Below are 115,343 nucleotides of genomic sequence, written 5' to 3' on the forward strand. Positions count from 1 at the left end.
CGATTTTCCTCGACACGGGCTTCGATGCGGCCAGCACGGTGATCCGCGCCTTCTACATTCCCATCCTCGACTCGGTCGACCCGCAAACCCTGGGCAAGGATGCCAAGACCCTGCTGCAGGAGTTTTTGCAAAGCAAGAAAATCTCGCTGCCACAATACAACGTGGTGGCCACCCACGGCGCCGCCCACAGCCAGGAATTCGAGATCGAATGCCTGGTGCCGAAATTGAACATCCAGGTTTACGGCCGTGGCGGAAGCCGCCGCGCCGGTGAGCAAGCCGCCGCCAAACTGGCGCTGGACGTGGCCGAGCAGGCACTGTTGAAGTCGCCTGCCGCCAGCCGCAAGCCCAAACCGCGCGCCGCCCAGCTCAAGCTGGCCGGCATTGCCACCATCCAGAGCGACGACGCGCAAGCCCCGGCTGCCCCGGCGATCGCCGCTCACACTAAACAGAATCGACACTAGCATGACCACCACCAAAATGCCCGACAACTTCCGCTGTGGCTATATCGCCATCGTGGGCCGCCCCAACGTGGGCAAATCGACCCTGATGAACGTGCTGATCGGCGCGAAGGTCAGCATCACTTCGCGCAAGGCGCAAACGACGCGCCACCGCATCACGGGCATCCAGACGGTGCCGGACGCGCAGTTCATCTATGTCGACACGCCCGGCTTCCAGACGCGCCACTCGAACGCGCTGAACAAGACGCTGAACAAGACCGTCACCAACACCCTGATTTCCTCGGACGTCATCCTGTACGTGATCGAGGCGGGCACCTTCGGCCCGGCCGACCAGCAAGTGATGGACCTGCTGCCGAAGGAAGTGCCGTGCATCCTCGTCATCAACAAGTCCGACCGCGTGAAGGACAAGGCGGTGCTGTTGCCGTTTGCGCAAAAGATCGCCGCCATGCGCGACTTCGCCGCCATCGTGCCCGTCTCGGCCAAGCTGCACTTCCAGCTGGAAGGCTTGCAGAACGAGATCAAGCGCTTCTTGCCGGAAAACCAGCCCATCTTCGGGCCGGATGACATCACGGACCGCAGCGAGAAATTCCTCGCCTCGGAAATCGTGCGCGAAAAACTGTTCCGCTTTGTCGGTGACGAACTGCCGTACACGAGCACCGTGCTGATCGAGAAATTCGAGCAGGAAGGCGATCTGCGCCGCGTGTTTGCCGCCATCCTGGTCGAGCGTGATACGCACAAGTCCATGATTATCGGCAACAAGGGCGCGCGCCTGAAGGAAGTCTCCACCAAGGCCCGCCTGGACATGGAAAAGCTGTTCGGCGGTCCTGTGTACCTGGAAATCTGGGTCAAGGTCAAATCGGGCTGGGCCGACAACGAGGCGGGCTTGCGCGCCTACGGCTACGAGTAATCCGCAACCCGGGGGCGACACCACACGCATGAGCACCACCACGCCAGCGCTGCACGGTCCTGCGCCAGCCTCCATCGTCGTTCCCGCACCGGCGGCCATCGCGCCGCCGGCCGCCCCCTCTGTCGCGCCCCGGCGCAGCCGTCCGCCCGCGCGCGACGGCAAGATCACGGGCCAGCCCGCCTTCGTGCTGCACAGCTATCCCCATAAAGAAACCAGCCTCATCGTCGACGTGTTTACACGCGAATACGGCCGCATCGCGCTCGTCGCCAAGGGCGCCAAGCGGCCCCATTCGCAGTTGCGCGGCGTGCTGCAGACCTTCCAGCCCCTGCAGGCGGGCTGGACTGGGAAATCCGAACTGCGCATCCTGACGGGCGCGGAATGGGTGGGAGGCATGTTGCCGCTGGAAAAGACGGCGCTGCTGTGCGGATTCTATTTAAATGAACTGCTGGTGAAACTGCTGGCGCGCGACGACCCGCACCCCGTCCTGTTCGACCACTACGTTGCCACCTTGAATCAACTGGCGCACAATGAGCCGCCGCCCATCGTGCTGCGCAAGTTCGAGCGCGCGCTGCTCAAGGAAACGGGCGTGGCGGCCGACCTCACGCGCTGCACGGCCACGCGCCAGGCCGTCGATGCGGGGCAGGTGTACGTGGTTGACCCGGAGCGGGGACCGCGTCCGGCGCGTGCTGCCGACGCCTGGCCCAGGATCACGGGCAAGACCCTGCTCGACATGGAGCGCGAAGATTATCTTGACGGGGCCACGCAGGCGCAAAGCAAGCTGCTGATGCGTTTTTTGCTGGCCCATCAACTGGGCGGCGCCACCTTGAATACGCGCCAGATACTGATCGATTTAATGCAGCTGTAGCGGCCTTGTGGCCCTGCGGCACTTTATGGATACCATCACTATGAGCTTTTTGCAGCCTTCCGGCCCCGTCATCGACCTGGGCGTCAATATCGACCACGTGGCCACCTTGCGCAACGCGCGCGGCACCGCATACCCGGACCCGATCCGCGCGGCCTTGCTGGCCGAACAGGCGGGCGCCGACGCCATCACCCTGCATTTGCGCGAAGACCGCCGCCACATCAAGGATGCGGACGTGATCGCCATCGCGCCGCAATTGCTCACGCGCATGAACCTGGAAGCGGCCGTGACGGCCGAGATGATCGATTTCGCCTGCCGCATCCGCCCGGCAGACGTGTGCCTGGTGCCGGAAAAACGCACGGAAGTGACGACCGAGGGTGGCCTGGACGTGGTGCGCTACTTCAAGGAAGTGCAGGCGGCCGTGCAGCAGCTGCAAGGCGAGGGCATCCGCGTGAGCCTGTTCATCGATGCGGACGAGCAGCAGATCGCCGCCGCGGCCGAGCTGGGCGCGCCCGTGATCGAGCTGCACACGGGCCGTTATGCCGATACGGACGGCGCCGAGCAGCTGGCCGAACTGGAACGCATCAAGGCGGGCGTGCTGTTCGGCGTGGGCCGCGGCTTGAAAGTTAATGCGGGCCACGGCTTGCATTACACCAATGTGCAGGCGATTGCCGCCATTCCCGATATTACCGAACTGAACATTGGCCACGCCATCGTCGCGCATGCCGTGTTTGTCGGCTGGGAAAATGCCGTGCGCGAAATGAAGGCCATCATGGTGGCTACGCGCCTGGGCCACAGGGCCTGACAAGGGAGCAGGGCATGATCTACGGCATCGGTACCGATATCTGCAAGATTCCCCGCATCGAGGCGGCGCTGGCCCGGCATGGCGAGCGTTTCGCGCAAAAGATACTGGGGCCGCAGGAGATGGAAAAGTTCCGCGCCCGCAGTGCCAAGAATGCCGTGCGCGGCGTGCGCTTCCTCGCCACGCGCTTTGCGGCAAAAGAGGCGTTTTCCAAGGCCATCGGCCTGGGCTTGCGCATGCCGATGACCTGGCCCGCCGCACAGATGCTGAATCACCCCAGCGGCAAGCCGATGATCGTTTGCAGCGGCGTGCTGGCCGAGTTCATGGAGCAGCACCGCCTGAGCGCGCAAGTGACGATCAGCGATGAAGAGGAGTATGCCGTGGCGTTTGTGATTGTGGAGCAAGCGCCGTAATGCAGACGACTGCTGGGGTCAGTCTTTTCGATCGGAATGCGTCCCATTGGGACGTATTCCCCCGGCGGGTCTGACCCCATTTAAGAGCCAGCAATGACTGAAGCAATACCCGACCTCAATTCTGCGGAAACGCCACCCGACCCGCGCGCGCAGGTGCTGGCCACCGTCGCCAAGCTGCCGAATTTGCCCGGCGTGTACCGCTATTTCGATGCCGCCGACAAGGTGCTGTACGTGGGCAAGGCGCGCGACCTGAAAAAGCGCGTGTCCAGTTACTTCCAGAAAAACCTGGCCAGCCCCCGCATCGCCATGATGGTCGAGCGCATCGCGCGCCTGGAAACGACCGTCACGCACAGCGAGGCGGAAGCGCTGATCCTGGAAAACAACCTGATCAAGGCGCTGCAGCCCCGCTACAACATCCTGTTCCGCGACGACAAGTCGTATCCGTATCTGAAGATCACGAACGGCGATGCGCCGCGCATGGTGTATTACCGCGGTGCGGTGGACAAGAAAAACCAGTATTTCGGGCCGTTCCCCAGTTCCTGGGCCGTCAAGGAATCGATGCAGATCCTGCAAAAGGTGTTTTTGATCCGCACCTGCGAGGATAGCGTGTACGCCAACCGCACGCGGCCGTGCCTGCTGCACCAGATCGGCCGCTGCAGCGCGCCCTGCGTGGACCTGATCAGCAAGGAAGACTACAAGAATGACGTGGAAAACGCGGCGCGCTTCCTGCGCGGGCGCCAGAGTGAAGTGCTGGCGGACCTGGAAAAGAAGATGCACGCGTTTGCCGCCGAGCTGAAATTCGAGCAGGCCGTCGTGGTGCGCAACCAGATCGCCTCGCTGTCGCGCGTGCTGCACCAGCAAAGCATGGAGACGACGGGCGACGCGGACGTGGACATCCTCGCCGTGCTGGTGCAGGGCGGACGCGCCTGCGTCAACCTGGCCATGGTGCGCGGCGGGCGCCACCTGGGCGACCGCGCCTACTTCCCCAGCCAGCTCAGCGACGCGGCGGCCATTGCCGAAGAACCCATCGAGGTGGAAGTGCTGGCCGCCTTCCTGGCCCAGCACTACACGGAAAAATTCATCCCCGGCACCCTGATCCTGAATATCGAATTCGACCAGCCAGCCCTGATGGTGGCGCTGATGGAGCAGTGCGGCCACCGCATCAACCTGATCTTCCAGCCGCAGGGGCAGCGCCGCCAGTGGCTGGAAATGGCGCAGAAGGGCGCCGAGATTTCGCTGGCGCGCCTGCTGTCGGAGCAGGGCTCGCAGCAGTCGCGCACGCGCGCGCTGGCCGAAGCGCTGCGCCTGGAAACGGAAGACCTAGACAGCCTGCGCGTGGAATGCTTCGACATCAGCCACACGCAGGGCGAGGCGACGCAGGCGTCGTGCGTGGTATTCCACCACCACGCCATGCAGAACGGCGAATACCGGCGCTACAACATCAACGACATCACGCCCGGCGACGATTACGCGGCCATGCGCCAGGTCCTGATGCGCCGCTATGAAAAAGTGGCGAATGGCGACGGTGTGATGCCCGACGTGGTCTTGATCGACGGCGGCAAGGGACAGATCGAAATGGCGCGCCAGGTGTTTGCCGAGCTGGGACTCGATATCAGCTTGATTGTCGGCGTGGCCAAGGGAGAAGGGCGCAAGGTGGGCCTGGAAACCCTGCTGTTCGTCGATGGCCGCGCGGCGCAGGAGCTGGGCAAGGAATCGGCGGCGCTGATGCTGATCGCGCAGATCCGCGACGAGGCGCACCGCTTTGCCATTACGGGCATGCGGGCCAAGCGCGCCAAGACGCGCCAGACGTCGCGCCTGGAAGAAATCGAAGGTATTGGCGCCAAGCGCCGCCAGAAACTGCTGTCGCGCTTTGGCGGCTTGCGCGGCGTGGTCGACGCCAGCGTCGAGGACCTGATGTCGGTGGAGGGGATTTCCACGCAGCTGGCCGAAGAGATTTACAAGCAGTTGCATTAATGCTCGAACGGGTGCGCCAGACCTCGCGCCTGGAAGAAATCGAGAGGGGCACAATGCGGCGCCAAGCGCCGCCAGAAACTGCTGTCGCGCTTTGGCGGCTTGCGCGGCGTGGTCGACGCCAGCGTCGAGGACCGGATGTCGGTGGAGGGGATTTCCACGCAGCTGGCCGAAGAGATTTACAAGCAGTTGCATTAATGCTCGAACGGGTGCGCCAGACCTCGCGCCTGGAAGAAATCGAGAGGGGGCACAATGCGGCGCCAGGCGCCGCCAGAAGCTGTTGTCGCGCTTTGGCGGCTTGCGGGGCGTGGTCGACGCCAGCGTCGAGGACCTGATGTCGGTGGAGGGGATTTCCACGCAGCTGGCCGAAGAGATTTATAAGCAGTTGCACTGATGAATCGATGGCCTGGTCCGGCGCTGCCGCAACCGGACTAGGCTAATACCCCTGGGCCATGTAGACTAGTGGCGCTTTCTTCACGCTTTCTTCATGTTCAATTTACCCGTCGGCCGATTGCTTCCTTATGCCTTTTAATATTCCCATCCTTCTGACCTGGCTGCGCGTGGCCCTGATCCCGCTCGTCGTCGGCGTGTTTTACCTGCCGCCGTCGATGCTGCTGCATGGCGACCAAAACCTGGTCGCCACCCTGGTCTTCATCGTTGCCGCCGTCACCGACTGGTTCGATGGTTTCCTCGCGCGGCGCTGGAACCAGACGTCGGCCTTCGGCGCCTTCCTCGACCCCGTGGCCGACAAGCTGATGGTGGCGGGCGCCTTGCTGGTGCTGGTGCAGCTGGACCGTGTCAATGCCGTGCTGGCCTTCATCATCATCGGCCGCGAAATCACGATTTCCGCATTGCGCGAATGGATGGCGCAGATCGGCGCATCGAAATCGGTGGCCGTCAGTTCGATCGGCAAGATCAAGACGGCCGCGCAAATGACGGCCATTCCCTTGCTGCTGTACCACGAAGTGGTCTTCGGCGCGATCGATACCCATGTGTGGGGCGAAAAGCTGCTGTGGATAGCCTGCGTGCTGACGGTGTGGTCGATGTTCTATTACCTGCGTCTGGCGTGGCCTCTCATCAAGGAAAAAGCGGGTAACTTGCATTGATGTGGGTGGACGCCGATAGCATTGGTCTGGCGTCTTTTTAACCCAAACGCAAGAGCCGGGGGCAGACCCAAAGGGACTCGGCGTCCCCGTCTGACCCAAATATTTTGCAAAAGACCAGATATTGCCCGTTGACAGCCCCTGTAATCCCTCTATAATGCTGGCCTGTTGTTGATGACGCGGGAGTAGCTCAGTTGGTAGAGCGCAACCTTGCCAAGGTTGAGGTCGAGAGTTCGAGACTCTTCTCCCGCTCCAGTTTTCTGGATCGTGTCATAGGTAAAAACAGCAAATGCAGTAAAAAGTAGTACTGGCGATGTAGTAGAGCTTCTGATACAATGTTGTCCACTGCGGGAGTAGCTCAGTTGGTAGAGCGCAACCTTGCCAAGGTTGAGGTCGAGAGTTCGAGACTCTTCTCCCGCTCCAGTGAATACTGGATCAGCAGTAAAGTAGCACTGGTAAACGGTAGTAAAAGGCAGTAAAATAGCGGTTCGAAATGCGGGAGTAGCTCAGTTGGTAGAGCGCAACCTTGCCAAGGTTGAGGTCGAGAGTTCGAGACTCTTCTCCCGCTCCAGCGCAAGCTGGCAGCAGTCAAGCAAGATGGCAGTAGCAGAAAATAGAAGCTCCAATGCGGGAGTAGCTCAGTTGGTAGAGCGCAACCTTGCCAAGGTTGAGGTCGAGAGTTCGAGACTCTTCTCCCGCTCCAGAATTCTAAAGGGAAGCTAAGCTGGCTTCCTTTTTTTATCCGCTGCGGTACGTGGCGCGATTAAGCAGTAACCAAGCTCCAATGCGGGAGTAGCTCAGTTGGTAGAGCGCAACCTTGCCAAGGTTGAGGTCGAGAGTTCGAGACTCTTCTCCCGCTCCAGTTTTCAAGGTGGGCCGCAAGGCGCATCCAAGCAGTTCCTCTGGCGAGGTAGCAAAGAGGTTATGCAGCGGCCTGCAAAGCCGTTTAGACGGGTTCGATTCCCGTCCTCGCCTCCAGATGAAAAAAATAGCCCGCTCTCGAGTGGGCTATTTTTTTGTCCGCGTTTTCGCCGGCCGTGCATCTTGTATAATGCCCGCAGGCTCAGCCGCGTTACCCGGTGCGCTGATCGATCTTCCCCTTTCCGCCATCCCCATGTAGTCATTGCCGAGTTTCCCTCTCCGTCAGACACGCGCGGCCTTCCTGTGGCGTCCGCCGGCATGGCTGCGCCTGATGCTGCTCGCGCAGGCCTGCATTTTTCCGTTCCGAACCTGGATTTGACTCAATGATCAACACAACTTTTCGAGAAGAGTGGTACTCGAACCTGCAAAAAAATGTCCTGGCGGGATTGACCACCTCATTTGCCCTGGTGCCCGAGTGCATCGCCTTCGCCCTGGTGGCGCAATTGAATCCCCTGATGGGCCTGTATGGCGCCTTCATCATCTGTGCGCTGACGGCCATCTTTGGCGGGCGTCCCGGCATGATTTCGGGCGCCGCCGGCTCCATGGCCGTCGTCATCGTGGCGCTGGTGGCCCAGCATGGCGTGCAGTACCTGCTGGCCACCGTGGTGCTCAGCGGCATGCTGATGGCGCTGTTCGGCATCTTGCGCCTGGGAAAACTGATCCGCATGGTGCCCCATCCCGTGATGCTGGGCTTTGTGAATGGCCTGGCCATCGTCATCGCCATGGCCCAGTTGGAGCATTTCCGCCAGGCCACGCCGCAAGGCGACACCTGGCTGCAAGGCACGCCCTTGCTCGTGATGGCGGGCCTGGTGGCCTTGACCATGGCCATCGTCTACGTGCTGCCGCGCATCACGCGGGCCGTGCCGCCCGCGCTGGTGGCCATCCTCGGCGTGGGCGTGCTCAGCCATTTTCTGCAGCTGCCCACGCGCACCCTGGGCGACCTCGCGCACATCGCGGGCGGCTTGCCGTCGCTGCATTTTCCCACCGTGCCGCTGGACATGGCCACCTTGCACATCATCTTCCCGTACGCGGCGCTGATGGCCATGGTGGGGCTGCTGGAAACCTTGCTCACCTTTAATCTCACGGACGAGATGACGGAAACGCGGGGCCAGCCGAACCGCGAATGCCTTGCGCTGGGCGCGGCCAACGTCGTCTCGGGCCTGTTTGGCGGCATGGGCGGCTGCGCCATGATCGGGCAGACCATGATCAACCTGAGCTCGGGCGGCCGCTCGCGCCTGTCCGGCGTGACGGCGGGCGTGATGATTTTATTGTTCATCCTGTTCCTGTCGCCGCTGATCGAGCGCATTCCCCTGGCCGCCCTCGTGGGCGTGATGTTCGTGGTGGCGCAGCAGACGTTTGCCTGGGGTTCCCTGCGCGTGCTGGGCAAGGTGCCGCTGCAGGATGCGCTGGTGATCGTTGCCGTAACGGTGATCACGGTGTTTACGGACCTGGCGATGGCCGTGCTGTGCGGCATCGTCATCGCTGCCTTGAATTTTGCCTGGCAACATGCGCGCGACATGCGCGCCGAGACGGACGACGGCACGCCGGGCGTGCGCGTCTACCTGCCGCACGGCACCCTGTTTTTCGCGTCGGCCGCGCATTTCCAGGAACTGTTCCAGCCGGCTGCCGACCCGGCCCGCGTTATCCTCGATTGCCGCCACCTGCACCTGGCCGATCACTCGGCCATCGCCGCCATCGAGGCGCTGTATGACCGTTATGCAAGGGCCGGCAAGCATCTGCAGGTGATGCATCTGTCCGGCCGCAGCCAGGCCCTGCTGCAGCGCGCGGGCGTGGACGTGCGCGTGGCGTAAAATATGCGATGGTCTGATCCCCGCAATTCCCCGGGATGGGCGGGATTGTTGAATGTCTGTGGAGTGTGAATGCTGTCGAACGAACAAGAACAATTGTTGCAACAAAGCCAGGCGGGTTTCGATGCCTACTATGACGCGCTGGGCGCCTCGCTGGTGAATTTTGTCGAGCGCCTGGGCATTCAGCCCGCGCACGAAGTGTTGACGAACGCGGCCGAATACCTGCCGTACATCGATGCGGCCATGCGCACCATCGCCATCCGCGACGAAAGCTGGCAATGGGTGAAAACCATGCTCGGCTATTTCATCGGCGAATACTTCGTGCAAGGCCACGCGGGCTGCTGGTATGTGGAAACGCGGGCGGAGTCGCCGTACTTCTGCCGCTACATGGTGGGCGGCTTCGAGCATGGCTTGCCGGCGGACGCCGCCATCGATCCCGATGCGCTGGCGCTGGAATTCCTGGGGCAATCCGTGCCGCGCGAGCTGGCGACATTAATTGGCGATGCGCAGGCCGCGCTGGCTTGAAGCAAGCACAAGGAGAGAAAATGGAAGCGGAGCTGCACCTGGCGGAAATCCCGTACGACACGGGCGAATTGCGTTTCCGTTACACGCGCATGCTGTCGGACGACGGCACGCGCTGGATACGCCATGGCCTGTTCTGCGAATACCATCGCAACGGCACGGTCATTTCAGAGGGACATTACGAGCATGGCCGCGAGAACGGCTTGTGGCGCGACTTCCATGAAACGGGCGCGCCAGCCGCCGAAGGACACTATCGCGATGGCGTCGAAACGGACGACTGGCGCTATTGGGATGCCGCGGGCAAGCAGGTGGCGCGCGCCTGAGCGGCGCTTGCGCTGACTGCCGCTCATCCGGCCAGGCGCGGCAGCTACTGCCACGCCGGACCGTCATACTTTAAAACTCTTCCCACTCGCCTTCGGCCGGTGCGCTCGCCTTGCTGCTGGCGCGCGTCGCGGGCAGGCGCAGGGCAGGGGCCGTAGCCTTGCGGGCCGGCGCGGCTGCCGGTGCTGCGGGCGTGCTGCGCTGCGCCGCTTTCACGCTGAAACGGTCGCTGGCCACCGCGTTGGCGTCCAGGCGGAAGACGCTGACCACCTGCGCCAGTTCGCTCGCCTGTTCCTGCATCGCTTCGGCTGCGGCCGAGGCTTCTTCCACCAGGGCTGCATTCTGCTGCGTTACCTGGTCCATTTCGGAAATGGCCTGGTTGACTTGCTCGATGCCTGCGCTCTGTTCTTCGCTGGCATTGCTGATCTCGCTCATGATGGACGTGACGAAGCCGATGCTTTGCACGATTTCTTCCATCGTCTTGCCCGCCTTGTCGACCAGGTCCGTGCCCACGTCGACCTTTTGCACGGAGTCGTCGATCAAGCCCTTGATCTCTTTTGCCGCCGCGGCCGAGCGCTGCGCCAGGTTGCGCACCTCTGTTGCCACCACGGCGAAGCCGCGGCCCTGTTCGCCGGCGCGTGCCGCTTCCACGGCCGCGTTCAAGGCCAGGATATTGGTCTGGAAGGCGATGCCGTCGATCACCGAGATAATGTCGACGATCTTCTTCGACGAGGTGTTGATCTCGCTCATGGTGGCGACCACTTCGGCCACCACGGCGCCGCCGCGGCTGGCGATGCCGGCCGCGTCGCCGGCCAGTTTATTTGCCTGGCGCGCATTGTCCGCGTTTTGCTTCACTGTGCTGGTCAGTTCTTCCATCGACGACGCCGTTTCTTCCAGCGAGCTGGCTTGCTGTTCCGTGCGCGACGACAGGTCCTGGTTGCCGGCGGCGATTTCCGCGGAGGCCGTGGCGATGGTGTCGGTGCCGCTGCGCACCTGGCCCACGATGCCCACCAGACTGTCGTTCATGGTTTTCAGGGCGTGCATCAGCTGGCCCGTTTCATCGCGGCCTTGCGCCGTGATGGTGCTGCTCAGGTCGCCCGCTGCCACGGTTTCCGCCACCTTCACGGCGTCGCGGATGGGGCCCGTGATGGAGCGCGTGATCCACCACGCGAAACCGATACCCATCAGCACGGCCAGCACGCCCATGGTGATCAGGAAGATGCGGGTGCTGCTGTAGGCTTCGATGATGCTGGCGCCGACGCCGTCGGCCGCCTTGATCTGCATGTTGGCAAAGCGCTTCACTTCGGCCAGGTAAGCCACGGTGATGGGCGCCACTTCCTTGTCGAACACTTCCTTGGCGCCCGCCACGTCGCCGTCCGCCTTCATCTTGAACGCGCGTCCCCGCGTCGTCACATAGTCGGTGCGTACCTTGCGCACCACCTTGAACTGCTCGATCACGGCCGGGTTGAGCAGGGACGCGATGATGTCGTCCTGCAGCTTGCTGGAACGCTCCGCATCGACTTTCAAGTCTTCCTCGATCTTGGCGCGCACGACCGGATCGGTAATCTCGAACGAGGCCACGCCGCGCACGCTGTTGAGCTCGATGATCTTCGACCATTCGGCCACCATGCGCTGGTTCTTGATGCTGGTATTGATGAGGCGATAGGTCAGGTCGCTGGCCGTTTGCATGCGCACGAGGGCGGTGATGGTCAGGGCGGCAAGCAACAGCAATACGACAGCAAAGCCGACGCCAAGGCGGCTGCCGATGTTCAGGTTTTTCATGTAATTCCTAACAGTTTAATAGTCATGATCGCCGCCGCCAGCAGGGGCGGACAGGCGCCGCAAGGCGCAGGGGATCGGGGTCTTCGGGTGCCGCGTGATGGCTGTGCGGCGCGCCGCGCTGAGCGTGGCGTAGAGGTAAAGCAAGGGGTGCAGCGGCCTGGGGTGCCGCTAACCAGCAAACCGCAAGTATAGCATTGACGCACGGAAATAGTTTCTGGCGGCAATTTTAATTGTTTTTTGATATTGATTTCCTGTTGCTTTTTTACATCAAGTTGCGTGTATATAAGTACTATCACTTACATTCCGCCTTACTTTTTCCCCCGTCGGCTGATAAAATACTAATGATAATCATTCGTATTAAAACATTGACCAGGGAATCGTATGCAGCAACCGCGCAAGCCAGGAATCAAACCGATCACCATCGCCGTACTGGGCGCCTTGACCTTTGGCGCCACGCCATTGGCAGCCTGGGCGCAGGAAAGCCTGCCCGCCGTGACCGTGACGGCATCGAAGGACAAGGATGGCTATGTGGCCGGCACCTCCGCCAGCGGCACCAAGACGGAAATGGCCTTGCGCGATGTGCCGCAGACGATCAACGTGGTGCCGGCCGCCGTCATCCGCGACCAGCACGCCATGTCGATCCAGGACATCATGAAGAACATCCCTGGCGTGGGCCTGTCCACGGGCGACGGCCAGCGCGACCAGGTGTTCATCCGCGGCTTCACGGCCATCGGCGACCAGTTCGTTGACGGCTTCCGCGATGACGCCCTGTATTTCCGCGACCTGTCGAACGTGGAGCGCCTGGAAGTGATCAAGGGGCCGGCCGCCGTGCTGTACGGCCGCGGCTCCTCGGGCGGCCTGGTCAACCGCATCACCAAGAAGCCGGGCGTGGATATCACGGACGTGGCGCTGAGCTTGACAAACACGGCTGGCCGCCGCGGCGAAGTCGACGTGGGCCGCGTGGGCGAGACGGTGGACTGGCGTTTCACGGGCGCGCGCGAATTGTCGGACAGCTACCGCGACCAGCAATTCATCAACCGCACGGCGCTGGCGCCATCGGCGGCCATCCGCCTGTCGAGCGCGACGAAACTGTTGCTGCAGGGCGAATACCTGGAAGACCGCCGTTTGACGGACTTCGGCATCCCGTCCTACCAGGGCCGTCCCGTGGCCGTCGATGCGGGCACGTATTACGGCGCCGCCAACGCCCGCGATGCCGATTTCAGCCAGTCGCGCGTGGTGTCCACGGCCGCCACCCTGACGCACAAGTTCAGCGATACCTTGTCGCTGCGCAATGCCTTCCGCTATTACGATTACCACCTGGACCGCAACAACACGAATATTTCCGGCAACGTCAACGAAGTCAAAGGCACGATGAGCTTTGGCCACGCCAAGCTGAACCGCGATGAGAGCGGCTGGTTCAACCAGACGGAACTGACGCAAAAGCTGCTCACGGGTTCCATGCGCCACGAAGTGCTGTACGGGGCCGAGTTCGGCAAGCAGAACAAGGATGCCAGTAGCTGGGCTTCGACCGTGGTGGCGACGAATGTGTCGATCTTCAACCCCGTGCTGCCCGTCGTCGACCGCAGCAAGCTGGGCGCGCGCAGCGATACGTTCGGTACCTACGACACGGCCGCCGCCTACGTGCAGGATGCCATCAGTTTCAGCGACGAGTGGAAGGCGCTGGCCGGCTTGCGCTACGACCGCTACAAGCAGCAGTCGCGCCTGGCCAATGCGGCGGGCGTGACGACGGCAGACTTGTCGCGCACGGATTCGGCCTACAGCCCCCGCGCCGGCCTCGTCTGGCAGCCGAGCGCGGCGCAATCGTACTACGCGTCGTGGAGCCGTTCGTTCCAGCCCAGCGGCGAGAACTTCGCCCTGGCCGCCAACAATGCGGACCTGGCGCCGGAAACCACGCGTAACACGGAAGTGGGCGCCAAGTATGACTTGTGGGGCGGCCGCGCCAACGCCACCGTGTCGCTGTTCCGCCTCGAGCGCGACAACATCAAGACCAGCGACCCGATCACGAACCGCATCGTGCCCGTGGGCACGCAGCGCACGGATGGCCTGGAGCTGACCTTCAATGCAGACTTGCACGACGGCTGGAAAATGATGGCCGGCTACGCCTGGCTGGACGCCACCATCACCGATTCCATCGCCGTCGACAGGAGCGTGAATACGCCGGGCACGACGACGGCCAGTTCCGTCGCCGTCAAGGGCAAGCGCGCCACCCTGACCTCGCGCAACACGGCCAACCTGTGGCTGACGAAGGATCTGGGCCACGGCTTCACGGTGGGCGGCGGCGCGAACGCCGTCGGCAGCCGCTTCGCCAATCCGGGCAACACGGTGGTGCTGCCGGGCTACGTGACGGCCGACGCCATGGCCGCGTACCGCACGGGCCGCTATGAAGTGCAGCTGAACCTCAACAATATCGGCGACACGCGCTACATCGTCTCGGGCCACGGTTCCAGCCCGAACCTGAGCTTGCCGGGTGCGCCGCGCAACGTGGCGCTGACCTTGCGCTACAGCCTGTAAGCCGAGCCCGATCTTCGGACAGACAGCAAAAACCCGCTCGCGAGCGGGTTTTTTTTTCGTCGGTGGGTAGCGATATGCAAGCGTGCGGGCCGGCTGGCATTGTTTAGAGGGAATGTTCGGTATCGTCAAATTAATGTTGACTAAAGGCAATTTTTTCCAGCGGACTAAGCCTTGTCTGAGTTTGAGGGGTAAAATGGTGTCATACGGCACAGGCATGGTGCTTATATCTTGGTCATATGACACCACCACGACGCCGTATGACTTTTTATTTACTCACATCATAGAGGCCTGAATATGGTTCAGATGTCCAGGCGCCAGTTCCTTCGGGTTACTGGCGCGACCATTGCTGGTTCCAGCCTCGCCCTGCTCGGTTTCGCACCGGGCCAGGCGATGGCGGAAGTGCGGCAATACAAGCTGTCTCGCACGACCGAGACACGCAATACCTGTCCTTACTGTTCGGTAGGATGCGGCGTTCTGCTGTATGGACTGGGCGATGGCGCGAAAAACGCCGTCTCCAGCATCATCCACGTGGAAGGCGATGCCGATCACCCGGTGAACCGCGGCACCCTGTGCCCGAAGGGCGCCAGTCTGGTCGACTTCATTCACAGCCCGAACCGCCTGAAAGTGCCCGAGTACCGCGCACCGGGCGGCACGGAATGGCAACCGATCTCCTGGGATGTGGCGCTCGACAAGATCGCGCGCCTGATGAAGGATGACCGCGATGCCAACCTGATCGAAAAGAATGCCGACGGCAAGACCGTCAACCGCTGGCTCTCCACCGGCATGCTGGCCGCGTCCGCCGGCAGCAACGAGGTGGGGTATCTGACCCACAAGACAGTGCGCAGCATGGGGATGCTGACCTTTGATAATCAGGCGCGTGTATGACACGGACCGACGGTGGCAGGTCTTGCCCCGACGTTTGGCCGTGGCGCGATGACGAATCATTGGGTCGATATCAAGAATGCCGACGTGATTCTGGTCATGGGCGGCAATGCAGCAGAAGCACATCCTTGCGGATTCAAATGGGTAACGGAAGCGAAGGCGCATAACAAGGCCAAGCTGATCGTTGTCGATCCGCGCTTTACCCGTACCGCATCCGTGGCAGATTACTACTGCGCCACGCGTACCGGCACGGACATCGTCTTCCTCGGCGCGATCATCAATTATCTGCTGACGAACGACAAGATCCAGCATGAGTACGTGCGCAACTACACGGACATGCCCTTCATCGTGCGCGAAGACTATGCGTTCGAAGATGGCCTGTTCTCGGGTTTCGACAAGGAAAAAGGCAAGTACACCAACAAGAGCACCTGGGATTACGAGATCGGCGAAGATGGCTATGCCAAGGTCGACCCGACCATGGAACACCCGCGCTGCGTCTACCAGATGATGAAGAAGCACTACGCGCGCTACACGACCGAGATGGTCGAGCGCACGTGCGGCGTGTCGCCCGACAAGTTCCACAAGGTGGCGGAGGCGCTGGCCTCGACGGCCGTGCCGGGACGCGCCGGCACCATCCTGTACGCACTGGGCTGGACGCACCACTCGACGGGCGCGCAGACCATCCGCACGGGCGCCATGGTGCAGCTGTTGCTGGGCAATATGGGTATCGCGGGCGGCGGCATGAACGCCTTGCGCGGCCACTCGAACATCCAGGGCTTGACCGACCTGGGCCTGATGTCGAACTTGTTGCCGGGCTATATGACCCTGCCGAACGAGGGCGAGCAGGACTTCGACGCCTACATCGCCGCGCGCGCCACCAAGCCGCTGCGGCCGAACCAGCTCAGCTACTGGAGCAATTACCGCAAGTTCCACGTCAGTTTCATGAAGACGTGGTGGGGGGATTTCGCCACGGCCGAGAACAACTACGCGTTCGACTACCTGCCCAAGCTGGACAAGCCGTATGACTTGATGCAAGCGATCGAGAACATGCACCAAGGCAAGATGACGGGCTATATCTGCCAGGGCTTCAACGTCATCGCGTCCGCGCCGAACAAGCAGAAGGTCACGGAAGCGCTGTCGAAGCTGAAGTTCCTCGTCATCATGGACCCGCTGGCCGTGGAAACGGGCGAATTCTGGCGTCCGCACGGCGAGTTCCACGAAGTCGATCCCACCAAGATCATGACGGAAGTGTTCCGCCTGCCGACCAGCTGCTTCGCCGAAGAGCGCGGTTCGCTGGTCAGTTCCTCGCGCGTGCTGCAGTGGCACTGGCAGGCGGCCGAACCGCCGGGCCAGGCGCGCAGCGACCTGGAGATCATGTCGGGCCTGTTCCTGCGCATGCGCACCATGTACCAGAAAGAGGGCGGCAAGTTCCCCGATCCGATCGTCAACCTGACGTGGAATTATGCGCAGCCGCATAATCCGCAGCCGGAAGAGATTGCCCGTGAATTCAACGGCAAGGCGCTGGCCGACTTGTACGATCCCAAGGATCCGACCAAGCTGCTGGTCAAGAAGGGTGAGCAGCTGGCGTCGTTTGCGCAATTGCGCGACGATGGCACGACCACCAGCGGTTGCTGGATCTTTGCCGGCAGCTGGACGCAGGCAGGCAACCAGATGGGGCGCCGCGACAACAGCGACCCGACGGGCATCGGCCAGACCCTGGGCTGGGCCTGGGCATGGCCGGCCAATCGCCGCGTGCTGTACAACCGTGCCTCGTGCGACTTGAAGGGCAAGCCTTTCGATCCGACCCGCAAGCTGATCGAGTGGAATGGCACGAACTGGACGGGCGCCGACATTCCCGACTTCAAGGTCGACGAACCGCCGGAAAACGGCATGGGGCCGTTCATCATGCTGGGCGAGGGCGTGGCGCGCTTCTTTGCGCGCGGCGCCATGGCCGAAGGGCCGTTCCCCGAGCATTACGAGCCGTTTGAAAATCCGCTCGGCTACAACCCCATGCATCCGAAAAACCCGCAGGCGACCAGCAATCCGGGCGCGCGCGTGTTTGCCGATGACCGCAAGCTGTTCGGCACGCATGAGGAATACCCGCATGTGGCCACCAGCTACCGCTTGACCGAGCATTTCCATTACTGGACCAAGCATGCGCGCCTGAACGCCATCATCCAGCCGGAGCAATTCGTTGAAATCGGCGAAGAGCTGGCGGCCAGCATCGGCGTGGTGGCCGGCGGCAAGGTCAGGGTCAGTTCCAAGCGGGGCCACATCATCGCCAAGGCCGTCGTCACCAAGCGCATCAAGGCCTTGAAGATCGAAGGCAAGCAGGTGCATACCGTGGGCCTGCCATTGCACTGGGGCTTCACGGGGGTGGCCAAGCCGGGGTATCTGATCAACTCCCTGACACCGGGCGTGGGGGATGCGAATTCGCAGACACCGGAATTCAAGTCCTTCCTCGTGAAGGTGGAAAAAGCATGATGGGAGATCGATAATGGCACTGCAATCCTTAGATATCCGGCGCCTGTCCGCCACCACGGTGACGCCGCCGCAAGCGCGTACCCCGGTGACGGGCACCGTGGCCAAGCTGATCGACGTGTCGAAATGCATCGGCTGCAAGGCTTGCCAGACGGCGTGCATGGAATGGAACGACCTGCGTGACGAGGTCGGCGAAAACCATGGCACCTACGACAATCCGACGGACCTGACGCCGCAATCGTGGACGGTGATGCGTTTTGCCGAACACGAAAGCAACGACGGCAACCTCGAGTGGCTGATCCGCAAGGATGGCTGCATGCACTGCGAGGACCCGGGCTGCCTGAAAGCCTGCCCGGCGCCGGGCGCCATCGTGCAATACACGAACGGCATCGTCGATTTCCACCAGGAAAACTGCATCGGCTGCGGCTACTGCGTGGCCGGCTGTCCTTTCGACGTGCCCCGCATCTCGAAGAAGGACGACCGCGCCTACAAGTGCACCTTGTGCTCGGACCGCGTGGCCGTGGGCCAGGAACCGGCCTGCGTGAAGACGTGTCCGACGGGCGCCATCGTGTTCGGCACCAAGGAAGACATGAAGGTGCATGCGGAAGAGCGCATCGTCGACCTGAAGTCGCGCGGTTTCGAGAACGCGGGCCTGTACGACCCGCTGGGCGTGGGCGGCACGCACGTGATGTACGTGCTGCACCATGCCGACAAGCCGCGCCTGTATTCCAACCTGCCTGACAAGCCGAGCATCAGCCTGATGGTGGGCTTCTGGAAGGGCTGGGCCAAGCCGCTGGCCGTGGCAGGCATGGCGGCCACGGCGCTGGCGGGCCTGTTCCACTACACGCGTGTCGGTCCGAACGAAGTGAGCAAGGATGAAGAACGCGAAGCCCTGGACGAGGCCAAGCGCATCAAGGAGGGGCAGCATGAATCATCATGAACAGCACAGTGAACTGCACAATGGCAAGCTGTACGACAAGGATGGCAATCCGCTGATCCAGCGCTACAACCCCAACGAGCGCACGAATCACTGGGTCACCGCCATTACCTTCGTCATGCTGGCCCTGTCCGGCCTGGCCATGTTCCATCCGTCGATGGCGTGGCTGGCCAACCTGTTCGGCGGCGGGCAATGGACGCGCATCCTGCATCCGTTTGCCGGCCTGGTGATGTTCGTCTCGTTCGCAATCCTGGTGGTGCGCTTCTGGCACCACAACAAGTTCGAGGACGGCGACAAGCAGTGGCTGAAACAGATGGATGACGTGCTCAACAACCGCGAAGAAAAGCTGCCGAAGATCGGCAAGTACAATGCGGGCCAGAAGATGCTGTTCTTCGCCTTGCTGGCATGCATGTGCGGTCTGCTGTTGTCGGGCATCGTGATCTGGCGCGCGTATTTCGCGTTCTATTTCCCGATCCCCGTCATCCGCGCGGCCGCCTTGCTGCATGCCGTGTGCGCGTTCGGCATCATCTGCGCCATCATCGTGCATATCTACGCGGCCCTGTGGGTCAAGGGCTCGATCGGTGCCATGGTGCGCGGCACCGTCACCTACGGCTGGGCGCGCAAGCACCATCCGAAGTGGTTTGAGGCGGAGATGCGCAACAGCAAGGATTAAGCTGCTGCCAGTCACACCCGCTGCAAGAGCCGGGGCCGGTCCCACAGGATCGGCCCCTTTCTCTTTATCGATTAAAATAGTTTCGAAACACAGCCGCATCCGTCGGATGGGCTCGCCGAATGTACTCGGCCTTTTTTGATGGGAAAACTCCATTGGTACAACGCATACTCCAGCCAGGCGAAATCGAAGGCCTGGACCATAACGCGATTCCGCGCCTGCTGCTGCCGCAGCCTGACAGCCTGTTTACGGCGCGCGCCTTGCGCTTGCGCGAACTGGCGCAGGGCAAGATCAAGGGCATCCCCGTCGATGCGGGCATGCAGGGCTACCTGGTGCTGATGGCCGCGCTGGCCGATGCGCAGGCCGCTGTCGTGGCCAGGCTGGCGCCCGGCGCCGTGCCCGTGGCCGACGCCGAAGTGCTGCGCCGCGCCATGGCCCACCGCATGCCCGTGCTGCCCGTCAACGGCGCCCGGCCGCCCGTGTGGCGCGCTATTTTCGCCAGCCTGCTCGACGAACTGGCCGCCACGGCAGACCGCCAGCCGGCCCTGTCCGGCGGCCTGAACCAGGTGCTGGCGCAGCTGCGCGCTCTCGATGACACGGCGCTCGATGCCTGCGCCGATGCCGTGCTCGACGAGAATGGCGACAACCTCAATCCCATGCATGCGCCGTTCGTCGCGGCCGCCCTGCAAGTGCTGTGGTCGACGTCGGCCAGCCAGCTGCGCGCCACGCGCGTGCCGGACCTGGAAACGGGCACCCTGTGCCCCGTCTGCGGCTCGCACCCCGTCGCCAGCGTGATCCGCATCGGCGGCGGCTCGCAGGGCTACCGCTATCTGCACTGCGGCATCTGCGAAAGCGAATGGCATATGGTGCGCGTGAAGTGCTCGACGTGCGAACAGAATGGCAAGATCGCCTACCAGGGCCTGGACGCGGCCGACGCGGCGCCGTTCGACCCCGTGACGGCGAAGGACGACAAATTGCCGAACAAGGCCAACGATCCGAAGAAGGTGGCGCGCGCGGAAACCTGCGACGATTGCCACACCTACCGCAAGGTCTTCAACCAGGAGCACGATTACAACGTCGAGCCGCTGGCCGACGACCTGGCCAGCCTGATGCTCGACCTGCTGGTGGGCGAGGCGGGCTACCAGCGCGCCAGCGGCAATCCGCTGCTGTGGCTGGGGAAGAGCGAAAGCAGCGAAGGCCAGCCAGCATGACGGCCGGGCAAACCGTGCGCCTGCCGTCGGTGGACCGCATCCTGGGCGACGCGGTTTGCCTTGATTTGATCGTCCGGCATGGCCGCGTGCAGACGCTGGCCTGCGCGCGCGCCGTGCTGGCCGAACTGCGCACGGCCATGCTGGCGGGCGCAGTGTGCGAAGAGGGCGCATCGATTGCCGCCATCGCCGCGCAGATGGACGAACGCCTGCAGGCGCAATCGCGCTCGCCGCTGCGCGCCGTCTTCAACCTGACGGGCACCGTGCTGCACACGAACCTGGGCCGCGCGCTGCTGCCCGACGCCGCCGTGCAAGCCGTGGTGGAAGCGCTGCAATGGCCGATGAACCTGGAATTCGACCTGGAGACGGGCAAGCGGGGCGACCGCGACGACCTGGTCGAGGAACTGCTGCGCGAACTGACGGGGGCCGAAGCGGCCACCATCGTCAACAACAACGCGGCTGCCGTGCTGCTGATGCTCAATACCCTGGCGCAGGGCAGGGAAGTGATCGTCTCGCGCGGCGAACTGGTGGAAATCGGCGGCGCCTTCCGCATCCCCGACGTGATGACGCGCGCCGGCGCCGTGCTGCGCGAAGTGGGCAGCACCAACCGCACGCACCTGGCCGATTACGCGAACGGTGTCAATGAACGCACGGCCTTGCTGATGAAGGTCCATTGCAGCAATTACGCGATCACCGGCTTCACGAAAAGCGTGGAACTGGACGAGCTGGTGCCGCTGGCGGCGCAACACGGCGTGCCCGCGGCCGTGGACCTGGGCAGCGGCACCCTCGTCGACCTGGCGCAATACGGTCTGCCGCATGAAACGACGGTACGCGAAACCATCGAAGCGGGCGCCGACCTCGTGACGTTCAGCGGCGACAAGCTGCTGGGCGGCCCCCAATGCGGCGTTATCGTCGGGCGCGCCGACCTGATTGCAAAAATCAAGCGCAATCCCCTGAAACGCGCGCTGCGCGTGGGCAAGCTGACCCTGGCCGCCCTGGAGCCCGTGCTGCGGCTATACCGCGCGCCGGACTTGCTGGCCGAGCGGCTGACCACCTTGCGCCTGCTGACGCGGCCCGCCGCCGCCATGCGCGCGCAGGCGGAGATCCTGCTGCCGCTGCTGCAGGGCGCGCTGGGCGCCTCTTACGTGGTGACGGCCGAAACGATGTGCAGCCAGATCGGCAGCGGCGCCTTGCCCGTCGACCAGCTGCCCAGCTTTGGCCTGGCCATCCGCAGCGCGCCCGGCGCGCGCCTGAGCAATCCGCTGGGCGCGCTGGAACAGCGGCTGCGCGCCTTGCCATGCCCCGTGATCGGACGCATCGGCCAGGATACCCTGTGGTTGGACCTGCGCTGCCTGGAAGCGGCGCACGAGGCGGCCTTCATCGGGCAGCTCGGTGAGTTGTCCGCATGATCGTCGGCACCGCAGGCCATATCGACCATGGCAAGACGACCTTGACGCGCGCGCTCACGGGCGTGCACACGGACCGCCTGAAGGAAGAGCAGGCGCGCGGCATCTCGATAGAACTGGGCTATGCCTACCTGCCGCTGCTTGACGGCACGGTGCTGGGCGTGATCGACGTGCCCGGCCACGAAAAATTCATCCGCACCATGGCTTCCGGCGTGACGGGCATCGACTTCGCGCTGCTGGTGGTGGCGGCCGACGACGGCATCATGCCGCAGACGCACGAGCATCTGGAGATCTTGCAGCTGCTGGGTGTGGCGCGGGGCGCCGTGGCGCTGACCAAGGTCGACCGCGCCGATGGCGCCCGCGTGGCGCAGGTGGAAGCCGATATCGAGGCGCTGCTGGCCGGCACGCCGCTGGCGGGCAGTCCCATCTTCCCCACGGCCGCCAGCCAGGAGCATGACCCGGGCGTGGCGGCCCTGCTCGCGCATTTGACGCAGGTGGCGCGCAGCCTGCCGCGGCGCGACGAGCGGCGCCTGTTCCGCCTGGGCGTGGACCGCGTATTCACCTTGTCGGGGCAGGGCACCATCGTCACCGGCACGGCGCTGGCCGGCATGGCCACGGTGGGCGCCACCTTGCAGCTGGCGCCCGGCGGCGCGCAAGCGCGCGTGCGCAGCATCCATGCGCAGAACCGCGCGGCCGAGACGGGCATGGCGGGCCAGCGCCTGGCGCTGAACCTGGCGGGCATCGACCGCGAACGCATCGAGCGGGGCAACTGGATCGTGGCGCAGGAACTGGCGCAGTGTTCCGAACGCCTCGACGTGGAACTGACCCTGCTGCCCGACGCGGGCGTGCAATTGAAAGCCTGGTCGCCGCTGCACGTGCACCTGGGCGCGGCACACCAGCTGGCGCGCGCCGTCATGCTCGATGGCGAGACCCTGTCGCCGGGGCAGACGGGCAGGGTGCAGCTGGTGTTCGATGCACCCATGCACGGCGTGCCGGGCGACCGCTTCGTCGTGCGCAATGCGCAAGCCACGCAGACGGTGGGCGGCGGCATGGTGCTCGATCCGTTCGGTCCCGCGCGCAAGCGGCGCAGCCCCGCGCGCCTGGCCTGGCTGGACGCGCTGGCGGCGTTCGTCGCGCACGCCGATTATGCGGCCCTGCTGGCGCAAAGCCCGCTGGGCCTGCGCGAGTCGCTGCTCGTGCGTTTGTCGCTGCTGCCGGCCGCTGCCATCGCGCTGCCGCCCGACACGCAACGCATCGGCTTGCGCGCCGGCGACGCCCTGCTGCTGGCACCGGCGGCGCGGGCCGTGCTGGAAGAGCGGATGCTGGCCGCGCTGGCCCAGTTCCACGCGCGCGCGCCGGACGAAGCGGGGCCGGAGCTGTGGCGCCTGAAGCGCATCGTCGACGCGGAGATGGAAGACGCCTTGTGGAGCCACCTGGTCGAAGGCTTGCTGGCGCAGGACAAGGTGCAGGCGCGGGGCGCCAGCCTGCACTTGCCCACCCACAGCGTGGAACTGACGCCGCAGGAGCAGGCCATGGCCGAGCCCTTGCTGGCAGCCCTCGTGCAAGGGCGCTTCGATCCGCCGTGGACGCGCGACCTGGCGCGCCACTTCGGCCTGGCCGAGGATGAAACGCGCCGGCTGCTGCGCAAACTGGCCAAGGCAGGCCAGATCAGCCAGGTGGTGCACGACCTGTTTTATCATCAGGCGGCGCTGGCCGAGCTGGCGCAGCTGGTGCGGGAACTGGCGCAAAAGGCCGAAGACGATGGCGGCTTGCCAGCGGGCAGCGGCGCCGTCGGGGCGGCCACCTTCCGCGACGCAAGCGGCCTGGGCCGCAAGCGGGCGATCCAGGTTCTGGAGTTCTTCGACCGCGTCGGTTATACTCGACGTGTTGGCAATGGGCATCTATTACGCCCGCAGGCGCTGTGGTCCTACGCTGCAGCCTTGCCCAACAGCTAGCTCAGGCACCGCGGAAAGCACACTCATCCGGTGATGTGGCCGGGCTTCAAACCCGGTGGAGGGCGTCAGACGTTCTCCCGTAGGTTCGACTCCTACTGTTTTCCGCCACTTGCTCCTCTCTTCCTTTCCCCCGCATGCAGACCGTTCCGGCGTTGGCCTGTTGCCACGTTGCGGAAAATAAATGGTTTAATTGGCAATATGCGGCGATGCTGGCGCGGGCCGATGGTAACATCGGCTTGAATCCTCCGTAGCAGATGAAAGCAAGCATGAAACAAGCAAGCATGGCACGGCTGCTGGCAGTGGTGGCGCTGATGCCGGCGCTGGCCGCGGCGGCGGACGTGCGCGTCGTCGGCGAGCACTTGCCGCCATCGAGCATGATGGAAGGCAATGTCGTCGTCGGACGTGAAACGCTCAAGGTGCGCGAAATCATGGCGCGCGCCGGCCTTTCCTACGGTATCGAACTGCTGCCGTGGAAGCGCGCGTATGCGCAGGCGCTGCGCGAAGCGGACACCTGCATCTTTTCCACCACGCGCACGCAGGAGCGCGAAGCGCAGTTTCGCTGGATCGGCCCGCTGAACGAAGCGGAATGGGTGCTGTACGGCCTGGCCGAACGGCATCTGGCGCTGCGCACGCTCGACGATGCGCGCGGACTGGTGATCGGCACGGTGCTGGGCGACGCGCGCGACGACTACCTGCGCCAGCGGGGCCTGAGCGTGGCGCCCGTCACGCAGGAATGGCTCAATCCGCAAAAGCTGCTGCTCGGGCGCATCGACCTGTGGGCCGTGGGCATGGCGGTGGGCAGCAAGCCGTTTGCCGGCAAGCAGTGGGAGGGCAAGGTGGTGCCGCTGCTGACCTTCAACCGCGTGCAGACCTACCTGGCCTGCAACAAGCAGTTGCCCGAGGCGCAGGTGGCGGCCATGCAGCGCGCCGCTGCCGCCATGCGCCGCGACGGCAGCATGGCGCGCGAACAGCTGCGCTGATCCGGGGCGCCGGTTCAGCTCTCCAGCCACTGGCGCACGCAGTTGCGGCCTTCGCGCTTGGCCTGGTACAGGGCCTGGTCGGCATGGCTGTAGGCCGTCTCGAATGCCGTGCCGGCGCGGTTCCAGCTCAGGCCCACGCTGACGGTGATGGCGCGCGTGATGGGCGCCGCATGGCGCTGGCGGCCGACGGTGTCGCAGATGCGCTGCGCGATGGCGGCCGCGTCGTCGCGCGAGGACGTGGGCCAGACCACGGAAAACTCTTCGCCTCCCACGCGGCCGATGGCCGTTTCCTGTCCCAGCAACTCTTTCAGGCAGTCGACCACGGCCTGGATCACGCCGTCGCCGGCCGGGTGGCCGAAGTCGTCGTTGACCTGCTTGAACAGGTCGATGTCGAGCACGATCAGCGCCATGTCGCCCTGCGCCAGGCAGCGCGAGGCGTGGTCGATCACGGCGCCGCGGTTCAGGGCGCCCGTCAGCGGGTCGTGCGTGGCGCGGTATTCGAGCTGGCCGGCCAGGGTCTGCAATTGCCGGTTCAGCAAATGCATGTCGCGCTCGGCGCGGTCGCTGCGGCCGATCAGGCGCCGCGTCTCGCGCATCAGCCGCTCGTAGTGGACAATCAGTTCGCCGAGCACGCGGCGCTGCGCCTCGCCGCTGGCATGGCCGTCGGCGTGCATGCGGCGCGCGGCGGCCAGCGCGGCCGCTTCCACGGTGAACAGGTCGGGCTCCAGTTCGGCCTCGGAGATGGCGGCGCGCATGCTCTAGCTGCCCTGCACGGGATGGTCGCGGAAATCGAGCGCCGTGAAATCCTGCTGCAGCTCCTGGCCGAATTCCAGGATGGTGTCATCGTCCTCGTCGTGATACCAGTTCAGGCGCACCTGGTTGCCGTCCATGGCCGCCTGGTTCAGGGTGTCGAACAGGGTAAACAGCATCTTCGTGCTGGAGCTGTTGAAGTAGGCCAGCGAGACGTTGACGGTGATGGCGCTCTCGCGGCAGCCTTCCAGGTAGGCGCGTACAGCGGCGATCAGCGGGCCATAGAAGGCGGCCGCGTTTTCCGGATACGACTCGCCCTTGATCGACAGGGTGTGCTGCTCGAAACGGAAGTCGATTTCGGGCGAACTCGGGGTCGCGGCGATGAACAGTGGTGACGGTAATTGCATATGCTTTCCTGAGTCGGCTCTTTCAAATGATGGCTTTGATGCAGAAGATGGTGTGCCCCGGTTCCTGGGGATCCTGGACGAATTCGAATTCCAGCGGTTCGCTGGCGTCGCGCGCCATGGTGAGGAAGCCCAGGCCTGCGCCCTTGCTGTCGGCCGGCGTTTCCTCGCGCAGGGCCTTCTTGTAGGCGAGCCGGATTTCCTCCATCGTCATGGTGTGCAGCGGTTCCAGGCGGGCGCGGATCTGCGCCACGTTGTCCGTCGAGACGGGGTTGGCGCACAGCAGGAAAAAGCTGTCGCCGCGCGTGCCGATGCAGAACGAGCCGCGCCGCATCTGCTGGTCCAGCTGCGCATCGGGCGTCAGGCTGTCCGCCGAATAGTGCATGATGTTTTGCGACATTTCGATGAACGAGGAAAAGATGCGCCGCCGCGTGGGGCCGGCCGCTCCCGCCGTATCGAGGCGCGCCTTGATGGTTTCGGAAATGGCGCTGACCACGTGCTGCGAGAAATAGCCCACGTAAAAAAAGATGATGTTGCGCTTGCGCGCCACATCCCAAAACTCGTTGAATTCTTCGTACAGCACGTCCGTGCTCCTGGCTAGCCGGTGACCCGGTTTCTTGTTGATAAGGTGGCTCGATGGCGTCAAAACTACAGGCGGAAACAGAAAAAGGTCAGGTCGTCGCGGCGCGGCTGCTTGCCTTGCCAGGCGGCGCTGTCCTGCAGCAGCGCCGCCGCCACGTCGCTGGCGGGTGCGTCGCGCTGCGCCAGCAGCTGTTCGCGCATGCGCCGCTTGCCGTAGGCGATGTCGCGCGCGCCGCCGATCTGGTCGAGCAAGCCGTCGGTGGTGATGAACAGCAGGCTGCCGGCGGGAATGTCCAGCGTCTCGTTGTGCCAGCAGTAGCCGGCCGGCGTGTCGACATAGCCCACGCCCATGCGCGCGCCGTCGATGGCGCGCACGGCGTCTTCGCCCGGCGCCACCACGTGCAGCGCCAGTTTCGCGCCCGCGAAGCGCAGGCTGGCGCTGGCCGCGTCATGGCACAGGAAGGCGCAATCCATGCCGTCGTTCGAGCCGGCGTGGCCCGTGGCTTCGCCGCTGCCCGCATCCTGGCCCAGCAAGGTCTTGATGGCGCGGCTGACGGCGCCGATCAGGGCGGCCGGGTCGCGCGGACCCAGTTCGCGCAGGGCCTGGCTCAGGGCCGACGACGCGATCAGGGTCATGAAGGCGCCCGGCACGCCATGGCCCGTGCAGTCGGCAATGGCGGCGAACCAGCCGCCTTCGTAGCGTTCGAAAAAATAGAAGTCGCCGCCGACCACGTCGCGCGGCTGCCATTCCAGGTGCGCGTCGGGCAGGGTGGCGCGCAGTTCCGCGTCCGAGGTGCGCAGCAGCGCGCGCTGGATCACGCTGGCGTAATCGATGCTGTGCATGATCTGCCGGTTCTTTTCCGCCTGCATGGTGGCCACCACGTTCATCAGCTGCAAGCCGAAGCCCACGCCGGCCAGCGCGCCATCCTCGGTGATGATGAAGCCGTCGGCCAGCGCCTTTTCGCCCGCTTCCACGGCACGGAAGGTGAGGTCTTCGATGCTCATGGCGCCGTCGACGATCAGCGGTTCCTTGTCCATGAAGGCGATGCAGCTCTTCTTGCCGTACACCTCGTGATAGAAGGGCTTGGACATCTGCGACATGAAGATGTTGCGGCTGATTAAGCCGATGGGGCGCTGCTGTTCCGTGACGGGCAGGCTCATCATGTCGCGCCGTTCCGTGAACAGTTCCAGCACGGCGAAATTGCTGGCGTCGGCCTGCACCGATTCCGTGGGAATGCACAGGTCAAGCGCCACGGACGTGCGATAACGGGGAAGATGCAATCGAGAAGCGTTGAACTCCACAGCGGCTACCTTTACATGACGATCGGACCCTTGTTGTCGCGGCGGCAAGGCGACTGACAAACAGGCAATATCATCATGGTAGCTGCCGAATATGACGGCTTGATTACCAGCTTGTCAAAACCGTATGCAAGATGGCTGCATGGCAAGCACCTCACGGGCGCCGGGCCAGCCTCTGCGCCTGTGCCAGCCAGCGCTGTCTTTGTGCTTCGGTGGAATCGATGAGGGGGCCGAAACTGGCCACCTTGACGGGCTTGACGCCGCAAAATTCCAGGGTCGTCTTGCGCAGCTGGTGGATGCCGGGCATGTGGTAGATCCAGCGGAAATACCACGGCGGCGTGTCCATCGCCACCAGCAGCTGCGCCGTGCGGCCCTTCAGCAGCTGCGCGGGGAAGGCCTTGCCGGGGCGGTACTTGAAGGCGTAGCCGGGCAGGAAGACGCGGTCGACAAAGCCTTTCAGCAGGGCCGGCGCGCCGCCCCACCAGATCGGGTAGGCAAACACCAGGTGTTCGGCCCAGAGAATGGCTTCCTGCGCGGCCAGCAGGTCCGGCTCCAGCGGCTGCACCTGGCGGTAGCCTTCATGCAGGACGGGATCGAAGTCCAGCTGGCCCAGGCGCAGCTCGCGCACCGTGTGGCCCTGCGCGCGCGCCGATCCGGCATAGGCCTCGGCGAGGGCGGCGCAGAAACTGTCGCTGGACGGGTGGCCGAGGAGGATGAGAATGCGCTTGGGTGTCGTCTTGCTCATGATGCAGGCTTTCCATTAAAGAAGAGCTTGCATGCTAAAGCCTGCCCCTGGGGGCAGAGTCAAGCGCGTCGTGTTACGCTGCCTGCGGCTGCTGGCGCGCTAGGCAGTCGCGGATTTCCGAGTCGATGCCGGCCAGTTCCGCGTCGAGCTGGCGCAGGCGGGCGATATCCTGCTGCACCTGCGCGCGCTTGGCGGCGATGTGCCGCGACAGGGCGGCCCAGTCGGTATCGTCGCCGGCCAGGATGGGCAGCAGTTCGGCCAGGCGGAAGCCCAGGGTCTGCGCCTGGCGTATCAGCCTCACTTGCGCCAGGTCCTGCTGCGTATAGACGCGGTAGGCGCCGGAACGGCGCACGTCGCCCAGCAAGCCCAGGGTCTCATAGTGGCGCAAGGCCTTGGGCGAGGTGCCCGCCAGGCGGGCGATTTCTCCGATGTACATGGCTGTCCTTTCTTGAGCATGGGCGGGCGCAGTGTAGCGCAAGACGGGGCAGGGCGGAATGCCGCACCGCCCCGGCGCGCTCAGGCTCGGCGCGGCGGGATTTTCTTGGCCGTGCACTCGGCGCAGGTGCCGTACAGCGACAGCGCGTGTTCGTGCAGCACGAAGCCCCGTTCGGCGGCGATCTCGTTCTGGCGAAGTTCGATGCCTTCGTCGACGAATTCATCGACCTTGCCGCAACCCGTGCAGACCAGGTGGTCGTGGTGCTGGCCTTCGTTCAATTCGAAGACGGCGTGGCCCGATTCGAAATGCCGGCGAAACAGGATGCCCGCTTCGGCAAACTGCATCAGCACGCGGTAGATGGTGGCCAGGCCCACGTCGATCTTTTCAGCCAGCAAGAGTTTGTAGACATCGTCCGCACTCAGGTGCTTGATCGTGCCTTCTTGAAACAGCTGCAGAATCCGCAAGCGGGGGATGGTCACTTTCAAGCCCGATTCACGCAGTTCCCTCAATATATCCATGTCTCCCATTCCTTTTTGTAGTCGCCTGAGCGAGGTAGTGCATTATATCGCAAATGATAATCATTACTATTCTCATTTGTATTGTGCGAAGTGGAAATATTATGCGGGCTATCTGGCCTGACAATCAGTGACATCGGCGCAAGCGCCGATTGCGTCGCACGCATCTTGCATTGGCATTGCAAAACCAAGGTCGATATCGCTACACTGTGCAGCAGGCAATAACAATGGAGCGGGGCATGGACCGATTTGATGCGATGCGCATTTTTACGCGCATCGTCGAACTGCGCAGTTTCACGCAGGCGGCGCATGACCTCGGCTATCCGAAGGCCACCGTCACGCATGCCATCAAGCAACTCGAAGCGCGGCTGCGCGTGCGCCTGCTGCAGCGGACCACGCGGCAAGTGACGCCCACGCCCGATGGCGACGCGTACTACCAGCGCTGCGTGCGCCTGCTGGCGGACCTGGAAGAAACGGAAGCCGTGTTTTCCTCGGCGGCGCAGCAGCCGGCCGGCAAGCTGCGCGTCGACCTGCACGCGACTTTGGCCATGCATTTCGTGATGCCCGTGCTGGACCGGTTCTGCACCCGCTATCCGCTGATCGAACTGGAAATCGGCATGGGCGACCGCCTCGTCGACCTGGTGCGCGAAGGCGTCGATTGCGTGCTGCGCGTGGGCGAACTGGGCGACTCGTCCATGGTGGCGCGCCGCGTGGCGCTGCTCGAGCAGGTGACGTGCGCCAGCCCCGCCTACCTGGCCGCGCACGGCACGCCGGAGCATCTGGCGCAGCTGGACGGCCACCGCGCCGTCAATTTCTTTTCCGCGCAGACGGGCAAGGTCTGGCCCTTCGATTTCAAGGTGGCGGGGCAGCGCCACAGCGTGGCCTTGGGGGGCACGGTGTCCGTCAACAATGCCGACGCGTATCACGCCTGCTGCCGCGCGGGCATGGGCTTGATCCAGGCGCCCCGCTATCACCTGGAGCAGGCGCTGGCGGCCGGCGAACTGGTGGAGGTGCTGCGCGACTTGCGGCCCGACCCGCTGCCCGTGTCCGTGCTGTATCCCCATCACCGGCAATTGTCGCCGCGCGTGCGCGTGTTTGCCGACTGGGTCGCCAGCCTGTTTATCGCAGCGAACTAATTTTGCAATGCGGCATTTCTTGACCTGTGTAAAGGAAAAAATCCCTCTTTCCAGCCCTTCTGGCCCTATTTGATGTGGATCAAAGTTTTTGTTGCGCTGCACTCTTAGACTTCGCAGCGTTACTTAACGACAAAAAGAGGGAACTAGAATGAAGAAGTCCGCAACTGCAGCAGCAATCGTCCTGGCCGCCATTGGCGCATTCGCCGGTAACGCAATGGCACAGGAAGGCCCATGGCTGGTTCGTGCACGCGCCGTGCACCTCGACCCGGCCGACAAATCTGCTCCGATCGGCGGCGTGGGCGCATCCGACCGTTTGCATGTCAGCAGCAAGACGATTCCTGAAATCGATATCTCGTATTTCTTTACTCCCAATATCGCTGCCGAACTGATCCTGACGTATCCGCAAAAGCATGACGTCAAGCTCGACGGTAACAATATCGGCACATTCAAGCACCTGCCGCCGACCCTGTCGCTGCAATATCACTTCATGCCTGAAAAACAGTTCAGCCCTTATGTGGGCGCAGGCGTGAACTACACGAATATTTCCGATGTGAAATTGCTGAACGGCGCCGGCCGCCTGGAACACGACAGCTGGGGCTTCGCGCTGCAAGCTGGCGTCGACTACAAGCTCGATAAAAACTGGTCGCTGAACTTCGACATCAAGAAAGTGCAGATCCGCAGCGACGTCTTCATCGGCGGCGCCAAGGCCAGCGAAGTCAAGGTGGATCCGCTGCTGATCGGCGTCGGCGTCGGCTACCGCTTCTAAGCACGGCATGACTGCGCCCGCGCGGCGCGGACAATAAAAAAGGACGGCCCTGGCCGTCCTTTTTGCATGGCATGCAGCGGTTTATTTTTTCAGCGTCTTTTCCAGTGCCAGCTGGTAGTCCGTCTTTTCGTAGCCGGGCAGGTATTTGTTCGTCGCGTCGAGGAAGGCGCGCGAGCGGTAGGCCGCTTCCAGGTCCTTGACCCATGGCTTGGCCTTGTCGGCCGTGCGGATGGCCACCAGGTTGATGTAGCTGTCCGAGATCTTTTCCACGCTCAGCGCGGACGTCAGCTTCATGCCGGCGGCCAGGGCGAAGTTGCCGTTCACAAAAGCGTAGTCGGCGTCGGCCAGCGAACGTGGCAGCTGCGCCGCTTCCAGCGGCACCAGTTTCAGCTTCTTCGGGTTTTCCAGCACGTCGCGCTCGGATGCGCGCAGCGGGTCGACGTTCGGTTTCAGCTTGATCCAGCCCATTTTGCCCAGCATCACCAGCGCGCGCGCCTGGTTGGTGGGATCGTTCGGCATGGTGATGGTGGCGCCGTTCTTGACGTCCGCCAGCGTTTTCTGTTTGCCGCCGTACAGGCCGATCGGCATGGTCGGCACGGTGATCAAGGAGCTCAATGGCAGCTTGTTATCGGTGGCGAACTTGGTCAGATACACGATGTGCTGGAACACGTTGGCGTCCAGCGAACCTTCGGCCAGCGCGTAGTTCGGCTGCACATAGTCGTTGAATTCCACGATCTTGACCTTGTAGCCCTGTTTTTCCAGGATAGGCTTGATGCCCAGCTTCAGCTGGTCGGAATACGGGCCGGAGCTGGTGCCGATGACGAGTTCTTTCGGGTCCTTGGCATGGGCGGCGGTGGCGAAGGCCAGGCTGGCGGCGGCCAGGAGCAGGTTGCGGCGTATGTGGTTCATGTATGTCCTTGTTTCTGAATGGGGATTAACGTTTGTCGAGGCGCTTGGCGATGCGCGTGCCGGCGAACTGGATGGTTTGCACCAGCACGATCAGGATGGCCACGGTGGCGACCATGATGTCCGTCTCGAAGCGGTAGTAGCCGTAGCGGATGGCCAGGTCGCCGATGCCGCCGCCGCCCACCACGCCGGCCACGGCCGAATACGACAGGAAGCTGATCGACAGCACGGTCAGGGCCAGCACGAGGCCGGAGCGCGCTTCCACCAGCAGCACGCGGAAGATGATCTGCATCTCCGACGCGCCCATGGCGTGCGCCGCCTCGATCACGCCGCGCGGCACTTCGCGCAGGTTCTGTTCCACCAGGCGCGCCAGGTAGGGAATGGCGGCAAACGACAGCGGCACGCTGGCTGCCAGCGGGCCGATCGAAGTGCCCGCGATGATGCGTGTAAACGGCGTCAGGGCGACGAGCAGAATGATGAAGGGGAAGCTGCGCACGGTATTGACCAGCCAGCCCAGGATCGTCGACAGGGGACGGTTTTCCAGCGACTGGCCTTCCGAGACGAGGAACAGCAGGATGCCCAGCGGGCCGCCGATCAGGATGGCGGCCGTCAGGCCGATGCCCAGCATGGTCATGGTCTGGCCCAGGGCCACCCAGATTTCCGGCAGCAGGTTGATGACGTTATTGATCGATTCTTCAAACATGTGTTGCATCCTTCCATGCGGTGGCTTCAAACGCCTCGGTGCCGTAGTAAGCCAGCTCGCGTCCCAGCGCCGTCTTGCGCGGGGTGGCCGTGTCGCTCAGGTCGAATTGTTCGGCGATGGCGCCGTTTTCCACGACGGCCACGCGGTTGCAGATGGCGCCCAGCACCGACAGCTCATGGCTGACGATGACGATGGTCACGCCCAGACGCGCGTTGATGTCGCGCAGGGTGTCGAGCAGGGCGCGCGTCGTTTCCGCGTCCAGCGCGGACGTCGGTTCGTCGCACAGCAGCACGTCCGGGTGGCTGGCCAGGGCGCGGGCAATCGCCACGCGCTGCTTTTGCCCGCCCGATAATTGCGCGGGATAGCTGTGCAGCTTGTCGGACAGGCCCACCAGCGCCAGGCATTCCTCGACCCTGGCGGCGATCTGCTCGCCCTTGGCCGTGCCATGGATTTTCAATGGGAAGGCGACGTTGTCGAAGACGCTGGCGTTCTGCAGCAGATTGAACTGCTGGAAAATCATGCCGATGTTCTGGCGCGCGTCGCGCAAGGCGCTCTTGCTCAGGCTTGTCAGTTCGCGCCCGGCCACGGTAATGGTACCGCTGTCGGGACGTTCGAGCAGGTTAATCAGGCGCAGCAAAGTCGATTTGCCGGCGCCGCTCTTGCCGATCAGGCCGAAAATATCACCGGGATAGACTTCCAGCGTGACCGATTTGACCGCGTGGAATTGTTCGCCTTTGGGCAGCGCGAAGGTCTTGTTTGCGCCATCGATGCGAATCACCGGCGTACGGTGTGGTGTGGTCATGCAGTGTTTCCTTTTTTATTGGACCGTGACAGGCGGGTAAAGGGGCCGGATCGGGATGGATCGGGCCGGCCTGAAACGTCGGTTGCGTAGTATACCTCCGATCGTGTTATTACTCCTACGACAGAATCTTGCTTTGAATATGCAAATAATGTCTATATGGATGTTTTGCAAGAGCAAAAGCGGATTTTTGGCGCTCAGCCGATAGAAAATTCGACGGGGATCGACAATTCGAGCGGATCCGGCCGTTCCTTGGGGATGCGCGGCAGCGGCGCGGCGCGCTGCAAGGTGTCCAGCGCGGCCTGGTCCAGCGCCGCGGAGCCGGAACTGTGCTCGATGGCGGCGGCCAGCACCTGGCCATCGCGGTCGATGCGGCAGCGCAGGTACACCACGCCCTGTTCCTGTCTTGCGCGCGAGGCCGTCGGATAGCGGCGGAAGCGTTCCATGCGCGCCAGTACCTTGCCTTCCCAGCTGGAAACGCCGCTGTGCTGCTCCTGCGGCGCGGGCGGCAGGGCGGGCGAGGGGGGCGCCGCCGCCACGGAAAGCGCCGCGGCCGGCGCCGGCGTCACGGGCGCATGGCGCACCTCGGCGACGGCGGCGAGGCTCTCCGCTTGCGGCGGCATGGGCGCCGCCTCGGGCTGCGGCAGCACGAATTGGCGGATGGCGGGCGCTGTTTTTCTGGCAATGGCGGCGGACGGTGCGGCAGCCGCGCTGACCTGCTCAGCAAGATTCTGCTCCAAAGGCCGGGGCGGGGCGGCGGGCAGCAACAGCAGCATGGCTGGCTGCGCGGCGTCGGGCACGATGGCCAGCACGGGCGTGGCGGGTGCGCGCTGGTACAGCGCCCAGCCCAGCAGGGCTCCGTGCATGGCGAAGACGGCGGCAACCGTCAGCGGACGGCGCCAGTCCGTGGGCGGCGCCGGTGTTGCGCCGGCCGCTGGCGGCGGTCCGTTCGGGCGGCGCAGCAGATAGATGATGACGGCGATTTCTATCGCGCCCACCATGGCGATCACCCACCATGGCGGATGGCCCAGGCACATGGCGACAAAGCCGATGGCCATGCCCAGGCAGGCCATGGCCTTGCCGCGCCGCGACACGGCGCGGTGTTCGCGCCACTGGCGCAGCGGCGCGCCGAAGCGCGGATGGTGCAGCAGCCAGTGCTCCAGGCGCGGCGAGGCGCGGCTGAAACAGGCCAGCGCCAGGATCAGGAATATCGTCGTCGGCATGACGGGCAGCAGGGCGCCGATCACGCCCAGCGCCACCATCAGCATGCCGGCGGCCGTCCACGCCCAGCGGCGCAGGCGTGCCGTGTGGGCTTCCGCGCCTGCCCGGGTCACTGGCTCTTCCATCAGGCGCAGGCCTCCACGTGGCCATGCATGCGCAGGAAGGCGGCGCGCGCGCCGTCGATCACGCGCGCTTCGCCGGCGCTGTCGAGGATGGCCGTGTCGAGCACGGACGTGAACTCGCGCCAGTGGCGCGCGCGCCCGTCCGGATGGCCGGCCAGGTGGCGCGCGCCGTAATGCTCGTCCAGGCCTATCTTGCCGGCCAGCTTGTACAGGATGGCCGCGCCCAGCTTCGAGCCCTCGCTCACATACAGCCAGCCCAGCGCCGTGGCCAGGTCCAGCTGCGCGTCGAATGGCGGCGTGGCCGCATCGGCCGGCAGGGCCGTGTCCAGGTCGAGCAGGTCGGCCGCGATGCTGGCGTAGCGGCGGCGCTGTTCCAGGTCCGGCAGCAGGGCGGCCAGCTGCGCGTTGTCGTACAGCGCGTCGACGTCGCGCAAGAACGCGTACTGCGCCTGCAGGAAGCGCGCGTAGCTGGCGCGGCTGGAGAACGGGGCGCTGGCCATGATGCGCTGGTCCAGCAGGTCGTGGGTGGCCATGGTGTCGGCTTTCAGGCGCTGGCTGCGGGTCGGCGCAGGGTTGGTCGGGATGGCGTTCTGGGTGATGCTGGTATCGCTTGCTGCATTCATGATGGGTCGTTTCTGCTCTCTATTATAAGGATGAATCACATTAAAATCGCATGCCGAGGGTGACGCGTGCCGTGCGGCCCGGTCCCGGCATCAGGCTCAGGGTCAGCGGATCGAGGTAGTAGCGGTCCGTCAGGTTGTCCACCGCCACGTCGAGGGTGGCGTTGGGCGTGATCTTGTAGCTGGCGAACAGGTCGGCCAGGGTGTAGGCCTGCGTCAGCACCTGCGGCGAGGTGCCCGTCCACGTCTGCCATACGGCCTTGTCGTCCTGGCGCGCCAGCGGATGGCCCACGTGCGTCAGGCGCGTGCCCACCGTGAGCTTTTCCTGCAGCCAGCGCGTGCCCAGGGTCAGGTTGGCGCTCAGCTTGGGCTGGATGTGGTTGCTCACGTAGGAACTGGTAAAGCCGATGGGCGAGCAGTCTGGCGTGTTCCAGATATCGGATTTCCAGCTGCTGGCCTTGCGCAGATAGGCTGCCGTGGCCGCGTCGCAGATCAGCGTCTTGCGGTTCCAGGTGCCGGAAAAATCGGCGAACACCGTGCCGCGGTCATACGCCGATTGCAGCTCGACGCCCGAGACGCTGTATTTGTCCGTGTTCGCCATCGAGAAGTTCTGCGCATAGGCCGGCAGGTCCGGGATCGGGCGGCGCGTGATGTAGCCGTGCGTGACGTTGTCGAAGTAGGACACGCGCAGGCGCAGCTTGTCGCTGGCGCTCCACACGCCGTCCTTGACCAGGCTGACGCCGATTTCGCGGTTGTGGCTGCGCTCGGGCTTGAGCGGCGACGAATAGGTGGCCGAAAAGCCCATCGTCGATTCGTACAGGCTGGGCATGCGCAAGCCGCGCGCGTCGCGCAGGAACAGGCTGACGCTGTCGGACAGGCGCGCCGTCAGCGCGACGGTGGGCGAGAAGCCGTGGTCCTTGCGGCGGATCGGCGTGCTGTACTTGAACTGGCCGGGAATGGCGTCGCGGAAGACATAGCCGTTGCCGCTCCAGTCGTCGACGCGCGCGACGTCCAGCGGCACGGGGTCGGCGCCATAGTTTTCCACCATGCCGCCCACCAGCGCGGGATTGGTGGCGGGCGTGAACTGGCCCTGCGCATCCTGGTACCACTTCGCCGCGCCGATCTGCTCGCCGTCCTTGTCCCACATGGTGACCCATTGCCAGCCCTGCGGGTGGTATTGCTGTTCCGCGCGGCGGTTGCGGTCGCGCGTCTCGAAGCGCTGGAAGCGGCCGCCCGCGTCGACGGTCAGCCAGTCGCGCGCCTGCCACTGCAGCGAGGCGAACACGCTCTGTTCCTGGCGCTTGCCGTTGCGCAGCGTGTGATTGGCGTTCAGGTCTTCGTCGAGGATGCGCACGCTGTCGGCCGGGCCGATATCTTCATTTTGCAGGGACAGGCCGTAGTCCAGCTTGAGCGCGCCCATGCCGGTGGCGAAGCGCGAGGTATTCGTCAGGTCCGCGCCCACGCGGCGCGCCTGGTTCTTCGCCAGGTACAGCACTTCCACGCATTCCTTGCATTCGTGGTCGCCCGGATTGGGCTTGCCTTCCAGCGGATTGCTGAAGATGTCGCCGTTGCGCGACTTGCTCTGCATGTCCGTCAGCCACAGGTTGGCCTTCAGGTCGATCAGGTTCTGGCCTTCGGGTTTCCATTCGTAGCGCGCCGTCAGCGCGTTCGTGCGCACCTGGCTGGGGTCCCACTGGGGGATGCTGCCCGTGCTGTTGCGGTAGATTTGCGAGGGCATGATTTCGCCATAGCTGCTGTCGAAATAGCGGTAGCCCAGCTCCAGTTTCTGTTCGTGCGGCAGGCGCAGGTTGGCCTTCAGCAGGGCCGAGGTGGTGCGGTTGGCCGTGTTCAGCACTTCGTCGCCCTTCTTGAAGAACTGCGTCACGCCATCGTCGCCGCCCCATGCATTGGGCAGCTGGTAGCGTTCGAAGCCCCGCGTGCCGGAAAAATAATTGCCGATGCTGCGGTGGCTGATGGCGGCCACCAGGTCGTAGTCGTCCTGGCGCGTGGCCACGGCGATGCTGCCAAAGCCGCTGCGCGGGTCGCCCAGCTTGTTGCGGTGCGTGCGCGGCGCGCTGCCGAAATCCGTGGGCGCCGTGACGCTGTTGTCCTGGATGCCGCCGCGCAGGCGCACGCCCGTGCGCTGGCCCGCCAGCAGGATGTCTTCGGGGCGCAGGGTCTGCATGCTGACCATGCCGCCGATGGCGCCCGCGCCCTGCGCCGACAGGTTCGGGCCCTTGTCGATGCGGATGGCGCTGATCAGGTCCGGGTCGATGTAGCTGCGGTCGGCGATGCCCGCGTAGCCGCGGTAGACGGTCGACGATTGCAGGCTGCCGTCGATCAGCACGGGCACGCGGCCCTGGCCCTGCATGCCGCGCACGTTGACGTCGACGGCGCCGCTGTTGCGGCTGTCGCCCACCTGCACGCCGGCCACGCCCTTGAAGATATCGGCCGGCGAGGTGCCGCGGAAGCGCTCGATCTGTTCGCGGCCGATGTACACGGAGGCGGCCGGCGTCAGGTAGGGCAGGTCGGCCGGGTCCGTGTCATCGGCCTCGAACGTGCCGCTGCCGCCCTGGCCATTCACGCGCAGGGTGCCGATCTGCACGGCGCCGGCAGCGACGGGCGCCGAGGCGCTGATGATGATGGTCGTGCCGCCCTGCAGCTGCGCCTGCAGGCCGCTGCCGGCCAGCAGCTGGCGCAGCGCATCAGGCAGCGAATGGCGGCCCTGCAGCGGCGCGCTGTGCCGGCCTTCCGTCAGGCGCGCATCAGCCAGCAGCACCATGCCGGCCTGGCGCGCCAGTTCATTCAGGGCGCGGCTCAAAGGCTGCGCGGGGATGCGCCATTCCACCTGCGGCGCCGGCGCGGCGGCGGCATGCAGGGCGGGCGTGGCGAAGGCCAGGCCGATGGCCAGGAACAGGGGAGAGAGGCGGGCGTGCAAGCGATGGCGCGGTAAAGTCATGTGCATGTTTTTCCTATGGTGATGTGGTGATCATTCATAGTTAAAACGAATGAGTATCATTTACCCTGACGTGCGGATTGATTTTATTTCCTTGCATATTCAAAAAAATCAGCGGGCGAGGATATGCAGCTTGCCGTCCTGGCGCAGCAGGCGCACGGGCAGGGCCAGCGGCAGGGCGGCGGCAAATTGCGCGGGCAGCCTGGCGTCGAAGCTGCCGTTCAGGCGCAACCCCGCCAGCGCGGGATCGCCGAGCACGAGGCCAGTGTCGCCATAGCGCTCGAATTCGGCCAGCGCCTCGGCCAGGGTGGCATCCTCGAAATCGAGGCGCCCTGTGCGCCAGTTGCCCACGGCTTGCGCGCTGACCCTGGCCGGCGCTTGCATGCCCTGCGGCGTGACGGTGACGGTGTCGCCGGCCCGCAGCACGGCTGCTGGTGCGCCGCTGGAACCTTCCACGCGCACCGTGCCTTGCGCCACGCTGACTTGCGTGGCGCTGTCCACATGGCGCACGGAAAAATGCGTGCCCAGCACCGTCGCCGTCGCCGCTCCCGCCACGACCTGGAATGGCCGCGCGGCATCCGCGTGCACATGGAACATGGCCTGGCCGCGCAGCAGGCGCACGCTGCGCCGGTCGCGGTACAGGGCCACGTCGACGGCGCTGCCGCTATCGAGTTCGATGCGGCTGCCATCAGGCAGGATCTGCGTGGCGAACTGGCCGCGCGCCGTGCTGTAGTCGTGCTGGAAGCCGGGCTGGCGCAAATGGCCGGCCAGCGGCCAGGCCAGCAGGCCGCACAGCAGCAGGCAGCCGCCGGCCAGCGCGCCGCGCGGCAGGCGGCTGGCGGCCAGGCGCACGCTGGACAGGCGCCCCAGCAGCGATGGGGACGCGGGCGCGGGCGGGGTGGGCCGGCTGAAGGCGGCCACGCGCTGCGCGGGCAGGCTGGCGAGCAGCGCATCCGTGCGGGCCAGCGCATCCCAGGCATGCTGGTGGTGCGCATCGGCCGCCAGCCAGGCGTGCAGCGCCGCCAGTTCCGGCGCGGCCAGGCCCGCATCGTGGCGCAGCAGCCATTGCGCGGCCTGGAAGTCGATCTCGTCTGCCGTGGAAGTTGTCTGTGTCATGCGCTGTCTTTTCCAGTCACGCGGTCGGGCAAGCCTTTTTTGCAGGCCAGCATGCCGTTGATGATATGTTTTTCCACCATGTTGACGGAGATGCCCATCTGGGCGGCGATTTCGATCTGGCTCAGGCCATCGAATTTGTACAGCGCGAAGGCCTGGCGGCAGCGCGGCGGCAGCGATTCGATGATGTCCAGCAGCCGCTCCATGGTTTGCCGGTCGTGCAGGCGCTGCTCCGGTTCGTCGGCGCGCGGGGCGCGCAGCTGCAGCTGGGGCGTGTCGATGTCGTCGTGGGGCCGGCGCTGGTGCAATCGCTGTTCGTCGATGACGATGTTTTTCGCCGTCACGTACAGCAGCGCGCGCTGGCCGCTGTCGGGCGCCGCGTCGGCGCGCAGGGCGGAGGCGCCCCCTTGCGGCTCGCGCGCCAGGATGCGGGCATAGGCTTCCTGCACCACGTCCTGCGCCTTGTCGCGGCAACCCGTGGAGCGCGAAATCAGGCGCAGCAATTCCTGGTAATAGCGTTCAAGCACCGCGCGTTTCCCCGTGATCAAAGCGCGCCATGATAGCAAGCCCATCAAATAATAACAAGAATCATTCTCATCTGTGATACACGCTCCCGTTGGATAGCGCTGGATATTTTTGTCAACACGGACAATAATCGGCAGCAGAAGGCGCTGTTGCGGACAGTATGGGCGTTATTATCGATTTTTTCGATGCTAACTAGGTATATTTTCCGTTTTACATCGATCTTCATGCCATGCATAATCTGTTGCAACTGAAGCCAGACAACCGGCCGCCCGCATCTTCGCCGGCAGCCGGTTGCGGTTTTGACATCCTCCACTCCCTGTTAGGAATCCACAATGAAAAAACTGCTCGCTTTTATCGCCGCCGCCGGCTTCTCGCTGTCCGCCGTTGCCGCTCCTGAAGTCTATGTCATCGATGGCAGCCACACCTTCCCCCGTTTCGAGTACACGCACATGGGTTTCTCGACGCAGCAAAGCCGTTTCAATAACACCACCGGCAAGGTCACCCTGGACCGCGCCGCCAAGACGGGCGCCGTCGAAGTGCTGATCGACACCAAGTCCGTCGACACGGGTTCGACCCTGTTCAACTCGCACATCCAGGGCGAAGACTTCCTGGACACGGCCAAGTATCCAGTGGCCACCTACAAGTCGACCAAGTTCAATTTTGACGGCGACAAACTGGCTTCCGTGGAAGGCAACCTGACCCTGAAAGGCGTGACCAAGCCAGTGACCCTGACCGTCACTTCGTTCACCTGCGCCCCGCACCCGATGCTGAAAAAAGACGCTTGCGGCGCCAACGCCACGGCCAAGATCAAGCGCTCGGAATTCAACGCGGGCAAATATGCGCCAGCCGTCAGCGATGACGTGACCCTGACGTTTGCCATCGAAGCGATCAAACAATAAAACGCGTGACAAAATCTACTGCGCGTCGCGCTTTGCGGCCTGCGATGCTCACCGTGCTTAAGCACGGCTGCGCTTCTCGGCCACAAATCATCGCCGCTCGCTACGATTTTGTCAGACGTTACTCTGGTGATGATTGATAGCCACTACCGATCAGTAGCGGCAGTAATGGAAAAAGGCGGCGGACTTCGGTCCGCCGCCTTTTTTTCGCTAGTAGGTCGGATTAGCGCGGCAAAGCCACGCGTAATCCGAGATGCGCCGCCAACAACGTGTCGGATTACGCGCGTCCCGCGTTAATCCGACCTACGCGGTTTGGCAGGTATCACAAGTAGCGGCGGGCCAAGGCCCGCCGCTTTTTTTTGGCCAGCGAATCAAGATCACGCCAGGTGATGCACCTGCTGCTGCCCGTACACGGGCGTAGCCAGTCCCTCCATGCGGGCCTTCAGCTGCAGCGACAGGTACTGGGAATAGTGGCGCGACTGGTGCAGGTTACCGCCGTGGAACCACAGCGCCTGCTGCTGCGTGGGCTTCCACATATTGCGCTGCTCGCCTTCCCACGGACCGGGATCCTTCGTCGTGGCGGAGCCCAGTCCCCACACCTTGCCCACCTTGTTCGCTACTTCCGGCGAAATCAGGTCGGCCGCCCAGCCATTCATGGAGCCGTAGCCGGTGGCGTACACCACCAGGTCGGCCGGCAGTTCCGTGCCGTCCGACAGCACGATGGAATGGCTTTTCAGTTCCTGCACGCCGACGCCGCTTTTCAGCTTGATCTTGCCTTCGGCGACCAGCTCGGAGGCGCCCACGTCGATGTAGTAGCCGGAGCCGCGGCGCAGGTATTTCATGAACAGGCCGGAATCGTCGTCGCCGAAATCGAGCATGAAGCCCCGTTCCTCCAGGCGCGCATAAAAGTCCGCATCGCGCTCGCGGATGGCCTTGAAGACGGGCTTCTGGAAGTCGGCCAGCAGCTTGTACGGGATCGAGGCGAACGTCAGGTCGGCCTTGGCCGTCGTCATGCCAGCCGCCAGCGCCCGTTCCGAATACAGGTCGCCCAGCGCCAGGTCCATCAGCGAATCGGACTTGACGATGTGCGTGGACGAGCGCTGCACCATGGTCACGTCCACGCCCGCTTCCCACAGGGCGGCGCAGATATCGTGCGCGGAATTATTCGCGCCGATGACCACCACCTTCTTGCCGACATACGCGTCCGGCCCCGGGTGCTGCGACGAGTGCTGCTGTTCGCCCTGGAACACGTCCATGCCCTTGAACTTCGGCATGTTTGCCTTGCCCGACATGCCCGTGGCCAGCACCAGCTGCTTCGGCTTCAGGGTGACGGCCTGGCCGTCGCGCAGCACCTGCACCGTCCATTCGCCGGCCGCTTCGTCGAAGCTGGCCGATTCGCATGAAGTCGAGCCCCAGTAGTTCAGCTCCATCACCTTGGTGTACATTTCCAGCCAGTCGCCCACCTTGTCCTTGGGCGTGAAGACGGGCCAGTTGTCGGGGAAGGGGATGTAGGGCATGTGGTCGTACCAGACGGGGTCGTGCAGGCACAGCGATTTGTAGCGCTTGCGCCAGCTGTCGCCGGGGCGCGCGTTTTTCTCGATGATGATGGTGGGGACGTTCAATTGCCGCAGGCGCGCACCCAGCGCGATGCCGCCCTGGCCGCCGCCGATGATGACGCAATAGGGCTGGCGCGCGTAGCCCAGTTCCCTGGCATCCTGTTCGCGGTGCTCCAGCCAGCTGCTGCGGTTCGTGCGCGCGCCATGTTCGGCGCCCATGGGCCGGCGTGCACCTTTGGCTTCCTCAAAACCCTTCAATTCGCTCATGGTGGTGAGCAGGGTCCAGATCTTGCCGTCGCGGATGCGGATGAAGCCCACGCCGCGCGCCGCGCCCGTTTCCACCGTGATCCAGCATTGCAGCACGCCGCCGGCCTCGCTGGCATGTTCGCCGTTGGCGATGCGCATCGCTATTGGCTGCACGGCGCCCAGCTGCGCGGCCAGCATGGCGGCGATCTGTTCGCGGCCTTCCAGGGTCTTCAGGTTCCAGGTAAACAGCACCAGGTCGCGCCAGTAGCCGTCGCTTTCAAACAGCCGTGCCGCGCCCGTGCTGTCGCGGGCGCGCAAGGCACCCTCGAGCTGTTCCAGGATGCCGGCCACGGCCAGGTAGTGCGGGTTGGTATCGGTATGCATCGTGTCTCCTCCAAGTCTGCTGACTTTATGATGGGATGCGGCTGTGTTGCCGCTGACAATGTTGTAACACTGGCGTTTTGGCGCCGCATCCTGCAGCGCAGCATGGCGGCCATTGAGACGGAAGTCTCAGCTTTCCGGACTGCTTACTGCCGGTGCGGCGGCACGATTTTCAGCTGCTTGAGGCGCCGGTACAGGGTGGCGCGCGAGACGCCCAGCATGGCTGCCGCCTGCAGCGGGCGCCATTTGGCGGCATTCATGGCGTGCACGATGCGCGTGCGTTCGGCCAGTTCCGGCGGCGAGTATTCCACGCCTGCGGCAGCTGCCGTTGCGTCGCGTGTGACGCGCGGGCGCGCGCTGGCCTGGCGCAGCGGCGCGCGCACGCGGGCGTGCAGCCAGGTGCTGCCGCCGGCCAGGCGCAGGGACAGCAGATGGTGTCCCGCGCGCGCATCGAACAGGCGCTCGGCGCGCACGTCCAGCACCTCGGCGACGGGGCGCGGCAGGCTGGCCAGGCCTGCGATGACGTCGCGCGCACAGCGGTTGGCGGCGACGACGTTGCCATGTTCGTCGATGGCGAGCAGCATCTCGGGCTGCACTTCCACGAAGTGGCGGTTACGGTGCGCCAGCAGGATGCAGCAATGGCCGTAGGACTTGAGAAAAAAGCCGTCCTCGATCAGGGTCGCGCCTTGCCGCACCAGTTGCTTGACCAGGCGCTGGCTGTCGCGCGCGTCGGGGGAAGTCAGCGCCGAGGCATCGAGCACGCCGATCAAGTCGCCGTGCGGCGAAAAAATGGGTGCGGCGCTGCAGGTCAGGCCCGTAAACGCGGCGCGGAAATGGTCGGTCTTGTGCACCGTGATGGCTTCCTGGTCGAGCAGCACGGAGGCGATGCCGCACGTGCCTTCCTCTTCTTCCGACCAGCACGAGCCCGGGTACAGGCCCGCCTTCTTGAAGTCCTTGCGCTGGTCCGCGTCGACCGCGTAGTCGATGGTCACGCCGCGCGCATTGGCCAGGATGACGCAGTAGCCGGCTTCGCGCACCATGGCGTGCAGGCGCGGCAGGCACTGGCCCGTGGAGCGCAGGAAGCCTTCCTCGGCCTGCTGGATGGCGCGCAGCTCGGTGCCCGTCAGGATGCGCGGCCCCGTCGTCGAGGCGGGATCGAGCCGGTAGTCGTCCAGCGAGCGCCGGTAGGACGAGGCCAGCCTGGCCGTATCGGCGCCCGGATTGACGATCCTGCCCGCGATCAGGTCGCGCACGCGGTCGATATGGCTGGTCTGGCGGACGTAGGGCATGGCGCTCTCCAGTGGCACGGTATCTGGTGTTTTAAAGGGGTCTCGCTTGTCGCCTTCGTTTTTAGCACGAAGCGCCGGAGGACGCATCCTGCGTTGCAGCATGGCGCGCGCGTGAGACGTTTGTCTCAAGACGGGCGCCCGCACAATAGGATGCTTTAAAACAATAAAAAAGAGCATCTCTGATAACATCCGCTTCAATATACAGTCAGCTATCGCAAGGGATACCAATGGCCATGCAAGCGATGTTACTGGTGCGCCGTGCGCTCGCGCTGGCCTTGCTGGGAGGGAGCGCCGCCTGCGGCGCCGCCGGACAGCTCGATCCCGATGGCCAGAGCAGCCTGGAGAGGGAGCTGGCCCGGCGCGCTGCCGTCGAACCGGACATCGGCGCCGGCTGGCAAATGACGCGTTCCGTGGAAGCGGGCGTGCAGGTCGCCGGCGAAAGCAATCTGTTCTGGAAACTGTCGAATACCCCGGCGCGCAATCCCGACTTCGATTTCAATCCCTACTGGTACGAGTTCTATGTCAAGCCGGCGCTCGGCTTCAAGCGCAATCTGGGCGACGGCAAGCAGCTGTATGCGCGCGCGTCCGCCGTCGGTTCGGGCACGGCGCGCCACGATCCCTTCGGCGCGGGCGATACGGGCCGCATCTCGATCGAGGAATTCGTCGCCGGCATCCGCATGCCGATCGGCGGCACGCGGGCCATGCTCGATGTGTCGGCCGGCGCGCAGAATTTCACGCTGGGCACGGGCATGCTGATCGCCAATGGGGGCTCGAACGGCTTTGACCGGGGCGCGCTGAAACTGGGGCCGCGCAAGGCCTTCCAGAACTCCGTGGTGGCCAGGGTGAGCCAGGATGCGTTCAGCGCCCAGGCGTTCTATCTCGATCCGAATGAGAACCCCGACAACGATTCGGGCACGCGCGTGGTGGGCGTTGACGTCAGCTACGCGCCCGCGAACGACCGCAAGGCCGGCATCGCATACGGCAAAGTACCCCGCTCGCATGCCGCGTATCCGCAGGCGGCGCCCGGCGGCATCGGCGCGCCGCTGGCCGTGCCTGACGGCCGCAAGGATTTGCAGTTCGTGTATGGCTACGCGCGCGTTCCCGTCTTGCCCTCCGTGCTGCCGAAAGGCTGGTTTGGCATCGACGCCACGCGCGAATGGAATACGCGCGAGCCGATGCGGGCCTGGGGCTGGCGCACGGAAGGGGGATTTTCGCTGCCCGACGTGGCGTGGACGCCGAAGTTTACGCTCGGCTACCAGAGTTTTTCCGGCGACGACCCGCACACGGCCCGCAACGAGCGCTTCGACCCGCTTTTCTTCGAAGGCACGCCCGGCGCCTGGGCCTCGGGCAGCAAGGCAACCTGGGTCTTCGTCAACGCCAACGTGAATGCGCTGCAGGCCACCATCGAGCTGCATCCGACGCCGAAAGACACCGTGATTGCTTACCTGGCCCAGGTGCGGGCCAACCAGATGGGCAGCCCGCTGCAGTTCGGCCAGGCCACGCGCCTCGACGTGCCGGGCGACGCGCCCGTGGTGATCGCCGGCGTGCTGCGCCCGATGCTGGCGAACGATGTCTTCGTCAAATACGTGCGCGTGGTGAACCCGAATACCTACCTGACCCTGGGCTTGAGCGCCTCGTTTGCGCAGTCGGGAGTAAACCAGCTGGTGAACGGGCAGGCCAGGACCTGGACGGGCTGGCTGGCGAATGTCGTATGGGTCTATTAAATATTCTGTTTATCAAGGAGAGCATCGCATGAACGATTTTCCCAGCATGAAACGCCTGGCCCTGGGCGCCGCCTGCCTGGCGCTGGCCGCCAGCGCCCATGCGGCCGAGACGACGGCGCCGCTGTCTGCCGCCGCCAGCGACCCGGCCACGTTGAAATGGATGGTGGGCGCGCCGCCGCCGGCCGATAAAATCATCCGCTTCGACGATGGCAGCTATTTCACCTTCCCGCAGCTGCGCTGGAGCGTGTCGCACTTCCGCCAGCTGATGCCGACGGTGAGCGTGGCGCGCGGCCTGAAGGCGCCCGTGCCCCTGCAGCGCGCGCTGCGCAACGATATCGACGGCCTGCGCTTCACGCCCCTGGGCGCGAAGGACACGATGACGTGGGAGCAGTCGCTGGGCGCCAACTACACGGACGGCATCGTGGTGCTGCACCGGGGCCGCATCGTGTATGAACGCTATCTTGGTGTGCTGAAGGACAGCGGCCAGCATGGCGCCATGTCGGTAACGAAGTCCGTGATGGGCACCATGGGCTCGGCGCTGGTGGCCGAGGGCAGGCTTGATCCGGACAAGAAAGTGGCCGACTACGTGCCGGAACTGGCCAGATCCGCGTTTGGCGACGCCACCGTGCGCCAGGTGCTCGACATGACCACGGGCCTGAAATTCAGCGAAGACTATGCCGACCCGAAAGCGGAAGTGTGGCAGCACGCGGCGGCCGGCAATCCGCTGCCCAAGCCCAAGGACTACACGGGGCCGCGCAGCTATTTCGAGTATCTGCAAACGGTGCAGCACGAAGGCCGGCATGGCGAGGCGTTCGGCTACCGCACGGTCAACTCCGATGTGCTGGGCTGGATCATCGCCCGCGTCACGGGGCAGAACGTCAACGATTACCTGTCCGAACATATCTGGCAGAAGCTGGGCGCCGAGCAGGATGCCTACATGAGCGTCGATTCGACGGGCACGCCGTTTGCCGGCGGCGGCTTGAGCGCCGGCTTGCGCGACCTGGCCCGCTTCGGCGAAATGCTGCGCAACGATGGCCGCTACAACGGCCAGCAAATCATCCCCCGCGCGGCCGTCGCCGATATCCGCCGCGGCGGCGACAAGCAGCTGTTCGCGAAGGGCGGCTACGACCTGCTGCAAGGCTGGAGCTACCGCGACATGTGGTGGGTCACGCATAACGACCATGGCGCCTACATGGCGCGCGGCGTGTACGGCCAGCGCATCTACGTCGATCCGAAGGCGGAAATGGTGATCGTGCGCTTTGCCTCCACGCCGACGGCGGCCAATGCGGCCAACGATCCGACCACCACGCCCGCCTTCGAAGCGCTGGGCAAGCTGCTGCTGGCCAGGCCGAAATAGGGTGCCAGGCTGACCCTTGCCAGCCGTGCGGCGGAACGGGCACAACTGCAATACACTGTCCTTTCGTCATCACTTGTTGCTTGAGTGATAATTTACTCGTCGCACGCAAGGAGCAGGTACCGTGGAAACCAGCCAGCCAGACCAACCGCGTTCGCCGCTCTGGCGGCGCCTGCTGTGGCCCGTCTCGCGGGTGGGATCCGCCTTCAAGCTGACGGGCACGCACCTGCTGCACCACGTGATCGGCGCCAGCCTGATCGCCGCGCTGATGCTGGCCCTGGAAGGCTTGCACGTGCTCGAATGGCTCGATGCGGCCATGCTGCGGGCCAGCGCGGAACAGGGGCAGCTGCTGAACCGGGGCAAGGACCCGGGCGCCGCCTACCGGCCCGGCATCATCGAAATCGACCAGCCCGCGTTCGAACAGGTCTTCGACGAGCGCGAACCGCTGGAGCGTTCACGCCTGGAGCAATTGATCTCCAGCGCCGCCGCGCACGGCGGCCAGGTGCTGGCCATCGACCTGGACCTGGCGCCCGCCGTGTACGAACAGCACAAGGCGGGCGAGCGGCCGCTGGACCGCCTGCTCGACCAGCTGGCCGCGCATGGCCGGCAACTGGTGCTGATCCTGCCCGAACAATCGGACCGGAATGCAAACCTGCCCTGGATACGCGCGCGCTGCGCGGCAGGCATCCATTTCGCCAGTCCGCAGATCCGCGAGCGCATGGGCGCCGTCACGCGCATCGAGCTGAAAAGCCCCGTGCTGGCGGCCGTGGCCTTCGAGCTGGCGCATGGCGCCGACGAACAGGAGCAGAAGCAGCCGATGCCGGCCGTCCTGTCCGAGCAAAAGCAAGGGCTGGCGCTGGCCGGCCGCGTGTGCCAGCTGGCCCGGCGCACGAACAGCGAAAAGGAATTGGCGCGCTGGGCGTTCGAACCCGTCATCCAGGGCGACGCCAGGGCGGCGGCCGAACAGAATGCCGTCACGGCGCCGTTTCACCCGGCTGCCGTGGCGCCCGCATTCCTGAACCCCACGCGCACGCGCGTCAAACTGATCGACGGCCAGGCCGGCGTGGCTGCCGGGGCCCTGCACAAGAACGTCGTGTATATCGGCAGTACCTACGACGTGCGCGACCGCTATACGACGGCCGAAGGCGAGCAGGCCAGCCTGCACCTGCACGCGGCCGCCCACACATCGCTGGGCATCGGCACGGCCGACGTCAACAAATACGCGGTATTCGCGGCCGACATCGTCATCGGCGTGCTGCTGGGCTGCCTGTTCGGCGGCCTGTGGACCCTGTACGGCCGCGCCGAACTGGCCATCGACAAGCGCATGGAAGACCACGATTTCAGCCGCCTGCACCGCATGGGCACCCTGGCGGAATTCTATGGCATCCGCCTGATGCTGGTGCTGGTGTGGGCCTCGCCGTTTGCCATCGGCGCGCTCGCCATCTATTTGTCGCGCGGCTTGCTGGAGCAGGGCTGGTGGGTCAATCCCGGTCCCCTGATCGCCGGCATGTTCCTGCACGCGATGTCGCTGCGCGACGAAGCCCACCATCCGCACGAAGAAGTGCCGGGCCTGTCCGTGTGGGCCCAGCTGCGCCGCACGCACCCCGGCATCGTGCTGGTGCAGGCGCCGCTGGCGGTGCTGCTGCTGGTGGTGGCGCTGGTGTAGCGCGATGGCAGCTGATTAATTGATCAGCTTTAACCCGGGCGGCAGCGCCTCGCCCAGCATGCGCCGGGTCGCCGCCTCGTCCAGTTGCGTGACTTCGCTGACCATGGCATGCCACTGGGGCGGGGCGCCGACGTCTTTCAGGCGCGCCAGCACCGTGGCGCGCAAGTCGTCGGCGATGTCGCGCGAGCGGTCGCCCGTCATGCGCGCCAGGTGGGCGGCGGCAAAGGCGGCCGGCTCGGTCTTTTTCCAGTCCAGCGCCAGCAGCACGGCGAGCCACTCGGCCACGGTGGCGCTGTCGACCACTTCGTGCGCGCTGCCGTGGAAGGGCTGGCGCGCGCCGACCCTGGCCAGCGCCCACAGGGTATTCGTGTCCGCCGTATCATCCTTCTTGCCGGCCTTGTCCAGGCGTTTCAACAGCCAGGCGCCCACTTCGGCCTTGTAGGCGCCGGGAATGCGCTCCAGCGAGGCGCCCAGGCGCAGCATGTCGTCGTCGCTGCCGTTGACGAGGGTGACGGGGCGGCTGCCCCGCTGCGCCGCATCGGCTTGCAGGTTGAAGGCGAAATCGTCGAGCAGGCGTAATTGCTGCTCCGAGCTCAGGCCGCCGGCCACCCGGCGCCACAGGGTCCACCATTCGGCGCACACCTGGCTGTCCTTGTGGTGTTGCACGCCCGTGTCGAACATCGCCCACAGCTGCTCGATGCGCCACGGGTCCAGCGCGTCGCCATAGCCGGGACGCAGGCAGTAGCCGGCCAGGTTCAGCCAGACCCGCTCATGCTCGGCAGAGCGGCGCCGGCCGCGGGCACGCAGCATGAGGGCGTCGAACAGCTGGCGCAGCAGTGGCGTATCCCAGCTTTCGCGCCCGCCCAGCCCCCGTTCCAGGTGCTGGCGCAGCTGGCGCACATCTTTTACGTCGACCTTTTGCGCCTTGCCGCCGAAGATGCGCTCGATCTTCTCGATGGCTTCCTTGACGCGCGGCGAGACGGCTTGAGTCTCGCCATCGCCTTGCTCTTCCTTGCCAGCGCGCAACTGGAATTCCAGCAGCCAGCGCTGGCTTGCATCGGCTGCGGCCACGCAATGCACTTCCAGGGTGCCCACTTCCGTCATGACCGTTGCCAGTTGGACGGTGATGTCGCGCTTGTCATTGCCGCCATCCCTGGCGTGCAGCACGCTGGCCAGCGGCGGCAGGCGCAGGTAGTCGCCCGCGTCCAGGTCGACGAGGTCGCCCAGTTGCGGCGGCGTGCCCGTTTCCGCGATCGAGGACGCCAGGTGGAAGCGCACGGGCCGGCCCAGGCGCAAGGCGAACAGGCGCTCCGTCAGGCGGATTTCTTCGCCGCTGGCGCTGCCGCGGGGCAGGATGCACACGGCGCGCCGCTCCTTGCCCGCTTCGCCCAGCACGAGGAAATAGCTGCGCGGCGAACCGCCGCCGATGCGCGGCGCCTGGCCGCGCCGGGCCAGCGCGTAGGCGACGGCGCCGCGCGCCACGGCCACGTCGGGATTGTCGTTGTGCAGGATGGTGAGGGGCGCGCCGCGCCAGTGGGCGAGCGTCTCGGCCAGGCGGCGCGCCAATGCGTCGGCGCGGAACACGCCGCCATTGAGCAGCAGGGTGTCGGGCAGTGCGCCCGCATGCTGTTGCAGAAAGCTGGCCAGGTGGCGCGTGATGGCCGCGTCCTGCGCATACGGCAGGCCGAATTCGACGATGCCGGCGCGGCCTTTTTTTGCCGTGTCGCCCAGCGCCACCTTCGGGAAGAAGCCGTCGACCACCATGGCCGCCACTTCCTCGCGCGCGAGGTCAACGGAACGGCTGCCGCCGATCAGGCGCGATCCCGCACCCAGCAGGGTGACGGTGGTGGTCTCTGGCGCGCCGCTGGAGAGCAGCAGCTCCTTGGCGGCGCGGCAGCGCTCCATCAGCTGCGACAGGCGCGCGGCCGACAGCTTCATGCCGCCTTCGCTGCCTTGCGCCATGCGCGTTTCCACCAGATGGGCCAGCGCCAGGTCCATATTGTCGCCGCCGAGTATCAAATGGTTGCCCACGCTGCTGCGCGTGAGCTGCGGTTCGCCATCGTCGCCGAAGGCCACGTCGATCAGGCTGAAATCGGTGGTGCCGCCGCCCACGTCGCACACCAGGATGCGGCGCGTATCGGCCAGGTCCGCGCGCAGGGTGGCGCGCCGGCGCTGCAGGAAGTCATAGAAGGCCGCCTGCGGCTCTTCCACCAGCCGCAAGGCGGGCAAACCGGCCATGCGGGCCGCTTCCAGGGTGAGTGCGCGCGCACCCTCGTCGAACGAGGCGGGGATGGTCAGCACCAGTTCCTGCTGCGCCAAAGGAGCGTGCGGGAAGCGGTGGTTCCACGCGGCGCGCACGTAGGCCAGGTAGCTGGCGCTGGCCGCCACGGGCGACACCCTGGCCACGTCGGCATCGGCGCCCCAGGGCAGGATGGGCGCCTGGCGGTCCACGTTCGCGTGCGACAGCCAGCTCTTGGCGCTGGAAACGAGCCGGCCCGGCACCTGGGCGCCCAGCTGGCGCGCCAGCGCCCCGAGCACGGCATGCTCCGGGTCCTGCTGCGGCCAGGGCAGCTGCAAGTCGCCCGCCGCCAGCTCGCCGGCAGCGGGGTGGTAGCGCAGGGACGGCAGCAGGGGGCGTGCGCCCACTTCGCCGGGAGCGACCAGCTGCTCGATGGCGAACAGCTCGATGCCCGCCTGCGCATTGGCCGCATCGGCCGCATTCGCATAGGCGACCACCGTATTGGTGGTGCCCAGGTCGATGCCGACCAGGAAGGCCGGCTTGCCCGCAGCGCTGCGCATGCCTATTGCTGCGGCGTGCCGCGCACGTCGAATTCCACCTTCCAGCGCTCGGCGCCGTCAGGGGAAACGGCCAGCAGCTCCAGGGTGCCCGCTTCCGTGACACGCGCATGCAGCTTGACCTGCACCACGTCGCCGGCCGAGCGGCCTTCGGCGGACAGGGTCGCCTGGATTTCGCTCAGCTCCTGCAACTCGTCGGGGCCCCAGAAGTCCAGCAGGTCGCCGATCTGGTCGTTGCGGCGCGTGGACGAGGCAAAGAAGCGGAAGTGCACGGGTTCGCCCACCACCAGGCCGAATTGCTGGCCCGGCAGTTCCAGTTCACTGCCTTCTTCCATGCCGAACGGCGCCACGCACAGGGCCTGGATCGGCGGTTCCATGCCGGGGATGGCCGGCATGGCCGATTCGATGGCGACATAGAAGGCACTGGCCGTGCCGCCGCGGATGCGCACGCCATGGCCGCGCCGCACGTAGCTGTAGTAGGCGGCGCCACGGGCCACGGCCAGGTCCAGGTCGGCCCCGGCCAGCATGCGCGCCGGTTCCGCGCCTTCCATGTACAGCCAGTCGTTGACGGTGGCCAGGATGCGCTGGACCAGCAGGTCGGACTTGAAGACGCCGCCGTTGAACAGCACGGCGGTCGGGTGCAGGAAGCTGGCGTCGGCCGACTGGCGGCCCGCGAACCCTTCCAGTTCGGACGTCGCCGCCACTTGCCGGCCCAGGAAGGCCGCCAGGTGGCGCGTGATGGCCGCATCCTGCGCATACGGCAAGCCCAGTTGCGTCAGGCCGGCGCGCGTGCGCACGGCAGGGCGGCTCGACGCTTCCACCTGCGGGAAGAAGCCGTCGAGGATGAAGGTGGACACTTCCGCGCGTGTCAGTTCCGTGCGGATGGAGCCGCCGATCAGCTTGGAGCCGCGGCTCGGCACGACGATGGGCGCCGTGTCCAGGCCGCTGTCGGCCAGCAGGCTTTCCTTGGCGCTGCGGCAGCCATACGTGAGCGCACGCATCTGCCAGGCGTCCAGCTGGGTGCCGTTGGCGGCGAGTTTACGGGCCACCAGGTGGGCCAGGGCCAGGTCCATATTGTCGCCGCCCAGCAGGATGTGTTCACCGACGGCCACGCGGTGCGGTTCCAGCACGCCGTCGCGTTCGAGCACGGCGATCAGCGAAAAGTCGCTGGTGCCGCCGCCCACATCGACGACCAGGATGATGTCGCCCGGCTTGACTTCCTTGCGCCAGCGGCCTTCGCTGGTCTGGATCCAGCTGTACAGGGCCGCCTGCGGCTCTTCCAGCAGGGTCAGCGAAGCGTAGCCGGCTGCCTGCGCCGCTTCCATCGTCAGCTCGCGCGCGGCCGGGTCGAAGGAGGCGGGGATGGTGACGGTGATTTCCTGCTCGGCGAACGGCGCTTGCGGGTGGGCGTGGTCCCAGGCCTGGCGCAAGTGCGTCAGGTAGCGCGTGGCAGCCGTGATGGGCGAGATGCGCGGCACCTCGGCCGGTGCATCGTTCGGCAGAATGGCCGCGCGGCGGTCCACGCCCGGGTGGCACAGCCAGCTTTTCGCGCTCGACACGAGACGGATGGGCGTGGTGGCGCCGCGGCTGCGAGCCATCTCGCCGACGACGAACGGCGCTTCCGCTTCCTCGGTGACCCAGGGCAGGGCCAGGTCGACCGCCGCCACTTCATCGGCGTGGGGCAGGTAGACGAACGACGGCAGCAGCGACAGGTCTTCCACGGTGCCCGGCGCCGACAGTTGCGGCATCTTCAGCACGCCGTGGCTGGACTTTTCGCCGTCGCTCTCGACCAGGTTCACATACGACAGGGCGCTGTGCGTGGTGCCCAGGTCGATGCCGATGGCGTAGCGCGGGCTTGGGTTGGTTTGATCGCTCACAGTTCCACCTCTGCCGGGGCCAGGATGGCGGCGTCGTGCTGCGGGCTCAGTTTCGGCAGGCGCACGCTGGAGGCGCGCCAGCCGCGGTGGCTCAGGGTGCCCGTGAATGGGGCGGAACCGACCACGTTGCCCGTCAGGCGCACGCTGGCCGAGTCAAAGCCTTCCTGCAGCACGATGCGGCTGCCTTCGGCTTCCTGGCGCACGGCGTCGATGGTGAAATACTCGCGCATGACCTTGGCGCAGCCTTCATGCACGACGCGGGCGGCCGCGCCGATGTCCGCATCGGCATGGCTGCCCAGGTTTTCCTGGGTGAAGTCGATCAGGCGCGCTTCGCGCTGCAGCAGGGCCAGCAACTGCAGGGCCGCGTCCGGCGTGGCTTCCTTCAATATGACGGGGGCGGCGGCCGGCGTCGGCACGGGGGCTGGCGCCGGGGCAGGGGCTACTGGCGCCACCGGGGCGGCCTCGGGCAGGGACAGCTTTTCCACGCGGGCGGCATAGGCGGCGTCCGACAGGGTGCTGAAGAAGGCGCCGAAAGCCAGCGGGACTCGGCGCCAGAACGATGGATGGGACGATGAAGTGCTCATAGGAACTCGTTTCTCTGATCTGTAGGGAGGCGTCGGCGGCGGGGGCCGCTTCGCAGGGTAGTGCATGTGCCGCGCCCATATGGCCGGCTGCGTTTGCCCGCATGATACCAGCTACCGGGCCGCCGCCAAAGTCGCCGCCCCCGGCGCAGCCAGCCTGGCACGTGGATTTTCTTTGTTCCTGCGCAAAGAAACGGTGAATTGCGCGCCGCTTCGACTAAAATCGCGCATTATCTTTTCGCATTGCCTTTATGCCATGTCTACCGACTTTTCCCCGTATTTAGCCAGCAGCCTGCATATCGACAGCGACCATCCGGCCGTGCGCGCCAGGGCGGCCGCACTGGCGGCAGGCGTGTCGGGCGATGCCGCCATCGCCGCCCGCTGCTTTGCCTTCGTGCGCGACGAGATTGCCCACAGCTGGGATTACCAGCGCAATCCCGTCACCTGCCGCGCGTCCGACGTCTTGCAGCATGGCACAGGCTATTGTTATGCGAAGAGCCATCTGCTGGCTGCGCTGCTGCGCGCCAACGGCATTCCTGCCGGCCTGTGCTACCAGCGCCTGGCCGTGGGCGAGGCGGGGCCGCCGTTCTGCCTGCATGGCTTGAACGCCGTGTATTTGCAAGACTACGGCTGGTACCGCATCGATGCGCGCGGCAACAAGCCGGGCGTCGACGCGGCGTTCGTGCCGCCACGCGAGCAGCTGGCTTTTCCCGTGCTGGCGCCGGAGGAGCGCGATTTGCCGGAAATCTGGGCGGAACCATTGCCGCAGGTGGTGGCGTCCTTGACGGGCCATGCGACCGTGCAGGAGGTGGCCGCGCATCTGCCCGATATCGAACTGCTGCCGCAGCATCTATAACTAGAAGAAAGAAATCATGAAAAAAGTCTCTATATGTCTGTTCGGACTGTTGCTGCTGGCCGGTTGCGGGAAGGCAAACCGCTCTGTCCAGCCCAGCGATACGCGCGTGGCCACAGAGGGTAAAGGGCAAGATTACCTGGCCTACGAACATAACGTCGACGTGATGGCAGGGGAGGCGCAGATACGGCCCCTGTACGAAAAAGTCGTGGCCGCCTGCAAGGCCGATACGGAAAACGGATGCCTGCTGCTCGATTCCAGCATCGATAGCGGCCGCTACGTGCATGCGCGCATCAGCATGCGCGCCAAGCCGGCCGGCATCAAGAAGATGATGGCGCTGGTCGGGAGCGAAGGCGAGATCACCAGCCAGGGCACCAAGGTGGAAGACCTGGGTCGTCCCGTGCTCGACAGCAAGAAACGCCTGGAAATGCTCAAGCAGTACCAGGCGCAATTGCAAGACCTGGAAAAACGCTCGGGCGCGAATGTCGATGCCTTGATCAAGGTGAGCAAGGAGCTGGCCACTGTGCAAGTGGAACTGGAGCAGGCGACGGCGGCCAATGCCTTGTTGATGCAGCGCATCGATACGGACTTGCTGAACGTGGCCATCAGCGCCGAAGGCAAGCAATCGTTCTGGACGCCCGTCAAGCGTGCGCTGGGCAATTTCACGGACAACCTGTCGGAAGGCGTGGCCAACGCCATCACGGCCATGGCCTACATCCTGCCGTGGCTGATTGCTTTCGTGCTGCTGTTCCCGCTGGGGCGCAAGGGCTGGCGCCGCTTGAAAGGCGTGCCGCGCAAGGATTGATGGATAGGGATGGATGCGGCGACGCACCGTTTTACGGCAATTTGAAACCTGGCTGCACAGTCCTTGTGCAGCCAGGTTTTTTTTCGTGCGGCGCCGGCCCCGTGCACCATGGGGGACACCTGCTGGCGCTGGCATGCATTCTGCTTTAACAACATCGTATGCCCAGCTCGACCCCCACGAACCCATCACAGGAGTCCCCATGTCACGACGCATCATCCTGAAAGCGGCCGCCGCCGGCGCACTGGCCCTGGCCACGTCCACCTATATGCAGGCAGCCCTGGCCGCCGACACGATCAAGGTGGGCATCCTGCACTCGCTGTCGGGCACCATGGCCATTTCCGAAACGTCGCTCAAGGATGTGGCGCTGATGACGATCGCCGAGATCAATGCCAAGGGGGGCGTGCTGGGCAAGAAGCTGGAAGCCGTCGTCGTCGACCCCGCGTCGAACTGGCCGTTGTTTGCGGAAAAAGCGCGCCAGCTGGTGGCGCAGGACAAGGTTGCCGTCGTGTTTGGCTGCTGGACGTCCGTGTCCCGCAAATCCGTCTTGCCTGTGTTCAAGGAGCTCAACAGCCTGCTGTTCTACCCGGTGCAATACGAGGGCGAGGAACTGGAAAAGAACGTGTTTTATACGGGCGCCGCACCGAACCAGCAGGCGATTCCCGCCGTGGAATACCTGATGAGCAAGGATGGCGGCGGCGCCAGGCGCTTCGTGCTGCTGGGCACGGATTACGTGTATCCGCGCACCACCAACAAGATCCTGCGCGCCTTCCTGAAAAGCAAGGGCGTCAAGGATAGCGATATCAGCGAGGTCTACACGCCGTTCGGCCATGCCGACTATCAAACCATCGTGGCCAACATCAAGAAGTTTTCCACGGGCGGCAAGACGGCCGTCATTTCCACCATCAATGGCGATTCGAACGTGCCGTTCTACAAGGAACTGGGCAACGCGGGCTTGAAGGCCACGGACGTGCCCGTGGTGGCGTTTTCCGTGGGCGAGGAAGAGCTGCGCGGCATCGATACCAAGCCCCTGCTGGGGCATTTGGCGGCCTGGAATTATTTTGAATCCGTCAAGAACCCCGTGAATGCGGCGTTCATCAAGCAGTGGAAGGCGTACGCGGTGGCGCAAAAGTTGCCGAACGCGGGTTCCGTGGTGACGAACGACCCCATGGAAGCGACCTATGTGGGCATCCACATGTGGGCGCAAGCCGTGGAAAAAGCCAAGTCGACGGACACGGACAAGGTGATCGCCGCCATGGCGGGCCAGAGCGTCAAGGCGCCATCGGGCTTTACCCTGACCATGGACCCGACCAACCACCACTTGCACAAGCCCGTGATGATCGGCGAGATCAAGGCTGACGGGCAATTCAATGTCGTGTGGAAAACCAAGGAACCGATACGCGCCCAGCCGTGGAGCCCGTATATCAAGGGCAATGAGGGCAAGCAGAAGCTGTAGGCGCTAGCTATGTAGGCGCTATTCACCCACCCGCAAATGCCGGGGTCGGACCCTGAGGGACTAGGCGTCCCCATCCGACCCCAGTCCTCGCCTTTGGGGTAAGCATAGATCCCTGTGCAGTCATTCTTTGGAACGCAAATGCAGCTCCTCTTCAAACTGCTGGTCCTCGCCTGCCTGTGCCTGTCGTCCATGGCGCATGCCGCCATCCCTGCGGACCTGCTCAAGCCGCTATCCGGCGACGACCCCGATACCAGGATCGCCGCCGTGGCGCAGATCGCCGCCCTGGCCACGCCCGAGGCGGCCAAGGTTCTGCAAGCCTTGCAGGACGACGCCTTGTATGCGGCGCCCGATGGCAAGGTCTACATCGTCGATGGCGAGCAGGCGTATGACCCGGCAAGCGGCAAGCGCGTGCCGCTGCCTGACGGCATCGATGGCGTGATGGTCAACAACCGCTTGCGCGCGGCCGTGGCCGGCGCCCTGTCGGGCTTGCAGCTGCTGGCGCCGGAGCGCGCCCAGCGCCTGGCCGCCGCGCAAGCTTTGCAAAAGGCAGTCGATCCCGCCCAGCTGCCCCTGATCCGCGCCGCGCTGGCGCAGGAGAGCGACGCCGACATCAGGCAGATATTGCAGGTGCTGATCGCCAGCGCCAACCTGCATGCGCCCGACGCGGCCACGCGCAAGGCCGCCGTGCAGGCGTTGGCTGGTAGCAGCGATGCGCGCCTGCTGCCCGCGTTGCAAGCCATGCTCGATACAGGACCGGATGGCAAGGCCGGCGAGCCTGACGAGGGCGTGCAGCTGGCCGCCATCGAGACCATGCGCCAGATCAAGGGACGTGTGCAGCGCATGGAATTTGCCGGCAATGTGTTTTATGGCATTTCCCTGGGCAGCGTGCTGCTGCTGGCCGCGCTGGGCCTGGCCATCACGTTTGGCTTGATGGGCATCATCAACATGGCCCATGGCGAGTTGCTGATGATAGGCGCCTACACGACGTATCTGTGCCAGCTGTTCTTCCGCACCTATCTGCCCGGCCTGCAGGACGCCTACCTGCTGGCCGCCTTGCCGGCCGCTTTTTTCGTCTCCGGCCTGGTGGGCGTGGTGCTGGAACGCACGGTCATCCGCTGGCTGTATGGCCGGCCGCTGGAAACCCTGCTGGCCACCTGGGGCATCAGCCTGATCCTCATGCAGCTGGTGCGCACGATCTTCGGCGCGCAAAACGTGGAAGTGGCCAATCCCGCCTGGATGTCGGGCGGGGTGACCGTGCTGGGCGGCCTCGTGCTGCCGTACAACCGCTTGGCCATCATCGCCTTTGCCATCGTGGTCGTGGCGGCCGTGTGGCTGATCCTGAACAAGACGCGGCTGGGCCTGTTCGTGCGGGCCGTCACGCAAAACCGCCGTATGGCCGATTGTGTGGGCGTGGCAACGGGCAAGGTCGACATGCTGACCTTCGGCCTCGGTTCCGGCATCGCGGGCCTGGGCGGCGTGGCGCTGTCGCAGCTGGGCAACGTGGGGCCGGACCTGGGCCAGAGCTACATCGTCGATTCCTTCATGGTGGTGGTGCTGGGCGGCGTGGGCCAGCTGGCCGGCACCGTGATCGCCGCGCTGGGCCTGGGCGAAGTGAACAAATTCCTCGAACCGGTGGCGGGCGCCGTGCTGGCGAAGATCGCCATTTTGGTCTTCATCATCATCTTTATCCAGCGCCGGCCCCAGGGCCTGTTTGCCATGAAGGGACGCAGCGTCGAATGATTAACTCACTCCGAAGCAAGGAGGGCCTGTTTACCAGGCCCGTGTGGATGGCCATCGCTGGGTGCACGGTGCTGGCGGCGCTGTTGCCCATGTTTAATCTGATGTTTGCCGAAGGCCATGCGCTGCACGTGTCCGCCTACACGGTGGCGCTGGTGGGCAAGTTCATGTGCTACGCGCTGGCGGCGCTGGCGCTGGACCTCGTCTGGGGCTACACGGGCATCTTGTCCCTGGGCCATGGCGTATTCTTTGCGCTGGGCGCATATGCGCACGGCATGTATCTGATGCGCGCCATCGGCGACCAGGGCCAGTACCACAGCAGCTTGCCCGACTTCATGGTTTTTCTCGACTGGAAAACCTACCCATGGTACTGGGCGTTTACGGAACATTTTTGGTACTGCATGGCCCTCGTCGTGCTGGTGCCGGGCGTGCTGGCCTTCGTGTTTGGTTACTTTGCGTTTCGCTCGCGCATCAAGGGAGTGTATTTTTCCATCATCACGCAAGCGATGACGTATGCGTTCATGCTCTTGTTTTTCCGCAACGACACCGGCTTTGGCGGCAACAACGGTTTCACGGATTTCAAGACCATTCTTGGTCACAGCATCACGGCGCCTGCCACGCGGGCCGTGCTGTTCCTGCTGACCCTGGCCTTCCTGCTGGCCGCGCTGGTGGGCGCGCGCGCCATCGTCCGCTCGAAGCTGGGGCGGGTGCTGCAGGGCGTACGCGACAGCGAGGCACGCTTGATGTTCCTCGGCTATAACCCGCTGTGGTTCAAGCTGTTTGTGTGGACTTTATCCGCCGTGCTGTGCGGCATCGCCGGCGCCCTGTACGTGCCGCAGGTGGGCATCATCAATCCGTCGGAAATGTCGCCCGCCAATTCCATCGAGATGGTCGTGTGGGTGGCCGTGGGTGGACGCGGCACCTTGCTCGGTCCGATTCTGGGCGCCTTCACCGTCAACGGTCTGAAAAGCTGGTTCACGGCCGCCTTGCCGGAACTGTGGCTGTTCGCGCTGGGCCTGCTGTTCATCGGCGTGACCCTGTTCATGCAGCAAGGCATGCTGGGTGTATTGAATAAAATCAAACGCAAGTCCGCCGTGCCAGAGGAGGCCGCATGAGCATCCGCATGCTGCCAGGCATGGCCAGCGCCGAAGCGGGCCCCACGTATGCGCGCGTGAAGGGCGAGGGCGTCGATACGACGCATGGCGCCATCCTGTACCTGGAAGATATCAGCGTATCGTTCGACGGCTTCAAGGCCATTAATAAACTGAGCCTCGATATTTCCGTGGGCGAGTTGCGCTGCATCATCGGTCCGAATGGGGCGGGCAAGACCACCATGATGGACGTGATTACCGGCAAGACGCGCCCCACGTCGGGCACGGCCTGGTTTGGCCAGACCATGAACCTGGCCACCATGACGGAAGCGCAGATTGCCCACGCGGGCATCGGCCGCAAGTTTCAGCGCCCCACCGTGTTCGAGCAGCATACGGTGTTCGACAACCTGGAACTGGCCATGAAGGTGGACAAGCGCGTGGCGCCCACCCTGTTTGCGCGCCTCACGTCCGAGCAGGCAGGCAAGATCGAAGCGATCTTGCGCTTGATCCGCCTCCATGGCCACGAGGGGCGGCTGGCCGGCTTGCTGTCGCATGGGCAAAAGCAGTGGCTGGAAATCGGCATGCTGCTGATGCAGGAGCCGCAGCTGATTTTGCTCGACGAACCGGTGGCCGGCATGTCGGATGCGGAAACGGCGCGCACGGCGGAATTGCTCAATGAATTGCGGGGCAAGCATTCCATCATGGTGGTCGAGCACGACATGGGATTCGTCACGGAGATTGCGCAGCAGGGCATCGTGACCGTGCTGCATGAGGGCGCCGTGCTGGCCCAGGGCCGCATGGACCAGGTGCAGGCGGACGAGCGCGTCATTGAAGTCTATCTGGGAAGGTAATAGGGGAGATCACAGACTATGCTGGAAGTGCAACAGTTGAATCAATACTATGGCTCCTCGCATACCTTGCGCGGCATCGATTTGTCGGCGCGCAAGGGCGAATGCCTGGCATTGCTGGGCAGGAATGGCGTGGGCAAGACGACCTTGCTGAAATGCCTGATGGGCGTGCTGCCCGTGGCGCAGGGCCAGGTGCTGTTCCATGGCCGCGACATCACGAAGCTGGCGCCGCATGCGCGGGCAAAGCTGGGCATCGCCTACGTGCCGCAGGGGCGCGACATCTTTGCGCGCCTGACGGTCGAGGAAAACCTGCTGATGGGCATGGCGGTGAAGCGGGGCAGGGCAGCCTCGCGCATCGACCCGCACGTGTATGAACTGTTTCCCGTGCTCAAAGAGATGCTGCAGCGGCGCGGCGGCGATTTGTCGGGCGGACAACAGCAGCAGCTGGCCATCGCCCGCGCCCTGCTGGCCGAGCCGCAGTTGATCATCTTCGACGAGCCTACGGAAGGCATCCAACCCTCCGTCATCAAGGATATCGGCCGTGTGATCCGCTTGCTGAAACAGCGCGGCGACATGGCCATCGTGCTGTGCGAACAGTATTTCGACTTTGCGCGCGAGCTGGCCGACGAGTTCATCGTGCTGTCGCGCGGCAGCGTCGTGGCCAGCGGCAAGGCGGCGCAGATGGATGGCGAGGAGGTGAAGCGGCACCTGGCCGTGTAGGCGTTCTACACCAGCTGCAGCCACCCCAGCACGGCGCCGGCCGCCAGCAGCCACAATAGATGGATTTTCGTGCGCCAGATGATGAGGCCGGCCACGATGGACAGGCTCCACAGGGGCCAGTCGGTGCTCCATCGATGGTTGGCGCCGCCCAGTATCATGCCCGTGGAAATGAGCAGGGCGACGACGATGGGCGCCATGCCTTGCTTGAACGCGCGCACGGGGCGCAGGTCGCGGTTGCGGTAGCCCCACTGGGCCGCCACGTAGGTGAGGGTGGTGCTGGGCAGCATGATGCCCACCATGGTCACCAGCACGCCCAGCCAGGCGGCGGCATAGCTGCCCGCGTTCATGCCCACGTTCCAGCCCATCAGGGCGACGAACAGCACGTTGGGCCCTGGTGCCGCTTGCGCGATGGCGATCGATTCGTTGAACTGCGCCTGCGTCAGCCAGCCGTGCTGCTCGACGAGGAAACGGTGCATTTCCGCCGTGGTGGAAATGGCGCCGCCGATCGACATCAGCGACAGCATCAGGTAATGGCCGAACAGGTTCAGCCAGTCGCCCGTGCTCAAGACCAGTTGCAGGGGCGGCGTCATGCGGCCAGCTTCCGGTAGGTGAGCAGGCAGCCGATGCCGCCCAGGCCCAGCAGGATGTACAGCAGGGGCCAGCGGAAGACCGCCACCATCAGCACGCCCAGCACGACCAGGGGCAGGGTCAGCCACAGGGGCAGCGGATGCTTGCCCAGCGCGGCGGCCAATTTTATGCCCGTGGCGGCGATCATGCCGGCCGAGACGGCCGCCATGCCGCGCAGCGCGCCCGCCATGTGCGCATTGTCGCCAAAGCGCGTGTACAGCACGCCCAGCACCAGCACGATGACGAGCGGCACGGCCAGCATGCCGGCCAGCGCCGTCAATGCCCCTTTCAAACCGAAATAGCGCCCGCCCACCATCAGCGACAGGTTGACCACGTTGGGGCCGGGCATGATTTGCGCGACGGCCCAGTCTTCCAGGAATTCTTCCTGCGTCAGCCAGCGCTTGCGCTCCACCATTTCGCGCTGGATCACGGCCAGCACGCCGCCGAATCCCTGCAGGGCCAGCCAGGTGAACGAGAAGAACAGGTCGGCAAGCGAGGCGGGTTGCGGGCGGGGAAGGTCGGGCGGGAGGGGCGAAGGCGAAGGCATGGCTGATTATCGCCGTGGCCGATCGCGCTTGTCCATCGCTTTCGGCTGAGCTCGTGCCTGCAAGAAAAAACCGTGGCTCATGTTTCCCTGCCATTGACATCGAGAATTTATCAGCAATACTTTGATCGGCAACATGACCGCTGTCCCTGTCCGCGCTGGCGCGGTTCGCACCGCTACGCCGTCTCCCTCCGTTCCGTCCCCCTACGCAGGAGTTGTTCACCATGCCTAATTCCACAGAAACGCTGCATATGCCCGTCAAGACCGTGGTGCTGCATGCCCGGGTCGATCAAAAGATGTCCGATATCGTCAACCTGGGTATCGCCGTGCAGGCTGCCTTTAGTACCTTGTGCGCGCTGGAATACCTGAAGTCATACAATATCGCGCCCGAACTGATCGAACGCGTGCTGCTGCATCCGGAGCAGCGCCGCCAGACCGTGCATTGAATATCCGCACGGCAACTGTGTTGCTGGCATCGCTAGTCCGCTGTTGTCGGATTGATCACTACGGCTCAGTTATGCACAAATGATGGGTTAGCGAAATTGGCGAAATAATTTTCTTGTGATTATGTGTGAGTTTCTAAGTGTTTGATTTTAATAGGATTTATTTTTGCTGTTTGATTGAGCAGTTTATTGAAAGCCGCACTGGCTGTGGCTTTGAGGCCTGTCAATAGGCGCTTATCCACAAAGATATCCACAGTCCGTGTGGATATCTGAAAAAGCGCTTAACAATCCGCCACTTAGATAATGACGGCCGTTCGGCGCAGCGGATGGCGCATCCGTGCCGGTCAAAATGGGGTGCGGGACAAGCCTGTATGCCCATCCAGTGCTCTTGTTTTATGACTAAAAGTAGCGGCCGATGCTCAGGGCGTGCCGCCGGCCGGCGCCGGTGGCGCTTCGCCGCACTGGGCCAGGGCGGCAGCGAGGCTGGCGACCTGTTGCTGGGCTTCGCGCAAGCTGGCGTAGGTGCGCAGCGAGGCGATGACGGTGGTGAACAACTTGCGCGTGGTCAAGTCGGTCTTGCACCAGAAATCGTTGATGTCGTAATCGATGATGATGCGGTGTTCCAGCGCCTGGCCGGGCTGGCCTGTGCGCAGGATGATGCGAACGGCGCTGTTGTGCAGTTCTTCGCGCACCTGGCGCGCCACTTGCAGCCCGGCATCCTGGGTTTCCATGATCACATCGAGCAGCACCACGGCGATGTCGGGCGTGCTGCGCAGCAAAGCCAGCGCCTCGGCGCCCGAGTACGCATGCAAAAAGCTCAGCCTGCGTCCCTGGAAGCTGGCCTGGCTGAGGGCGAACTTGGTCACCACGTGCACGTCGACATCGTCGTCGACGATCAGCACGCGCCATGGCGCTGCGGTGACCGGTTCTGCCGCCGCATCTGGCTTCTCGAGCGGGTCGTCGACCAGCCAGTCGGGTTCGTCCGCCCCCTTGGCGGCGCTGTCGCTATCCATATTCATGCGTTTATCCACCTTTGATCGTGCTCGCTCACTCCACACTATGCCAGTCTGCGGGGTTTGTCAAAACAATGCTGTTCAGGCAAGACGGCCTGGCGCCAGCTTGCCTGATGCACCGCAAAATATATTTTCATGATGGCCGAGCAGCTTTGCGCTAGCGCAAAAGCATGATTCTAAGTCATTGATTTCATTGGGGTAAAAAATTGCCTGTGAAATCAGCAAATTGTTGAAACCCGCATCAATGCTGGTGTTGCGGCTTGTCAAGAGGGGCTTATCAACAACTTTATCCACAGTTGCTGTGGATATCTAAAAAAGCCGTGCAAAAACCGGGGCTTAGCGCCCGTTCGTGAGACTGCGGGAGAAGCTTTCATGCCGCCAGCCCCAGCCCGCCCAGCTGGGCAAACGCATGCAGGAAGCGCTGCTTGGCTTCGGCCGGTCCCATGGCTTCGATTATACCGGGCAAGGGCACGATGCCGTCAAGGTAGGCCCAGCGTTCGGCCGAATGGGGCATCAGGTCGCGCTTTTCCGTGGCCAGCGCGATCAGGTCGGCCCGCTTGATGGGCGCGTAATCGGAAAAATCCAGGCCATAGGTGGCAGCGATGATGGCGCTCACCTTGTCTTCCAGCGCGGCAAACTCCGGCAGCAGCACTTTCAAGGGCTTCACCATGTCGCCCAGGTAGGCTTCGGCCGCGTCATGCAGCAGGGCGGCCAGGCGCAGATGGGGCGGCACCAGCCCGGCGACGATCAGGCTGTGCTGGGCGACCGAATAAAACACCTGCGTCTGTCCATTGAAGCGGCACTGGTAGGCGAGGCCGTGGGCGATGTCTTCGATGGCGACCTTGTCGATATGGGGGCGCAGCGGATAAAAACGGTTGCCGGAATAAGTGGAAACGTAATCGGTAGTAATCATTGCCATGGCGCGGTGCTCGGAACGGTCAGGAGCTTTCATCGTACACCCGATGGCCCGGGCTTGCCCCGTCTGCCGCGTGCAAGCTGTTTCCTGCTGAGCCTATGCATCTTGGCAAATCCTTTAATTTATTTCATATCATTCATTGATATTTCTCAAATACACTGTAGAAATCTTGTTTGAATGAAACTTAAAGGGGGGCAGGGCAATGACGGCGATACCTTCGGCAAGACCTTCGTATATCTATCAGGGCGGTTCGGTGATGATGCACTCGCCGCTGCAATTGAAACAGTCGGAAATGTACGGCTATTTCGTCAGGGGCGACCTGGCGAAGCTGCAGGCGACCGTGAACACCACCCTGAACCAGGTGGCGGGCCGCAAGATGACCCTGAAAGCCCTGTCGCCGTATGTGATGCTGACGTTTACGCGCGTCAACCATGCCGATTCCAGCAACCCCGTCGACCAGGCCAAGGGCTGGATCACGGAAGTCGATATCGTCACCTGGATCATGGTCGGCGAGATGGACGACAAGGGCAAGCTCGCGCATATCTATTGGTATCCGTGCCATATCTTCGTCGACGATGCGATGGCCCTGATCAACGGGCGCGAACTGTTTGGCTATCCGAAATACCTGTGCGAGTACGAGATTCCCGCTGCCGGCAGCGAGCCGCTGCGCTGCTCCGTGGCTGCCAAGGGTTTCCAGCATTTTTCGCCGGAAACGAAACTGGCCCTGCACCCGCTGCTGGAAGTCAATGCCACCGTGCAGACGGGCCAGCATAAGCCCGTCAACAGCTTCCTCGAACTGATCGAGCAGGCGTTCAAGATCTTCCTCTCCATCCCCGATTTCTTCGACATGGACCAGGCCGGCTGGGCCGATATCCTTTCCCTGCTGCGCAACCCCCGCATCGACCAGATCTTCCTCAAGCAATTCCCCGACAGCGCGGGCGTGAAAGCCGTGTACCAGGCCCTGGTGGCCGCGCCGGCCGAGATCAACCGCCTGCACAGCGCGCGCCTGCTGGGCTACGAATACGAATGCACGGTGCACGCGTTCGACAGCTTTCCGCTGGACCAGACCCTGGGCTTGCAACTGGGGCCGCAGGCGGCGATCCTGCCGTTTAATGTGAATTTCGATTTCACGGCCATGCCGGGCGAGGAGCTGGTCGACAATTCCCGCATCGCGCCCGAAAAGATCGCCATCCTGGGCGGCGGCGTGGCGGCCATGACGGCCGCGTATTATCTGACGAACCAGCCGGGCTGGGAAAACCGGCACGCGATCACCGTGTACCAGCTGGGCTGGCGCCTGGGCGGCAAGGGCGCCAGCGGACGCAATGCGCAAGCGGGCCAGCGCATCGAGGAGCACGGCCTGCACATCTGGTTCGGCTTTTACGCGAATGCCTTCAGGATGATCAAGGAAGCCTATGCCAGCCTCGATCGCCCGCCCGGCGCGCCGCTGGCCACCTGGCGCGACGCCTTCAAGCAGCACGACTACGTGGCCCTGTCGGAAGACGTCAAGGGCAAATGGCGCAACTGGTCCATCGTCTTTCCCACCTTGCCGGGCGAGCCGGGCGAGGGCGGCGAAGACATCACCCTGTGGCAGATGGCCATCGCCATGGTGGGGTGGATCGAGCAGTGGATACGCCAGATCCGGCAAGTGGCGGACGCGGACGCGCGCATCGTGCGCGCCAGCGCATCGCAGGGCGAGGGCGTGTGGCCGGGCTGGCTGCGCCGCCTGGCCGACGAAGTGGTGGGGCAGGCCGATGAACTGGGCCTGGACGTGGGCCTGTCCGTGGGCGCGCTGGCGGCGCTGGTGGCCGACCTGGCGCCCGATTCCACGCGCCACGACCAGGCCCGCCACCAGCTGCTGGCCAGCACCCTGAACGGCATCCGCGCCTGGCTGCGCCTGCGCTACCGCGCGCTGATCGACGGCGACGATGAATTGCGCCGCCTGTTCACCTGCCTGGACCTGGGCATCACGGTCATGAAGGGCATGTTCGAGGATGGCGTGTTCAAGAATGGCTTTGACGTCATCAACGACATCGATTTCCGCGCCTGGCTGAAAAAACACGGCGGCGACGAGCAGTTCAGCGTCAATTCGGCGCCCGTGCGGGGCTTCTACGACCTGGTGTTCGCCTACGAGGGCGGCGATTTTTCCAAACCGAACATCGAGGCGGGCACCTTGCTGCGGGCGATGGCGCGCATCGGCCTGGCCTACAAGGGCGGCATCATGTTCAAGATGCAGGCCGGCATGGGCGACACGATTTTCACGCCGCTGTACGAAGTGCTGCGCAAGCGGGGCGTGGAATTCAGGTTCTTCCAGCGCGTGGAAGAACTGGTGCCGGGCGCGGGCGACATCGACAGCATCCGCATCACGCAGCAGGTGCAATTGAAGGATCCCGCCGCTGGCTACGCGCCGCTGGTCGACGTGAAAGGCCTGGCGTGCTGGCCCAGCGCGCCCGATTACACGCAGCTCGATCCCGCGCAGGCGGCCCTGCTGCAGGAGAAAAACGTCAACCTGGAATCGTACTGGAGCGACTGGCCGCAGCAGTACCAGCAGGCGTTCGGCCGGCAGCTGCCCGCCACGGTCCTGAAGAAGGGTATCGACTTCGACAAGGTGGTGTTCGGCATCTCGATCGGCTCGCTGCCGGCCCTGTGCCCGCAGCTGCTGGCGCAAAGCCCGGCTCTGCAGCTGGCGGCGGACAAGGTGCAGACCGTGGCCACGCAGGCTTACCAGGTGTGGCTCAACAAGGATTTGCGTCAGATGGGCTGGACCACGCAGCCGAAAGGCCAGCAGCCCGTGCTGTCGGCCTTCACGGAGCCGTACGACACGTGGGCGCCCATGGACCAGTTGCTGGCGCACGAGGACTGGCCGGCGGGACTGGCGCCGAAGAACGTGTCCTACTTTTGCAGCGCCTTCCCCGTCGACAGCTATCCGCCCGTCACCGACACGGATTTCCCCGCCCGCTGCGCGGCACGCGCCAAGGCGGGCGCGCTGCACCAGCTGGAACGCGAAATCGGCGCCCTGTGGCCCGAGGCGGGCGGGCCCGGCGCGTTTCCGTGGCAATGGCTGGTCGATGCGAAGGCTGGCACGGGGCCGGCGCGCTTCGACAGCCAGTACTGGCGCGCCAATGTCGACCCGTCCGAGCGCTACGTGATGTCGGTGGTGGGCAGCACCCAGTACCGGCTGGCCACCGACCAGTCGGGCTTTTCCAACCTGTTCCTCACGGGCGACTGGATCAGGACGGGCATCAACGCGGGCTGCGTGGAGGCGGCCGTGATGGCGGGCATGCAGACCTCGCGCGCGCTGACGGGGTATCCGGCCGTGATCCAGGGCGAGACGGATTTTTAGTTATTTCGCTATGATGGCGTTTCATTGTTCCCTGCGCGAGCTTGCCCATGAAACGCCTGATGCTGCTATGCCTGGTCTTCGTCCACCTGCACGGGGGCGCCGCGCCGCCCGGCGCGATCGTGCTGTGGCCGGGCGCGCCGCCCGGCGGCGCGGCGCCGGGGCCGCAGCGCGACAGCGCCAAGGGTTCCATCACGCAGGTCGATCAGCCGTATCTGATCGTGCACCGCCCGGCGCAGCCGAACGGCACGGCCATCGTGCTGGTCAGCGGCGGCGGCTATGCGCATATCGAGGCGGGCAAGGAAAGCGGCCCTGCCGCCAGCTGGCTGCAGGCGCAGGGCATCACGGCGTTTGAACTCGTGTACCGCCTGCCGCAGGAAGGCGGCGGGGTGGCCGCGCCATTCCAGGATGGCCAGCGGGCCATGCGCGTGATACGCGCGCGTGCCAAAGAGTGGCGGATCGATCCGGCGCGCATCGGCATGCTGGGCTTTTCCGCCGGCGGGCACCTGGCCGGCATGACGGCCGTCGAGCCCGACGCGGCCCGCTATGCGCCCGCCGATGCGCTCGATGCCGTGTCCGCGCGGCCCGACTTTGCCGTGCTGCTGTACCCCGTGCTGACCATGCAGCCGCCATACGACACGACGCATGCGAAGAAGCAGCTGCTGGGAAGCCACCCCACGCAGGCGGCGCGCGACGCCATGTCCGTGGAATTGCACGTCGATGCGCGCACGCCGCCCATGTTCATTGCGCAGGCGCTGGACGACCCGATTGCACCGCCCGAGAACAGCCGGCTGATGGCCGTCGCCCTGGGCAGCGCGGGCGTGCCCGTGGAGCTGCACCTGTTCCAGCAAGGCGGCCATGGCTGGGGCCTGGGCAAGCGGGGCAGCGAGCCGGCCGCGTGGCCGCAGCTGCTGCTGGCGTGGCTGCAGGCGCATGGCTGGATGCCTCAGGCGCCAGGCTGAACTTCGAGGTCGCGCCGCGCCGCATCCAGCGCCGCGTGGAGCTGCGGCAGGAACTGTTCCACGTTATCGAGCTGGCCGTTCGAGGCCAGGGTTTCCATCTGGTGGCACAGGCTGTGCAGGGTGGGGCGGCTCAGGTAGCCGGCGCTGCCTTTCAAGGCGTGGAAGGCGGCCGCGGCCGCGCTGGCATTGCCGTCGCGCACGGCGTGGCATGCCAGGTCCAGGCGCCGCGGCGCTTCCGTCAGGAACGCTTGCGCGATGCGCTGCAAGTGCTGCGGCGACAGGCCCGCCAGCGGCAGGATGTGCACGGGCGCCGTCATGGGATCGGCCGGTGCGGGCGGCTCGCCGCCGTCCAGGCCGAACTGGCGCGCCAGGTTCTCGTCCTCGCTCGACACGGCCGGCGGCAGGGCGTGGCCGCGCGCCAGCAGCAGGTCGATGATGGCGTCGATTTTCTCGAACAGCAGCGCTTCGTCGACGGGCTTGCTGAGGAAGTCGTCCATGCCGGCGGCCAGGTAGCGCTGCCGGTCATGTTCGCTGGCGTTGGCGGTCAGCGCGAGGATGGGGATGTGCGTGTCGGGAATGGGGAATTCGGCGTTGCCGCCGTCGCGGATCAGGCGCGCGGCCTGTTCGCCGTCCATCGAGGGCATGCGGCCGTCCATCAGCACGCAATCGTAGGCGCCCGTCCCCAGCGCGCGCAGCGCCAGCTCGCCGTTTTCCACGATGGTCACGTCATGGCCCATGCTTTCGAGCAGGGTGCCGATGATGATCTGGTTGGTGCGCACGTCTTCGGCGCACAGGATGCGCAGGCGGCAGGCGTGGCGCGCGTGGCGCTGGGGTCGGCGCGCGTCGGCCGCCGGCGCGCTGCCGTCCTGCAGCGGCAGGGTGAAATGAAAGCGCGAACCGATGCCGACGCGGCTTTCCACGCCGATCGTGCCGCCCATCAGTTCGACCAGTTCCTTGCAGATGGCCAGGCCCAGTCCCGTGCCGCCGTAGCGGCGCGTGGTGGAATGGTCGGCCTGCTCGAATTTCTGGAACAGGCGCGGCAAGGTGTCGGCGTCGATGCCGGGCCCCGTGTCGCTGATGATGAAGTCGATTTCGCTGCGGCCGTCGCGGCGCGGCGGCGTGCGGGCGCGCCGCACTTCCAGCAGCACTTCGCCATTGGCCGTGAACTTCAAGGCATTGCCCAGCAGGTTGATCAGGATCTGCCGCAGGCGCGTGGGGTCGGCGCGCACGTAGCGGGGCAGGTCCAGCGCCAGTTCGCGGCGCAGCAGCAGGCTCTTGGCGTCGGCCTGGCCCTGCACGATGCCGGCCGCGTCGCCGACCAGCGCCAGCAGGTCGAAGTCCACGGTTTCCAGGGTCAGCTTGCCCGCGTCGATCTTCGAGAAATCGAGGATGTCGTTGAGGATGGTCAGGAGCGAGACGCCGTTGTGCAGGCCGATGCGCAGGTATTCCTGCGTGCGGCCCTTGACGGACTGGTCGCGCAGGGCGAATTTCAGCATGCCGATCACGCCGGCCAGCGGGGTGCGGATGTCGTGGCTCATGGCCGACAGGAAGTCGATGCGGTGGCGGCTGACCACTTCCGCATGCTCCTTGGCCGTTAGCAGGGCATCGTTGCTGAGGGTGAGCGCCAGGGTGCGTTCCTGCACCCGCTGTTCCAGGTTGTTGCGCAGCAAACGGATCTGGTCGGCCAGGGCAAAGGCCAGCAGCAAGCCGTCGAGCGTGCCGCCGAGCAGGGTCACCAGCTGGGCGTTGGCCACCATGGCCGGCATCAGGCCCAGGTTGGCGGGCAGGATCAGGAAGCCGGGCAGCATCAGGGCGACGAAGGCCAGCACGAAGAAGCGCGCCGGCTGGTAGCCGCGGCGCCAGACGACGATGCCGCAGATCAGCGCCAGCAGCATCCAGATGCTGATGGCGATCGTGGCCAGCGTGTGCGCATACGACAGGGCGAAGAAGCAGCTGGGCAGCAGCAATAGGGGCAGCACGAGGTTGACCTTGCTGATGCGGTACAGCAGGGACGAGTAGTCGCGCAGGCGCAGGAAATGCGTGTAGAACAAAGTGCTGAAGACGGGCAGCAGGAAAAACGGCACGTAATGCAGCTGCAGCAGGTGCCAGTCGAACAGGTCGGCAAAGACGTGGAAGGTCATGGCCCAGGCCAGGCCGTACGTGAGCACATACAGCGCGTAATACGCCGAGGCTTTTTCCAGGGTGATGGAAAAGATGAAGAAATTGAACAGGCCCAGTGCCAGCAGGGCGCCGATGGACGCCACCATCAGGAAATTTTCCTTGCCCACCAGCTTGCGGTAATCGTGCTGCGTCTTCACGCCGAACATGGGGGCGCGCGCGTAATAGGGGCTGGAAAAGCGGATCAGGATGTCATACGTGGCGCCTGGCGCCAGCTGCACGTCCTTGCCGTAGTGCAGCAAATATTCATGCGGGCGCTGGTAGCCCGTCAGCAAGGTCTGCGGCGCCGCGTGGGGCCCGGGGCCATACACGTACAGGTCGACCAGGTCGATCAGGGTGTCGTTCGGGTCGATGACCCAGGCCGCGACGTTGCTGTCGTTGCGCACCTGCGCATGCAGCCAGTAGGCGCCGCCGAACAGGTCGACCTGTCCGGCAGGGCGCTGGCGCGCCAGCCAGGCGGGCAGGGCGGCGGCATCGGCAGGCGCTGCTTCATCTCCGGCGAAAAAGAGTTGCCCGCCGCTGCCCAGGTGCGCGATGCCTTGCTTGCTCAGAGGTAAAGGTGCCGCCTGCGCCGCGCCCGCCAGTCCCAGCAGGCTGAATAGAAAACCGAACAGCCAGCCGCATAGCCAGGCGCTGACGCGGGAGCTGGAAGCGCGGTGGCTGGTAGGGGGCGGGAAGGCTGGCATCGATGGGTAGGGTGATGGTCGCGCGGGAACTGGCGGCAACGCCGTTTGCTGTGGAGTGCCCATTTTAATCGACTCTCGGTGGCACACGGGCAATTTCATGTCCTGCCGGCATGGCGCCCGCTCCGGTATCATGTCGCCTTTTGCCTGCGAGTCTTCCATGCTCAGTCCCGACCAGTTCCTGGCCTTCCTGGCCGCCGCCGTCCTCATTACCGCCAGTCCCGGCCCCGACAACCTGATGGTGCTGGGCGTGGGCATGTCGCGCGGGCGCCGCCAGGGCATGGCATTCGGCCTGGGCTGCGCCCTCGGCTGCCTCACGCACACGGTGCTGGCGACCATCGGCGTGTCGGCCCTGCTGGCCGCCTCGCCCGCCGCCTTTACCACGCTGAAAGTGGCTGGCGGCCTGTACCTGGTGTGGCTGGGCATCGGCGCCTTGCGCAGCCGCGGCGGCGCCAAGGTCGATGGCGCGGCGGCCTTGCCCGACGAATCGCTGCTGCGCCTGTTCGGCAAGGGCTTGTTTGCCAACAGTATCAATCCGAAAGTCGTGCTGTTCTTCCTCTCGTTCCTGCCGCAGTTCATCGTCGCGGGCCAGGGCAACGCCAGCTGGCAGACGGCGCAGCTGGGCCTGGTCTTCACGGCGCAGGCTTGCGTGCTGTTCGGCCTGCTCGGCTATTTTTCCGGCGCCGTGGGCCTGTGGCTGAACCGCCGCCCGCGCGCCGGCCTGTGGCTGGACCGCGTAGCCGGCACCATCTTCATCGGCCTGGGCTTGCGCCTGATCCTGGCGCGCTGATCTCTTGCCGGGCGGTAATGCGGAACGCCAGTTCCATCTGGTCCTGCACGGCCATGGCGCCGCCCAGCACGGCGAAGGGCACGATGCCGAAATCGCTCTGTTTTAACAGCAGGCTGCCGCTGGCCTGCAGGCTCCGCCCGTCGGCCGCCGTCTCGATCCGCACGGGCAGCTGCACGGTGCGCGTCACGCCATGCAGGGTGATGTCCGCGTCGAGCACTTCGCCGTCGCCAGTGAGCCGGGCGTCGATACGCCGGGCGTCGATACGTACCCACGGATAGCGTTCGGCCTCCAGCACGCGCACCAGCATGTTGTGGCGCGTGCCCGCGATGGCGTCCGGCGACGGCGTCGTCGTCAGTCCCGCCGCCTGGCGCAGGCTAGCTTCATCCACACTCATCTCGTCGAGCCGGAACTGGAATTGCGCGCGTCCCGGCGCGGGTGCCACGACGCCCTGCAGGGTACGGCTGGCGATCACGTGGTCATGCCCCAGGCGGGCCAGCGCACCGCCGCGCCGCACGGTGATGGTCAGCAGGGATTCCTGCGGGGCGATGTGCAGGATGCGCACGCCCGGCTGCTGCCACGGCGGCGCCTGCATGGCTGGCGTCGCTACGGGCGCCGCCGGGAGCGAGGCAGCGGGCGGCGGGGCAAACGGGCTGCAGGCCGCGAGCAAGGCGCAGGCGCAGGCCAGCAGCAGGCGGCGATGGACATGGGGCATCAATGAGGACTCCTGGCAAAGGGATGGCACGGTAGTGGCGCAGGGCGCGATGGGGCGATAGTAAGCGATCCGGGCACCGGTGCGATAGCCGCGACGCCTGCGCGTCCGTTTTGCAGGACCAATTTCCCCTGCCGCCTGCCCTGTCTTGCAGGGAAATGGACGTGCATGCCGTGAAATTGGTATCAAGAACAGGCGCCGGAAAAAGAATATGCGGCGTGAATATGCGGCGGCGCAGGAGCAAATGGGGAATTTGCCGCGCAGGCAGGGAAAAGACGTATTTCAATAAATACTGTTAATTGGCATTAATAATTTCTTTTGGGAAACAAACTACGCGTTTGATAGTTTCGCATGATTATGTAAATGATAATTTAAATATTATGTCGAGCTAATCAGTATGCAGTAAAAAATAGAATGTCAGCGTGACTACACGATTAATTTGAGGAATGTGTTGCGAAATATCAACGAGATAATTTAATTTCATTGTTGGAAACAAAAAAAGCACTGTTGTCGTACGCTTGAACTGTTACTTGTTCATATAATCATGACAAATAAATGTCATTTTTATATTGTCCTGCATCTTGCAGCGGTACATTTCTTAGCGAACAACATGATCAAAACACACCAGGAAACGGCAGGCCGTTCCGGCCGCCATGCAGCTTTTTCGTCCGCCGGGCGCTATCTGGGCATGCTGGCCGCGCTTGCCGGCCGCAGCCGCTTGCGGCATCTTTCCAAGTGTCATGTTGTGCCGCTGGCGCTCGCTTCCCTGCTGCTGGGCGCCGCAGCGCCCGCCGCCGCACAGGTGTTGTGGGAGGATTACCGCGGCATCGAGCGGGTGCCGGCCAATCCGCCCGCGCCCAATTACAACAACGGCTTCAACGCGGGCAGCACGGGCCGGCTCGCCAGCCTGGCGGCGCTGGCCGCCAATCCCGCCGCCAACGCGGCGCGCACGGGCACCTCGGCGCAGCTGGACTGGGCCAATGGCACGGCCGCCAATCCCGGGCAGCTATGCAACTTCGATACGCAGCAGACGTCGCCTGCCTGCCGGGCCTGGATCATGGGCCGCGTGATGTACACGCTGGTGGTGTTTCCGCAGGCGGGCAATTACAAATTCAGCGTCGCGCACGACGATGACGTGAAGGTGGATTTCTCGACCCAGTATTCGACCAATTACCGCAATACCGTGTACAACGTGGCCGTGGGCAGCGTGGCCGAATATTCGAATAATGAAACGGATTTCCAGAATTTGGCCGGCAATTTCAATAGCGCCACGCCCGGCGGCTGTTATCTGGCCCGCGTCCTGTGGAATAACGTGGGCGGCATCAATTATCTGCACATGCGCTGGACGCGTCCCGACAATGTGACGGAAATTATTCCCGCTGCACAATTGCGCGACCCCAGCCTGGCCAGCTCCTATGCCGACTGTACCAATAGCAAGACGGACCTGGCCGTCAGCAAGGTGGGCCCGGCGCAGTTTTCCGTCGGCAAGCCCCTGAGCTACACCATGAAAGTGTGGAACCGCGGTCCGGCCCTCAGCGCGGGCGCCACCTTCAGCGACGTGCTACCCGCCAGCCTGAGCAATGTCAGCTGGACCTGCGCCGCCAGCGGCAGCGCTTCCTGCGGCACGAAAACCTCGGGTTCGGGCAGCAACAATGTGAGCATTACCATGGGCAACCTGCCCGTGAATGGCGCCGTCAGCGATCCCACCGCGGGCTCCTACCTGACGGTGACGATCACGGCCACGCCGGGCGACGCCGCCAGCATCGTGAATACGGCCAATGTGACCGTTTCGCCCAACGAAACGGATAGCGATCTGAGCAACAACAGCAGCAGCACCACGGCCACCGTCAAAACGAATACCTTGACGGTGCTCAAGGTGCTGGCGCCGGCCAGCGACAGCGGCCTGTTCATCATGAATGCCAACGGCACGGCGGGCGTGCAGGGCGGCAACGGCGCCACGGCCAGCGCCGTGGTACGCGTGGGCAACCTCGCGACGTTTGCGGAAAACGCGGGCACGGCCACCGTGCTGGCCCAGTACCAGAGCAGCTACAGCTGCGTGCGTACGGATACGGCGGCCGTCATTTCCAGCGGCGCGGCCAACGGGGGCAACTTCACCATGCCCGAGGCGCCCGTCACGTGTACTATCAGCAACCGCCGCCTGCAGGCGGACATGCAAGCCGTCACGACGGTGCCGGCCGGTCCCTACAATGCCGGTTCGCCCGTGACGGTGACGGGCGTGTGCACGAACAACGGTCCCGACAGCGCGGCCGCGCCCACCTGCGTGATGAGCGGCTTGCCCGCCGGCGCCACGGCCACCTGCAGCGCGCCCGTGTCGCCGTTCATTCCCGGTTCGCGCATCAATTGCAGTTCCACCTTCAACCTGCCCGCCAGCGGCAGCCTGACGATCACCACCACGGCCGGCGCGAGCACGCTGGACCCCATCCCCGCAAACAACGTCGACAGCGACAGCCTGGGCATCGTCAGCCCGCTCGTGCGCGTGCAAAAAAGCGTCGACAAGACCAGCGCCTTCATCGGCGACACCGTGCAGTGGACCTTGACGGCGAACAATACCGGCACGGGCGCCACCACGGCCATCCTGACCCTGACCGATACCTTGCCGGCCAACCTGGCCAGCATCGTCGTCACGCCCACGGCGCCCGCCACCTGCGCGCCGCTGGCCGGCAACACGCTCAGCTGCAGTGTGCCGGCCGGCCTGGCGCCGGGCGCCAGTGCCGTGGTCAGCCTCACCGGCGTGCCGACGGCGGCCGGCAATTTCGTCAACAGCGTGGCGCCGTCCGGCGGCAATGGCGCCAGCTGCGCCACGGCGGGCGCCTGCCAGACCACCACCGTGGTCAGCAAGGCGCTGGTGGACGTTACCACCACCCTGAACGGCTTTCCCGGCTCGACGAATGCGGGCGATGCCATCAGCGGCACGGTTACCTACCGCAACATGGGACCGGGCGCGGCGGAAAACGTCACATACACGCTGCAATTGCCGCCTGGCTTGACGGGCGTGTCCGTCGGCGGCGTGACGGGTGTGTACAACGCGGGCACGGGTTTCATCGTCCTGTCGGGCCTGCCGCCGAACCTGGCGGCCGGGCAGGGCGTCACCTTCAATCTCAGCTATACGCAGCCGCCCACGAACACCTCGTTTGTCACCAGCGTGATCGGCACCACCTCCGTCGAAGTGGCCAACGACTTGCCGAATACGGCCACCGTGATGGTGCCGGGGCCGAACGTGCGCGTCACCAAGGTGGCCGACAAGCTGACGGCCAACGTGGGCGAGAACATCACGTGGACGATCACGGCCAGCAATACGGGCAATATCGCCAACCAGGGCGTCGTGAGCCTGGCCGATCTGCTGCCGCCCAACCTGGCCGTCACCAGCGTGCTTCCCGGTCCCGGCGTGAACTGTCCGCCGCTGGCGGCCTGGGTGGCGTCGAGTACCCAGACCTGCACCATCGCCGCCGGCCAGCTGGCGGCCCTGAACGGCAGCCGCAGCGTCACCATCACGGCGCACGCGACGGCGGGCGGCAGCCTGGCCAACCGCATCATGCCGACCGGCCCCGATAATCCATCCTGCGCCACGGCGGAAAATTGCCGCACGGTCACCACGATCACCAGCCCCAAGGTGGCGGTGACGAAATCCGTCGACCACGCCAGCATCAATATCGGCGCCAGCCTGAGCTGGAGCGTCACGGCGACCAATAACGGCGACGGCGCGAGCACCGCGCCCATCACCCTGACCGATACCTTGCCGGCCAACCTGCTGAACCTGAACGTGGCGCTGGTCGGCAGCGCCACCTGCGCCGCGCCGGTGGGCAATATCCTCACCTGCACGGTGCCGGCCGGCCTGGCCGCGAACGGCGGCAGCGCCGGTTTCATCGTCACGGCCCAGCCTGCCGCGGCGGGCACCTACAACAACAGCGTCGTGCCGTCCGGCGCCGACAACCCGGCCTGCGCCACGCCTGCCGCCTGCGCCACCACCAGCACGGTGACCAGCCCCAGCGTGGCCGTGACGAAAGGCGTCGACAGGACCACCGTCAACCTCGGCGACACCATCACGTGGACCCTGAAAGCCATCAACAGCGGCAGCGGCCCCACGAACGGCCCGATCACCCTGACCGACACCTTGCCCGCCAACGTGGGCGCGCTGCAGATCCTGCCCGTGGCGCCCGCCAGTTGCGGCGTGCCCGCCGGCAATACGCTGACGTGCACCGTGCCGCCAGGGCTGGCCAGCGGCATGCAGGCAACGGTGACCATCAAGGCCGTGGCAAATGCGGCCGGCACGGTGGCCAACAGCCTCGTGCCAAGCGGCATCGACAATCCCGCCTGCGCCACGCCGGCCAATTGCCAGACCACCACCACCGTCACCAGCCCGAACGTGGCCGTGAAAAAGACCGTCGACAAGGCCAGCATCAACGTGGGCGACACGCTCACGTGGACCTTAACGGTGAGCAATAGCGGCACGGGCGCCAGCACGGGCGCCGTCACCTTGGCCGATACCTTGCCGGCCGGGCTGACGAACGTCGTCGTCAGCCCGCAGGCGCCCGCCACCTGCGCGCCCGTGGCGGGCCAGAACCTCGCATGCAGCGTGCCGGCCGGCCTGGCCCCCGGCGCCTCGGCGAAAATCGTCGTCAGCGCGACGGTCACCGTGGCTGGCGCCGCCGTCAACAGCGTGCTGCCATCGGGTCCCGACACTCCCGCCTGCGTGCTGCCCGGCGATTGCGGCACCACCACCACGGTGGTCAAGCTGCTCGTCGACGTCACCACCACCCTGAACAATTTCCCGCCGAATACCCTGGCGGGCGACATGATTTCCGGCACCGTCACCTATGCCAACGTGGGACCGGGCCCCGCCGAAGGCGTCACGTACACCCTGCAACTGACGCCCGGCCTGAGCAACGTCGTCCTGACGGGCGCCGCCGGCAGCTACAATTCCGCCACGGGCGTCGTCACCCTCAGCGGCTTGCCCGTGGGCCTGGCGAATGGCCAGAGTACCAGTTTCAACGTCAGCTACACGCAACCGGCCGACAACCTGTCGATGGTGACGTCGACCATCGCCACCACCTCGGTGGAAGTGGCGAACCACTTGCCGAACACGGCCACGGCAACCGTGCCCGGCCCCATCATCCGCGTGACGAAACTGGCCGACAAGACGACGGCCAACGTGGGCGAGACGATTACCTGGACCATCACGGCCACGAATACGGGCAGCCTGGCCAACCTGGGCGTGGTGACGCTGACCGACATCCTGCCCGCCAACGTGGCGGTGCTGTCCGTCACGCCGGGCGCGGGCGTGAACTGTCCGCCGCTGGCCAGCTGGCTGGCCAACAGCGCGCAAGCGTGTACCGTCGCGCCAGGCCAGCTGGCCGCCGTGAATGGCAGCCGCAGCATCGCCATCACGGCCCGGGGCACGGCCGGCGGCAGCCTGGGCAACAAAGTGCTGCCGAGCGGACCCGATAATCCCGCCTGCGCCCAGGCCGCTTCGTGCCAGACGGCCACCACCATCCTCAGCCCGCAGGTGGCCGTGCGTAAAACCGTCGACAGGAGCAACATCAACGTGGGCGAGGCGCTGACGTGGACGATCGCCGTGGCCAATACGGGCACGGGCGCGACCATGGGCATCGTCACCCTGACGGACACCTTGCCGGCCAACCTGACCCTGTGGCAAGTGCTGCCCGCGTCGCCCGCCACGTGCGCGGTGCCGAACGGTAACCAGCTCGTGTGTTCCATTCCCGCCGGCATGGCGGCAGGCGCCACGCTCAATATCGTCGTCAAGGGCGTGGCCAATGGGGCCGGGGCCTATGTCAATACGGTGGTGCCGAGCGGCCCCGACAATCCTGTTTGCCCGCAGCCCGGCGATTGCAGCACCACCAGCACGGCCGTGAAACTGCTGGTCGACGTGACCACCACCCTGAACGGTTTCCCCGGCAGCACGCATGCGGGCGACACGATTGCGGGCACCGTCAATTTCAGCAATATCGGCCCCGGGCCGGCCGAAGGCGTGACGTACAGCCTGCAACTGGCGCCCGGCCTGGCCGGCGTCAATCTCGGCGGCGTGACGGGCAGCTACAACGGCGGCTCCGGCCTGGTGACCTTCAGCGGCGTGCCGGCCACCCTGGCGGCGGGGCAGGGCTTCAGCTTCCAGCTCAGCTACATCCAGCCGGCCAGCAACCTGTCGACCGTGGTCAGCCGCATCGCCACGACATCGGTGGAAGTGCCGAACGACCAGCCCAACGTGGCCACCGTCACGATGCCCGGCTCCATCATTCGCGTCAGCAAGACGGCCAACAAGGCCGTGGCAAATGTCGGCGAGGAAATTATCTGGACGATTACGGCCAGCAACACGGGCAGCCTGGCCAACCAGGGCGCCGTCATTTTGACGGACTTGCTGCCAGCCAATATCGTCGTGACGAATGTGGCGCCCGACAGCGGCGTCACCTGTCCGCCGCTGGCCAGCTGGGTGGCCAACAGCAGCCAGAGCTGCAGCGTGGCCATCGGCCAGCTGGCGGCCGGCAATGGCCAGCGCCAGATCGTGCTGACCGGCAAGGCGAGCGCGGGCGGCAACCTGGCCAACCATGTCATGCCGAGCGGCCCGGACAATCCAGCCTGCTTCCAGGCCAACAGCTGCCAGACGCAGACCACCATCACCAGCCCCAGCCTGGCGCTGAGCAAGAGTGTCGACAAGCTGGCGCTGAACATCGGCGACAGCCTGACGTGGACGGTCACCCTGGCCAACAGCGGCACGGGCGCCAGCACGGCCGTCGCCACCCTCACCGACACCTTGCCGGCAGGCCTGGCAAATATCGTCGTCACGCCTGCCGCGCCCGTCACCTGCGCGCCGCTGGCCGGCAACGTCCTCACGTGCAGCGTGCCGGCCGGCCTGGCCGCCGGCGGCAATGCCACGCTGCAAGTGACGGCGCGGGCCGCCGTCGCTGGCAGTCTCGTCAACGGCGTCAGCGCCAGCGGCACGGATAACCCCGTCTGCCTGCAGGCGGGCGATTGCAGCACCACCAGCACCGTCAGCGCGCCCTTGCTGAACGCCAGCAAGACTGTCGACAAGACGGCTGCCAACGTGGGCGATACCCTGACGTGGACCTTGACCTTGCGTAATAGCGGCAGCGGTCCCAGCACGGCCATCGCCACCCTGGCCGATACCTTGCCTGCGGGCCTGGCGAACGTGCTGGTGACGCCGACGGCGCCCGTCACTTGCGCCGCGCCGGCGGGCAATGTCGTCAACTGCAGCGTGCCGGCCGGCCTGGCCGCCGGCGCCAGCGCCACCGTCAAGCTGAGCGCCACGGCAACCCTGTCGGGCAGCCTCGTCAATACGCTGCTGCCGGGCGGGCCGGACAACCCCGCGTGCGCCGTGCCCGGTGATTGCCAGACCACCACGGTGGTGTCGAAACTGCTGGTCGACGTGACCACCACCCTCAACGGCTTTCCCGCCAGCAGCAATGCGGGCGACGCCATCCGCGGGGTGGTGACGTTTGCCAATGTGGGCCCTGGCGTGGCGGAAACGATGAGCTACAGCCTGCAGCTGGAAGCGGGCCTGGGCGGCGTGTCCCTCAGCCCCGTCAGCGGCGCGCTCGGCATCAGCGGCGTCTACAACAGCGCCACGGGCATGTACGTGCTGAGCGGCTTGCCGGCCACCCTGATCGCGGGCCAGAGCGCCAGCTTCAATTTGTTCTACACCCAGCCGGCCAGCAACAGCTCGCGCATTACCAGCGTGGTGGGTACCAGTTCCACGGAAATCGTCAACGACTTGCCGAATACGGCGACGACGAACTTGCCGGGCCCCGTGATTCGCGCCAGCAAGACGGTCGACAAGGTGAACGCGGCCGTGGGCGATATCCTGACCTGGAGCATCACGGCCACGAATACGGGCAACTTGCCGAATCAAAATGCCGTCGTCATCGCCGACGTGCTGCCCGCCAATATCGTCGTGCTCAGCGTGACGCCCGATGGGGGCGTGAGCTGTCCGCCGGCCGCCAGCTGGACGGCAGGCAGCGTGCAGTCATGCACGATTGCGGCAGGTCAATTGGCCGCCGGCAATGGCAGCCGCAAGGTCGTCATCACGGGCCGGGGTTCGGCGGGCGGCAGCCTGTCGAACCGCGTCGTGCCCAGCGGCGGCGACAACCCCGCCTGCGATACGGCCGGCGCCTGCCAGGCCACGACGACCCTCGTCGCGCCGCAAGTGACGGTGCGCAAGAGCGTCGACAAGAGCAATGCCAGCGTGGGCGACTTGCTGACCTGGACCATTACCGCCAGCAATGGCGGCACGGGCGCGACCAAGTCCGCCATCGTGCTGACCGACAACCTGCCGGCGGGCGTCAGCGGCGTGCAAGTGCTGTCCACGCAGCTGGCCACCTGCGCACCCGTGGCGGGCAATATCGTCACGTGCAGCGTGACGGCCGGCCTGGCGCCGGGCGGACAGGCGCAAGTGGTGCTGCGGGCCACGGCCAGCGCGGCCGGCGTGCTGCAGAACACGGTGTTGCCAAGCGGCCCGGACAATCCTGTCTGCGCGCAGGCGGCGGACTGCAGCACCACCACCACGGCCATCAAGCTGCTGGTCGACGTGACCACCACCCTGAACGGTTTCCCCGGCACCACCAGTGCCGGCGACCAGATCAACGGCATCGTCAGCTACAGCAACGTGGGTCCCGGCACGGCCGAGAACGTGACGTACAGCCTGAAACTGGCGCAAGGCCTGATGGGCGTGACCTTGAGCGGCGCGGCCGGCAGCTATGACGCCGTCAGCGGCATGCTGACGGTGACGGGCTTGCCCGCCAGCCTGGCGGCCAACGAACTGCACAGCTTTGGCCTGTCGTATATCCAGCCGGCCAGCAACGTGTCGACCATCGTAAGCATCATCGCCACCAGCTCGACGGAAGTGCAGTATGACTTGCCGAACACGGCCACGGTGACCATGCCGGGTCCCGTGATCCGCGTCACGAAGGCAGCCAACATCGGCAATGCCAACGTGGGCGACAGCATCATCTGGACCATTACCGCCATCAACAGCGGCGGCGTGGCCAACCTGGGCGTGGTGACCCTGGCGGACATCCTGCCGCCAAACCTGACGGTGCTGGCGGTCAACGCCGATGCGGGCGTGACTTGCCCGCCGCTGGCGAACTGGGTGGCGAACAGCGTGCAAAGCTGCAGCATTGCTGTTGGTCAGTTGGCTATCGGCAATGGCACGCGCAGCGTGCGCGTGACGGCCACGGGCACGCTGGAAGGCGTGCTGTCGAACCGCGTGATGCCGAGCGGCCCCGACAACCCCGCCTGCGCGCAGGCGAACAGCTGCGAATCGAGCATCGTGCTGACGGGACCCAAAGTGGCCGTGCGGAAAAGCGTCAACCGCGCCAGCGCCAATGTGGGGGACACCGTCGTGTGGACGATTACGGCCAGCAATACGGGCACCGGCCCCACGCGCGCCGTCATGACCCTGGTCGACACCTTGCCGGCCGGCCTGACGAATGTGGTGCTCACACCCGTGCGCGCCACTTGCGCGCCCGTGGCCGGCAATGTGCTGACCTGCAGCGTGCCTGCGGGCCTGATCGGCAATGGCGGCGAAGCCAGCGTGGAAGTGTCGGCCACCGTCACCCAGGCGGGCACGGCCCTCAACCGCGTCGTGCCGTCCGGCCCCGATGCGCCGCTGTGCCTGGCGCCGGCCGATTGCCAGACCAGCACCAATGTCACCAGCCCCAGCGTGATGGTGAAGAAAGTGGCGGACAAGGCCAATGCCAGCATCGGCGACACCGTCAGCTGGACCATCACCGCCACCAACCGCGGCAGCGGCGCCACCACGGCCGCCATCACCTTGACGGACGACCTGGCCGCCAGCCTGGCCGAGATCGTCGTCACGCCGGCCGCGCCCACCACGTGCGCGCCGCTGGCGGCGAACAAACTGGTGTGCACGGTGCCGGCCGGCCTGGCGCCGAACGCCGTGGCCGCCGTCACGGTGAGCGCGAAAGTGGCGGCCAGCGGCACCCTGAGCAACACCATCGTACCCGCCGGTCCCGACTTGCCGCGTTGTGCGCAGGCATCTGATTGCACGGCCGTCACGGAGGTGGCGAATCCCGCCATCGGGGCTGCGCTGGGCGTGGGCAAGGTGACCCAGCTGTCGGCCAAGGTCTTCACCGTGCCGTACACGGTGGTGATCCGCAACGTGGGCAAGGGCGCGGCGCAAAACGTGCAGGCGCTCGACAGCCTGCGCGCCGCCTTTCCCGAACCTGTCGCGTGCCGCATCGTCGCGCCGCCTGCCGCGCCCGCCATTGGCGGCAGCCGGCAGCTGGCCGTCAACCCGGGCTTTACAGGCGGTTGCGGCGGCAGCGACTTGCGCTTGCTGAGCGGTGATGCGGCCCTGGGCGAGGGCGAGTTGAGCGTCATTACGTTCACCGTGGAAATCACGGTGCAGGATACGACTTTGCCGCAGTACAACAACAGCGTGTTTGCCAGCGCGCTGGCCGGCACTGTCGCCAACGGGGGCGGCGCCATCAGCGTGCCGCCCGCCCCGGCGGCTGGCGTGATCGCCGCCAACCCCACGTACACGCCCCCCGTGGGCAGCCTCGTGTTCGATGCGTCCAACAATAGCGGCAGCCATGCGGGCGCCGCGGCCACGGCAGCGGACGTGGCGGCGCTGGCGGACAAGGTCGACCCTAACCGCAATGGCAATGCCTCGGATACCGTGGGCGGCGTCGCCTTCACGGGCGAAGACACGCCCACGCCCGTGGTGTTGCTGCGGCAAGTAGTCGATGTCATCAAGGCAGTGTCGGCGCAGCAACAAGTCGATGCCAGCAAGTTCGAGATCAGCTACACGGTGCAGGCGGCCAACCGCTATCCTGCCGGCTATCCGACCTCGACCATGGTGCAGGTGGCGGAAAACCTGCGCGCCGTCTTCCCCACGGCCACCAGCGTCGCCCTCAAGCCGGGCAGCCTGGCCGTCACGGCGCGCCCCGCCAGCGCCACGGCTTGCGTCGCCAATCCCGACTTCAACGGCGCCACCGTGTTTGGCTTGCTCAATGGCATGGGTGACTTGCAGCCGCAGGAAAGCTGCAACATCGTCTTCACGGTGCTGGTCGACTTCGGCAGCGTGGCGGCGATCCCCACCGTGGCGCAGCTGAACCAGGTATATGCGAGCACCATGCCGGGCTCGGAAACAGGCGGCCGCAATATCGGCCACAGCTACAGCGGTGCCAATGGGGGCAATACGCCGGTGGCGCCTGCCAGCGTGCTGGCCCTGGCCAGCTCGGCCGACACCCTGCTGCTGCCGGCCACGCCAGGCGCCACGCCGCCCAGCTTTACGCCCGTGGTGTTCAACACGAAGGACAAGCCGATGCTGTTGATCAGCAAGAGCGTCAACAAGACCCAGGCCGAGATCGGCGACAGCCTGCAATACACGATCGAGGTGAAGAACACGGGCGTGGCGACGGCATTCGGCGTCAGCGTGCTCGACAAACTGCCGGCCGGCTTCCGCTACATCGACGGCACCACCACGCGCAACAATGTGGTGCAGCCCGATCCCTCCGGCAAGCCGGGGCCACAGCTGAGCTTTAAGCTGGAATCGCTGGCGCCGAACGCCAGCGTCAGCTTCCGCTACCGCCTGCGCGTTGGCGTCGGTTCGCTGCAGGGCGACGGCATCAACCGGGCCCAGGCAACGACCACCAACGGCCCGCCGTCGAACGAGGCGCGCGCGAAAGTGAAGGTGACGGGCGGCGTGTTCACGACGGATGCCTGCATCGCCGGCAAGGTGTTTGTGGACTGCAACAACAACCACGTGCAGGACGGCGAGGAACTGGGCATCCCGGGCGTGCGGCTGTACATGGAGGATGGCACGAACTTCACCACGGACGTGGAAGGCAAGTACAGCTATTGCGGCATCACGCCGAACAGCCATGTGATCAAGGTCGACGGCGCAACGTTGCCGCGCGGCAGCCGCATGATGGAAGCGTCGAACCGCAACCTGGGCGATCCGCACAGCCTGTTCCTCGATACCAAGAACGGCGAGCTGCTGCGCGCCGACTTCATCGAGGGTTCGTGCTCGAATCCCGTGCTCGAGCAAGTCAAGGCGCGCCGTGCCCAGGGCGAGGTGCGCAGCGTGGAAAGGGAGGGCGGCAAGGGAGGGGGCCTGAGCTTCAGCAGCCAGCCGGCCGCCGCGCCGGCCCAGGCGACGGACAGCGCCAACCAGCCTGTCGTCGCGCCCCGCCTGCCCACGCCAGCCGCTGTGCCAGCCACGGCGCCAGCCGCAGGAGGCAGCCATGTGCAATAAGCCTCTGTCACCTTACTTGCCGCTTGCCAATGCCGCCAAAGAGAAACAAGCCATGAAGAGAACTCTCCCCGCGCCCCGGCGCATGGCCGCCGCGCTGGCCCTGCTGGCCTTGCCGGCGGCCAGCCTGGCGCAACTGCCCTTGCCGGACAGTGCGTCAGGCTCCGCCGTGGCGGCGCCATCCTTCCTTGCCGGCAAGGTGGGCGCCACCGATTACGCCATCAACCGTGGCGTGGCGCGCATTGCCGTCGAGACGGACGGGAACGGCGTGCCGGCCGATGGCCAGAGCCCCGTCAAGGTGACGGTGAGCCTCTTTGATGAACAGGGCAAGCCCTTGGCGGGCACGGCGTTATTGACCATCGAGGCCAGCGGCGGGCGCATCCTGCTGCCCGGGGCCCGCACGGACGAGCTGGGCCCCGAGCGCCGCGACGCCGACAAGGTCACGCCCGGCACGCAGCTGACGGTGGAGAATGGCGAAGCGGTCTTCAGCCTGCTGGCCCCCGCCACGCCGCAGGACGTGCTGCTGCGCGTGTCGGCCGGCAGTGTGGCGGCGCAGGGCACGATCAGTTTTCTGCCGGAATTGCGCGACATGCTGGCCGTGGGCTTGATCGACGGCATCATCAGCAAGCGCAGCCTGTCCAGCGATGCCATTGCACCGTCGCGTTTCAATGACGGTTTCGAGCGCGACATCCAGCGCTGGAGCCGGGCGTTCAACAATGGCAAGGCCAATGTGGCGGGTCGGGCAGCGATGTTTTTGAAAGGCACCATCCGTGGCGACGCCTTGCTGACGGCCGCCTACGATTCGGACAAGGACACGCGCGCGCGCCTCTTGCGCGATGTCAATCCGGAAGAGTTTTATCCCGTCTACGGCGACAGTTCCGTGCGCAATTTCGACGCCCGCTCCAGCGACCGTTTATATGTGCGCATCGACCGGCAAAAAAGCTATGTGCTGTATGGCGACTTTGCCACGGGCGACGGCTTCAGCCAGATGACGGGCGGCGGCGCCGTGGCGAACTTGCAGCAGAGAAAACTGGGCCAGTACAACCGCACGGCCACGGGCGGGCGCGGCCATTACGAACAGGATGGCATCGTCGCCAATGCGTTTGCCATCAACGATAGCCTGAAGCAGGTGGTCGAGGAATACCGGGCGAACGGCACGTCGGGACCGTTCGCCGTGCGCAACAACAACGCCATCGAAAACTCGGAAAAGATCGAGATCGTCGTGCGCGACAAGAACCAGAACGGCAATATCGTGCAAGCCACGCAGCTGCGCCGTTTCGAGGATTACAGCTTCGAGCCGTTCAGCGGGCGCATCCTGTTCAAGCAGGCGATCCCCGCGCTGACGCCGAATGGCGACCCGCAATCGATACGCATCAGCTACGAGGTGGACCAGGGCGGCGAGAAATTCTGGACCCTGGGCGTGGATGGGCAGGTGCAGCTGGGCAAGATGATCTCGCTCGGCGGCTCGGCCGTGGAAGACAAGAATCCCTTGTCGCCATACAAATTGCATAGTGCCAACGCGGGCTTGCGCCTCGGCGAGCACAGCCTGCTCGTGCTGGAAGTGGCGCGCACCACGTCCACCAGCTACAGCGCGGGCGGCAATATCTACACGACGCCGTCGGGCCAGGCGGGCGAGTTGCGCGATGAAGTGAGCGGCAATGCGGCGCGGGTCGAGTTGCAGCACAAGGATGACAAGCTGGAAGCGAAAGCGTTCTGGAACCGTTCCGACAAGGATTTCAACAACACGGCGGCCGGCATCACGGGCGGGCGGGGCGAGGCGGGCGTGAAGGCGGGCTACAAGCTCAGTCCCGCCATCACCGTGTATGGCGAGGCCATCCGCAGCGACGAGCGCAGCACGGACGCGCGCCGCGATGCGCAGCGCCTGGGCGTGGCGTGGAATGCCAGCGAGCGCTGGCTGCTCGACGTGTCCATCCAGCACATGAAGGAGAGCGGCGGCATGCCGTCGACGGCCGGCATCGCGCCGAATACCTCGCCGCTGGGCACGGGCTTGAATCCCACGGGCGGCTTCTTCGGCAACGGCACGGCCAACACGGCCATCGACCCTGTCACGGGCGGCAGCATCACCACGTTTGCGCCCATCAATCCCGGCGCAGGGACGGGCGCGACGGTGCCGCTGGACGCCACCACCGTGCGCCTGGGCGCGCAGTACAAGGCCACGGACCGCTGGATCCTGAATGGCGACGTGGAAAAAAGCATAGCCGACGCGGACCAGCACCGCTACGGCCTGGGCGCGCAATACCAGCTGGCCGAACGCAGCCGGCTGTACGCGCGCTATGAAAACCAGACGGGGCTGGCGTCCGCGTATTCGCTCAATCCGGCCGACCGCAGCACCAGCTTTGTCGCCGGCGCCGATACGGGCTACATGCCGGGCGGCACCGTGTTTGGCGAGTACCGCATGCGCGACGCCATCGATTACAGCCTCAGCAATCAGCGCGACTTGCAGCTGGCGTCCGGCTTGCGCAACACGTGGAACCTGGGCGAAGGGCTGGCGGCCAACACGAATGTGGAATATCTGAAAGTCATGAACGGCCAGCAACAGCAAGCCGTGGCCGTGGCGGCAGGCTTCGACTATGCCGTCAATCCCCTGTGGCGGGGCTCCGTCAAGCTCGAGTACCGGCGCCTGTTCGACAGCGACATCGCGCCGGGCAACCAGCGCCAGGATCAGTGGCTCAATACGATTGCCTGGGCGCGCAAGCTGAGCCGCGACTGGACTTTGCTTGCACGCAATTACTTGCTGTACACGCGCAATAACGACGACGCCAGCGGCGCGCCTGTCGGCAATGTGCTGCAGGACCGGGCGCAACTGGGCTTTGCGTGGCGCCCCGTGGACGACAACCGTTTTAACGGCCTGGCCCGCTACGAGTACAAGACCGTGCGCGACCAGTCGCAGATCGATGGCGACAACTACCGCGCGCATATCGTTTCCACGCACCTCGACTACCACCCCAGCCGTCCGTGGTGGTTCACGGGCAGGGTCGCCGCCAAGCACAACAATGACAAGAACTTGCCCGCCGGGCAAGAGAAATACACGGCGTGGCTGTTTTCCGGGCGCACCGTGTATGACATCAGCAAGAACTGGGACATCGGTGTGCTGGCGGCCGTGATGGGCAGCCCGCAAGGGGGCAGCCGCCAGTGGGCCAATGGCGTCGAAGTCGGTTATCTGCTGGCGCAAAACCTGTGGCTGTCGGCCGGCCACAACTGGTCGGGCTTTTCCGACCGCGACCTGACGGGCGCCGACTACACGGCGCGCGGCCCGTATTTGCGCCTGCGCTTCAAGTTCGATGAAAACCTGTTCAAAGGCAAAGACGCCACCATCAACCGTACCCTGGCCCGGCCATGAAAGCTACCATGACTCCGAAAATCACACCAATGTTGACACCGACCATGACACCGATGATGAAATTGCTGCCGCTGGCCAGCCTGCTGGCCATGGGCCTGGCCCAGGCGGTCACGCCGACCCTGCCGGCGGCGCCGCTGGCCATGCCGCAATTGCGCATCAGCGATCAGGCCGTCTCTGCCGACCAGCAAGCCTACCGCCTGCTGCAGGAGCGCATCAAAAAGCTCAACGACGGCGGCGTGCGCGTGGGCGACTATTACCTGTCCAAGGCGCAATGCTGGCTCGACGTCTCGTTCCACGAATACACGCGCAACGACCGCTCGGCCTTTCCCCTGCAAGCCTTGCAGGAATCGGCGAAGATCGTTGCCGCGCTGGAAGACGGCAGCACGCCTAATCCCGGCGACGCCACGCCGCTGGTGAACGACGCCACGCGTTTGCGCGACGACCTGTGGGCCAGCTTCGGCAAGCTGCGCGCATCGCCGGGCTTTGCCTGCGCGGCGCAAAAGGTGGCGTGCGGCGAAGTGGAACTGGTGCATGCGGGCAATGAATACAAGCAGCAGGGCTGGCGCCACGCAAATCCGTACGTGCAGCTGGCCGAGGATGCGCAGTCCGCCGCCCAGTCCGCCGCAGCGGCGTGCCCGGCCGACCAGCCGAAGCGGGAGCCGGAACCGCCGGTGCCTCTGCCCCCGCGCATCGGGCATGAGCGCATCACGCTCGACATGGATGCCCTGTTCCGCTTCGACAAGGCGGGCGCGGCTGACGTGCTGCCGCAGGGTGTCGAGAAAATCCGCGACCTGGCGGCGCGCCTGAAGCAGGGCTATGTGCAGATCGATACGCTGTCCGTGACGGGGCATACGGACCGCCTGGGCTCGGACAGCTATAACCAGGCCCTGTCCGAGCGGCGAGCCCTGACGGTGAAACAGTTGCTGCGTGAACAGGGCATCGCCAATGTCATCAGCGCGTACGGCAAGGGCAAGGCCGAACCCGTCGCCGCCTGCGACAAGGTGGCGCCGCGCGCGGCCCTGATCGCCTGTCTGCAGCCGAACCGCCGCGTGGAGATCGAGTTGACGGGTATCAAGAGTTCTGCAAAAGAGGGCAGCACACCTTAGCGCTACGTCATAAGCCCGTCATATGCCGCTGTTATGATGCTTTTGTTGGCACACAGCATGTGTTGCGCAGATCACTACGCTCCGGGAGCGATAGGATGCAGGCATGACTCAACAGCTTAGCCGGTGAGCTCAACCATCGGCACCAGACAGGCCGGCGCGGCAGAAATATTGCCGCGTTGGCAAGCAAAGCGGGGCAGGGTAGGGCAAGGGCGGGAAAAATCGGGAAACGGCCGGGGATTTAATGAAGTCCTAAGCCTGCCTGAAGGAAGGACTGGCATAGTGGATACATGGCGCACGGAAACCCCGGGCGCAAGGTTGCCGGACACCTCAATGACCGGCACGATTTCCACTTTTTCATGTGTTCCCGTTTTATCCCTGCGCTCTGAAACAGCGTTTCAACCGGCTGCCGCGACTTGCGAAGCCGGTTTTTTTTGTCCGGATTTTCGTGCAGGGCCGGAAAATGCCCGGCGCCGCCGTGCTGCGGCGCCGGGCGCGGGCGCTCAGCCCGTCTGCTTGGCCAGCCAAGCATCGACGGCCGGCAGGCGCTCGGTGCGCACCTTGATGCGGTACTTGATGCCGGCCACGGAACTGTCGGCGTCGCCGCGCGCGCTGGCCGGCAGGTTGGCCTGCGCATATGCTTCCAGCTTGGCGATCATCTCCGGCTGCGCGGAACCTGCTGCCAGGCGCGGGAAGTAGCGGCTGCGCGAACTGGCATCGATGCGCGCATTGACCTGCTCCAGGTGGGCCAGCGCAAAGTCGAACGCCAGTTCCGGATGCGTGCGCGACACGCGCGAGATCATGGCCGGGCTGTTGGTCACGCCCGGTTCATCCGTCAGCGCCAGCGCCAGCGCCCGCTGCGCCAGGACCGCGTCGTCGGTCGAGGCCAGCAGGTCGTACAGCTGGTTTTTGACCAGCGGCGTTTTTTCCTGCTGCGCCCTGGCGTGCAGCTGTTCCCAGGTGGTGGCGTCCGCATGTTGCGCCACCACGCCCAGGATGGTGCGGCGCAGCGGCGCGGGCATGGCGGACGGATCCTGTTCGCTGGCCGCATAGCGGCGGCGCGCCTCCTGCAGCACGCCCGGCTCGCCCATGTCGCCAAGGATGGCAATCAGGCGTCCGCGCAGGGTCGCCACGCTCGATGCTTCGCCCGCGCGCGCTTCCCAGCCCGTCTGCGCCATCATCGGCGCGAGGCGCGCCATGGCGAAGCGGCCGAAGGCCTGCTGGCGCGCTTTGCTTTCCGCGCTATCGCCCGCATATTGTTCATACAGGCCGTTCAGCGAGGCGGCCACGCGGCCCAGCACTTGCGGGTCGGCCGACAGGGGCGTTGCCTTCACCAGTTCCAGGAAAGCGGCAGGGTCCTGCAAGCCCGCCATGCCCAGCGACTGGCTGTCTGCCAGCAGGCCCAGCTGATCGATGGGCGCCAGGTGCGCGAAGCTGCCCGCCAGCGCGCGCGTGCCGGCCGGCGCGTACAGGGTGCGGTAGTAGCCGCTCTGGCCCGCGTTCACCAGCAGGGCGCCGCAACCGGGCACGTTCAAGGTGGCCTTGCCATTCCTGACCAGCACGCGGGCCTGCTTGCCGCTGCCGACCGTCGAAGCGATCACGGGCACTTTCCACGACAGCGGTGTCTTGTCCGGCTGGTCCTTGGAAAATTCCGTTTGCGTCAGGGTCACGCGCGTAGTGCCTTTGCGGCACACGGCGTCGCTCACCGTGATCATGGGCACGCCCGGCTGCAGGGTGAAATCGTGGGCGATGGCGCTGACGGGCTTGCCCGCGGCCGCATCGACTTCGCGCCACAGGTCGTCGGACACCGTATTGCCATATGCATGCTTGCGCATGTAGCTGCGCACGGCCGTGCGCCAGGTGTCGGCACCCACGTACGCTTCGAGCATGCTGATCACGGCCTTGCCCTTCTGGTAGGTGATGCCGTCGAAGGCCTGGCTGGCCTGTTCCACGGTGGCGATGCGCTGCACCACCGGATGCGTGGTGCGCAGCGCATCCTGGCTCATGGCCGATTCGCGTCCGCCCACCTTGGACAGGGTCGTGTTCCATTCGGGGTGCAGGCGTTCCGTGGTGCGGCTTTCCATCCACGATGCAAAGCCTTCGTTGAGCCACAGGTCGTCCCACCAGCGCATGGTGACCAGGTCGCCGAACCACTGGTGCGCCATTTCATGCGACAAGGTGGTGTAGATGTTTTCCTTGTCCGACTGGGTCGAGATGGCCGGGTCGAGCAGCAGGCCGTATTCGAAGGTGAACACGGCGCCCCAGTTTTCCATGGCGCCGAAGAACTGGCTGCGGCCCGGCGCGGCGATGTTGTCGAGCTTGGGCAGCGGATAGCGCACGCCGAAGTAATCGTTGTATTCGCGCAGCAGGGCGGCCGATTCATCGAGCGCGAAGCGGCTTTGCGCCAGCGCGCCGCGCTTGGTGATGACGCCGATCTCCGTGCCGTCGGCCATCTTTGTCGCCCGTTCGAAGTCGCCCAGGCCGAAGAACAGCAGGTAGGTCGACATGCGCGGCGTGGTGGCGAAATACACATGCTTCTTGCCGTTGCCCAGCTCTTCGCTGCGGACGATGGGCATGTTGCCGACGGCCATCTGGTTGCTCGGCACGACCACGTCCAGCGCGAACGTGGCCTTGTAGTCAGGTTCATCCCATGACGGCAGCATGCTGCGCGCATCCGAGTTTTCGAATTGCGTGTACAGCGCGCGCTGGTGGCCTTCGGGCGTGTCGTAGTCGAGCGAGAACAGGCCCGTGGCCTGCGTGCCGATCTTGCCGCTGTAGTCGATGCGCAGCAGGTACTCGCCCTTGGCCACGGGCTGCGCGAAATGCACGGTGGCCGTCTGCTTGTCCGCATCGAAATCGATCTTGCGCGCCACCTGCTTGCTGCCGCCCGCGCCTTCGATCGCGGCGGCGGCAAACGCCAGGTTCAAGGCATTGAAGGTGATGCTGGCGGTCGGCGTGTCGACGGCGATCTTGATGGCGGCCTCGCCCTTGAAGGTGGAGGCGGCGGCGTCCGGCGTGATCGACAGGATGTAGTGCAAGGGCGTGACGCCGCGCGGCAGCTGCGTGGTGGTGCTGGCGGCGTGGCTGGCCGAGGCGTATTTGGCGGCGGGCGCGGCGTGGCCCGTGTTGAAGGCGGCGACGGCAGTCAGTGCCAGGACGGCGGCGGCCAGTTGGCTGCGGCGGAAACGCGGAGTCGGTGTGCGATGCATGGTATGCCCTTGGTTCATGGATAAAACGCCCGCCAGCCGGGTAGGCTGCGAGCGTCATGGCGGTAGCGGGACATCGCTGGAGCTGTAGGCCAGCGTTCCCGTACAGCAATCTAAGTGGAAACGGGGGCAAAGTCAACGCGCCATGGACGCCGCACCATGGCGGTGCGCTGGTATGATGGGCGCCTGGCTGTCCTGCCGCAGGCCAGTCCCGCAGCTGATTGTCCACCCCATAAACGAGACGAGACCCATGCACATGAAACTGTATATCAGCCCCCGCACGCCCAATCCGCGCCGCGTCACCATGTTCATCGCCGAAAAGGGCATCACCGGCATCGAGGAAGTGGCGCTCGACCTGATGGCGGGCCAGCACCGCGACCCCGCCTTCCTGACGAAGAACCCGCTGGGCCGCGTGCCCGTGCTGGAACTGGCGGACGGACGCGTGCTGACCGAGACGCGCGCCATCTGCACCTACCTGGAAGGCTTGCAGCCGCAGCCTAACCTGATGGGCGAGGGTTTCGAGGAGCGCGCCTTCATCGAAATGGCCGACCGCCGCGTGGAACTGCATTTGTTCAGCGGCGCCGCCAACTGGGTGCGCCATGGCCATCCGGCCCTGGTGGCGCTGGAAAACCCCCAGTTTCCCGACTTCGCCCTGGCGCAGGCGGGCAAGATGCGCGAGACTGCGCAATGGCTGGACCAGGTGCTGGCGCACCAGCCCTACGTCGCGGGCGAACGGTTTACGATTGCCGACATCACGGCCTTCTGCGCGCTGGAATTTGCCCGCGGCCTGATGAAATACCGTCCCGGCGCGGAGGGACTGGCGCATTTGCAGGCTTACCGCGACCGGATTGCCGAGCGCCCCAGCGCGCAGATAAAGTAACGCCAAAAGCAGAACGCCTGCGCCGGAGTCCGGTGCAGGCGTTCTCGCTTGCAGGGGCCGTCAGGCCCGTTTTACTTCAGCTGCTCCAGCAGGAAGGTGTAGGTCAGCGCCCACATCAGCGCCTGCTGGTCGTTGTTGGCGGCGCCCGCATGGCCGCCTTCCGTGTTTTCCCAGTACAGCACGTCGTGTCCTTGCTCTTCCATCTTGGCCACCATCTTGCGCGCATGGCCAGGGTGGACCCGGTCGTCGCGCGTCGAAGTGGTAAACAGCACGCGCGGATACTTTTTATCCTTGAAGACGTTCTGGTATGGCGAGTACTTGCTGATGTAAGCCCATTGTTCCGGCACGTCCGGGTCGCCGTATTCTCCCATCCACGAAGCGCCCGCCAGCAGCTTGTTATAGCGGCGCATGTCGAGCAGCGGTACCTGGCTGACGACGGCATTGAACAGGTCGGGTCGCTGCACCAGCACGGCGCCCGTCAGCAGGCCGCCATTGCTGCCGCCCATGATGCCCAGGTGACGCGGACTGGTGACCTTGCGCTTGATCAGATCCTGCGCCACGGAGATGAAATCGTCATACGCGCGCTGGCGGTTTTCCTTCAGCGCCGCCTGGTGCCAGCGGGGGCCGAATTCGCCGCCGCCGCGGATATTCGCCAGCACGTACACGCCGCCCTTTTCCAGCCACGCCACGCCCGTGGTGCCGCTGTAGCTGGGTTTCAGCGACACTTCGAAGCCGCCATAGCCGTACAGCACGGTGGGATTGCTGCCATCGAACTTCGTCTTCTTGCCCATGATGGCGAAATACGGCACCTTCGTGCCATCCTTCGACGTCGATTCGAACTGCTCCACCTTGTACGGCGCCGCGTCGTAGTAGGCGGGCAGCGACTTGATCTTTGTCCGCTTGTCGCTCTGCGCCGTGGCCAGGTACAAGGTGGTCGGGTTGAGGAAGTCGGTCACCGTCAGGAAGTACTGGTCCGAGTCGACGGGGTCGAGCGCGGTGACGGCCAGGGTCCCCAGCTTGGGCGCATCGACGGCGCGGCGCTGCCACTTGCCGTTCACGTGGCGCAGTTCCGTCAGGCGGTTCTTGACCTTGTCCAGGGTGGTCACGAGGATGGCCGATTTCGTCGCCGTCACATTGTCCAGCGACGACGTGGCCGTGGGCGCGTACAGCACTTCCAGGTCCTGCTTGCCCTGCATGAAGGCCTTGAAATCCGTGGCCAGCAGCGAGCCTTGCAGATAGGTCTTGCCGTTCACTTTCCAGTCCGAGCGCAAGGTGATGATCAATTGATCGCGCACGGTAAATACGGTGGCATCGTCCGGCTTCGGCACTTTCTTCAGGCTGGCGCCATCGCGCAGGAAGGTTTCGCCGCTGTAGAAATCGATTTGCCGCTCGATGAACTGGTGTTCGTGGCCGGGCGTGAAATCCTTGTAGGCGCCCGCGCTCAGGTCGTCGGCCCTGGCTTCATACAGCGTTGCCGCCTGCGCCAGCGGCGTGCCGCGCTGCCACTGTTTGATGATGCGCGGGTAGCCGGAGCTGGTCATCGAGCCGGGGCCGAAATCGGTGGAGACGAACAGGGTGTCCTGGTCGATCCAGCTGGCGCTGCCCTTCGCTTCGGGCAGGGTAAAGCCGCCGTCGACAAAGGCGCGTTTGGTCACGTCGTATTCGCGCACGACCTTGGCGTCGCCGCCGCCGCGCGACAGGGAAATGAGGCAGCGTTCGCCCTTCGGATACAGGCAGGAGGCGCCGCCCCAGACCCAGTTTTCATTCTCGCCGGCCGCCAGCTGGTCGAGGTCGATCACGGTTTCCCAGCTTGGCTCGGCCAGCTGGTACTGCGCCAGGGTGGTGCGGCGCCAGATGCCGCGCACGTGCTGGGCGTCGCGCCAGAAATTGTAGTAGAACTCGCCTTCCTTGCTGACGTAGGGAATGCGTTCCTTGGAATTGAGGATGGTTTTCAGGCGCGCCTGCAGGGCCGAAAAGCCGGGCTGGCCTTCCAGTTCCTTGACGGTGACGGCATTGTGCTGCTTGACCCAGGCCAGCGGCTTGTCGCCGAGGACTTCTTCCAGCCACAGGTGGGGATCGGTATTGGCGGCGGCAGGGGCGGGTGCCTGTGCATGGGCGAGGCCCGCTGCGGCCAGGCCGAGCAGCATGCTGCCGGCGAAGGTGCGATATGACGACATGTAATGTTCCTTGATGGTCCGGTGGGAGGCCGCGTTGCAGGCAAAACGGCGCATCCATGGTGCCATGGATTGCTGTGGGGAACCAGTGTCTATGGACGGCTACCTAAAAAATACTTACATTTCCAATATTGTTTGCTGGAATGGGGGCCGGCCGCAGAATCTGCGGCGTATTGCGCCTTTCAGCATACGCCAGGCCCGATCAGCGAGGTCAGGGTGAGCCGCGTCGGTTCGACATCGCCGCCATCGCAGTGATAGATCCACAATGCATCGTTGTCGCGGCTGTCGATGAACAGGATGCGCGTGTTTTCCTCGCCGATGGCCAGACAAGCCGCCAGCTCGGCAAGACTGAACGGGGCTGCCTGCTTCGACCCGCTTCCCGCCGCTTGCCCCAGGGCCTGGGCAAAGCCAGCCAGCTGCCTGACTGCCCGATACCGGGTTCCATCCACGTCCACGTCCTGGCACAACGCGTCCAGACTGTACAGGGTGAAGGGCTCTTCATCCTTGAAAATCGCCACGCCGGGACGTGACTTGACGCTGCGGAGGTGCGCGAGATAGGCCTGGGGCACGGTCACTTGTTCCCTGGCCAGCAATTTTTCCAGCTGCTTGCTGCTTTTCTGCGCGACCCTGGCGGCCCTGAGCGCGGCCGTCTCGCTAGCGTGCGCCGTCCAGGCGACCGGATTGAACTGGAACATCCTTGAGCATGCGGGACAGTGCAGGAACAGGAACGTCATTTTCTTGCCGATGGCCGTGTTTAAAAACGCAGCATCGGGGGCATCCATGGTGCTGCTGTCGAAGCGGCGCCCGCAGTCGCCGTCGTAGGGGCAAGTAATCTCGGTCATGGCGTAGCGTGTTCAGGCATTGAAATATTTCTCCATCCGTAAAGCGATTGCTTCTTTTTCCTCTGGAAAAGAGGCGCCGGGATTTTTCTTCCAGTAGGCAAGGCCCTCGTTCAGTGCCCACAGGGCCTTTTCTTGCTGCCCCGCCATCAGATAAAAATCGCAGGCCCTGGCATGCGCGTCTTGCGCTTCGAGCAGGGTCAAGGCGGCATTTTCCCAATTGGAAAGGCGCTCAAGCCAGGGCAGGGCCAATGTGTGCAGATTGTGCCGCAGGCAATGCATGACTGTCGCCCGATGGGCAGGATCGACGAGCTGGTGATGTGCGTCCTGCTTGCCTGCGATGCCCGCGAATTGCCAGTTCCCCATATTCCAGTCCGCCGTGCCGCCGACGATGTGGTTGGCCGGTTCGTGACCGTAACGCGCCTTGTGCCACGAAGCGTAGGATCGGGATGAAACCTGATAGCGGCTCCAGAATTCCACGCAGACATGCTCTTCGTTATGGCGGTTGGCCTGGAAATGGATGGCCTGGACGAATTCGTGCCGTGGGCGCTTGAAGGCCAGCTGGCCTGGCGAGAACTTGAAGCCCGCTGCCGTCAGCGGCTCCAGCAAGAACGCTTCAATATTGGCGATGAGCAGCGCTTTTGGCTTCATTCCATTTCCTGGCATTCGTCGGTTGCGCCGCCTGCGGTCAAAACGGCGCTGCCATGTTGCCATAGATCAGCGCCAGCGCACCTTGCAGCGGGCAATCGTGCGAGGGAAAACCTGCCGCTATTTTTCCTCCACGCTGCCGGGGGCAGTGTGCTGGCCAGGCAGCCTGGCCACTACCTTGATCTCGAACTGGAAACCATACAGCCACGTCACGCCAACGGCCGTGACGGTGGGGTGGGGGGCTGCGCCCCAGTAATCGGCTTGCACGATATCCCAGATGCGCTGGAAGTTGGCCTGCGGGTCGACGATAAAGATGGTCACGTCCTGCACGTCGTCGAACGAGCAGCCGGCCGCCTGCAAGATGGCATTCAGGTTGTCGAAGGCGCGCCGGACCTGGGCTTCGAGCCCGGGTTCGGGCGAACCGTCTTCGCGGCTGCCGACCTGTCCCGACACGAACAGCAGGCCGTTGGCGCGCACGGCGGGCGAATAGCGGTTCTGCTCATACAGGGCTTGGCGGCCCGGAGGGAATACGACGTCGCGTTTCATCAGCTTTCCTTTGTTGATGCAGCGAAGTTGCTGCCTGGAGAACACTTTATCTGCTGCCGTCCTGCTGATAAAGCGGCCATTATCGTCTGCACTATTTGTATAATCCAAACAATCGGGCGGCGGAGGTATGGATGGACAAGTTGGATACGATGCGGGCATTCGTGCGGGTGGTCGAAACGGGCAGTTTTACGCGGGCGGCCGCGACCTTGCATATGAGCCGCACCACGGTGACGCAGCTGGTGCAGCAGCTCGAGGCGCGGCTGCGCCTGAAGCTGCTGAACCGCACCACGCGCAAGGTCAATGTGACGGCCGATGGCGCCGTCTACTACGAGCGCATCGTGCAGGTGCTCGACACCCTGGAAGAAATCGAAACGAGCTTGCCGCATGCCGCTGCCTTGCCACGGGGCCAGTTGCGCGTGGACGTACCCAGTCCGCTCGCCGCTTTGCTGCTGGTGCCGGCGCTGCCCGGGTTTCATGCGCGGTATCCTGATATCGTGCTCGACATGGGCGCCAGCGACCGCATGGTCGACGTGATCGGCGACAATGTCGATTGCGTGATACGCGGCGGTGACATCACCGACCAGTCGCTGATGGCGCGCAAGCTTGCCGACTTGCCACTGGGCGTGTATGCGGCGCCTGCCTACCTGCAACGGGTGGGCACGCCCATGCATCCGCTGGACTTGCAGGACAGCGCGCACCGCATCGTGCGCTTTCGCTGGGGACGCAGCGGCAACGGCTTTCCGTACGTGATGCACCGCGAGGGCAAGAGCGTGAAGATCCATGGCCAGTACGTGCTGTCGATCGACGATGGCAACGCCTACCTGGCGGCCGGGGTGGCGGGGCTAGGCGTGCTGTGGCTGCCCGATTATATGGCGCGGCAGCACGTGGCCAGGGGCGAGCTGCTGCCGTTGTTCCAGGCATGGACGGTCGACGCCATGCCGCTCTATCTCGCCTATCCGCCGAATCGCCATGTCAGCAAGAAACTGCGCGTCTTCATCGACTGGGTGGCCGAACTGATGGCCCGGCATGCCGCCCCCGCTGTCACCGTCACGGCAACTGATTGACCCATACGGGCGCCGACCAGACGATATTGCCGTCGTCCTGCGTCAGCCGCGCGTAATAGAAATGGGGGCCGGGCGCGGGCGTGACGGTGAGCTCGGCCTGGTCCGACAGGGCCGTCACGGAGCCATTGCCGCCCGGCACGCCATGGAAGATGGCGATGGCGGCCGCTTGCCGTCCTGCGCTGTTGCTGAAACTGATGGCCAGGTGCAAGGGACCGTGGTTGTCGAAACGCTCGCCCATCGGCTTGCCGTTGGCCGTGAACAGCAGCTGCGCATGCTTGTCCATGGTGGCAAACACGCGGCGCGCGCGCAATGCTTCGAGGAAGCCGTCGCGCGACACGGGCATGCCGGCGGCCGGGCTGGCCACCAGCACGGCCGTGCGGTTGCCGTAGGCCGCGCCCCAGTTGGCGCAGTGGTTATCCTGGTTGCTGCTGAAGGCCACATGGTAGCCGGCCGCCAGGGCCCGGTTGCAGGCCGCCTCGTAGTTGCTGCGCCGCGTTTCCGTTTCCGCGTCGTTCGTGGAAAAGGCGGACGTGTTCATCACTTCGCACAGCACCATGGCCGCGTCGCCATCCGGCGTGTAGCCCAGCGGCTGGCCATCGACGAGAAACTGGCCCGCATAGGCGGGATGGTTGAATTGCCCGATCCAGCCCCGTTCGCGCATCAGCGCATACAGGCCCGCGTAATCGCTCTTCGGCGTTTCCACATCGGCCAGCAGTTCCCCACTGGTATTTCTTTCCCAGCCCAGCAACTGCTCGCTATTGAAGATATTTAAATGGCCGCCCTGGTTGATGACGCCCCATTCCATGCCGTACAGGGCCAGGAAGCCGGGATGGGCGGCCGAATACGCAGCCGCTTCGGCCAGCCCCGTCTGGTACAGGGCCTTTGCTTCGGCCGGCACGGCAGCGCCGTTGGTGCCGTCGGACCCGTCATACATATGGTTGTGTTCGGACGTCATCAGGGCATCGAGCCCATGTTGCTGCGCGTATAGATAGGCGTCGATGGGGCCGTAGAGCCCCGTTTGCGGGTCTTGCGCGCCATGGCAGGCATCGAGTGGCGCGCCGCCGTCGCTGTGGCGCGTCTGGCTGTGCAGGTTGGCGTAGACGATGCGGTAGTCCGCCTGGCCATCCAGGCTGGGCAGTTGCTGCAGGCCCGCCTGGAAGGCGGGCACGTCAGGCGCCGTGCCGCGGCCCCGCAACACCTGGATGGGCCATTGCTGTTCCACCAGTGCTGGCTGCGGCGTGCCGGCATCGGCCACGGCTACCAGGCGCAGCTGGTACAGGCCGTCCGGCACCCGCACGCGCCGTTCGCGCGCATCGGCGTCGGCGCGGCCATCCCAGGGCAAGCTGATGCTCTGGCCGCCTGCTCCCACCTGCGCCGTACCCGACCAGCGCCGCAGCACGGCGCCTTGCGGCCCCGGGCCGGCCAGGGTCACGGTCCAGCGCACCGCGTGGGGGCGGCCCTCGTCGGGGTAGGCGAGGCGGACCAGAAAGGTGCGCGCCTGCGTGCTCCGTTCGCCGGGGGCGGCGCGGAAGGGGGCAACGACGGTGGCATCGAGTTCGCTGTGTTCCTTCGGCTCTTGCGCGGCGGCAGTATTGCTCCACGTAATGAGCAACACGCCAGCGCACACGCAAGCGAGCCATGGCGGCCAGGGCGCGTGTTTCCAAAATCGGCGGCGCAGTGTCTTGAGCATCGTGGCCTCCCGCACCTGCTTCAGATGGTAGTTAGACAAGACATGCCACGTGTCGGTTCCCGCATGCACCAGCAAGTGGCGTGCTTGCACCGTGATTGGCCATGATCTGGCGCAAAGCCGGTGCGAATGGCGCTGCGTGCCCGGCGGAGAAGCTGGCACGGCGCTTGCTAAACAGAAGGGACGGATCAACGGCGATCCCCTGAATAAACGCACAACGGTCCAACGACGGACCACCTGGACAACGGCGTCCGCTCTGGCTGATTTTTCATCGGCGGGGGCGGGCGCCGTTTTGTTTTATCAACGGGATACTTCGGGAACCTATCATGGCCAGCCAAAAAGCAACGCGCATCGCGCTCTTCTCCCTCGCCACGCCGCCCATGCGGGCATTCCACCTGACGTGGATGGCATTTTTCGTGTGTTTCTTCGCCTGGTTCGCCTGCGCGCCGCTGATGCCGGTCATCAAGGGCGAGTTCGGCCTGTCCCTGGCGCAAGTGGCGAATATCAATATCGCGGCCGTCGCCATCACCATCCTCGTGCGCCTGATCGTGGGACCCTTGTGCGACCGCTACGGCCCGCGCAAGACCTACACGGGCTTGCTGCTGCTGGGCGCCATCCCCGTGCTGGGCGTGGCTGCCTCGCAAAGCTATGAAAGCTTCCTGTTCTTCCGCCTGGGCATCGGCGCCGTGGGTGCCAGCTTTGTCATCACGCAATATCACACCTCCGTGATGTTCGCGCCCCGCGTGGTGGGCACGGCAAATGCGGCCGCGGCCGGCTGGGGCAATGCGGGCGGCGGGGCGGCGCAGGCGCTGATGCCGCTGCTGCTGGGCGCCGTGCTGATGCTGGGCGTATCCGAATCGCTGGGCTGGCGCGTGGCCCTGCTGGTGCCGGGCGTGCTGATGCTGGTCATGGCTGCCCTGTACTGGCGCTACACGCAGGATTGCCCGGAAGGCAATTACTCGGACTTGCGCGCGGCTGGCGTGGCCATTGAAGGGGGGAAGAAGGGGGGCTGGGACAGCTTCAAGGCGGCCAGCGCCAACTACCGCGTGTGGCTGCTGTTCGTCACCTACGGCGCCTGCTTCGGCATCGAGATCTTCATCCATAACATCGCCGCCGTGTATTACGTCGACCATTTCGGCCTGTCGCTGAAATCGGCGGGCCTGGCCGCCGGCAGCTTCGGCCTGCTGGCCCTGTTTGCCCGCGCCCTGGGCGGCTGGCTGTCGGACAAACTGGCCCTGCGCGGCAATCTGAACAGCCGCGTGACCTTGCTGTTCATGCTGATGATAGGCGAAGGCGTGGGCTTGCTGTGGTTTGCGAAAGTCGACAGCGTCACCTATGCCGTCATCGCCATGCTGGTCTTCGGCCTGTTCACCCACATGGCGTGCGGTGCCACTTACGCGCTTGTGCCTTTCATCGACAGCCGCGCCCTGGGCGGCGTGGCCGGCATCATCGGCGCGGGCGGCAACGTGGGCGCCGTGGCGGCGGGCTTCCTGATGAAGGGCACGGGCGACATCCGCCAGACATTGACCATCCTCAGCGCGCTGGTGGTGATCTCGGCCTTGTGCGCCATCGCCGTGCGTTTTACGCGCGAAGCGGCCGAACCGAACATGGCCGCGGCCTGAGGAGACAGCAATGAACCACTCCCTGAACATCGTCGTGCTGGGCCATGGCATGGTCGGACATAAATTCCTCGAACGGCTGGCGCTGGAAACCAATGCGGGCTTGTCGGTGACGGTGCTGTGCGAAGAGCCGCGTCCCGCCTACGACAGGGTGCACCTGTCCGAATTTTTCAGCGGCAAATCCGCCGAGGACCTCTCCTTGGTGGCGCCCGGCTTCTTCGACAAGGACAACCTCGTGCTGAAGCTCAATGCGCGTGCCGTGTCCATCGACCGCGCGGCGAAGACCGTCACGGCCAGCACGGGAGAAATTCTCGCCTACGACAAGCTGGTGTTCGCCACCGGCTCCACGCCGTTCGTGCCGCCGCTGCCGGGCAAGGACCGCGACGGCTGCTTCGTCTACCGCACCATCGAAGACCTGGAAGCCATGCTGGCCTGGGGCGCCAAGTCCGCCACGGGCGTGGTGATCGGCGGCGGGCTATTGGGTCTCGAATGCGCGAAAGCCTTGCGCGACCTGAAGCTCGACACCCACGTGGTGGAATTCGCGCCGCGCCTGATGGCCGTGCAGGTGGACGAGGGCGGCGCGCGCGTCCTGCGCCGCAAGATCGAGGAGCTGGGCGTGACCGTGCACACGCAAAAAAATACCCTGGCCATCGTCGACGGCGAAGCGGCCACGCACCGCATGCAGTTTGCCGACGGCAGCCACCTGGAAGCGGACATGATCGTCTTTTCGGCCGGCATCCGCCCCCGCGACGAGCTGGCCCGCGCCTGCGGCCTGGACGTGGGGCCGCGGGGCGGCATCGCCATCGACGACAGCTGCGTCACGTCCGACCCCGATATCTATGCGATCGGCGAATGCGCGCTGTGGGGCGGCCTCGTGTTCGGCCTGGTGGCGCCCGGCTATGAAATGGCCCGCATTTGCGCGCGCCATGTGCTGCAGGAAGAGGGCGAAGCGTCGTTCAAGGGCGCCGACATGAGCACCAAGCTCAAATTGATGGGCGTGGACGTGGCCAGCCTGGGCGACCCGCACGGCAACGCGCCGGGCAGCCGCTCCTACCAGTTCATGGACGAGCGCAAGCAGATCTACAAGAAGATCGTCGTTTCCGATTGCGGCAAGTATCTGCTGGGCGGCGTGATGGTGGGCGACGCCAGCGAGTACGGCACGCTCTTGCAGATGATGCTGAATAAAATCGAGCTGCCGGCATCGCCCGAGTTCCTGATCCTGCCGCAGCCGGACGGCCAGCAAAGAGCGGGCCTGGGCGTGGAGGCCTTGCCCGCGTCGGCGCAGATCTGCTCGTGCAACGACGTGTCGAAAGGCGCGCTGTGCGCGGCCGTCGCCGATGGCGCCACCAGCATCGGCGCATTAAAATCCTGCACGAAAGCCGGCACCGCGTGCGGCGGCTGCGTGCCGCTGGTGACGCAGATCATGAAGGCGGAAATGCAGAAGCAGGGCCTGGCAGTGAACAACCACGTGTGCGAGCACTTTGCCTACTCGCGCCAGGAGCTGCACCACCTGGTCCGCGTCGGCAAGATCCGCAGCTTCGGCGCGCTGCTGTCCGCGCATGGACAGGGTCTCGGTTGCGACGTGTGCAAGCCCGTGGCGGCGAATATCCTGGCCTCGTGCTGGAACGATTTCATCCTCTTGCCCGTGCATGCGAGCCTGCAGGACAGTAACGATTACTTCCTCGGCAATATCCAGAAGGATGGCACGTACTCGGTGGTACCCCGCATGCCGGGTGGCGAGGTGACGGCCGACGGCTTGATCGCCGTGGGCATGGTGGCGAAAAAATACGGTTTATATACCAAGATCACGGGCGGCCAGCGGGTCGACCTGTTCGGCGCGCGCGTCGAGCAGCTGCCGGCCATCTGGGAAGAGCTGATCGCGGCCGGCTTCGAATCGGGCCACGCTTACGGCAAGTCGCTGCGCACGGTCAAATCGTGCGTCGGCTCCACCTGGTGCCGCTACGGCGTGGCCGACAGCGTGGGTTTTGCGATTCAGCTGGAAAACCGCTACAAGGGCTTGCGCACGCCGCACAAGATCAAGTTCGGGGTGTCCGGCTGCACGCGGGAATGCGCCGAGGCGCAGGGCAAGGACGTGGGCCTGATCGCCACGGAAAAGGGCTGGAACCTGTACGTGTGCGGCAATGGCGGCATGAAGCCGCGCCACGCGGAACTGATCGCATCGGACCTCGATGAAGCCACCCTGGTGCGCTATGTCGACCGCTTCCTGATGTTCTACGTGCGCACGGCCGACCGCCTGCAGCGCACCAGCGTGTGGCGCGACAACCTGGAAGGGGGCCTCGATTATCTCAAGCGCGTCATCGTCGATGACCGCCTTGGCATCGCGCACGAGCTGGAGGCGGACATGCAGCACGTGGTCGACACCTATGCCTGCGAATGGCAGGCAGCCGTCACTGACCCCGCCGTGCGCCAGCGTTTCCGCCATTTCGTCAACAGCGACAAGCACGATGACAACGTGGTGTTCGTCGAGGAGCGGGGCCAGATCCGGCCCGCCACGGAAATCGAACGCCGCAGCACCGTGATCCCCATCCTTGCCGTGGAGGCTTGAAGCATGAATGCGATGAATGAACTGGCCGGCGCCACCGCCGACAACTGGGTGGCCATCTGTCCCTTGAGCGACATCGTGCCCGACACGGGCGTGTGCGCGCTGCTCGGCGGGCGCCACGTGGCCGTGTTCCGCGTCGGCGACGCGTCGCCGCGCGTGTACGCCATCGACAATGTCGACCCGAACGCGGGCGCTTCCGTGCTGTCGCGGGGGCTCGTGGGCAGCATCGGCGAGCGCGTCGTCGTCGCCTCGCCCATCTACAAGCAGCATTTCGACCTGGCCAGCGGCGAGTGCATCGAAGCGCCCGAGCACTCCGTGGCCGCCTGGCCCGCGCGCGTGTTTGCCGACATGGTGTGGGTGGCGCTGTGAACCCGCCAGTCAGGGCCACTGCGCGTCCCTCGCTGGTGGTGGTCGGCAACGGCATGGCCGGCATGCGCACGGTGGAAGAGCTGCTGAAACTCGCGCCGGACCTGTATGACATCACCGTGTTTGGCGCCGAGCCGCACGGCAATTACAACCGCATCCTGCTGTCGCCCGTGCTGGCCGGCGAAAAGACGGTGGACGACATCATGCTGCATACGCGCGACTGGTATGCGCAGCACGGCATCACCCTGCACGCGGGCGACCCCGTCGTGCGCATCGACCGCCAGGCGCGCACGGTACAAGCGCTGTCGGGCATCGCGGTGCGCTACGACCGCCTGCTGCTGGCGACAGGGTCCACGCCGTTCATCGTGCCCGTGCCGGGCCACCAGTTGCCGGGCGTGATCGGCTTTCGCGACATCAGCGACGTCGACACCATGCTGCAGGCGGCGCGCACGCACCGCCACGCGGTGGTCATCGGCGGCGGTTTGCTGGGCCTGGAAGCGGCCAACGGCTTGCAGCGCCAGGGCATGGACGTCACCGTGGTGCACATGAGCGGCGCCCTGATGAACCAGCAGCTGGATGCACCGGCATCGATGCTGCTGAAAACGGCGCTGGAAGCGCGCGGCCTGCGTTTCCTGATGCAGGCGCAAACGTCCGCCATTCTGGGCGGCACCCGCGTGGAAGGCGTGCAGTTTGCGGACGGCAGCAGCATTCCCGCCGACCTGGTGGTGATGACGGCCGGCGTGCGCCCCAACATCGGGCTGGCGCAAGCGGCGGGCCTGCACTGCGAACGGGCCATCGTCGTCGACGATTGCCTGCAAAGCTACGATCCGCGCGTGTACGCCGTGGGCGAATGCGTGCAGCACCGGCGCGCCACCTTCGGCCTGGTCGCGCCCATCTGGGAGCAGGCGCGCGTGTGCGGCGCGCACCTGGCCGGCGCCGGTCATCGGCGCTACGTGCAGCAGGCCAGCGCCACCAAATTGAAAGTGACGGGCATCGACCTGTATTCGGCCGGCGATATCCTCGGCGGCGAGGGCAGCGAAGACCTGGTGCTGCGCGACCCGCGCCGGGGCGTCTACAAGCGCCTGGTGGTGCAGGGTAGCCGCCTGGTGGGCGCCGTGCTGTATGGCGACGTGCAGGACGGGCCCTGGTATTTCGACCTGATCCAGCAGCGCCGCGACATCGGCGCGCTGCGTTCCCACCTTCTGTTTGGCCAGGCCCTGTGCGGCCAGGCCGCCTGACTGGAATCCCCATGACGACTTGCCCGCCCGTGAAAACCACTTGCCCGTACTGCGGCGTCGGCTGCGGCGTGGAAGCGGCGCGCCTGCCCGACGGCGCCATCCGCATCGCCGGCGACAGCAGCCACCCCGCCAACCTGGGACGCCTGTGCGTGAAAGGCTCGGCGCTGGGCGATACGGCCGGTCTCGACAACCGCCTGCTGCAGCCGCAGGTGCGCGTGGACGGCGTGCTGCGGCCCGCTTCCTGGGATGCTGCGCTGGACCAGGTGGCGGGCGGCTTGCGCGCCATCATCGCCGAACACGGCCCCGACGCCGTGGCCCTGTATGTCTCGGGCCAGCTGCTGACGGAAGATTATTACGTGGCCAATAAATTCATGAAGGGCTACGTGGGCAGCGCGAATATCGACACCAATTCGCGCCTGTGCATGTCGTCGGCCGTGGCGGGCCACAAGCGCGCATTCGGCGAAGACATCGTGCCCGGCTGCTACGACGACCTGGAGCTGGCCGACATGGTCGTGCTGGTGGGCTCGAACACGGCCTGGTGCCATCCCATCCTGTTCCAGCGCATCGCGCGCATCCGCGAAAGCCGGCCGCACATGAAACTGGTGGTGATCGACCCGCGCCGCACGGCCACCTGCGAGTTGGCCGATCTGCACCTGCCCGTCAAGCCGGGCACCGACGTGTGGCTGTTCAACGGCTTGTTGTGCTACCTGGCGAAGGAAGGCGCGATCGACGGCGCTTTCGTCACCCAGCATAGCGCGGGGCTGGACGAAGCGCTGGCAGCCGCACACGTGGACTGCGGCGACCCCCTGCAGGTGGCGGCCATGTGCAAGGTCGACCCGCACGCCTTGCTGGCGTTTTACCAGGCGTTTGCCGCCACGCGCAAGGTCGTCACGGCCTTTTCGCAGGGCGTGAACCAGTCGTCGAGCGGCACGGACAAGGTCAACAGCATCATCAACTGCCACCTGGCGACGGGCCGCATCGGCCAGCCCGGCATGGGGCCGTTTTCCCTCACGGGCCAGCCGAACGCCATGGGCGGGCGCGAAGTGGGCGGCCTGGCCAATATGCTGGCGGCGCACCTGGAGCTGGACAATCCCCGGCACCGCGAAACGGTGCAGTCGTTCTGGAATTCGCCCCGCATCGCCGCCAAACCTGGCCTGAAGGCGGTGGACCTGTTCCATGCCGTCGAGGCGGGCACGGTGAAGGCCGTGTGGATCATCGCCACCAATCCCCTGGTGAGCATGCCGGATGCCGACCAGGTGCGCCGCGCGCTGAGTCAATGCGAACTGGTGGTGGTGTCGGACATCAGCGCGCAGTCGGACACGAATGCGCATGCGCACGTGCTGCTGCCGGCGCTGGGCTGGGGCGAAAAGGATGGCACGGTGACTAATTCCGAGCGCCGCATCTCGCGCCAGCGGGCCTTCCTGCCGGCGCCGGGCGCAGCGCGCGCCGACTGGCAGGTGCTGTGCGAGGTGGCCACGCGCATGGGCCATGCGGGCTTCGATTTCGCGTCGCCGCAGGCCATCTTCGACGAGCATGTGCGCCTGTCCGCCTTCCGCAACGAGGGGGCATTGGCGCGCCTGTTCAACCTGAGCCACCTGGTGGGGCTGACCGGTGCGCAGTACGATGGCTTGCTGCCGCAGCAGTGGCCGCAGGGCCAGGCGCGCCTGTTCGGCGATGGCCGTTTCGCGCATGCGGACGGGCGCGCGCGCTTCATTCCCACGGCGCCGCGCGCGCCGCAGAACCTGCCCGGCGAAGACTATCCGCTGATCTTGAACACGGGCCGCGTGCGCGACCAGTGGCATACGATGACGCGCACGGGCAAGGCGGCGAAACTGTCCGGCCACGTGGCCGAGGCGTTCATCGACATCCACCCGCAGGATGCGCTGCTGTACAGCGTGCGCGAAGGCGAACTGGCGCGCATTTCCAGCGCCTGGGGCGCGATGGTGGCGCGGGTCGTGCACGGCGGAGGCATCGCGCGCGGCCAGGTCTTCGTGCCCATCCACTGGAGCGACGCGAATGCGTCCGACGCGCGCGTGGGCGCCGTCGTCAATCCGGCCGTCGACCCCGTCTCGGGCGAGCCCGAATTCAAGCATACGCCCGTGCGCATCGAGCAGTTCCGCGTGCACTGGCATGCGTTCGTGCTGAGCCGCACGCCCCTGGCGCTCGATGGCGTGGCGCACTGGACGCGCATCCAGGGCGAGCAGTTCCTGCGCTACGAGCTGGCGGGGCGCCAGCGCATCGGCGACCTGGGCGCCTGGGCGCGCGCGCTGCTGGGTGTGGCGGACGAACATGCCGACTGGCTCGATTACGCGGACGCCAGCGCCGGCGTGTACCGCGCCGTGCACCTGGAAGAGGGGCGCATCGCGCAGTGCGTGTATGTGTCGCCGCGGCCCGACCTGCCGTCGCGCAGCTGGCTGGCCAGCCTGTTTGCGCACGCGCAGATGGACGCGGCGGACCGCGCCGGCGTGCTGCTGGGCCAGCCCATCGGCAAGGGCGTCGACGCCGGCGCCACCGTGTGCTCGTGCTTTGGCGTGGGGCGCAACACCATTTGCGCGGCCATCCGGGAGCAGGGGCTGACGACGACGGCGCAGGTGACGACCTGCGTCAAGGCGGGCGGCAACTGCGGCTCTTGCGTACCGGAGATACGACAGTTGCTGCTTGAGGTGCGCAGCGCGGCCTGAAAATCTGTCCTTTCCGGCACGGCTTTGTTATATTGCCTGCTCTATAACAGAGAGGCAGTGTGATGACAGCAGTACAACACCCCACGGTCTGGCTGACGGGCTTGAGCGGCGCCGGCAAGACCACCGTTGCGCTGGCGCTGGCGCAGGCGCTGAAGGCGCAGGGCCGGGCCGTGGCGATGCTCGACGGCGATCAGCTGCGGCATGGCCTGAACCGCGACCTGGGTTTTACGCCGGAAGACCGGCATGAGAATATCCGCCGCACGGCCGAAGTGGCGCGCCTGATGAACGAGGCGGGCCTGATCGTCATCGCCGCCTTCATTTCGCCGTACCGCGCCGACCGCGCCATGGCCGCCGCCATCGTCGGCGCTGCGCAGTTCATCGAAGTGCATATCAGCACGCCCGTTGCCGAATGCGAGGCGCGCGATCCGAAAGGCCTGTATGCGAAGGCGCGCGCAGGCCAGATCGCGCAATTTACGGGCGTTTCCGCGCCCTACGAAGCACCGCTGTCGCCCGCGCTGAGCCTCGACACCCAGGTGCTGGCGCTGGAAGAATCGGTCGAACGCCTGTGCCGGCTTTTGCAGCAGCGGCTGTAACGGCGGGGCGGCGATGCGTATGAGATTGCGCACACTGCTGCGCAGGCGCTTGCCCGCCAGCCTGAAGGCGCGCATGAGCGTGGTCGTCTTCCTGCTCGTGCTGGCCGCCGTGGCGTCGCTGGCGCTGGCCACCCTGAGCGTGGCCGAGCGCGGCATGCGCGACGTGACGGGCCGCCAGCAATACGTATCGCTGGCCAGCGCCGCCGTCTTCATCGATGAAGAACTCGACGCCAAGCGCAATGTGCTGCGCGCGATGGCGGACAGCCTGGCGGCCAGCGACGCGCACGATGGCGCCAGCCTGCAGCGCTTCCTGGCCGCGCAAACGGTGCTGAGCAAGGAATTCTATTCGGCCGGCGTGGTCGGCATCGACGGCCTGGTCCTGGCCAGCGTGAGTCCGTTCAAGCCGCAGGCGGGGCTGAACCTGAAGGGCCGCCCGTATTTCGAACAGACGCTGGCGACGCGGCGCTCGGTGATTTCCGCGCCGCTCAACGGCAGCATTTCCGGCATGCCCATCGTGGTGGTGACGCAGCCCGTGTTCGACGCGCAGGGCGGCGTGCGCTATGTGCTGGCGGCCAGCGTGAACCTGCGCCAGCCCGATTTCCTGGGGCGCCTGGGGGCGCTCAAGCCTGGCACGGGCGGCTACCTGTACATCATGACCAGCGAAGGCGTCATCGTCGAGCATCCCGACAAGTCGCGCATCATGCAGCATATCGAAGCGAATGGCCCTGTCAGCGAACCGACGCGGCGCGCCATGCAGGGCTTCGAGGGCTGGCTGACGGGTACCACCACGCAAGGCGTCGATGCCTTGTTCGCCTATCACCGCATCGCCGCCACGGGCTGGATACTGGCCTCGGTGTATCCGATGCACGAAGCTTTTGCGCCTTTGCATGCGATGCGCAGCAGGATACTGCTGGCCGCCGTGCTGCTGGCGCTGCTGGCGGGACTGGCCGGCTGGCGCGTGGTGCTGCGCCTGCTGCAACCGCTGGAGCGCCTGCGCCGCCAGGTGCACCAGATCCGCCGCCAGCGCCTGGGCATCGAAGCGCTGCAGATCGAGCGGCGCGACGAGATCGGCGACTTGAGCCGCGATTTTTACTCGCTGGTGGCCGAGCGCGAAATCGCCGAGGCGCAGACGCGCGACAGCGAGCGGCGATTGAAGCTGCTGACCGACCACGTGCCCGTGGTGATCGTCTACATCGACCGCGAGCACCGCTACCAGTTCATCAACGCCACGTTTGAAAAATGGTTCGGCATGTCGCGCAAGGAAAGCCTGATGCATTCCATCCGCGAGGTGCTGGGCGAGGAAGCGTACCAGTTGCGCGAAGCCTACCTGCGGCGCGCCTTCTCGGGCGAGGAGGTGGAGTTCGAATTTACCGTCGACGGCGATATCGAGGGCGAAAGCGAGGGCGCGCAGGGCAGGGGCCGGCGCGCCTTCCAGACCAGCTACGTGCCCCATGTGGACGACAGCGGCGCGGTGGCCGGCGTGTATGGCCTGATCCATGAAATCACCAAGACCAAGGCCGTGCACACGGCGCTGCAGTTTGCCGCCGCCACGGACACGCTGACGGGCATCGCCAACCGTCGCCGCTTCGATGAACAGCTGGCGCAAAGCATGCAGCGCACGCGCGCCACGCGCGCGCCGATGGCGCTGGCCTATCTCGATATCGACCGCTTCAAGGCCATCAACGACAGCCTGGGACACCATGCGGGCGACGAGGTGCTGAAGGAATTCGCTGCGCGCCTGGTGCGCAGCGTGCGCGCCAGCGACCTGGTGGCGCGCCTGGCTGGCGATGAATTCGTGATCGTTTTCGAGGGCGTGAAAAGCGCGGCCGAAGTGGGCCAGATCGGCGCGAAGATCATCGACGCTATCCGCCAGCCATTCGAACTGGCCGGCGGCCCGCTGCCCGTAACGACCAGCATCGGCATCGCCCTCTTCCACGAAGGCGCGCTGACGCCGGCGCTGCTGCTGGACCTGGCCGACCAGGCCCTGTATCAAGCCAAGGGCCAGGGCCGCGACGGCGTGGCGCTGCTCGAGGCGGCGCCGTAGGTTTTACAGGGTAGCAGTCCAGTGATCGAGCTGCTGCGTGGTGGCCGTCACGCCGCCGCACACGATGACCAGCACATTGCGGTAGGGCGCCAGCTGCGGCGCCTTGCCATAGACGGCCGCCAGCGCGGCGCCGCAAGCCGGCTCCACCACCAGGCGCTGGTCGGTAATAAACCGCTGGCAGGCGTCGACGGCGGCGCGGTCCGACACCACCACGCTGTGCAGCGGGCGCGTCTGGCTGATGTGGAATGCCTGCGCGCAGACCTGGCGCGCGGCCAGCGAGGTGGCGATGCTGCTCACGGCGGGCAGGGCCACGTGTTCGCGCGCGGCCACGGCGGCGGCCAGCGAGACGGCGCCTTCGGTTTCCACGGCCACCAGGGCCACGTCGTCCCAGCCATTGCGCTGCAAGCCTTCGGCCACGCCGGCCAGCAGGCCGCCGCCGCCCACCGACAGCACCACGGCGTCCGGCTTCAGGCCCGCGCCGGCCACTTCATCGATCATGCCCGCATGGCCCTGCCACAGCAGCGGGTCGTCGAACGGGTGCAGAAAGGCGTCCTGCGGCGTGAGCATCGATTGCGCCAGCGCGTTGGCCTCTTGCCAGGCGGCGCCGTGCACGATGACTTCGGCGCCTTCCTGCGCGATCAGGGCCCGCGCCCGTTCGCTGGTCGTTTCCGGCACGACGACGATGACGGGTATGCCCAGCTGGCGGCCCGCATAGGCGACGGCGATGCCGGCATTGCCGCCGGAAGAGGAGATGAAACGGCTGGCGCCGCGCCGTGCGTATTCTTCGCAGGCCAGGCCGATGCCGCGGATCTTGAAGGAGCCGGGCGGCTGCAAGGCTTCGAGCTTGAGCCAGATGGCGCGTTCGCTGTGCAGGCTCAGGGCGCGCGAGTTGAGCAGGGGAGTTTCGATATGCAGGGCCATGCGTATTCCTGGAAGACGGTCAGGCCTGCATCATAGCCGAAGCGCCGGCGCCACCGTCTCACCCTTGCCGCACACTGGCTTAATTCAGGGGCACGCTCTTGAGCTGATGCGTGCGCGCCACTTCCTTCATCGCTTCGAGCAGGTCGTCGCGCAGCTGGCGCGGCAGCTTGCCGAAGAATTCTTCGTCGTTCTGGTCGGCCATCTCGGCCAGCACGGGCACCAGCGCTTCGCCTTCCGTGGTCAGTTCGATCGAGTGCTGGCGGCGGTCGGCCAGCAGGATGGACTTGCTGACCATGCCCTTGCTTTCCAGGCGGTCGATCAGCTTTGACACGGCGCCCTTGCTCATGCCCGACACCTGCGCCAGCACCGTGGGCGAGGTGCAGCCCAGGCGGAACATTTCACGCAGCACCACCCATTCGGACACCGTCACGCCGTTGGCTTCCGCTTTTTTCTGGAAGCTGTGGGAAACGTGGTTGGAGACGAAGCGCAGCCAGTAGCCGAGATGGGCTTCCAGCTCGCTGACGGGGACGCTGTTGGAATGGGCGGTTTGCGGCATGGCGGCCGTTTCAAAATTATGGCTCATTTCTTTTCCTTCACTGGGCGGCGTTGCCGGCATGGTTAAGGCCTTCACGCTTGCTGTCGAGTGGTTTGTTTGGGAACAATCATCGTGCTTGAGGTATTTCTAACACTGTTTTCACAGGAAATCACTTACCGGCAAAGAGTTTTTCCTGTTTTTCTTGCTCCAGATAGATAAAAAGCAATATCAAGCGACTAATCGTATTGCCGGAGAGGAAGATTAAAAAAATAACTCATGTTGCATCAATGGTAACATGATTTTTGCCGAATTGATAAATATTTCAACGGGCACCTGATGTCGAATAGCACATGTTGTTTGCGGCACCACTCAGCTGAAGCGTTCCACCAGAAAATCGACGAAGCTGCGCAACT

84 protein-coding genes, 7 tRNA genes and 2 pseudogenes (2 of these 93 only partly in view) are annotated in these 115,343 nt (G+C 65.1%); 56 read left to right on the forward strand and 37 right to left on the reverse strand.

Annotation, left to right across the window (positions count from 1 at the left end):
• The 18 genes and pseudogenes from rnc to VPH41_RS07970 form a co-directional block, all read left to right on the forward strand.
• Positions 1–461 carry the 3' portion of a ribonuclease III gene (rnc, locus tag VPH41_RS07890; protein WP_034749615.1) on the forward strand. Its footprint begins 355 nt before the window's first position, so 461 of the gene's 816 nt are visible here — the last part of the coding sequence; the start codon falls outside the window, past its left edge; it ends in the stop codon at positions 459–461.
• 1 nt (position 462) lies between these two features.
• Positions 463–1,365, forward strand: a complete 903-nt coding sequence (gene era / locus VPH41_RS07895) for a GTPase Era (RefSeq protein WP_328569514.1) — start codon at positions 463–465, stop codon at positions 1,363–1,365.
• A 28-nt stretch (positions 1,366–1,393) separates the two neighbouring features.
• Positions 1,394–2,230 (forward strand): DNA repair protein RecO, encoded by an 837-nt coding sequence (gene recO, locus VPH41_RS07900; protein ID WP_328569515.1) that lies wholly within the window; start codon positions 1,394–1,396, stop codon positions 2,228–2,230.
• A gap of 40 nt (positions 2,231–2,270) precedes the next feature.
• Positions 2,271–3,032 (forward strand): pyridoxine 5'-phosphate synthase, encoded by a 762-nt coding sequence (gene pdxJ / locus VPH41_RS07905; RefSeq protein WP_328569629.1) that lies wholly within the window; start codon positions 2,271–2,273, stop codon positions 3,030–3,032.
• A 14-nt stretch (positions 3,033–3,046) separates the two neighbouring features.
• Positions 3,047–3,442, forward strand: a complete 396-nt coding sequence (gene acpS, locus VPH41_RS07910; RefSeq protein WP_152258234.1) for a holo-ACP synthase — start codon at positions 3,047–3,049, stop codon at positions 3,440–3,442.
• Between the two features lie 93 nt (positions 3,443–3,535).
• Positions 3,536–5,416 (forward strand): excinuclease ABC subunit UvrC, encoded by a 1,881-nt coding sequence (gene uvrC / locus VPH41_RS07915; RefSeq protein ID WP_328569516.1) that lies wholly within the window; start codon positions 3,536–3,538, stop codon positions 5,414–5,416.
• 8 nt (positions 5,417–5,424) lie between these two features.
• Positions 5,425–5,611: pseudogene (locus tag VPH41_RS28445) on the forward strand (hypothetical protein); the annotation flags it as partial.
• A gap of 8 nt (positions 5,612–5,619) precedes the next feature.
• A pseudogene (locus VPH41_RS07920) lies at positions 5,620–5,807 on the forward strand (hypothetical protein); the annotation flags it as partial.
• 127 nt (positions 5,808–5,934) lie between these two features.
• Positions 5,935–6,519 carry a CDP-diacylglycerol--glycerol-3-phosphate 3-phosphatidyltransferase gene (pgsA, locus tag VPH41_RS07925; protein ID WP_152284265.1) on the forward strand — a complete coding sequence of 195 codons (585 nt, stop codon included), beginning with the start codon at positions 5,935–5,937 and terminating at the stop codon, positions 6,517–6,519.
• Between the two features lie 176 nt (positions 6,520–6,695).
• Positions 6,696–6,771 (forward strand) — tRNA-Gly (locus VPH41_RS07930).
• Positions 6,772–6,863: 92 nt separating this feature from the next.
• Positions 6,864–6,939: transfer RNA gene (locus VPH41_RS07935), tRNA-Gly, on the forward strand.
• 72 nt (positions 6,940–7,011) lie between these two features.
• Positions 7,012–7,087, forward strand: a tRNA-Gly gene (locus tag VPH41_RS07940).
• Between the two features lie 56 nt (positions 7,088–7,143).
• A tRNA-Gly gene (locus tag VPH41_RS07945) sits at positions 7,144–7,219 on the forward strand.
• Between the two features lie 83 nt (positions 7,220–7,302).
• Positions 7,303–7,378, forward strand: a tRNA-Gly gene (locus VPH41_RS07950).
• A gap of 42 nt (positions 7,379–7,420) precedes the next feature.
• Positions 7,421–7,494 (forward strand) — tRNA-Cys (locus VPH41_RS07955).
• Positions 7,495–7,760: 266 nt separating this feature from the next.
• Entirely contained in the window at positions 7,761–9,248 is a 1,488-nt protein-coding gene (locus VPH41_RS07960; protein WP_328569517.1) for a SulP family inorganic anion transporter, read from the forward strand.
• 69 nt (positions 9,249–9,317) lie between these two features.
• The gene (locus tag VPH41_RS07965; RefSeq protein ID WP_152284263.1) at positions 9,318–9,770 is read left to right on the forward strand and encodes a hypothetical protein; all 453 of its coding nucleotides are present in this window, start codon (positions 9,318–9,320) and stop codon (positions 9,768–9,770) included.
• 20 nt (positions 9,771–9,790) lie between these two features.
• On the forward strand, positions 9,791–10,090 hold the full coding sequence (locus VPH41_RS07970) for a toxin-antitoxin system YwqK family antitoxin (protein ID WP_328569518.1): 300 nt from the start codon (positions 9,791–9,793) through the stop codon (positions 10,088–10,090).
• A 70-nt stretch (positions 10,091–10,160) separates the two neighbouring features.
• Here the strand turns inward: VPH41_RS07970 and VPH41_RS07975 are convergent, their stop codons facing one another.
• On the reverse strand, positions 10,161–11,870 hold the full coding sequence (locus VPH41_RS07975) for a methyl-accepting chemotaxis protein (RefSeq protein WP_328569519.1): 1,710 nt from the start codon (positions 11,868–11,870) through the stop codon (positions 10,161–10,163).
• Positions 11,871–12,251: 381 nt separating this feature from the next.
• On the opposite strand from VPH41_RS07975, the gene VPH41_RS07980 reads away from it, so the two are divergent.
• The 9 genes from VPH41_RS07980 to VPH41_RS08020 all read left to right on the forward strand — a co-directional run bounded on the left by VPH41_RS07980 (position 12,252) and on the right by VPH41_RS08020 (position 24,921).
• The gene (locus tag VPH41_RS07980) at positions 12,252–14,402 is read left to right on the forward strand and encodes a TonB-dependent receptor (RefSeq protein ID WP_328569520.1); all 2,151 of its coding nucleotides are present in this window, start codon (positions 12,252–12,254) and stop codon (positions 14,400–14,402) included.
• 294 nt (positions 14,403–14,696) lie between these two features.
• Positions 14,697–17,768, forward strand: a complete 3,072-nt coding sequence (gene fdnG, locus VPH41_RS07985) for a formate dehydrogenase-N subunit alpha (protein ID WP_328569521.1) — start codon at positions 14,697–14,699, stop codon at positions 17,766–17,768.
• 13 nt (positions 17,769–17,781) lie between these two features.
• The gene (gene fdxH, locus VPH41_RS07990) at positions 17,782–18,705 is read left to right on the forward strand and encodes a formate dehydrogenase subunit beta (protein WP_152284259.1); all 924 of its coding nucleotides are present in this window, start codon (positions 17,782–17,784) and stop codon (positions 18,703–18,705) included.
• Positions 18,692–19,375, forward strand: a complete 684-nt coding sequence (locus VPH41_RS07995; protein WP_226939124.1) for a formate dehydrogenase subunit gamma — start codon at positions 18,692–18,694, stop codon at positions 19,373–19,375. Before fdxH ends, VPH41_RS07995 begins: the two co-directional genes overlap by 14 nt.
• 119 nt (positions 19,376–19,494) lie before the next feature.
• Positions 19,495–20,583 carry a formate dehydrogenase accessory protein FdhE gene (gene fdhE / locus VPH41_RS08000; RefSeq protein ID WP_442906228.1) on the forward strand — a complete coding sequence of 363 codons (1,089 nt, stop codon included), beginning with the start codon at positions 19,495–19,497 and terminating at the stop codon, positions 20,581–20,583.
• Entirely contained in the window at positions 20,580–21,989 is a 1,410-nt protein-coding gene (selA, locus tag VPH41_RS08005; protein ID WP_328569523.1) for an L-seryl-tRNA(Sec) selenium transferase, read from the forward strand. Before fdhE ends, selA begins: the two co-directional genes overlap by 4 nt.
• Positions 21,986–23,941 carry a selenocysteine-specific translation elongation factor gene (selB, locus tag VPH41_RS08010; RefSeq protein ID WP_328569524.1) on the forward strand — a complete coding sequence of 652 codons (1,956 nt, stop codon included), beginning with the start codon at positions 21,986–21,988 and terminating at the stop codon, positions 23,939–23,941. Before selA ends, selB begins: the two co-directional genes overlap by 4 nt.
• 12 nt (positions 23,942–23,953) lie before the next feature.
• Positions 23,954–24,049 (forward strand) — tRNA-Sec (locus VPH41_RS08015).
• Positions 24,050–24,207: 158 nt separating this feature from the next.
• The gene (locus tag VPH41_RS08020) at positions 24,208–24,921 is read left to right on the forward strand and encodes a substrate-binding periplasmic protein (RefSeq protein WP_226941512.1); all 714 of its coding nucleotides are present in this window, start codon (positions 24,208–24,210) and stop codon (positions 24,919–24,921) included.
• 14 nt (positions 24,922–24,935) lie between these two features.
• Here VPH41_RS08020 and VPH41_RS08025 read toward each other — a convergent pair whose 3' ends face one another.
• From VPH41_RS08025 to fur, 7 genes are all read right to left on the reverse strand, one after another.
• Positions 24,936–25,676, reverse strand: a complete 741-nt coding sequence (locus VPH41_RS08025; RefSeq protein ID WP_152284255.1) for a GGDEF domain-containing protein — start codon at positions 25,674–25,676, stop codon at positions 24,936–24,938.
• 3 nt (positions 25,677–25,679) lie between these two features.
• The gene (locus tag VPH41_RS08030; RefSeq protein WP_152258221.1) at positions 25,680–26,078 is read right to left on the reverse strand and encodes a DUF1987 domain-containing protein; all 399 of its coding nucleotides are present in this window, start codon (positions 26,076–26,078) and stop codon (positions 25,680–25,682) included.
• Positions 26,079–26,100: 22 nt separating this feature from the next.
• Positions 26,101–26,658: a SiaB family protein kinase gene (locus VPH41_RS08035; protein ID WP_071322933.1), complete on the reverse strand. Its 558-nt coding sequence runs from the start codon at positions 26,656–26,658 to the stop codon at positions 26,101–26,103.
• A gap of 65 nt (positions 26,659–26,723) precedes the next feature.
• The gene (locus tag VPH41_RS08040) at positions 26,724–27,878 is read right to left on the reverse strand and encodes a SpoIIE family protein phosphatase (protein WP_287773045.1); all 1,155 of its coding nucleotides are present in this window, start codon (positions 27,876–27,878) and stop codon (positions 26,724–26,726) included.
• 232 nt (positions 27,879–28,110) lie between these two features.
• Complete coding sequence (locus VPH41_RS08045; RefSeq protein ID WP_328569525.1) at positions 28,111–28,701, reverse strand: NAD(P)H-dependent oxidoreductase; 591 nt, start codon at positions 28,699–28,701, stop codon at positions 28,111–28,113.
• A gap of 73 nt (positions 28,702–28,774) precedes the next feature.
• On the reverse strand, positions 28,775–29,137 hold the full coding sequence (locus VPH41_RS08050; protein ID WP_328569526.1) for a MerR family transcriptional regulator: 363 nt from the start codon (positions 29,135–29,137) through the stop codon (positions 28,775–28,777).
• Positions 29,138–29,217: 80 nt separating this feature from the next.
• Entirely contained in the window at positions 29,218–29,655 is a 438-nt protein-coding gene (gene fur / locus VPH41_RS08055; protein ID WP_152258217.1) for a ferric iron uptake transcriptional regulator, read from the reverse strand.
• A 236-nt stretch (positions 29,656–29,891) separates the two neighbouring features.
• On the opposite strand from fur, the gene VPH41_RS08060 reads away from it, so the two are divergent.
• Both VPH41_RS08060 and VPH41_RS08065 read left to right on the forward strand, forming a co-directional pair.
• On the forward strand, positions 29,892–30,788 hold the full coding sequence (locus VPH41_RS08060; RefSeq protein WP_328569527.1) for a LysR family transcriptional regulator: 897 nt from the start codon (positions 29,892–29,894) through the stop codon (positions 30,786–30,788).
• Between the two features lie 148 nt (positions 30,789–30,936).
• Entirely contained in the window at positions 30,937–31,554 is a 618-nt protein-coding gene (locus tag VPH41_RS08065) for an OmpW/AlkL family protein (protein WP_152284250.1), read from the forward strand.
• Positions 31,555–31,635: 81 nt separating this feature from the next.
• Here the strand turns inward: VPH41_RS08065 and VPH41_RS08070 are convergent, their stop codons facing one another.
• From VPH41_RS08070 to VPH41_RS08110, 8 genes are all read right to left on the reverse strand, one after another.
• Entirely contained in the window at positions 31,636–32,463 is an 828-nt protein-coding gene (locus VPH41_RS08070; RefSeq protein WP_328569528.1) for a MetQ/NlpA family ABC transporter substrate-binding protein, read from the reverse strand.
• Between the two features lie 25 nt (positions 32,464–32,488).
• Complete coding sequence (locus VPH41_RS08075; protein WP_046683994.1) at positions 32,489–33,163, reverse strand: methionine ABC transporter permease; 675 nt, start codon at positions 33,161–33,163, stop codon at positions 32,489–32,491.
• Positions 33,156–33,965 (reverse strand): methionine ABC transporter ATP-binding protein, encoded by an 810-nt coding sequence (locus VPH41_RS08080; RefSeq protein WP_152284248.1) that lies wholly within the window; start codon positions 33,963–33,965, stop codon positions 33,156–33,158. Before VPH41_RS08080 ends, VPH41_RS08075 begins: the two co-directional genes overlap by 8 nt.
• Positions 33,966–34,159: 194 nt before the next feature.
• On the reverse strand, positions 34,160–35,296 hold the full coding sequence (locus tag VPH41_RS28450; RefSeq protein WP_442906229.1) for a TonB family protein: 1,137 nt from the start codon (positions 35,294–35,296) through the stop codon (positions 34,160–34,162).
• A gap of 11 nt (positions 35,297–35,307) precedes the next feature.
• The gene (locus VPH41_RS08095; RefSeq protein WP_328569529.1) at positions 35,308–35,928 is read right to left on the reverse strand and encodes a biliverdin-producing heme oxygenase; all 621 of its coding nucleotides are present in this window, start codon (positions 35,926–35,928) and stop codon (positions 35,308–35,310) included.
• 40 nt (positions 35,929–35,968) lie between these two features.
• Positions 35,969–38,890 carry a TonB-dependent receptor gene (locus tag VPH41_RS08100; RefSeq protein WP_328569530.1) on the reverse strand — a complete coding sequence of 974 codons (2,922 nt, stop codon included), beginning with the start codon at positions 38,888–38,890 and terminating at the stop codon, positions 35,969–35,971.
• Positions 38,891–38,992: 102 nt separating this feature from the next.
• Entirely contained in the window at positions 38,993–39,997 is a 1,005-nt protein-coding gene (locus VPH41_RS08105; RefSeq protein WP_328569531.1) for a FecR family protein, read from the reverse strand.
• Positions 39,994–40,521: a sigma-70 family RNA polymerase sigma factor gene (locus VPH41_RS08110; RefSeq protein WP_328569532.1), complete on the reverse strand. Its 528-nt coding sequence runs from the start codon at positions 40,519–40,521 to the stop codon at positions 39,994–39,996. The genes VPH41_RS08105 and VPH41_RS08110 overlap by 4 nt, the downstream gene beginning before the upstream one ends.
• Before the next feature lie 330 nt (positions 40,522–40,851).
• Between VPH41_RS08110 and VPH41_RS08115 the strand changes: the two genes are divergently transcribed.
• A complete protein-coding gene (locus VPH41_RS08115; RefSeq protein WP_152282492.1) occupies positions 40,852–41,418 on the forward strand; it encodes a YceI family protein in 567 nt (188 codons plus the stop codon).
• Between the two features lie 374 nt (positions 41,419–41,792).
• On the opposite strand, the gene VPH41_RS08120 is transcribed toward VPH41_RS08115, so the two are convergent.
• Together VPH41_RS08120 and VPH41_RS08125 are read right to left on the reverse strand one after the other, a co-directional pair.
• Positions 41,793–43,601: an NAD(P)/FAD-dependent oxidoreductase gene (locus VPH41_RS08120; protein WP_328569533.1), complete on the reverse strand. Its 1,809-nt coding sequence runs from the start codon at positions 43,599–43,601 to the stop codon at positions 41,793–41,795.
• A 143-nt stretch (positions 43,602–43,744) separates the two neighbouring features.
• The gene (locus VPH41_RS08125; RefSeq protein WP_328569534.1) at positions 43,745–44,887 is read right to left on the reverse strand and encodes a sigma-54-dependent Fis family transcriptional regulator; all 1,143 of its coding nucleotides are present in this window, start codon (positions 44,885–44,887) and stop codon (positions 43,745–43,747) included.
• A 233-nt stretch (positions 44,888–45,120) separates the two neighbouring features.
• Here VPH41_RS08125 and VPH41_RS08130 point away from each other — a divergent pair, with 233 nt between their 5' ends.
• From VPH41_RS08130 to VPH41_RS08140, 3 genes are all read left to right on the forward strand, one after another.
• The gene (locus VPH41_RS08130; RefSeq protein WP_328569535.1) at positions 45,121–46,611 is read left to right on the forward strand and encodes an alginate export family protein; all 1,491 of its coding nucleotides are present in this window, start codon (positions 45,121–45,123) and stop codon (positions 46,609–46,611) included.
• A gap of 28 nt (positions 46,612–46,639) precedes the next feature.
• A complete protein-coding gene (locus VPH41_RS08135; protein WP_442906230.1) occupies positions 46,640–47,968 on the forward strand; it encodes a serine hydrolase domain-containing protein in 1,329 nt (442 codons plus the stop codon).
• Positions 47,969–48,089: 121 nt separating this feature from the next.
• Positions 48,090–49,631: a CHASE2 domain-containing protein gene (locus tag VPH41_RS08140; RefSeq protein WP_328569536.1), complete on the forward strand. Its 1,542-nt coding sequence runs from the start codon at positions 48,090–48,092 to the stop codon at positions 49,629–49,631.
• A 15-nt stretch (positions 49,632–49,646) separates the two neighbouring features.
• Here VPH41_RS08140 and VPH41_RS08145 read toward each other — a convergent pair whose 3' ends face one another.
• From VPH41_RS08145 to VPH41_RS08155, 3 genes are read right to left on the reverse strand one after another with little or no spacing between them, the layout of a single operon-like run.
• A complete protein-coding gene (locus VPH41_RS08145; RefSeq protein WP_328569537.1) occupies positions 49,647–52,430 on the reverse strand; it encodes an Hsp70 family protein in 2,784 nt (927 codons plus the stop codon).
• 2 nt (positions 52,431–52,432) lie between these two features.
• A complete protein-coding gene (locus VPH41_RS08150; protein ID WP_328569538.1) occupies positions 52,433–54,304 on the reverse strand; it encodes an Hsp70 family protein in 1,872 nt (623 codons plus the stop codon).
• On the reverse strand, positions 54,301–54,888 hold the full coding sequence (locus tag VPH41_RS08155) for a DUF2760 domain-containing protein (protein ID WP_152259400.1): 588 nt from the start codon (positions 54,886–54,888) through the stop codon (positions 54,301–54,303). The genes VPH41_RS08150 and VPH41_RS08155 overlap by 4 nt, the downstream gene beginning before the upstream one ends.
• Before the next feature lie 253 nt (positions 54,889–55,141).
• Between VPH41_RS08155 and VPH41_RS08160 the strand changes: the two genes are divergently transcribed.
• From VPH41_RS08160 to urtE, 7 genes are all read left to right on the forward strand, one after another.
• A complete protein-coding gene (locus VPH41_RS08160; protein ID WP_328569539.1) occupies positions 55,142–55,741 on the forward strand; it encodes a transglutaminase-like domain-containing protein in 600 nt (199 codons plus the stop codon).
• Positions 55,742–55,757: 16 nt separating this feature from the next.
• On the forward strand, positions 55,758–56,543 hold the full coding sequence (locus VPH41_RS08165) for a DUF4349 domain-containing protein (RefSeq protein ID WP_328569540.1): 786 nt from the start codon (positions 55,758–55,760) through the stop codon (positions 56,541–56,543).
• 199 nt (positions 56,544–56,742) lie between these two features.
• Entirely contained in the window at positions 56,743–57,996 is a 1,254-nt protein-coding gene (gene urtA, locus VPH41_RS08170; RefSeq protein ID WP_287773073.1) for an urea ABC transporter substrate-binding protein, read from the forward strand.
• Positions 57,997–58,134: 138 nt separating this feature from the next.
• Positions 58,135–59,736 (forward strand): urea ABC transporter permease subunit UrtB, encoded by a 1,602-nt coding sequence (gene urtB / locus VPH41_RS08175; RefSeq protein WP_328569541.1) that lies wholly within the window; start codon positions 58,135–58,137, stop codon positions 59,734–59,736.
• Positions 59,733–60,848, forward strand: coding sequence for an urea ABC transporter permease subunit UrtC (gene urtC, locus VPH41_RS08180; protein ID WP_328569542.1), 1,116 nt, complete (start codon positions 59,733–59,735; stop codon positions 60,846–60,848). Before urtB ends, urtC begins: the two co-directional genes overlap by 4 nt.
• The gene (gene urtD / locus VPH41_RS08185) at positions 60,845–61,675 is read left to right on the forward strand and encodes an urea ABC transporter ATP-binding protein UrtD (protein ID WP_328569543.1); all 831 of its coding nucleotides are present in this window, start codon (positions 60,845–60,847) and stop codon (positions 61,673–61,675) included. Before urtC ends, urtD begins: the two co-directional genes overlap by 4 nt.
• A gap of 18 nt (positions 61,676–61,693) precedes the next feature.
• Complete coding sequence (gene urtE / locus VPH41_RS08190; RefSeq protein WP_328569544.1) at positions 61,694–62,392, forward strand: urea ABC transporter ATP-binding subunit UrtE; 699 nt, start codon at positions 61,694–61,696, stop codon at positions 62,390–62,392.
• Positions 62,393–62,397: 5 nt separating this feature from the next.
• On the opposite strand, the gene VPH41_RS08195 is transcribed toward urtE, so the two are convergent.
• Positions 62,398–62,982, reverse strand: coding sequence for a chromate transporter (locus VPH41_RS08195; protein ID WP_328569545.1), 585 nt, complete (start codon positions 62,980–62,982; stop codon positions 62,398–62,400).
• Positions 62,979–63,566, reverse strand: a complete 588-nt coding sequence (locus VPH41_RS08200; RefSeq protein WP_328569546.1) for a chromate transporter — start codon at positions 63,564–63,566, stop codon at positions 62,979–62,981. Before VPH41_RS08200 ends, VPH41_RS08195 begins: the two co-directional genes overlap by 4 nt.
• A 221-nt stretch (positions 63,567–63,787) precedes the next feature.
• Between VPH41_RS08200 and VPH41_RS08205 the strand changes: the two genes are divergently transcribed.
• The gene (locus tag VPH41_RS08205; RefSeq protein WP_152259390.1) at positions 63,788–64,009 is read left to right on the forward strand and encodes a hypothetical protein; all 222 of its coding nucleotides are present in this window, start codon (positions 63,788–63,790) and stop codon (positions 64,007–64,009) included.
• 416 nt (positions 64,010–64,425) lie between these two features.
• On the opposite strand, the gene VPH41_RS08210 is transcribed toward VPH41_RS08205, so the two are convergent.
• The 3 genes from VPH41_RS08210 to VPH41_RS08220 all read right to left on the reverse strand — a co-directional run bounded on the left by VPH41_RS08210 (position 64,426) and on the right by VPH41_RS08220 (position 65,938).
• Positions 64,426–65,025: a response regulator gene (locus tag VPH41_RS08210; protein ID WP_226941279.1), complete on the reverse strand. Its 600-nt coding sequence runs from the start codon at positions 65,023–65,025 to the stop codon at positions 64,426–64,428.
• A gap of 75 nt (positions 65,026–65,100) precedes the next feature.
• On the reverse strand, positions 65,101–65,313 hold the full coding sequence (locus VPH41_RS08215; protein ID WP_328569547.1) for a hypothetical protein: 213 nt from the start codon (positions 65,311–65,313) through the stop codon (positions 65,101–65,103).
• Between the two features lie 76 nt (positions 65,314–65,389).
• A complete protein-coding gene (locus VPH41_RS08220) occupies positions 65,390–65,938 on the reverse strand; it encodes a phosphohydrolase (protein WP_152259389.1) in 549 nt (182 codons plus the stop codon).
• Positions 65,939–66,137: 199 nt separating this feature from the next.
• On the opposite strand from VPH41_RS08220, the gene VPH41_RS08225 reads away from it, so the two are divergent.
• On the forward strand, positions 66,138–69,275 hold the full coding sequence (locus VPH41_RS08225; RefSeq protein WP_328569548.1) for an NAD(P)-binding protein: 3,138 nt from the start codon (positions 66,138–66,140) through the stop codon (positions 69,273–69,275).
• 47 nt (positions 69,276–69,322) lie between these two features.
• Positions 69,323–70,234, forward strand: a complete 912-nt coding sequence (locus tag VPH41_RS08230) for an alpha/beta hydrolase (RefSeq protein ID WP_328569549.1) — start codon at positions 69,323–69,325, stop codon at positions 70,232–70,234.
• Here the strand turns inward: VPH41_RS08230 and VPH41_RS08235 are convergent.
• Complete coding sequence (locus tag VPH41_RS08235; RefSeq protein WP_328569550.1) at positions 70,219–73,137, reverse strand: hybrid sensor histidine kinase/response regulator; 2,919 nt, start codon at positions 73,135–73,137, stop codon at positions 70,219–70,221. The genes VPH41_RS08230 and VPH41_RS08235 overlap by 16 nt on opposite strands.
• Positions 73,138–73,255: 118 nt before the next feature.
• Here VPH41_RS08235 and VPH41_RS08240 point away from each other — a divergent pair, with 118 nt between their 5' ends.
• Positions 73,256–73,885, forward strand: a complete 630-nt coding sequence (locus VPH41_RS08240) for a LysE family translocator (RefSeq protein ID WP_152259387.1) — start codon at positions 73,256–73,258, stop codon at positions 73,883–73,885.
• On the opposite strand, the gene VPH41_RS08245 is transcribed toward VPH41_RS08240, so the two are convergent.
• On the reverse strand, positions 73,848–74,597 hold the full coding sequence (locus tag VPH41_RS08245; protein WP_328569551.1) for a YceI family protein: 750 nt from the start codon (positions 74,595–74,597) through the stop codon (positions 73,848–73,850). The genes VPH41_RS08240 and VPH41_RS08245 overlap by 38 nt on opposite strands.
• A 607-nt stretch (positions 74,598–75,204) precedes the next feature.
• Here VPH41_RS08245 and VPH41_RS08250 point away from each other — a divergent pair.
• Genes VPH41_RS08250 through VPH41_RS08260 form a run of 3 tightly spaced genes read left to right on the forward strand, consistent with a single transcriptional unit; the run spans position 75,205 to position 91,329 of the window.
• The gene (locus VPH41_RS08250; RefSeq protein WP_328569552.1) at positions 75,205–86,865 is read left to right on the forward strand and encodes a hypothetical protein; all 11,661 of its coding nucleotides are present in this window, start codon (positions 75,205–75,207) and stop codon (positions 86,863–86,865) included.
• A 52-nt stretch (positions 86,866–86,917) separates the two neighbouring features.
• A complete protein-coding gene (locus VPH41_RS08255; RefSeq protein WP_328569553.1) occupies positions 86,918–90,223 on the forward strand; it encodes a hypothetical protein in 3,306 nt (1,101 codons plus the stop codon).
• An 8-nt stretch (positions 90,224–90,231) separates the two neighbouring features.
• Positions 90,232–91,329: an OmpA family protein gene (locus VPH41_RS08260; protein ID WP_328569554.1), complete on the forward strand. Its 1,098-nt coding sequence runs from the start codon at positions 90,232–90,234 to the stop codon at positions 91,327–91,329.
• Between the two features lie 500 nt (positions 91,330–91,829).
• On the opposite strand, the gene VPH41_RS08265 is transcribed toward VPH41_RS08260, so the two are convergent.
• Positions 91,830–94,535 carry a M1 family metallopeptidase gene (locus VPH41_RS08265; protein WP_328569555.1) on the reverse strand — a complete coding sequence of 902 codons (2,706 nt, stop codon included), beginning with the start codon at positions 94,533–94,535 and terminating at the stop codon, positions 91,830–91,832.
• 253 nt (positions 94,536–94,788) lie between these two features.
• Between VPH41_RS08265 and VPH41_RS08270 the strand changes: the two genes are divergently transcribed.
• Entirely contained in the window at positions 94,789–95,412 is a 624-nt protein-coding gene (locus VPH41_RS08270) for a glutathione S-transferase family protein (RefSeq protein WP_328569632.1), read from the forward strand.
• Positions 95,413–95,483: 71 nt separating this feature from the next.
• On the opposite strand, the gene VPH41_RS08275 is transcribed toward VPH41_RS08270, so the two are convergent.
• The 4 genes from VPH41_RS08275 to VPH41_RS08290 form a co-directional block, all read right to left on the reverse strand.
• Positions 95,484–97,589: a prolyl oligopeptidase family serine peptidase gene (locus VPH41_RS08275; RefSeq protein WP_328569556.1), complete on the reverse strand. Its 2,106-nt coding sequence runs from the start codon at positions 97,587–97,589 to the stop codon at positions 95,484–95,486.
• Positions 97,590–97,768: 179 nt separating this feature from the next.
• The gene (locus VPH41_RS08280) at positions 97,769–98,368 is read right to left on the reverse strand and encodes a hypothetical protein (protein ID WP_328569557.1); all 600 of its coding nucleotides are present in this window, start codon (positions 98,366–98,368) and stop codon (positions 97,769–97,771) included.
• 72 nt (positions 98,369–98,440) lie between these two features.
• Positions 98,441–99,076: a hypothetical protein gene (locus VPH41_RS08285; RefSeq protein WP_328569558.1), complete on the reverse strand. Its 636-nt coding sequence runs from the start codon at positions 99,074–99,076 to the stop codon at positions 98,441–98,443.
• A gap of 117 nt (positions 99,077–99,193) precedes the next feature.
• Entirely contained in the window at positions 99,194–99,622 is a 429-nt protein-coding gene (locus VPH41_RS08290) for a RidA family protein (protein WP_328569633.1), read from the reverse strand.
• A gap of 128 nt (positions 99,623–99,750) precedes the next feature.
• Here VPH41_RS08290 and VPH41_RS08295 point away from each other — a divergent pair, with 128 nt between their 5' ends.
• Complete coding sequence (locus tag VPH41_RS08295) at positions 99,751–100,683, forward strand: LysR family transcriptional regulator (RefSeq protein WP_328569559.1); 933 nt, start codon at positions 99,751–99,753, stop codon at positions 100,681–100,683.
• Here the strand turns inward: VPH41_RS08295 and VPH41_RS08300 are convergent.
• The gene (locus VPH41_RS08300) at positions 100,667–102,298 is read right to left on the reverse strand and encodes a CehA/McbA family metallohydrolase (protein ID WP_328569560.1); all 1,632 of its coding nucleotides are present in this window, start codon (positions 102,296–102,298) and stop codon (positions 100,667–100,669) included. The genes VPH41_RS08295 and VPH41_RS08300 overlap by 17 nt on opposite strands.
• Positions 102,299–102,696: 398 nt before the next feature.
• Between VPH41_RS08300 and VPH41_RS08305 the strand changes: the two genes are divergently transcribed.
• The 7 genes from VPH41_RS08305 to VPH41_RS08335 all read left to right on the forward strand — a co-directional run bounded on the left by VPH41_RS08305 (position 102,697) and on the right by VPH41_RS08335 (position 113,474).
• Complete coding sequence (locus VPH41_RS08305; RefSeq protein ID WP_328569561.1) at positions 102,697–103,992, forward strand: MFS transporter; 1,296 nt, start codon at positions 102,697–102,699, stop codon at positions 103,990–103,992.
• Positions 103,993–104,002: 10 nt separating this feature from the next.
• Positions 104,003–106,555 carry a nitrite reductase large subunit NirB gene (gene nirB, locus VPH41_RS08310; protein ID WP_328569562.1) on the forward strand — a complete coding sequence of 851 codons (2,553 nt, stop codon included), beginning with the start codon at positions 104,003–104,005 and terminating at the stop codon, positions 106,553–106,555.
• Between the two features lie 12 nt (positions 106,556–106,567).
• The gene (nirD, locus tag VPH41_RS08315) at positions 106,568–106,921 is read left to right on the forward strand and encodes a nitrite reductase small subunit NirD (protein WP_442906238.1); all 354 of its coding nucleotides are present in this window, start codon (positions 106,568–106,570) and stop codon (positions 106,919–106,921) included.
• Positions 106,918–108,156, forward strand: coding sequence for an NAD(P)/FAD-dependent oxidoreductase (locus tag VPH41_RS08320; RefSeq protein WP_328569564.1), 1,239 nt, complete (start codon positions 106,918–106,920; stop codon positions 108,154–108,156). The genes nirD and VPH41_RS08320 overlap by 4 nt, the downstream gene beginning before the upstream one ends.
• An 11-nt stretch (positions 108,157–108,167) precedes the next feature.
• Positions 108,168–110,837: a molybdopterin-dependent oxidoreductase gene (locus VPH41_RS08325; RefSeq protein WP_328569565.1), complete on the forward strand. Its 2,670-nt coding sequence runs from the start codon at positions 108,168–108,170 to the stop codon at positions 110,835–110,837.
• Between the two features lie 62 nt (positions 110,838–110,899).
• Complete coding sequence (gene cysC, locus VPH41_RS08330; protein WP_328569566.1) at positions 110,900–111,430, forward strand: adenylyl-sulfate kinase; 531 nt, start codon at positions 110,900–110,902, stop codon at positions 111,428–111,430.
• Between the two features lie 19 nt (positions 111,431–111,449).
• Positions 111,450–113,474: a diguanylate cyclase domain-containing protein gene (locus tag VPH41_RS08335; protein ID WP_328569567.1), complete on the forward strand. Its 2,025-nt coding sequence runs from the start codon at positions 111,450–111,452 to the stop codon at positions 113,472–113,474.
• A 3-nt stretch (positions 113,475–113,477) separates the two neighbouring features.
• On the opposite strand, the gene VPH41_RS08340 is transcribed toward VPH41_RS08335, so the two are convergent.
• The 3 genes from VPH41_RS08340 to VPH41_RS08350 form a co-directional block, all read right to left on the reverse strand.
• On the reverse strand, positions 113,478–114,395 hold the full coding sequence (locus VPH41_RS08340) for a pyridoxal-phosphate dependent enzyme (protein ID WP_328569568.1): 918 nt from the start codon (positions 114,393–114,395) through the stop codon (positions 113,478–113,480).
• Between the two features lie 79 nt (positions 114,396–114,474).
• Positions 114,475–114,978, reverse strand: a complete 504-nt coding sequence (locus VPH41_RS08345) for a MarR family winged helix-turn-helix transcriptional regulator (RefSeq protein ID WP_152282455.1) — start codon at positions 114,976–114,978, stop codon at positions 114,475–114,477.
• A 321-nt stretch (positions 114,979–115,299) separates the two neighbouring features.
• Positions 115,300–115,343, reverse strand: partial view of a LysR substrate-binding domain-containing protein gene (locus VPH41_RS08350; protein ID WP_328569569.1) — the final stretch only. It continues 835 nt past the right edge of the window; the window shows 44 of its 879 coding nt (coding positions 836–879); its start codon lies beyond the right edge, outside the window — the gene reads right to left on this strand; it ends in the stop codon at positions 115,300–115,302.

The sequence above is a fragment of the Janthinobacterium sp. P210006 genome (assembly GCF_036231885.1).
Taxonomy (GTDB): Bacteria; Pseudomonadota; Gammaproteobacteria; order Burkholderiales; family Burkholderiaceae_D; genus Janthinobacterium; species Janthinobacterium violaceinigrum.

Excerpts from the sequence above, each read along its gene's own strand:
- VPH41_RS08255 (WP_328569553.1), top strand. The coding sequence starts at position 86,918 with ATGAAGAGAACTCTCCCCGCGCCCCGGCGCATGGCCGCCGCGCTGGCC.
- VPH41_RS08020 (WP_226941512.1), top strand. The coding sequence starts at position 24,208 with ATGAAACAAGCAAGCATGGCACGGCTGCTGGCAGTGGTGGCGCTGATG.
- urtD (WP_328569543.1), top strand. The coding sequence starts at position 60,845 with ATGAGCATCCGCATGCTGCCAGGCATGGCCAGCGCCGAAGCGGGCCCC.
- pgsA (WP_152284265.1), top strand. The coding sequence starts at position 5,935 with ATGCCTTTTAATATTCCCATCCTTCTGACCTGGCTGCGCGTGGCCCTG.
- VPH41_RS07980 (WP_328569520.1), top strand. The coding sequence starts at position 12,252 with ATGCAGCAACCGCGCAAGCCAGGAATCAAACCGATCACCATCGCCGTA.
- fur (WP_152258217.1), bottom strand. The coding sequence starts at position 29,655 with ATGGATATATTGAGGGAACTGCGTGAATCGGGCTTGAAAGTGACCATC.
- fdhE (WP_442906228.1), top strand. The coding sequence starts at position 19,495 with ATGTACTCGGCCTTTTTTGATGGGAAAACTCCATTGGTACAACGCATA.
- VPH41_RS08130 (WP_328569535.1), top strand. The coding sequence starts at position 45,121 with ATGCAAGCGATGTTACTGGTGCGCCGTGCGCTCGCGCTGGCCTTGCTG.
- nirB (WP_328569562.1), top strand. The coding sequence starts at position 104,003 with ATGAACCACTCCCTGAACATCGTCGTGCTGGGCCATGGCATGGTCGGA.
- VPH41_RS08325 (WP_328569565.1), top strand. The coding sequence starts at position 108,168 with ATGACGACTTGCCCGCCCGTGAAAACCACTTGCCCGTACTGCGGCGTC.
- VPH41_RS07975 (WP_328569519.1), bottom strand. The coding sequence starts at position 11,870 with ATGAAAAACCTGAACATCGGCAGCCGCCTTGGCGTCGGCTTTGCTGTC.
- VPH41_RS08080 (WP_152284248.1), bottom strand. The coding sequence starts at position 33,965 with ATGACCACACCACACCGTACGCCGGTGATTCGCATCGATGGCGCAAAC.
- fdxH (WP_152284259.1), top strand. The coding sequence starts at position 17,782 with ATGGCACTGCAATCCTTAGATATCCGGCGCCTGTCCGCCACCACGGTG.
- VPH41_RS08210 (WP_226941279.1), bottom strand. The coding sequence starts at position 65,025 with ATGAATATGGATAGCGACAGCGCCGCCAAGGGGGCGGACGAACCCGAC.
- VPH41_RS08195 (WP_328569545.1), bottom strand. The coding sequence starts at position 62,982 with ATGACGCCGCCCCTGCAACTGGTCTTGAGCACGGGCGACTGGCTGAAC.
- VPH41_RS08285 (WP_328569558.1), bottom strand. The coding sequence starts at position 99,076 with ATGAAGCCAAAAGCGCTGCTCATCGCCAATATTGAAGCGTTCTTGCTG.
- VPH41_RS08260 (WP_328569554.1), top strand. The coding sequence starts at position 90,232 with ATGACTCCGAAAATCACACCAATGTTGACACCGACCATGACACCGATG.
- VPH41_RS08345 (WP_152282455.1), bottom strand. The coding sequence starts at position 114,978 with ATGAGCCATAATTTTGAAACGGCCGCCATGCCGCAAACCGCCCATTCC.
- VPH41_RS08305 (WP_328569561.1), top strand. The coding sequence starts at position 102,697 with ATGGCCAGCCAAAAAGCAACGCGCATCGCGCTCTTCTCCCTCGCCACG.
- VPH41_RS08025 (WP_152284255.1), bottom strand. The coding sequence starts at position 25,676 with ATGCGCGCCGCCATCTCCGAGGCCGAACTGGAGCCCGACCTGTTCACC.
- VPH41_RS08155 (WP_152259400.1), bottom strand. The coding sequence starts at position 54,888 with ATGAGCACTTCATCGTCCCATCCATCGTTCTGGCGCCGAGTCCCGCTG.
- VPH41_RS08115 (WP_152282492.1), top strand. The coding sequence starts at position 40,852 with ATGAAAAAACTGCTCGCTTTTATCGCCGCCGCCGGCTTCTCGCTGTCC.
- VPH41_RS07965 (WP_152284263.1), top strand. The coding sequence starts at position 9,318 with ATGCTGTCGAACGAACAAGAACAATTGTTGCAACAAAGCCAGGCGGGT.
- pdxJ (WP_328569629.1), top strand. The coding sequence starts at position 2,271 with ATGAGCTTTTTGCAGCCTTCCGGCCCCGTCATCGACCTGGGCGTCAAT.
- VPH41_RS08065 (WP_152284250.1), top strand. The coding sequence starts at position 30,937 with ATGAAGAAGTCCGCAACTGCAGCAGCAATCGTCCTGGCCGCCATTGGC.
- VPH41_RS08050 (WP_328569526.1), bottom strand. The coding sequence starts at position 29,137 with ATGTACATCGGAGAAATCGCCCGCCTGGCGGGCACCTCGCCCAAGGCC.
- VPH41_RS07995 (WP_226939124.1), top strand. The coding sequence starts at position 18,692 with ATGAATCATCATGAACAGCACAGTGAACTGCACAATGGCAAGCTGTAC.
- cysC (WP_328569566.1), top strand. The coding sequence starts at position 110,900 with ATGACAGCAGTACAACACCCCACGGTCTGGCTGACGGGCTTGAGCGGC.
- VPH41_RS08220 (WP_152259389.1), bottom strand. The coding sequence starts at position 65,938 with ATGGCAATGATTACTACCGATTACGTTTCCACTTATTCCGGCAACCGT.
- VPH41_RS08070 (WP_328569528.1), bottom strand. The coding sequence starts at position 32,463 with ATGAACCACATACGCCGCAACCTGCTCCTGGCCGCCGCCAGCCTGGCC.
- VPH41_RS08270 (WP_328569632.1), top strand. The coding sequence starts at position 94,789 with ATGAAACTGTATATCAGCCCCCGCACGCCCAATCCGCGCCGCGTCACC.
- era (WP_328569514.1), top strand. The coding sequence starts at position 463 with ATGACCACCACCAAAATGCCCGACAACTTCCGCTGTGGCTATATCGCC.
- VPH41_RS08340 (WP_328569568.1), bottom strand. The coding sequence starts at position 114,395 with ATGGCCCTGCATATCGAAACTCCCCTGCTCAACTCGCGCGCCCTGAGC.
- VPH41_RS08135 (WP_442906230.1), top strand. The coding sequence starts at position 46,640 with ATGAACGATTTTCCCAGCATGAAACGCCTGGCCCTGGGCGCCGCCTGC.
- selB (WP_328569524.1), top strand. The coding sequence starts at position 21,986 with ATGATCGTCGGCACCGCAGGCCATATCGACCATGGCAAGACGACCTTG.
- selA (WP_328569523.1), top strand. The coding sequence starts at position 20,580 with ATGACGGCCGGGCAAACCGTGCGCCTGCCGTCGGTGGACCGCATCCTG.
- VPH41_RS08230 (WP_328569549.1), top strand. The coding sequence starts at position 69,323 with ATGAAACGCCTGATGCTGCTATGCCTGGTCTTCGTCCACCTGCACGGG.
- VPH41_RS08120 (WP_328569533.1), bottom strand. The coding sequence starts at position 43,601 with ATGCATACCGATACCAACCCGCACTACCTGGCCGTGGCCGGCATCCTG.
- VPH41_RS08045 (WP_328569525.1), bottom strand. The coding sequence starts at position 28,701 with ATGAGCAAGACGACACCCAAGCGCATTCTCATCCTCCTCGGCCACCCG.
- VPH41_RS08160 (WP_328569539.1), top strand. The coding sequence starts at position 55,142 with ATGTCTACCGACTTTTCCCCGTATTTAGCCAGCAGCCTGCATATCGAC.
- VPH41_RS08225 (WP_328569548.1), top strand. The coding sequence starts at position 66,138 with ATGACGGCGATACCTTCGGCAAGACCTTCGTATATCTATCAGGGCGGT.
- VPH41_RS08250 (WP_328569552.1), top strand. The coding sequence starts at position 75,205 with ATGATCAAAACACACCAGGAAACGGCAGGCCGTTCCGGCCGCCATGCA.
- VPH41_RS08245 (WP_328569551.1), bottom strand. The coding sequence starts at position 74,597 with ATGCCCCATGTCCATCGCCGCCTGCTGCTGGCCTGCGCCTGCGCCTTG.
- VPH41_RS07960 (WP_328569517.1), top strand. The coding sequence starts at position 7,761 with ATGATCAACACAACTTTTCGAGAAGAGTGGTACTCGAACCTGCAAAAA.
- uvrC (WP_328569516.1), top strand. The coding sequence starts at position 3,536 with ATGACTGAAGCAATACCCGACCTCAATTCTGCGGAAACGCCACCCGAC.
- VPH41_RS08165 (WP_328569540.1), top strand. The coding sequence starts at position 55,758 with ATGAAAAAAGTCTCTATATGTCTGTTCGGACTGTTGCTGCTGGCCGGT.
- recO (WP_328569515.1), top strand. The coding sequence starts at position 1,394 with ATGAGCACCACCACGCCAGCGCTGCACGGTCCTGCGCCAGCCTCCATC.
- acpS (WP_152258234.1), top strand. The coding sequence starts at position 3,047 with ATGATCTACGGCATCGGTACCGATATCTGCAAGATTCCCCGCATCGAG.
- VPH41_RS08060 (WP_328569527.1), top strand. The coding sequence starts at position 29,892 with ATGGACCGATTTGATGCGATGCGCATTTTTACGCGCATCGTCGAACTG.
- VPH41_RS07970 (WP_328569518.1), top strand. The coding sequence starts at position 9,791 with ATGGAAGCGGAGCTGCACCTGGCGGAAATCCCGTACGACACGGGCGAA.
- VPH41_RS08100 (WP_328569530.1), bottom strand. The coding sequence starts at position 38,890 with ATGCACATGACTTTACCGCGCCATCGCTTGCACGCCCGCCTCTCTCCC.
- nirD (WP_442906238.1), top strand. The coding sequence starts at position 106,568 with ATGAATGAACTGGCCGGCGCCACCGCCGACAACTGGGTGGCCATCTGT.
- urtE (WP_328569544.1), top strand. The coding sequence starts at position 61,694 with ATGCTGGAAGTGCAACAGTTGAATCAATACTATGGCTCCTCGCATACC.
- VPH41_RS08030 (WP_152258221.1), bottom strand. The coding sequence starts at position 26,078 with ATGCAATTACCGTCACCACTGTTCATCGCCGCGACCCCGAGTTCGCCC.
- VPH41_RS08265 (WP_328569555.1), bottom strand. The coding sequence starts at position 94,535 with ATGCATCGCACACCGACTCCGCGTTTCCGCCGCAGCCAACTGGCCGCC.
- VPH41_RS08095 (WP_328569529.1), bottom strand. The coding sequence starts at position 35,928 with ATGAATGCAGCAAGCGATACCAGCATCACCCAGAACGCCATCCCGACC.
- VPH41_RS08105 (WP_328569531.1), bottom strand. The coding sequence starts at position 39,997 with ATGACACAGACAACTTCCACGGCAGACGAGATCGACTTCCAGGCCGCG.
- urtA (WP_287773073.1), top strand. The coding sequence starts at position 56,743 with ATGTCACGACGCATCATCCTGAAAGCGGCCGCCGCCGGCGCACTGGCC.
- VPH41_RS08240 (WP_152259387.1), top strand. The coding sequence starts at position 73,256 with ATGCTCAGTCCCGACCAGTTCCTGGCCTTCCTGGCCGCCGCCGTCCTC.
- VPH41_RS08280 (WP_328569557.1), bottom strand. The coding sequence starts at position 98,368 with ATGGATGCCCCCGATGCTGCGTTTTTAAACACGGCCATCGGCAAGAAA.
- VPH41_RS08125 (WP_328569534.1), bottom strand. The coding sequence starts at position 44,887 with ATGCCCTACGTCCGCCAGACCAGCCATATCGACCGCGTGCGCGACCTG.
- VPH41_RS08275 (WP_328569556.1), bottom strand. The coding sequence starts at position 97,589 with ATGTCGTCATATCGCACCTTCGCCGGCAGCATGCTGCTCGGCCTGGCC.
- urtC (WP_328569542.1), top strand. The coding sequence starts at position 59,733 with ATGATTAACTCACTCCGAAGCAAGGAGGGCCTGTTTACCAGGCCCGTG.
- VPH41_RS08145 (WP_328569537.1), bottom strand. The coding sequence starts at position 52,430 with ATGCGCAGCGCTGCGGGCAAGCCGGCCTTCCTGGTCGGCATCGACCTG.
- VPH41_RS08205 (WP_152259390.1), top strand. The coding sequence starts at position 63,788 with ATGCCTAATTCCACAGAAACGCTGCATATGCCCGTCAAGACCGTGGTG.
- VPH41_RS08075 (WP_046683994.1), bottom strand. The coding sequence starts at position 33,163 with ATGTTTGAAGAATCGATCAATAACGTCATCAACCTGCTGCCGGAAATC.
- VPH41_RS08335 (WP_328569567.1), top strand. The coding sequence starts at position 111,450 with ATGAGATTGCGCACACTGCTGCGCAGGCGCTTGCCCGCCAGCCTGAAG.
- urtB (WP_328569541.1), top strand. The coding sequence starts at position 58,135 with ATGCAGCTCCTCTTCAAACTGCTGGTCCTCGCCTGCCTGTGCCTGTCG.
- VPH41_RS08295 (WP_328569559.1), top strand. The coding sequence starts at position 99,751 with ATGGACAAGTTGGATACGATGCGGGCATTCGTGCGGGTGGTCGAAACG.
- VPH41_RS08200 (WP_328569546.1), bottom strand. The coding sequence starts at position 63,566 with ATGCCTTCGCCTTCGCCCCTCCCGCCCGACCTTCCCCGCCCGCAACCC.